The organism is Pseudomonas sp. B1-22 (assembly GCF_050474425.1).
GTDB lineage: Bacteria > Pseudomonadota > Gammaproteobacteria > Pseudomonadales > Pseudomonadaceae > Pseudomonas.
In genome coordinates this window covers 284,881-399,899 of record NZ_JBCHVH010000007.1, presented here as the reverse complement: position 1 = coordinate 399,899, position 115,019 = coordinate 284,881, and the positions used below count along the sequence as shown (strand labels likewise).

Here is a 115,019-nt window from a genome sequence, read left to right as displayed (position 1 = left end):
GGCAGTGTCGGATACTTCGGCAGGGCCGATGTGAGTATCTGAACTTGCGCATTTTTCTGTTGCCCACCTGCGCCCATAGTCGGTCCAAGGGCGCTCCCCGCCGCCCCACCTCCTCAACAGAACAAGAAATGGAGAAGCACGACCATGGCAAAGCACGGTTACGAGTCCGGCCGCCTGAACCTGCCCTTCGTCGGGCACTGCACCTTCGCCAAGTCGCCCATCTGCACCGACTGGAACGCCATCGATGCCGACGTGGCCATCCTCGGCGCGCCGAACGACATGGGCACCCAGTGGCGCTCCGGCGCGCGCTTCGGACCGCGCGGTATCCGCGAGGCATCCACGCTGTTCTCCTTCGGCCACGCCGGCGCCTATGACCACGAGGACGACGCCACCTACCTGACCGAAGACCAGGTGCGCATGGTGGACGTGGGTGATGCCGACATCGTGCACACCGACATGGAAACCAGTAACGCCAACATCGAATCCGCCGTGCGCCAGATCCTCGCGTCCGGCGCCATGCCGGTAGTGCTGGGCGGCGACCATTCGATCCACGCGCCGGTGATCAAGGCCTTCGAAGGACGCGGGCCGATCCATATCGTGCACTTCGATGCGCACCTGGACTTCGTCGACGAGCGCCACGGCGTGCGCTACGGCCACGGCAACCCGCTGCGCCGCGCTTCGGAAATGGACCACATCGTCGGCATGACCCAGATGGGCATCCGCAACGTGTCCTCGTCCAACCGCGCCGACTACGACGCCGCCCGCGAGTCCGGCTCGCAGATCCTCTCGGTGCGCGACGTGCGCCGCCTGGGCTGCGACGCAGTGGTCGACATGATCCCGCAGGACCGCAACTACTACATCACCATCGACATCGACGGCTTCGACCCGTCCATCGCCCCCGGCACCGGCACCCCCAGCCACGGCGGCTTCCAGTACTACGAGGTGCTGGAAATCATCCAGGCGCTGGCCAAGCGCAGCCACGGCCGCATCGTCGGCATGGACCTGGTGGAAGTCGCGCCGGCCTATGACCCCGCCGGCGTCACCTCGATCCTCGCCGCGCAGCTGTTGATGAACAGCATCGGCTTCATCTTCCACGCCCGCGCTCGCGCCCGCTGAGCCCGGCAACCGTCATGCAAGCGGCGGGCGCCGACGCCCGCCCCATTACGAGGACATGAGAGTGGACACCAAGGTCAAAGACTACCTGCAGCGCTTCGGCATTTCCGAAGCCACCCAGCGCTTCCTGTCGAAGGCGCAGAAGATGTTCATCGGCGGTGAGTGGCTGGATGCCAGCGACGGCGCCACGGCGGAGGTCATTGAGCCTTCCACCGAGGCCGCGCTGACCCGTATCCCCATGGGCACGGCGGCCGACCTGGACCGCGCCGTGCAGGCCGCCCGCGTGCAGTTCGACGGCGGCGCCTGGAGCCAGCTCAAGCCGCTAGAGCGCGAGCGCCTGCTGCATCGCCTGGCCGACCTGATCGAGGCCAACGGCGACGAGCTGGCCGAGATCGAATCGGTCGACATGGGCAAGTCCGTCGCCCAGGCGCGGGCCGTGGACATCCAGGGCACCATCGACACCTTCCGCTACTTCGCCGGCTGGGCGAGCAAGATCCACGGCCGCACCGTCGAGCCGTCGCTGCCCGGCAACTATGTGGCCTACACCCGCAAGGAGCCGGTGGGCGTGGTCGGCGTCATCGTGCCGTGGAACTTCCCGCTGCAGACCATGGCCTGGAAACTCGGCGCCGCGCTGGCAGTGGGCTGCACCGTGGTGGTCAAGCCGGCCGAGCTGACCTCGCTGTCGGCGCTGCGCTTCGCCGAGCTGGTGCAGGAAGCCGGGATTCCCGACGGCGTGGTGAACATCGTCAGCGGTCGCGGCAGCGTGGTCGGCGCGGCGATGGCCGAGCATCCGGGCATCGACAAGCTGAGCTTCACCGGCTCCACCCCGGTCGGCTGCAACGTCGGCAAGATGGCCATGGACCAGATGAAGCGCCTGACCCTGGAACTGGGCGGCAAGTCGCCGGTGATCGTCTTCGCCGATGCCGATATCAAGGCGGCCGCCCAGGCGGTGGCCAACGGCGTGTTCTTCAACTCCGGGCAGGTCTGCGACGCCGGCACCCGTGCCTACGTGCACCGCAGCATCTACGCCGAGTTCCTCCGCGAGCTGGCCGAGTACACCGCCAGCCTGAAGATGGCGCCGGGCCTGGACGCCGACTGCTTCATCAGCCCGCTGGTGTCGAAGCAGCAGCAGGAGCGCGTGCTGGCCTACATCCAGACCGGCAAGGAGGAGGGCGCCGAGCTGGTATACGGCGGCCAGCCGGTGGAAGGCCCCGGCTTCTTCGTGCAGCCGGCGATCTTCGCCAACTGCCGCAACGACATGCGCATCGTCCAAGAGGAAATCTTCGGCCCGGTGCTGGTCACGGCGCCCTTCGACGACGAGGAAGAAGCCCTGGCGCTGGCCAACGACTCCTGCTTCGGCCTCGCGGCGGCGCTTTATTCCAACGACCTCGGCCGGGTGCATGGGCTGATCCCGCGCCTGCGTGCCGGCACCGTCTACGTGAATGCCCACAGCACCCTCGATCCCTCGATGCCGTTCGGCGGCTACAAGCAGTCCGGCTACGGCAAGGACATGGGAGCGGAGCAGCTGGAGTACCTGCTGGAAACCAAGGCGGTGTGGATCACATTGCCCTGATCGGGCCGCCTGGCCAATCGCCATACCGTTGATGCATGAGGCGCTGTACCTGGAGCCCGCGTCGTAACAGACTCGAATTCAGGTGCGGTGCCTGCTGGTGAGACTCCATACAAGAACAATCCGGAGAGAACCATGAAAGCAGATTCGCAGACCGCCCCCCTTTCCGAAGGAGCGCGCGGCTTGGAAATAGAAGGGCACTCCATCGATTTCATCGAGGAGCACGAGCGCACCGACAAACTGTCGACCCAGGGCCCGTTCTGGTTCGTCGGCAACTTCACTTTCTTCACCATGACCATCGGCTTCGTCGGCCCCAGCGTTGGCCTCAATGCCCTGTGGACCATGATCGCCGGCACCCTCGGCATCATGTTCGGCACCCTGTTCATGGCCTTCCACGGCTCCCAGGGCCCGCACCTGGGGCTGCCGCAGATGATCCAGTCCCGCGCGCAGTTCGGTTATCGCGGGGTCATCCTGGTGCTGTTCGCCACGCTGTTCGTCTTCGCCGGCTTCAACATCGTCAACCTGGTGCTGATGATGCAGGGGCTGCATACGCTGTTCCAATGGGGCCCGATGCAGGTGGCCCTGGCGGTCACGGTGCCGGCGACCCTGCTGGCGATCCTCGGTCACGACTGGATGCACCGCACCTTCAAGTGGTCGCTGTTCCTCTCGCTGCCACTCTACGGCTTGCTCTCGCTCGCGGTGCTGATGGGCTGGGTGCACTCCGCGCCCGCTGCCGCCGTCAGTACCGAGACTGTCGCCCTGGGCTTCACCTGGGTCGGCTTCGTCGCCCAGTTCGCTGCCGGCGCCAGCTACAACATCGCCTATGCGCCCTACGTCTCGGACTACTCGCGCTACCTGCCGAAGAACACCTCCAGCGGCAAGCTGATCCTCGCCGTGTTCCTCGGGGCCTCGCTATCCGGCGCCTGGATGATCGCCGTCGGCGGCTGGCTGGCCGAGCACCTGCACACTACCGACGTGCTGGTGGCGCTCAACGCCGTGGGCGCGGGCTTCGCGCCGCAGCTGGGCACTTTGATGGTGACGCTGACCATCCTGGCGTTCCTGCCGGTGATCGCGATGAACATCTACAGCGCCAAGCTCACCACCCTCACCGGTGTCGACTCGTTCAGGAAGATCAAGCCGACGCCCCGCGTGCGCATCTGGGCGATCCTCTTCGTGGTGCTGCTGCAACTGGGCATGGCTATCACCATCAACGCCTCGGGCTCGGGCCTGTCGGTGCTCAACATGTACCTGGTGGTGATGCTGTACTTCCTGGTGCCCTGGACCGCCGTCAACCTCACCGACTACTTCTTCGTGCGCAAGGGCCGCTATGCCATCCCGCACTTCTTCATGCCGCAGGACAACATCTACGGCCACTGGGGCAGCCGCGGACTGATCGCCTACCTGATCGGCTTCGTGGTGATGATCCCGTTCTTCACCATCTACAACGGCGCGGACGAAATCTTCGTCGGCCCCCTGGCGCGGATGATCGGCGGCGTCGACATGGCCTGGCTGGTCGGGCTGATCGTCTCCGGCATCGCCTACTACCTGCTGTGCCTGTCGCTGGACCTCGATAAGGAGGAACAGTTGATTCGCCAGATCGAAAGCGCCACGCCGCATTTCTCCACCGGCAAGGCCTGGTAACCGAACGGCGCGGCCCCGCGCCCAGCGAGATCCGAAATGACCAACAAATACGACTACATCATCATTGGTGCGGGTTCGGCCGGCTGCGTCCTGGCCAATCGCCTGAGCGAAGACCCGCGTACCTCGGTCCTGGTCCTGGAATTCGGCGGCAGCGACCGCAGCGTGATCATCCAGATGCCCAGCGCCTTCTCCATCCCGATGAACACCAAAAAATACAACTGGCGCTACGAAACCGCCGCCGAGAAGCACCTCGACAACCGCCGCCTGCATTGCCCGCGCGGCAAGGTGCTGGGCGGCTCCTCGTCGATCAACGGGCTGGTCTACATCCGAGGCCACGCCTACGACTTCGATGAGTGGGAGTCCCTGGGTGCCAAGGGCTGGGGCTATCGCAACTGCCTGCCGTACTTCAAGCGCGCCGAGGGCTACAAGTTCGGCGGCGACGATTACCGTGGCGCCGATGGGCCGCTCTCCACCAACAACGGCAACAACATGCAGAACCCGCTGTACGGCGCCTGGGTCGAGGCGGGCGCCGAGGCCGGCTACATCAAGACCGACGACTGCAACGGCTACATGCAGGAAGGCTTCGGCGCCATGCACATGACGGTGAAGAACGGCGTGCGCTGGTCCACCGCCAACGCCTACCTGCGTCCGGCCATGGAGCGGCCGAACCTCACCGTGGTGACCCACGCCATGAGCCGCCGCATCCTCCTCGAAGGCAAGCGCGCCATCGGCGTGGAATACGACCAGGGCGGCAAGACCCACACCGTCTACTGCAATCGCGAAGTGCTGGTCAGCTCCGGCCCGATCGGCTCGCCGCACCTGCTGCAGCGTTCCGGCATCGGCCCGGCGGCGGTGCTGCGCAAGGCCGGCATCGAGGTGCTGCACGACCTCCCTGGCGTCGGCGAGAGCCTGCAGGACCACTCGGAAATCTACATCCAGTACGCCTGCAAGGAGCCGGTCACCCTCAACGGCAAGATGAGCCTGTTGGGCAAGGCGCTGATCGGCCTGCGCTGGCTGCTGTTCAAGGACGGCCTGGGCGCCAGCAACCACTTCGAGGCCGGCGGCTTCATCCGTTCCTCCAAGGGCCTGCGCTGGCCGGACATCCAGTTCCATTTCCTGCCCGCCGCCATGCGCTACGACGGCGACAAGCCGTTCAAGGGCCACGGCTTCATGATCCTCACCGGGCCGAACAAACCCAAGAGCCGTGGCTACGTGCGCGCCGTCTCGGCCGACCCGTACCAGCACCCGGAAATCCGCTTCAACTACCTGGAGAGCGAGGAGGACCGCGAGGGCTTCCGCCGCTGCGTGCGCCTGACTCGCGAGATCATCGGTCAGCCGGCCATGGACCGCTTCCGCGGCGAGGAACTGGCGCCCGGCCCGCAGGTGCAGACCGACGAGGAGATCGACGCCTTCGTCCGCGCCAACATGGAAAGCACCATGCACCCCTGCGGCTCCTGCCGCATGGGCGAGGACGAACTGGCGGTGGTCGATTCCGAACTGCGCGTGCGCGGCCTCCAGGGCCTGCGGGTGATCGATTCCTCGGTGTTCCCCACCGAGCCGAACGGCAACCTCAACGCGCCGACCATCATGCTCGCCGAACGCGCCTCCGACCTGGTGCGCGGCCGCGAGATGCTGGCACCGGCGAACGTGCCGGTGGGTGTGGTGGAGGACTGGGAGGAGCAGCAGCGGAGCAGGGCGCCGGTGCGCCAGGTCAGGGCCTGATCGTTGACGGAGGGCGACGCCGGCCGGTGGGGCTGGCGTCGTGTTTGAGGGGCTCAGCCATTGAGGGCCGTGGGGCGACTGCGGGTATGTGCGAATGGCTGTTTTCGACTCATAGCTGCCCCTCTGTAAAGGGCAGCTACTGGCCGGCTTCTGCCGGTCGCGACGGGCAGATTTCAGCCTGAAGGAGTCCAGGTTGTGAGGCTAGACTTACTGATTGCAGTTGAGATTGGCATCCGCCTCGTGTGACTCAGCGTAGGCGTTGAGGGAAAACCCTCATTGTCTGGGGGTGTTGCGTCTCCTTAGCATTGCTCCAGGTAATCGACCCGATCGATGGAGAAAAGCCATGGCTACCGTACAGACCGACGACAAGCGTCCGACCCCTGACCCGGCCGAGGACAATGCCTTCTTCCCTTCGCCGTACTCGCTCAGCCAGTTCACGTCACCCAAATCCGACCTCAGTGGTGCCGACTATCCGAACCCCTATCGCGGCGGGCGTTGGAAGGTCCTGATGATCGGGGCCGATGAGCGCTATTTGCTGACGGACAACGGCACCATGTTTTCGACAGGAAACCACCCCGTAGAGACATTGCTGCCCATGTACCACGTGGATAAGGCCGGGTTTGCCTTCGACATCGCGACCCTGTCCGGAAACCCGGTCAAATTCGAGTTCTGGGCCATGCCCTCCGAAGACGCCGAGGTGAAAGGGCAGTACGCCAAGTATCGCGATCAGTTCAAGACCCCGCTCAAGCTGGCTGATGTGATCGAGCAGAAGCTGGGAGAAGACTCCGACTATATCGGCGTGTTCATTCCGGGCGGGCACGGGGCCTTGATCGGTCTGCCCGAGAGCGAAGACGTGAAGAAGGTCCTTCAGTGGGCTGCGGACAACGACAAGTTCGTGATCTCCCTTTGTCATGGCCCCGCAGCTCTGCTCGCAGCAGGCATCGGTGAAAGCCGGGACACCTGCATCTACAACGGCTACAAGATCTGCGTGTTCCCCGATTATCTTGACGCGAAGACCCCTGACATCGGTTACATGCCCGGCCATCTGACCTGGAAGTTCGGCGAAGAACTGAAGGCGTTGGGGCTGGAGATCATCAACAAGGACATCTCCGGTGCAACCCACCAGGACCGGAAGCTGCTCACCGGTGACAGCCCGCTTGCGGGCAACGCGCTGGGCAAGCTGGCGGCCGCCGCGTTGCTGAAAGAGGTTGCAGCGGGGTGACTCAGAACGTGGCCGAGGCGGCATTTCGAACCGTCCTTGCGATCGAGAGTGCGCAAACGCTTTCGGTGATCCAGGAAGCGATCCGCGCCTTTGCCATGCCCTTTGGTTACGACCGCTTCGTCCTGTTTTCCGCCACATCTGCACGGGACGAAGTGGTCGAACGAATCTACTGGGTGGAGGGTAACTGGTTCGATGACCAGGCTACGGTCGACGCACAGACCTATGTCCGACGCTGTCCGGTGACCCGCCATATCCTTGAGGCCCGTGAGCCCTTTTACTGGAGCAAGGTGAAAGGCAATGGCGGCGAGCTTTACCGGGTGGTATGCACGCCAACGGGCCCCGGCGTTCATGGGGTGCAAATACCCGTATTCGGTCCACTGGGGCTTGAAGGCGCCATGAGTCTTGGCGGGGAGCAGGTGGAATCGACTCCCCGGGTTCGCCTGGCCTTGAGCATTGTGGCCAGGGCCGCATTCTTCTCCGCCCGCCGCTTGCTCGAAGCGCCGGTAGGCGAGGTGTACAGGAAGCTTTCCGAGCGTGAGCGCGAAGTTCTGGCGTGGACTGCTGCAGGAAAACGTCAGGCGGATATCGCCGCAACACTCGGTCTGTCGGAGCGTACGGTGGAAAACCATTTGCGTTCGGCGCGCCGCCGTCTTGGCGTTGCAACGACTGCCCAGGCCATCACCTTTGCCATGCGCAACGGTGATCTTGAGGGCTAGGGGCCACAGGATGAGCACGTGTGTGCTGATAACCGGAGCAGCCTGCCTTATGGCCATGGCTGCTTTTGGCCGGAAACTGCCCTTGCCCGGCGTTCACTTCCGACCCAGGGCGGATGTGCTGGAGTGGCGGAGCGTCAAGCCGATCGACTATGGCGCAATTGCCGCGGGGTCGCGTTCAACAGGCGGCGCAACAGGCGCCGGAGAGCCGTTGGGTCCTGATAGCCGACCTGCGCTGCAACCGCTTCGACGGAATATTGGCCGGATTCGAGAAGCGCTCGCGCCTTGTTCAGCTGCACCCGTTGGATGAGTTGCCGAGTGGAGTGCCCCGTCGCCTTGTGGACGTGGCGCGACAAGGTCCGCTCGGACATGCCGACACTCGCGGCGAGTGCCTTGACTCCCGCAAGCTCCGGCAGCGATTCCTCGATCTGCGCGGTCAGGCGCGAGATCAGGGCATTACCTTGCACCAGCACGGCGGGGATGACGAAAGGCGACTGCAGTTGCCGACGGTCGAGCAGAAGAGCCTTGCTCACCGTGTCGGCGATTTCAGGGGAAAGGCGCCGGCGTAGCAGGTGCAGCATGAGGTCGGTTTGAGCGAAGGCGGCACCCGCCGTGGTCAATGGGGGATCGGCCAGCACCATGAAGTCCGGGTCTACGCGGCAGCCCGGTGCGAGTGTCTGCAGGTGCGGTGCCAGCCACCAGGAGGTTGTCACCCTCCGGCCTGCCAGCAGCCCGGCTGCATGCAGAAGAAAGACGGCAGAGCACGACGCGGCAACTTCCTTGCCGTTAGCAATGTGATTGCTCAGTGCAGAGAGGAGGGGAGTTGTCCACGGTTCCGCGAGGCGCCGCTCCAACTGGCCCAGGTCACTGATGCCGATCCCCGGTATGACCCAGCAGGAGTTGTCCTCGGCGCCTTGCTCCATCGGTTCCACATCCAGCAGCAAGCCATGACCCAGCGTCACCGGTCCCGGTTGCGGACCGCAAACCCGCCAGCGCGGTGTGGCCAGGCCGCGTCGCTCACCGACGTTTGCCGCGGTGGCGAGGATGTCCAGGGTGGAGGCCACGCTCGAGGCGAATGCCCCTGGTACGACCAGAATGGTGAAATCATGCATTGTCGGATTATGCCCGAAAGAGGACGGATCAGACACTTTTGCAAGAGGCGAACGCCAGGCCCAATAGCGGCCCAATTCATCGTCAAGGTTTCAGCCATGCCCAACATCCTGATCAAGGTCCCCACCGGAGCTTTCAGCGAGCCGCAACGTGAGCGCCTGTTGAAACGCGTCAGCGGGGCAGCCATCGCACATGAGCGCATAGGCAACGATCCACGGCAGCGCAATCTGTGCTGGGTGCTCATCGAGGAGGTTCGGGCTGCCGATTGGCTATGTGGCGGCGCTAATGTGCACGCTCAGGCCATCCCCTGCATCGTCATGGTCAAGGTGCCTGCCGGCGTTCTCGATGAGCAGATGCGCAAGGACTACGTGCTGGGCCTGCACCAGGCCATCGAGCAATGCGTAGAGCCGGATGATGGGCGGGTGTTGATGACGTCGATACAGCTGACGGACATCGCCGATGGCACATGGGGGGCGAACGGAAGTCTCTGGCGACTGGCCGATTTCACTCGTGCTGCCGGTTACGGGCATCTTCTCCCTGGCGCCTAGAGAACATGTCAGGCCGGAGGTGGGAGACAAGGAACGGTTTCAATACTTCCTTGCGCAGAAGTCCACCTCTGGCCGATTACCGTCGTTGGTGAAAGGCAGCTTGCAACCCGAGGCGGCCGTTCAGATATCGGCTGATCCGTTGCACCACGTCCATCGTCGATCTGCCGAGCACCGCATTGCCTACCGGGCCGATAAGAGTCGGCGGCGCCGGTACTCTCCTATCTGCGCATGCATCTCTCCACGGCGGCCAGGGTCGCGGTTTCAATTTGACGGCTGTCTGGCCAATGGCTCGGCCTCCTATGCTGAGAGTATCTCCGTACTTTTGGCGAACCGGCCGAAATGCAGCGCCAGGGTTGGCAGCACCAGCAGATTGAGGGCCGTCGAGGTAACCAGGCCGCCAAGGATCACCAGTGCCATGGGACCTTCGATCTCGTTGCCGGCGGCGCCGCTGGACAGGGCCAGGGGCAGCAGGCCGAGCGCGGTGACCACGGCGGTCATGAGAATCGGCACCAGCCGCTCGGCGGCGCCGCGGCGCGCGGCTTCCGGACCCCAGTTCATTCCTTCTTCATCGACCAGGTGCTGGTAGTGCGACACCAGCATGATGGAGTTGCGCAGGGTGATGCCGAACAGGGTGACGAAGCCCACCAGTGAGCCCAGCGACAGGTCGCCGCCACTGACCAGCACCGAGAGCACGCCGCCCACCAGCGCGAAGGGCAGGTTGGCCAGCACCAGCAGGAGCGCCCGGTTGTTCTTCAGGGCCATGAACAGCAGAAGCACGACGCCCAGCGTGGCGAGCACGCTGTACACCAGCAGGTCGTTCTCCGACTGGCTGCGGGCCTGGTCTTCGCCGGCAAACAGCACGTAGACCCCCGCGGGAAGCCTGACCTGGCTGGCGATGCGCTGCCGTGCTTCGGCAACGAAGTCGCTGACCGCGCGCCCGCGCACGGCGGAGGATACGGTCTGCACCCGCTGGCCGTCGCTGTGCTGGATCTGGTAGCGGCTGCTGGTCTGGCTGATCTGCGCCAGTTGTCCGAGCGGCACCGTGATACCGGCCGGACTGCGCAGCGGCAGTTCGGCGATGCGGGTCAGGTCCTGTCGAGCCGCGGGCGCCAGTGACACATTGACCTTGTAGGCCTGGGCGCCTTCGTAGAGCTGGGCGACATCGATGCCTTCGTAGGCCGCCTGGATGGCGTCCAGCACATCCAGCGGGGCGAAGCCGTAGCGGGTCAGCTGCTCCGGAATCAGGCGCAGGGTCAGTTGCGGGGCATATTGCGCGGCCTCCACGCGGACACCGATGGAGCCCGGAATCGAGCCGACCAGCATGGCGATCTCGTTGGCCTTGTGCTCGATCAGATCCAGGTCGGCTCCGAAGACGTTGATGACCACCGGCGCGGTGACCCCGGAAATGCTCTCGTCGATGCGTTCGGCGAGGAAGGTGTTCACCGAGGTGATCAGGCCGGGGAAGCTTGCCAGCACGTGCTGGATGCCCAGCAGCGCCTCGCGCTGTTCCTCCGCAGAGGTGCGCTTGAGGTCCACCTCGAACTCGCTGATGTTCACCCCGGTGGGATCGACCACTTCACTGGCCCGCCCGGCGCGTTGCGCGACCAGGCCCACACCGGGCACCGCGGCGAGCGCCTTGCTCACCTGGGCACCCACGCGCATCGATTCCTGCAGCGAAGAGCCCGGCGCGAGGGCCATGTGCACCAGGTAATGGCCCTCGTTGAGCTGCGGGATGAAGTCACCGCTCATGAACGGTAGACAGGCAATGGCGCCGCCGCAGAGCAGGAAAACGCCACAGAGTATGCCGCGCTGATGGGCTTCGGCCCTGGCCAGCACTGCCAGATAGCGGGTTTTCAGGCGGCTCAGCAGAGCCGGCTCGTTACTGCGCAGCGGGCGCCGGGTCAGCAGCAGGAAAGCCAGGGCCGGCGTGACGGTCAAGGCCACCAGCAAGGAGGCAAGGATGGCCAGGATGTAGGCGATGCCGAGCGGCGCGAAGAGCTTGCCGGCGATACCACTCAGGCTCAGGACCGGGAGGAAGGCCACGGCCACGATCAGGGTTGCATAGACCACTGCGCTGCGCACTTCCAGCGAGGCGGCGAGCACCACGCTGGCGGCCGATCGTGGGTTACCCAGGGCATGGTTCTCGCGCAAGCGGCGGAAGATGTTCTCGACGTCGACCACGGCGTCGTCCACCACTTCGCCCAGGGCGATCGCCAGGCCGCCGAGGGTCATGGTGTTGAGGCTCACGCCGAAGTGCTGGAGGAGGATCACCGCGGTGAGCATCGACAGTGGGATGGCGGTGGCGGAAATGATCGCCGTGCGCGCATCGAGCAGGAACAGGAAGAGCACCGCGATCACCAGTACGCCGCCGAGCAGCAGGGCATTGCGCAGGTGTCCCATGGCGCTTTCGATAAAGCTGGCCGGGCGGAACACGTCGGCGTGCAGCTCGACCTTTTCGCGCTCCAGCTGCGGCTTCAACGCTGCCAGGGCCTGTTCGACACCGGTCGAGACGCTCTTCATGTCGATGCCATACTGGCTCTCGACCATCAGCGAGACGCCGGGCTCGCCATTCACTGCGGCTGCGCCTACCGCCGGCTCCGCGCCGATCTCGACAGTGGCGATATCGCCCAGGCGCAGCGGCTGGCCGCTCTGGTAGCGCAGTACCACCTGCGCCAGTTGTTCCGGGCGCAGTGTCTGACCTTCGGTGCTCAGCACGATGCGCTGGTTGGCGCTTTCGATATAGCCACCACCGCGCACGCCGGTCGCGCGCTGGGCCGCGCCGAGTACGTCCTGCAGCGACAGGCCATAGCGCACCAGGCGTTCGGGCTGCACGTGAATCTGCAGCTGCCGCGCATCGCCACCGAAGACGATCACGTCGGCCACACCGGGCACGCGCAGCAGCTGAGGCCGTACGGTCCATTCGGCCAGCGTGTGCAGGTCCATCAGCGAGCGCTGCTTCGAGGTCAGCGCCGCCACCAGGGTGACGCTGGTGGAGGAAGTCAGCGGCAGCAGCGTCGGAGCTGCCGCTTCGCGGGGCAGGCTGCTGGCCAGTGCGGCCAGTCGCTCGGCGGTAAGTTGCCGGGCCTGGTAGATGTCGGTGCCGTCCTTGAAGGTGAGGGTCACCATGGATAGTCCTTGCAGCGACTTCGAGCGCAGGGTCGCGACACCCAGGGTACCGGCCATGGCATTTTCGATGGGCTGGCTGACCAGCACTTCGACCTGCTCCGAGGTCAGGCCGGGCGCTTCGGTCTGAATCACCGTCTGCGGCGGGGCGAATTCGGGGAACACGTCCTGGCGCGTCTGCGTCAGGCTATAGAGGCCGTAACCCACCAGCAGGCAGGCGAGGGCGATCACCACACCGCGCAGGCGGATGGCGAAGCGAATCACGGAATTGAGCATGGCTTGATCGCTACCGGGGTCAGTCGTCGCACTCGGGGTCTTTGCAGGCGGATGCGGCGATCTGCGGGCGCTGCTCCTCCGAGAGCAGCAGCTGCGCACCGCGCACCACGACCTGCTCGCCGGCCTTGAAGCCGCTGCCGACGAAGTAGCCGTCAGACACCGGGCGCGGGTCGCTCAAGGGGCGCCGCAGGAAGTGGCCAGGCTCGGTCTGCACGTAGGCCCAGGGAATGGCGCCGAACCAGACCACCGCGTCCGGCGGAATCAGCACACCGCTGGTTGCCTGCTGCGTCACGGGCAAGTGGGCCAGCAGGCGGGAGCCGAATGGCAGGGCCGTGGAACTGCGATAGAGATAGACCTGCCCGGCCAGGTTGGGGTCGCTCTGTGGGGCGGCAGAAAGAAGATCAGCCTGGACCCGTTGCCCGGAATCGTCCTCGACGCTGATCTTCCGTGGCGGTGTTCCCTTGCCCAGTGCCGGAAGGGCGATGCGCAGTAAGCTCTCCTGGTGATCCAGCAAACGGTCCAGTTCGGCGGAGGGCTGCAGCGACAGCAGATTCGCCAGGGGCCCGCCGAACTGCTGTCGCACGCTGCTCTGCAGCGCCCGCACCGTGCTCCGTGCGGTTTCCAATTTGGCCTGGTCGGCGCTGGCGGTGGCCGTGGCGGCCTGCAGATTCTTCTCCGACACATTCCCGGCGTCCCGCGCCAGCGCCTGGCTGCGTTTGAGTTCCTGGTTCGACGCGTTGGCAGCGGCCTGCGCCGCCGCGAGTTCGGTCTGGGCGATGCGGTAGCGGCTACTCAGGTCGGTTAGCGCCTGGATGTCCGGAACGCTGCCATAGGCGAGTTGTTCCGACTGGTACTCGATCGACGCGAGTGCGGCGGTCTGGATACCGGTGCGAGCGAGGGTGGCCGGGTCCAGCGTGACCAGCGTGAGGCCTGCTTCGTTGGTCACCCAGGTGGGCGCTGCCGGCGCCGGTGCGGCCGGCGGAACGGGTTGCAGGTAAAGCCAGGCCGCCAGTGCGGCGGATGTGGCTGCGGCGGCGGTGACCAGCCACGGCAGCAGGGCGGGGCGGCGTGTCATGGCCGGCGATCTCCCGAATCGGTGAAAAGAGGACGGTGGTTGTCCTGCAGGGGCCGTTGCAGGGCGTTTTCCAATTGCAACAAGGCCTGTTGCATTTGCACCCGGGCATCGAGGCGCGAGAGTGCGTCAAGGCTGGCGGCGAGGTCGGCTTGGCGTAGCGCCAGCCGATCCATCTCGCCGCTGGCGAACGCGCGTTGATCGGCTTCGCGGGCGGCAGACTGGTTGGCAGCCAGACGGTCGAGCAGGCTCAGCCGATGCCGCGCGGCGTCGTAGTTGCGCAGGGCGGCCGCACCGGCGTTGATCGCCTGTTCCTGCAGCGCCTCAACCTTGATGGCAGCCTCCTTGCGTTGCGCCTCTGCCTGGGCAATGGCGCCCTGGTTGTGATTGAACAGCGGCAGATTCACCACGCCCGGCGTGAGGCTGTACTTGTCCTGGCCCTGGTCGAAGGAGTAGCCCAGGCCGAGCGAGAGATTCGGGTATTGCCGGGCGATTTCCAGTTGCAGGGCGGACTGGCTCGCTTCGTAGTCGTCCAGTGCCGCGCGCAGATCGGTGCGATTGAGAATGGCCGCGCGCCGTACGCTATCGGCAGGAATTGCTGGGGCTGCGCGCTCGAACTGGCTGAAGTCCGGACTGATCGCTTCCAGGGCGGGCAACGGGATGCCGATGGCGGCGGCGGCCCGACTGCGTGCGTCCAGGCCGGACTGATGGGCTGCGGCCAGGTCGTTCTCAGTTCGCATCAGTGCCATGCGCTGCTGATTCGCCTCGGTGGGCGCCATCTCCCCCAGGCGAGCACGCTGCTCGGTCATTGCCAGCAGCTCCTGCTGCAACGTCACTTGACGTTGTAGGAGATCTTCGCGCTGGTGACTCGCGAAGAGGTCGAGCAGGGCCGTGCGCAACTGGCTGCGGACCTGCCAGGCGGCCTGCCCGATCGCCAGCTGCGCGGCGCTGGACAGCTGCTGGGCCTGGGCTACCCGATAGCCGCGCTTCCCAGCGGTTTCGATGGGAATATCCAGGGCCAGGCCGTAGGTCCAGGGTTTGCTCGTCGCAGCGGTATATTGCGTCGGCAACGACAATGTTGGATTGGGTCGTTCCCCGGCGCTTTCGATGGCGGCCTGGCTGGCCGAATAGCGGGCGCGGGCTGCGTCCAGCTCGGTGCTGTAATAGAAGGCAGCGAGAGTCAGGGTGTCGGGTGTCCAGCCGGTATCCGAGCGGTCCGAGTGGGTGGCGATGTATTGCCTCAGGTGCGGATCATTCAGGTTCCGCGCCTCGTAGGCAGCGAGCATCCGATCCGGGGCCAGGGGCTCCGCGTGGTAGGTGGCACAGCTGGCGAGCAGGGCCAGGACCGGGAGTAAGATGATCTTCTGCATGCGCGTGACAGATTGATGCCGTTCGGCGGGCAGGCAGACGGTAGACAACGCCGGCTTAAAACCATCTTAAAAATCGTCGTGCGAGGATGTGGGTATTGCATGTTGACGGGCACGGAGCCCGTTGCGATGCGGAGGCCTGGGAGAATGCTATGCGCTTGCTACTGGCGGAAGACGACTCGATGATCGGCGCGGGCCTGCAGCAGGGCCTGCGCAAGGAGGGCTACAGCGTGGACTGGGTCCAGGATGGCAAGTCGGCCCTGCTTGCTCTGGAAACCACCGACTATGCCGTACTGCTGCTCGACCTCGGGCTACCTCGGGAGGACGGCATGCACGTCTTGCGGCGCCTGCGCCAGAATGGCGAAGTGTTGCCGGTGATCATCATCACCGCACGTGACCAACTGGCCGACCGCGTAGCCGGCCTGGACGGCGGCGCCGACGACTATCTGGTGAAGCCCTTCGCCATGGAGGAACTGCTCGCACGCATACGCGCCATCAGCCGGCGTCAGGCAGGACAGGTGCAGAGCGAATTGAACGCCGGACCGTTGCGCCTTGACCCGATCAGCCACCAGCTGTGGCTGCGCGGCGAGCCGGTGAGCGTTTCGGCCAAGGAGTTCTCGGTGTTGCACGAACTGATGCGTGGGCCGGAGCGCATCCTGTCGCGCGAACAACTTGAAGATCGTCTCTATGGCTGGGGAGAGGAGATAGGCAGCAACGCGGTGCAGGTGCATATCTTCAATCTGCGCAAGAAGCTCGGCGCGGAAGTCATCCGCTCTGTGCGGGGCGTTGGCTACCACATCGGGGAGGAGCAATGAACTCGCTGCGTCGCCGTCTGTTGCTGTGGCTGCTGCCCGCTACCTTTGCGGCCGGCGCGCTGGCCAGTGTCGGCACCTACTGGGGGGCTTTCCTGGAACTGGGTGATCTGCTCAATGACCAGATGCGCTACATCGCCCGGCATGTGAGCCTTTCTGGAGAGCAGGTGTCCTTCGACAGGCGGGGCCAGCACCTCAGCGACTCGGAGGAGGAAAAGCAGGACGAGGTGCTGTTGCAGGTCTGGGACAACCAGGGGCAACTGCACTATAGCTCGGACCCCGCACTGCAGCTGCCGGCGCCCACTGCAACCGGCATCAGCGACGTCTCCCACCAGGCGCAGACCTGGCACACTTTCGTTACCCCACGGGGCGATCGCCTGATCCGTGTAGCCCAAGCTCAGAATGAGCGTTGGGAGGCCCTGGCGGGTCTGGCGGTCCACCTGCTGTGGCCTGTACTGTCGCTGCTGCCGTTGTTGGCGTTATTCCTCTGGTTCGGCATAGGTTACGGCTTGAAACCGCTGCATCGGATCGTCGCCGAACTGGCGCAGCGTAACGCCAACAGCATGGTGCCCATCAAGGATACGGATCTGCCCAGCGAGATCAGCCCCTTGGTGACCGAACTCAATTCCCTGCTCCAGCGGCTGGACCAGTCATTCACCCTGCAGCGGCATTTCATCGCCGATGCTGCTCACGAACTGCGCACGCCGATCATGGCGCTGAGTCTCCAGGCCGACCTCGCGCAGCGAGCCGAGGATCAGGAGGAGCGGCAGCAGGCATTGCTCCAGTTGCAGCGAGGCGTATCCCGCCTGTCGCGTCTCGCCCAGCAGTTGCTGACCCTCGCTCGCCTGGAGCCGGAAACGCAGTGCGCACCGTTGCAGCCAGTACCCCTACTCGCGTTGTGCAAACAGGTGATCAGCGATCGCATCCGCCAATCCGATCTGAACGGCAACGACCTGGGGCTGGCGCAGGCTGAGGACGTGTCGGTCATGGGTGATGCCAGTGCCCTGAGCATCCTGCTCAACAACCTAGTCGACAATGCCATACGGCATGCGCCGGGCAGTACCATCAATCTGTCGATCCGGCGTGAAGGCCAGAACGTCATACTAGAGGTCAGCGACGATGGCCCAGGTATTCCCGAGGCTGAACGTGGGCGTGTGCTGGAACGCTTTTATCGGGGCCTGGGCGAAAAGCTGCCCGAGGGCAGCGGGCTTGGGCTTTCCATCGTCGCCAAGATTGCCGAGCAGCATCGAGCGGGATTGATCCTGGACTCTGGGGCTGGAGGGCGAGGTTTGAGTGTGCGTTTGAATTTTCGCGTTTTTGAAATGGACGATCGAGACGGCGGATAGCGGAGGCAGGAGCGTGCATGGCACTGTCCGCAGCTTTTGGCCGGAAGCGGGCGTTCAAAAGCTGGAACGATTGATCTGCCCCCTATTACCCTCAGTGAATCGTCGGAAAACGCTCTTTCACCAACGCCTCAGCCTGACGCGCCATCTGGTCGAGCAAACGGTCGCGTTTGCTCTCGGCCTCGCTCATGGCCTTCCTGCCGTTCTGCTTCAGCAGGTAGGCGTGGATCTGCTGCACTTCCTTGGAGCGGAATATCGGGGCCAGGTCCTGCACCGCCACCATGCCGTCCGAGCGGTGGTCGCGGGTGTTCAGCAGCACGTGCGGCCCCTGCGCTGCCAGTACCTGGAACCCCATTGATTCGAAGACTGGCGCCTTGCTCGCCGCGCAGGCCAGTTCGACATGGGGGCGCTGCTCGATCATCCGCTGCAGCAGGGCGCGGGCGATGCCGTGCCGACGGTGGCTGGCGCTGACGGCCAGATAGGCCAGGGTGCAGGCCTCGGCATCGTCCCGGCTCGGCAGGTAGAGGGCGAAACCCAGCACCTGGGAGGGATCTTCATCATCCAGGGCCAGGATCAGTCGCGCGGGGCTCTCTGCGGAGCCGTCCATGGCTTGCAGGTACAGGTGCACCTCGTAGCCAATCACGTACTGATACAGCTGATAGAGCGGATTGCTGGGCGTCAGCGGCACCGGGCTGATGTCGCTGAAGTAGTCCACCACCATCTGCAGAATCTGACTCTTCAGGGATTCGGGTGGCGGTGTGTCCAGGTTTACGAGGGTGAACATCTGACGCGGGCTCCGGGCGTGTCCGATCCGGGGGGATCGGTGCGGGCGCCATTGTAGCGCCCGCGAGCGTCGAGCGTTCCCGTCGTGCTCACCGGGCCTGGAGGAGCTGCGCGTTGCTGTTGATGACGCCTTGCACGATCTCGACTCCGCCGTTGATGGCGAACTGAACGCCCATGCAGACGAGCAGGAAGCCCATCAGCCGGGAGATGGCATCGATGCCGGACTGTCCGGTCATCTTCATGATCCAGTCCGAGGCGCGCAGGCAGAGCCAGAGCGTCAGCGCCGCCGACAGGAAGATGAGCGGCGGCGCGGTCAGCAGGACCCACTGCGGAAAGCTGGTGCTGTGCTTGATCGTGGCGGAGGAGCTGATGATCATCGCGATGGTGCCCGGTCCCGCGGTGCTGGGCATGGCGAGGGGGATGAAGGCGAAGCTGGCGCGTTCGGCATTGCCGTCCTGCGCGGCGGCGGCGGGCAGGGGCTGGGGAAACAGCATCCTGCCGCCGATGATGCAGAGGATGCCGCCGCCGGCGATCCGCAGGCCGGGGATGGAGATGTTGAAGACGTCCATGATCAGTTCGCCGATGTAGTAGGTGAACGTCATGATGAGGAACACGTAGAAGGCTGTCAGGAGCGCCTGCTTGTTCTTTTCCTCCCGGCTGAAGCCCTGGGAAAGGGCCAGGAACAACGCTACCGTCGTCGGCGGGTTGATCAAGGGCAGTATGGCCAGCAGGCCGAGAACGATAGCGTCGAACAAACTGCTCATATCCGGGGCGTCCTTGTAGTGTTCCGGATCGTCTCCGCCGCCTCTGAGTCGCGGAGTTTCACTCTTGCCGCTGCATGACCCGCTACCGGCTGAGCATGATACTCAGGTCGCTGTTCATTTCCCTGATGGCCTGCTTGAAATCGTCGGCGGTGATCGCCTGCTTGTCGTTTTCCAGGGTTTTGCCGAATACCTTGCGCACCACGTAGGCCAGCGGCTGCCCGGTCGAGGCATCGCTGATGCTGGCTTCGATATAGAGCTCGGTATTCTGGTCCCGATGCCCGGTGACCGCCGACGTGGCGCCGACGACGGCCGCGATCGGAACCACTTCGTACCATTTCATGCCTTCGTTGGAGGCACTGACGCCGGTGATGGCGGCCTTGATGAACATGGCGCGCTGGCCGGCGGGGACCGACTGCCGGTTGGGAACGACCCGGTATTGCAGGGCAATGGTTTCCCGCGCGGTGGAACTGGCGTATCTCTGCAGGTCCTGCAGGGTTTGCTGGTTCACCCGCTCCGTCGGTTTGGGCGCCGGGTACAGCTCAAGCCTGTCGAAGACGACCGTGCTGTAGGAGCGCGGCTGGAAGCCGGGGGCGATCCAGCGCATCACCGGGTGGCCATTGGGCGATGTCGCTTCCTTGAGCCCGGAGTAGTCGGGCAGGAAGCCGGAGTACTGGTCCTGCTCCGTGACCTGCGAAACACAGGCGCTGAGCAACAGGCTGCTGAAGAGGGCGCAGAGAAGCGTTCTGGCGATTCGGCTCATGATGGGATTTCCTCGGCTACGGTCGGGCGCATTGGGAACTGAAACTCTGGTTTCTGCTGGCGATCTTCATGCCGGCGGCCAATACCTCAGCGGGAGCATCGACCCGGTTCCAGGTGGTCGACGCAGGTAGCCGTATTGGTTTTTGTGAGCAGAATCGCGAAGAAGTTTAGGCGCGATTTTGTCCCTGGCCACCGAGGAGCGTGCCCGCGCCATCGAATCGGATCCGTTCGATCCAGGGGCGGTCGGCCGTTGCGGCGTCAGGCAGATCCGGCATTCATCAATGCGTTGATCCCGCCGACTGGAGAGATTCTGTTCGCCATGGCCAGGCGCGAGTTGGCACCAGCGTCTTTACTTGCGTGGAGACGTCGATTTTTCGCGGTGACGCCGATAGCCGGGTACCTCCTGTACGACGGCTTCTTCAACCCTGACTCAGTGAGCAAACGGTGGATGGCGCGACCCGTCCACCGCCGTGGAGAGGGCGCAATGGACAGACCGCGAGTTGGCACCTGGCAAAGAGTTCTCGATCCCGTGGATCGCGTGACCGAAGTGATCTTCGGGCTGCTGATGGCCATGACGTTCATCGGCTCGCTGAGCGTTGCGACGGCGGGGCGCGAAGAGGCGCGCACCATGCTGATTGCGGCCCTGGGCTGCAACCTCGCCTGGGGCCTGGCCGATGCCGTCATCTACCTGCTGCGGACCTGGACCGAGCGCACGCGTAGCCGGACCCTCCTGTCCCGCCTGGGCGGCGGTGCCGACCCGCGCGAAGGCCAGGGCCTGATCGCCGATGCCTTGCCGCCGCGCATCGCCGAGGCGGCGGGGACGGACGCGCTGGAGATGCTGCGCATGCGCCTGCTGGCCAACGCCGCGCCGATTCGCGCACGGCTGGACCTGGAGGATATCAAGGGGGCGCTGGGCACCTTCCTGCTGGTGGTGCTGGCGACCTTTCCGCTGGTCATCCCGTTCCTGCTGACCGACCACACCGGAACGGCCATACGCCTCTCCAACCTGGTGGCCCTGGGGATGCTGTTCATCTCCGGCTGGATTCTGGCCCATTACTCCGGCGGCACGCCCTGGGTGGGCGGCGGGGCGCTGGCGGTCGTGGGTACGGCCCTGCTGTTCGCCATCATCGCCCTGGGTGGCTGATGCGTTGCGTGGCAGGCGGGCTGCCTGCTTGCGAGTCGCGCTGAATAGCAGCGCGGGCGGCGGTCTTCCCGCTCAGCGCCTGGTCCCGGTGCCGATTCGGCCAATGCGAGCCTGCCCGGCGGCGTGTTGAAATACCGGAACAAGTTCACTGGATTGCCTGCATAACGATGGCCGGACCGACCAGGATGAGTCGATTCCTCATAAATCACTGCGTGATGTTCGATACCGACAATTTCACGCTTCAGCGTTGGCCCGACGACGCGCAAGAGCCGCAGCGTCTGGGCGTATTTGCCAGCCGGTGCCTGCTCCAGCTGCTCCTGTCCCAGGCAGTGGTGGTGGGCAAGCGTGATCTGATGGAGGGGGCCTGGGGCAAGTTCGGTCTGGAGGTGACGGAGAACAGCCTTGCCCAGGTTGTCCGTCAGTTGCGCGTGGCCTTCGAGGCGATCCTGCCCGGGCAGGAATGCATCATCACCGTGCCGCGGATCGGCTACCGGTTGAGCGAGCGTTTGAGTTGGCAGGCGTACGAGCCGTGCGACGCTGCGCCCACTGCGCCCACTGCGCCCACTGCGCCCACTGCGCTGGTCGAGGAAGAACTGGCGGCACCGCTTGCGTCCCTTCCACCAGCCGAGCAGGAGGGGCGCCGGCATACGCATTGGCCGATCGGGCGATGGATTCTCGCAACGCTGGTACTCGGCATCCTTGCTTATCTGGCGGGAGCCCTTTTGCCGACCCCTGGATTGAAAATGGCACCCTTGTCGTTCGCCGCGCCATTGAAGCAGGAGGACGTGCTGATCTATCTGCCCACCGGCAATTCAGAGCCGACGGTGCAGGAGCTGCGACGGTGGCGCGAGCAGGCCCTGCACGTGGCACGACTGGCGCAATGGCACGCCACGCCGTTGCACCTGTACCTGCTGGCGCCGCAGAAGACACAGGGCTTCCTGTGCACCGCGCCGTTGCTGGATGAACGCGGCAAATGCCTGGGAATGCTTCCCTATGAAATCACCTACTAGCACCTTGGCGCCGGTCCTGGCGGGCATGCTCGCATTGCTGGGAATGGTGGCGGCCTATGTGTTCGGCGCCATGCAACAGCGCGAGGATGTCTGGTGCTCCAGCCAGTTCGTCCAGCCGCTGGACGCCGGTGGGCAGCCGCGCTGGCTGCTGGCACAACTCATGCTGGAGCTGGGCTCCGATGGACAGGGCGCTTTGCGTATCCGCGGGCGGGTGCTCGATGACGAGGGAAAGGTTCAGGCATACATGCACCGCTACGCGGCGTTGCGCTATAGCCGTGACGGGGCCCGCCTGCGGCTGTCCGTCGAGCGCGCCGGACGAAGCCGCACGGACAGCCTTGCCGATAGCCAGATTCCCATGATCAGCCTGAGCCTGTTCCAGCCCGGCGCCGAGATAGGCTTGCGCCTGGAGCGGTTGGGCAGTTCGGCCTACTTGATCGACAACGGTCTGGGGAGCAAGTACTACTGCAAGGTCACGCCTGCGCAGCTTGCAGACGCCGGGGAGCCGGAATAGCTGACGTGCCCTGGGTGATCGCCGGCAGAGTCGACCGTAGGCGCGTGAGCTCGGCATCGTCGACGACGAGAATGGCCGTTTCGGCTGTCATCACGAGGAATCCTCCTGAGTCCGCAGGGCAGGGGAGCTCGGTACGCTGACGAGGTGTCAGGCCTCCACCGCTGTGGCCAGCGAGTGATAGTCCCGCTTTGCCTGCAGGCTTTCTTCGGTGTCCGCGAAGCGCCGGGCGATGTCCCTGAAGAGGTCTTCCACGGCGAGGAAGGCCACGACGACATCCGGATCGAAATGCGTGCCGCTGCCTTCGCGTATGACGTCCACCGCCTTGGCATGGGGCATCTCGGGCTTGTAGACGCGGCGGCTGATGATCGCGTCGTAGACATCGGCCACGGCCATCAGCCGGGCGCCAAGGGGGATGGCCTCGCCGGCCAGGCCCTGGGGGTAGCCGGTGCCGTCCCAGCGTTCGTGATGGCAGAGGACGATCTGCTTGGCCGTCTCCAGGAACGGAATCGATTGGCCGAGCAACGCCTCGGCGTTGGCGAGTGCGCGATAGCCCAGCTCGGGGTGGCGCTTCATGACGTCGTACTCGGCAGGCTCCAGGCGTCCTGGCTTGAGCAGTATCCGGTCGGGAATGCCGACTTTGCCGATGTCGTGCAAGGGTGCCGACTTGAACAGGCGCTCGATGGCCGCGGGGCTGAGTTGCGCGGCGAAGCGAGGATGATCCCGCAGGTGCTCGGCCAGGGTTCTTACATAATGCTGTGTGCGCAGCAGATGGTTGCCGGTTTCGTTGTCGCGGGTTTCCGCCAGGGAGGCCAGCGCCAGGATGGTCACGTCGTGGGTCGCTTCCAGTTCCCGGGTGCGGGCGCGCACTTCGCGGTCGAGGCGGTCGTTCTGTTCGTGCAACTGGTCCTTGGCCTGCTTCAGACGCAACTGGGTCGCCAGGCGGGCCAGCAGGATCGGCGGGACAATCGGCTTGTGCAGATAGTCATTGGCGCCGAATGCCAGTCCGGAGCGCTCGTCGTCGACTTCATGCTGCGCCGTGAGGAACAGGACCGGCACATCCCGGCTGCGTGGATTGCTTCTGATGCGGCTGCAGACTTCATAGCCGTCCATCCCCGGCATCATGACATCGAGCAGGACCAGATCAGGGGTGTGCTGCTCGATGAGACTCAAGGCTTTTTCGCCGCAGGTGGTCACGCGGACATGGTAGTCATCCAGCAACAGCGAGCTGATCAGGCTCAGGTTGTCCGGCATATCGTCCACCACCAGCACGCTGGGTTTTCTTGTATTGAGCATCGGCTGCTGTCCTCTGAATGCGTGGCTCCCGTGCATTAGGCACGGGACCGCCTCAGGCTGCTCTGAGATGTCCTGATTACCGCTGAATCACCCTGAAAAGTTCTGAAGACCGTCTAGGTCGAGGGGTGTGGCGGAGTCATGAAGGCCTTCAGGTTTTCCCTGGCCTGCTCGAAGTCGAAGCACGACAGGGCCGTATCCAGCAGCCGGCCGCGAACCCTGCAGGCGGCGTTGAACAGGGCACGGTGTTCCTGGAACAGGCTGATGACGGTGGCGTCATGGTCACCCAGCAGGTCGTCGAGGCGTCCGGCGATGATCGGCAGTTCGCTCAGGTCGAGTTCGGTCGAGGTGGGCGGGGCCGGTTCGTCCGGCAGGCAGCGAGCCAGGCTTGCCAGCAATGTTCCCAGCGTCCGGGCCAGTCGATCGAGGTGGGCGGACGCCTGAGCCGGATCGGCCTCTGTCGCAATGGACTGCTCCAGCGCCGCGGCGAGCTCCGTTACCGCCTCGGCGCCTATGTTGGCGGAGGCGCCCTTGCAGGAGTGCGCCAGCAGTCGTGCCTGCCGCTGGTCGCCGTCATCGAGCGCTTGCTGCAGCCCGTCCAGCAGTGCGGGCTGGGTAGCCACGTACTTGCGCAACAAGGTCTCGTACAGCGCCTGCTTGCCCAGCATGCGGTACAGGGCGGCGCCGGTGTTCAATCCGGCCTGTCCCAGGGCTTCGAGATCGAGCTGGACGGCGGTCTCGACGGGGGCCGCGCCTGCCGGCGTGCTCAGGTATTCGGCCAGCCAGCGGCGCAGCACATCGAACAGGACACTGGGTTCCAGGGGTTTGCTGATGAAGTCGTTCATGCCGGCGGCAAGGCATTTTTCCCGATCCGACTTCAGGGCATTGGCCGTCATCGCGATGACCGGCAGGTTCTTCCATGTGTCCCGCCGACGCAGTTGCAGGCAGCAACCCACACCGTCGAGCACGGGCATCTGCATGTCCATGAGCACGAGGTGATACGGCTGCTCTTCCAGGCGCTTCAGGGCGATCTGGCCGTTATCGGCGATGTCGACATGGCAACCGGTGGCACTGAGCAGTTCACTGGCAACCTGCTGGTTCAGCTCGTTGTCTTCCACCAGGAGGATATGCGCGCCGATGAACTGGGGGATCGCCAGCGCCTGCCGGGATTCTTCCTCCTCAGGGCAGGAAGTGGCCTCCGTCAGGTTCGCGGTAAAGCTGAAACAGCTGCCCACGTCCGGGGTGCTGCTGATCCCGACCCCGCCGCCCATCAGTTCGCTCAGCTGCCGGGCAATGGCCAGGCCGAGACCGGTACCGCCGTAACGGCGGGTAGTGGTTGCATCCGCCTGCCGGAAGCTCTGGAAGGCCCGCGAGCACTGTTCGGGGCTCATGCCGATGCCGGTGTCGCTGACGCGGAAGCGCACGAGCAGGCGCTCCTCGGGCTGCGGTGAACCATCGACGCGCACCTCGACATGCCCCTGCTCGGTGAACTTGACGGCGTTGCTCAGGTAGTTGAGCAGAATCTGGCGCAGCCGCAGGGGGTCTCCGGACAGCCGCTCCGGCAGGCTTTCATCAATCTCGACGAACAGATCCAGGCCCTTTCGCTCGATATCCGGACGCACCTGGTCAGTCACCTCCAGGAGTAGCCGGTGCAACGAGAAGTCCTGGATGTCCAGTTCCATCTTGCCGGCTTCGATCTTGGAAAAGTCGAGAATATCGTTGATCACGCCAAGAAGATGCCGGTTGGCGCCCTGGACCTTGCTCAGGTAGTCGCGTTGCTGCACGTCGAGGGTGGTCTGTGAAAGCAGGTGGGTCATGCCGATGATGGCATTCATGGGCGTGCGGATTTCGTGGCTCATGTTCGCCAGGAAATCGGCCTTGAGCTGGGCGGCTTCTTCGGCCAGTTGGCGGGCTTCTGCCATTTCCAGCCTGGCGGCGTGCTGGAGACTGGCATCCTCGACAATCCAGATCGAGCCTTCGCGCAGATCCCGGGACTTCACCGCCCTGGCGCTGATGGCCGCGAAGAAATGCGAGCCGTCGGGCCGGTAGACCGGCAACTCCCGATGGAATATTTCGCCATGGGCCAGTTGCCAGCGGATTTCCTGCTCCAGCGCCGCCAGGTTGTCGGGATGCGCCCAGCTGGTCGGGCTGGTGCCAATCAATGCATCCGCCTGCTGATCGAAGAGCTCGTGCAGCCGCGGGTTTGCCTGGATGATCAGTCCGTCGCGAACGAAAGCGATACCATGCGGGGCTGAATTGAACATGGCCTGACGGTGCTCGTGCGCCCTGGTCAGGCTGAGCTCCTGGGCCCGGCTCTGGGTCATGTCACGAACCACCACGCACAGCGAGCGGCCACGGCCATCCAGCGATGGCAGGTCGGACAGGCGAATCTCGATGGGGAATTCCGATCCATCCCGGCGCAGGGCGATGCTGTCCTGGCGGAGGTTCTGCCTGGTTCGCAGATACACCTCCAGCATCATCGCCAGCGTCTTCCACTGGTCACGCGGGACCAGTGTCTTGAAGTGCCGGCCCTGCAATTCATCCTGCCGGTAGCCGAAGATGTGCTCGCCCTCGGCATTGGCCAGGGTGACGCACCCGGACTCATCGAAGACCATCAGGGCATCGGGTGCGGCCTGGATGATGCCGCGATACCAGTTTTCGGTTGCGGTCAGGGTCAGTTGCCGGTCTTCCAGGTTGGTCAGAAGCTGCTTCTGGTATTCGCGCTGCTGCTGGATCGCGAGCAGCTGCCCCAGCGCCGGTGCCAGGCGCTGCATCAGCATCTGCTGTTCGGGGCCACACGGGGTGGAGAACGTCAGCTCCAGCACCGCGAGCTCCTGATTGGCGTGGCTCAGGGGCAGCAGCACGCGGTCAGGGTGGGCGTTGTCGTCCGTTGCCGGTGTCGGCAGCAGCCGCACATCGCTGCACAGCAGCATGGCGCTCAATTGCCGGCCCAGTTCGGCGGCAAAGTCGTCCCGGGTGACCCGTTCCTGGAGGGCGACGCCCAGCTCGCTCAGGCAACGGTCGCCCCAGGCGCGCTGCTCAGCCTGCCGATTGACCGCCCGGTAGTCGTCCATGGCCTTTGCCAGGTTGCGTATTTCGCTGAGCGCACAGGGGGAGGCGATCCTTTGCAGAGGCAGGCCCAGCTGCAGGTTCCGGGTCTGTCGGGTGAGACTGAGCAGTGGCCGGACCAGGCGGTAGCGCAGCAGGAATATCCCGGTGATGAGGGCAATGAGCCACAGCACCTGCATGCCCAGCGAAAGCAGATGGGCCAGGCGGGCATATTCGCGGGTGACCAGCACTTGCTGGTCCAGGCGACTGTTGGCGCTTTTTCTGAGCTGGCCGATCAGGTCGCTGATACGCGCTTCGCTGGCGATGTAAGGGGTGTCGTCCAGCATTTCCATGGGCTTGGCCTGGGTACGAGTCCGCATGGCCTCCACTTCCACCAGCCCCTGGGCTGCGTTGATCCGCTTGATGTCCTCCAGGAGGGCCCGCTCCTTGTCGAGCAGATTCATCGATAGCAGGCGTTCCACGGCCTTCTCGAACGTCTGGCGCTGATCGCTCTCGCCGGTGTGCGCCCGAAGGAACATGGCATCACCCGTGGCCATGAACTGCCGGGCAAGCTGGGTAAGTCGCTGATTGCCTTCGAACAGGGTCGCAGTCAGGTCCGCGACGGCGTCGCGCTCCTGTTCGGTCTGAATGGCATGGCGATAATTCCTGTCGGCGAGCCAGGTGGTGAAGAGGCTGCCGCTACACATCAGGACAATGCCAACAGTCAGCAGCCGGCTCAGACGGTCGAGACTCATGCATGACGCTCCGCAAGGAAAAAACTGCTCCGCCCCGCACGGGATCGGGCTGGACGCAGTAACGCATGCGGCAGATGCCTCAGTTATGAAAAGCCATGAATTTGCGGTGATTTACCCTGAATGGCGATGAAACCGGCGTGCAGCCGGCTGATTGCGAGAAGCCCGCGTCGCGCAGGACCCGGCGTTCGACAGGAGGCGGTCCTCAGACAAAGAGCAGGCGTCCGCATCCAGGCCAGGCTCGGAGCGCGGCATGGCTAGCCCTGCATGCTGTCCGGTTAATCCCCCCTTGTTGGCCGCCAATGCCCTCAGCGCCCGGTGGCGCCTGACTTAACGTTGCTCCCTGCCCACGACAACAAGAACCCGTGCCACCACCCGGCACGGCAGAAGAGGGGAGCACCATGTCGATACCCGGAACACCGCTACTGCCGGCAGCCTTGCTGGCGCTGGCCGGACTGCTCGGCGGCTGCGGCGATGACACCCGCCCAACCGCAGCGCCCCGATCCGCCACCCTGGCGCCTGCCGACAAGGCCCTGGCGAAGATCTACGACAACAGCTGCAAGACCTGCCATGCCAACCCGGCGTCCGGCGCTCCGCAGGCCGGCGACGTCGACGCGTGGCGACCCAGGGTTGCCCAGGGCGCGGACAGCCTGCTGGATCACAGCATCAACGGCTACAAGGGCATGCCGCCGATGGGGATGTGCATGCAGTGCTCGGAAGAAGAGTTCCTGGCGCTGGTTTCCTTCATGTCCGGCCAGCCCATCCAATAATCACAAGGTGCCCTGATGGCAAACCACCTCACTCGCCGCCAGCTGCTGCAGCGGGCCGGCGTCGCCGGCGCGTTCGCGGCGCTTTTCACCACACCGGGGATGGCGCAACTGGCCCGTACCCCACGCCTGATCCCCTGGCGCAACTGGTCCGGCGGGCAGAGTTGCCTGCCCCTGGCGCGGCTGGCGCCGCAGAGCCTGGACGAACTGGTGCAGGTCATTCGTCAGGCCGAAGGCAAGGTTCGCCCGGTGGGCTCGGCGCACTCCTTCAGCCCGCTGGTGCCCACCGACGGCACGCTGGTCTCGCTCAGCTACTTCAACGGCCTGCTCGGCCATGACCCGAAGACGCTGGAGGCGGAGTTCGCCGCCGGCACGCCGATGTCGCTGATGGGCCCTGCGCTGAAAGGGATTGGCCAGGCATTGCCGAACATGGCCGACATCGATTACCAGACGCTCGCCGGGGCGATTTCCACCTCCACCCATGGCACCGGCGTCGGCTTCGGCTCCTATTCCTCCCACGTCACCGGCCTGCAGCTGGTGACGGCCGCCGGCGAAGTGCTGGACTGCGACGCCCAGCGGCACCCGGAAGTGTTCAACGCCGCGCGGGTTTCCCTCGGCGCCTTTGGCGTGGCCACCCGTGTGCGCCTGCAGAACCGCGAGGCCTATCGCCTGCGCGAGCGGCAATGGATCGCCAAGACCGAGGAGCTGCTGGAGGAGGTGGAGAAGAACACCCGCGAGAACCAGCACTGGGAAATGCTGGTGATCACCCATTCCGACTATGCCTTGTCCGTGGCGCTCAACGAGACCAGCGACCCGCTCACCCCGCCGGTGGACCCGGCCGAGGAGGGCGGCAACGAGTTCGTCAGCATCATCGAGGGCCTGGACAAGTACGGCAGCGACTTCCCCGCCGCGCGCCGGGCGCTGCTCAACAGCCTGCGCCACATCGCCAGCTTCGACGACCGGGTGGGCGACTCCTACGAGATCTACGCCAATGTGCGCAACGTGCGCTTCAACGAGATGGAGTACTCGATACCGGCCGAGCACGGCCCGGCCTGCCTGCGCGAAATCCTCAAGCTGATCCGTGACAAGGACCTGCGCACCTGGTTCCCCATCGAGTACCGCTATGTGAAGGCCGACGACATTCCCCTGAGCATGTTCGAAGGCCGCGACAGCTGCTCCATCTCCGTGCACCAGCACTACAGCATGGACCACCACAACTTCTTCGCCGCCATCGAACCGATCTTCTGGAAATACGCCGGTCGGCCACACTGGGGCAAGCTGCATACGCTCAACGCGCGGACCCTGCAGCCGCTCTATCCGCGCTGGAAGGAGTTCACCGAGGTGCGCCGCGAGATGGACCCGCAAGGCAAGTTCCTCAACGCCCACCTGTCCTCGATCCTGGGCGTGGCCTGACACGCAAGGAGACTGCATGAATCGACGCAACTTCATGGTTGGCGCGGCCGGGGCAGGGGTTCTGCTCGCCAGCGCCGGCGCCTGGCTGCGCCCGGCCGACAAGGGTGCCCCGTACAGCGACTACTTCGTCCGGCTGAACCGCGAGCTCAGGGAGCACGGGCCGATGCGCCCGGTGATGCTGATCGACCTGGACCGCCTGGATCACAACATCGACGTGGTGACGCAGTCGGTGCAGCGCACCGGCAAGCACCTGCGCCTGGTGGAGAAGTCCCTGCCATCCCCGCAACTGCTCGACTACATCGCCCGACGCGCCGGCACCCGCCGGCTGATGTCGTTCCACCAGCCCTTCCTCAACCACGACGCCGAGCGCTTCCCCGATGCCGACCTGCTGCTGGGCAAGCCATTGCCGGTGCGCTCGGCGCAGGCGTTCTACGAGAACCATCGCGGTGCCTTCGACCCGTCGGCCCAGTTGCAATGGCTGCTCGATACTCCCGAGCGCCTGCAGCAGTACCTGGTGCTGGCCCAGGGGTTGAAGACCCGGTTGCGGGTCAACATCGAGCTGGACGTCGGGCTGCACCGGGGCGGTGTCGCCGACCACGCGACCCTGGGGCGGATGCTCACCCTGATCGGCGCCAACCCGCAGCACCTGGAGTTCGCCGGCTTCATGGGCTACGACCCCTTCGTCGGAATGGGCGTGCCCGGCATCCTCGGCTCGCCGGAGGTGCTGTTCGCCAGGGTCATGACGCTTTACGACGGCTTCGTCGACTACGCCCGCACGCAACATGCCGCGCTCTGGCGCCCGGACCTGACGCTGAATACCGCCGGCAGCCCGAGCTACCGGATGCACGAGCATGAGCGGACCAGCAGCGAGGTATCGGTAGGCTCCGCGCTGCTCAAGCCGACCCACTACGACCTGCCATCGCTGATGGAGCACCAGCCGGCGGCCTTCATCGCCACGCCGGTGCTGAAGAGCACCGGTGCGGTGCGGATTCCGGCGCTGGACGACAAGTCGGCGCTGCTCTCCTGGTGGGACCCGAACCAGTGCAAGACCTTCTTCATCTATGGCGGCAACTGGCTGGCCGAGCCCGAATCGCCGGCCGGGCTGCAATTCAACGGCCTGTACGGGCGCAGCTCGAACCAGGAGATGATCAACGGCTCCGCTGCCGTGGGCCTGAGGGTGGACGACCAGGTGTTCCTGCGCCCGACCCAGTCCGAGTCGATCCTGCTGCAGTTCGGTGATCTGCTGGCGGTGCGCGAGGGCCGCATCGTCGAGCACTGGCCGGTCTACAGCTGAGCGCCGGATCGCGGCAACAAAAAACCTCAGGTCGATGACCTGAGGTTTTTTTCTGCCCGTGCAGTCCTCAGAGAGTGAACGGCAGGGTCAGCTTGGCCCAGAGCATCTCGCCCTCGGGGCGGTTTTCCACCGCGAACTCCTTGGCCCAGCGCAGCTCGGCCGTGGCGTACTTGAGGAAGGTCAGGTGCGCGGCGGGGCCGATGGCGAATACCTGGCCGCGCACGCCGTCGCCCACATCCTCGCCCATGAAGGTCACGGTCTTGCCGTACTGCTTGTCGTCGGTGGTCTGCTTGATGAAGTAGCCGTTCACCCCGAGGTGCAGGTTGTCGGTCACCCGGTAGCTGGCCGAGTAGTCGAAGTGGAACAGCTGGCCGGAGCGGTAATCGGTGTCGTGGTTTTCCTCGTTGAAGCTGTAGGTGGCCTTGACCGACAGCTCGGTGCGCTCGGTGGGCAGCCAGGTGGCGGAGAGCAGCGGCTTGTAGGTGTAGAAGTTGTTGCCGGTGTTGGCCAGGTGCGTGGGGTCGTAGTCGCCGGTGGGCACTGTGATCTCCAGCGCGGCGCCCAGGGTCAGGTTCTTGCCCATGTCCCAGAGGATGATCGGCGCGACCGTGGTGTCGCCCTGGCTGTTGCGTTCGCCCTCCATGCCGAACATCTCGACCTGCTGGCGCATGTACGGCTGTGCGACATAGCCGCCCAGGCGACCGCCGAACACTCGCAGCGGGCTGAGGTAATCCAGGCGCGGGATGATCGCATCGGAGGTGATCTTCACTCCCGGCACCTTGCCGCCGAGGGAGCTGATGTCCAGCTTCGTGGCCTCGTAGTGGTTGTAGTAGAGGTTGAAGGCGAACATGTTGTCCGGCAGGTTGTCGACGTCCAGCGGCAGGACGAAGAAGCCGTCGGTGCCGGGGCCGATGTTGTCGACGCCGTTTTCGGTGGCCAGGGCCGGTAGCGAGAAGGATGCGGCGATGCAGAGGGCGGCCGCCAGAGGCTGCCGGGGGAGACGGATAGTGTTCATGCGTGAGCTCGTTATTCTTGTTGGCGGACGGCACCGGGGCGTGGCCCGGCCCGCGCCATAGAAATAAGCGCTCGGGGCAGGATGAAGCAGGGCATTGCCGGACAATCAGGGGGCTTTGGCGGACAAGGCCTGCAATATTCTGTTACGTCCGCCCTTGGCGCTGCCGTGAACGCGCTATGATGGCTCCGCCGCGCGCCGCCCCAGAACAAGAACTCCAGGCGTCCGGTTCGAGAGCCGCCTTCATGCCAACCACACCCATCGACGCCCAATTCGACCTGGCCCTGGTTTCACCCTTCCTGCTGCAGACCCTTGCCGAGGTCGTCAGCGACAAGGGCGTGAGCAGCGAGCGCCTGTGCCTGGGGCTCGGTTTCACCGTCGAGGAATTGCAGGATCCGGCCCAGCGCATCTCCTACCGCCAGGCTGTGACCATGATCCAGCGCGCCCTGGCGGCGTTGCCCGAGCGCGGCCTTGGCTTGTGGGTCGGCCACCGTAATGTGCTCGGCACCCTCGGCCTGCTCGGCCACGTGCTGTCGCTGTGCAAGACCCTGCGCGACGCCTTCGAGATCGGCCGGCGCTTCCAGCACACCACCGGCAGCATGGCGGTCTGCAGCCTGCTGGAAGGCGCCGGGGAAAGTTTCGTCGAAGTCGATTGCCATCTGCCTTACGCCGATGTCCAGGTGTTCGCAGTGGAGGAGTTCTTCGCCAGCCTGCTGGTCTACAACCGCACGCTGATCGGCAGCGAATTCCAGCCACTGCGCTTCGAGTTCACCCATGCCGCGCCCAGCTACCTGGACGAATACCTGCGCGTGCTGGGGCCCAACCTGCACTTCGGCTGTCTGCACAATCGCATGGTGATCGCCAGTCACTGGCTCGACCTGCAACTGCCCAGCCACCAGCCCGTGGCCCTGCGCCAGGCACTCAGCCTGCTGGAAGCGGAGTGCGCGCAGGTGCAGCAGAAGATGGGGCTGCTGGAGACGGTGGAGCGCGCCATCGCCCGCGACCTGTCCCAGGGCTGCCATATCGACAAGGTCGCCAGCGATCTCAACATGAGCAGCCGCACCCTGCGCCGTCGCCTGAGCGAACACGACATGACCTTCGACGCCTTGCAGGAGCAGGTGCGCCGGGCGCGCGCCATGAGCCTGCTGGGCAATCCGGACATGCCCATCGAGCGCATCGCCGAGGCACTGGGCTACAGCGACGTGCGTGGCTTCCGCCGGGCCTTCAAGCGCTGGACGGGGCTCAGTCCCTCGGCCTTCCGAGGCGAGGTGCCGGCGTCGGCCGACTGACCCGGATTCGTGCTGGGACCGGGAAACGCAAGCCTTGATGCGCGGGGCGGGCGAGGAAGGGCAAGCCGGGCCGGGAGCGACTGGGCAATGTTCCTGTCAGCTCGAGCGGGTCTTGCGATCCTGTCCGGAAGCCATCGACAACAGCAGGTGCACGCTTGCACTGCAGCCCTGGCCGGCCAGGTGACTGATCTGCAGTTCGCCGCCGATGCTGTTGATCAGGTGCCGGGCGATGTTCAGGCTGAGGCTGTTGCGCGCCGAATTGCGGGCCGGGTAGTCCATGGTCAGCTCGGCGAGCGAATAGGCGCGCAGCTCTTTCTTGCGGGCATCCGCCACGCCTTCCAGGGTAATGCGCACGCCCAGCTGCTCCTGTTTCGGGCTGGTGGCGATCCGCAGCTGCACGGCACCCGTGTCCGTCAGGTCGATGACATGCAGGCCGAGATGGCGGAGGGCTTCGCGCAGGGACTTGGCATCGACGAGCAGTGTCTGACGGGAACGGTTGTCGACCTTCAGATGCAAGGCGAGCTGCTTCTGCTCCGCCTGGCTATGGAGGACGTCCAGTACTTCGGCGGCCAGTTCGTCCAGGCGTGCCGGCTGTAACGGAACGTCTTCCTGGGCGATCAGCGCGCGCTTGAGCGAGGCACCGTGCACCCGCAATTCGTCGAGGATCGCCCGGGCCTGCTCCAGGGACGTGGGGTCCGGGTGCTCCAGGGTGTCGGAGAGGGCCTGGATGCGCTCATTCAGGTGGGTTGTCGCGCTGGTGAACAGGTCCGTCAGCTGCTGGTGCGCCAGTTCGCCGGCCTCGGCCCGGCTCCGCAGTTCGTTGACCTGGTCGTAGCGCTCGGTGATGTCGGTGCTGCAGCAGATCATGCCCTGCAGATTGCCGTCGCCATCGCGGTAGGGTGTACCCCAGTGGTGCAGGACACGGCGTTCGCCATGGACGATGAGTTCGATGTCCTTGCTGAAGGACTTCTCCTCGGCGATGGCGCGCTGCAGGAAGCGCAGCATGTTCCGCGCATCCGCCGGCTGGTACCAGTCCACCTCGGTGGTGCGGGTGCCCAGCACGTCGTCGAGTTGCGACTGGTAGAGCTCCAGATGGGCCGGGTTGGCGTACACCAGGCGGGCCTCGGTATCGCGGACGTAAAAGGCCGCCGGCAGGCTCTCGACCATGGAGCGCCACATGGGGGCCTCGCCGTCGCTGGCGTCGCGGGCATGCAGCGGGTCGGCCGGCGCTGCGAGGCGGTTGCGCCGGGCGAAGTCGATCAGGTCGAGCATGCTGGAGAGGTTGAGCTTGCTGCGCATGCGGGAGCGATAGGTACTGACGGACTTCTCGCTGATGGTGAGTTCGCGGGCGATTTCCTGGTTGCTGTAGCCGCTGGCGAGCAGGCTGAGCACGCTCAACTCGCGATTGGACAGCGAGGCCACGCGCTCCGCATCGTTCTCTTGCAGGCTGCTGCGGTGCACGCTGCCGAGCAGCTCGGCGGGGAAGTAGCTTTGCCCACGCAGAAGCACCGCCAGGGCTTGCTTGAGCCGGTCGATGTCCTGGTGCTTGCTGACGAAGCCCGAGGCGCCCACCTGCAGGAAGCGGCCGACGTAGTGCTCGGAGTCCTGGGTGCTGTAGCCCAGGATCGGCAGCGTCAGGCCTCGGGCGCGCAGACGCGAGATGACGTCCAGGCCAGTGAGCTGCGACAGGTCGATATCGATGATCAGCAGGTCCGGGGCGAGGCGGGTGGTCTGGGTCAGGGCCTCGAGGCCGTTGCCGGCCTCGCCGACCACCGTGTGCCGCTCTGCCTGCAACAGCATGCGCACGGCATAGCGGGTCATCGGATGTTCGTCTGCGATCAGTATTCGCGCCATGTCATCGCCCCTGGGATTGGCTTTCACTCTAGGGCATGACCATACCCTCGTGTAATCATTTTCCTACAAATCGTGACTGGTTTTCGCATCCTCACTTTGAGCGGGCACGCCAAGAATGGCCTCAACCGCTTCCCCTCAAGGTGACTCGCCATGGAACCCCTCACCCGCAGTCCCAACTTTCCCTGCACGCCGTTGGCCTTCGCTATCGCCATGCTCATCGCCGCGCCGGCGCTGGCCGTGGATTTCAACGCTCCGCAGGTATTCACCGCCGCCAGCGCCCAACCCCGTGTGCTGGCACAGTCGAGTGTCGACATCCCCGGCAACGGCCCGGCCATCAGCGCGCAGGGTACGGACTTCTCCCTGCGGGACGTGCTGGTGCGCAACGCCGGCAGCGGCGGCGGGCTGGAAGCCGTGGGCGGCGCCGCGCTGGACGCCACCTCGGCCGATGTGCAGACCCTGGGTGGCAATAGCCCGGCGATCCGCGTCGATGGCGCCAGCCTGCAACTGAGCGATTCGAGCCTGGTGACGCGCGGCATCCTCAGCCAGGGTATTCAGCTGGGCGCGCAGTCCGGCCTGCAGGTGCAGCGCTCGACCATCGAAACCTTCGAAACGGGCAGCGCCGGGATCTTCGAACAGGGCAACGGGCTGCCCGGCAGCGTGACGGATACGCAGATTCATACGCACAAGGCAGAGAGCGCCGGTGTGTGGTTGGATGCCAGCGGTCCGCTGTCGCTGATCGACACAGGCATCTTCACCGAAGGTGATGCCAGCGAAGGGATATCTGCCAACGCTGCGAGCCAGGCCCTGCTCAGCGCCGGCAGCAGCGTGCACACGCTGGGCACCAATGCCGCCGCGCTGTCGGCGCGGAACGGCTCGGCCATTGGCATGGCTGACGGATCACTGTTCACCGAAGGTGCCCGCTCTGCCGCCGCCACTGTCAGCGGCGGCAGCGACATCCGCCTGGAGCGCACCCAGGTGCTGAGCGCCGGCGCCCAGTCGCCAGCGCTGCAAATCCAGGGCGACAGCCGCATCAGTGTGCTGGAAGGCGCGGTGGCGAATGTCGATGGCAGTACCGCAAGGTTCATGGCCGGGCAGGGCGTCGGTCAGTTGGCATTGACCGACACCCGGCTGACCGGCCCGCAGGCGCTGGTCGAGGCCGTCAGTGGCAGCCAGGGACAGGCGACCGTGCAGGGCTCCCGCCTGTCGTCGTCTGCCGGGCGGCTTTCTCCCTTCGGCCGGACAGCTCGATGAACTCCTCCCTGAGCAGCAGCACGGTCGATGCCCCGGTACTCGCCAGCGTTGACGGCAACGGCCTGTTCGAGCTGACGGCGGATGGCAGCGCGCTGGGCGGCAACACCTTGCTGCAGGACCCGGCCCGCGGCCGGCTGGATATGGACCTGCGCTCCAGCACCTGGCTGTTCGACGGCAACTCTTCAGTCAGCAACCTGAAACTGCGGGACTCCACTGTCTTCTTCGGCGGCACGGGCTACCAGGTGCTGACGGTCAATGGCGACCTTACCGGCAATGGTCGCTTCCGCATGAAAACCGATCTCTCCACCTCCCAGGGCGACTTCCTGGCGGTGCAGGGACAGGTCCAGGGCAGCCACGAGATCCAGGTGGCCGATAGTGGCCGGGACGCTCACGGCGCACCGCTGAAGCTGGTCGGCACCGCCGGCGGCGCGGGGCAGTTCAGCCTGCTGGGCGGCCATGTGGATGCCGGTGCATTTCGCTACGGCCTGCAGCAGCAGGGCAACGACTGGTACCTGGTGGAAGCCGGCCGCGTGGCGCCGATGACGGCGCTCAACCCGTCGATGCAGCCGTACAAGGTGCCGCAACCCAACGGCTCCAGCATCCCGATGACGCCGCTCAATCCAACGAAGCTGCCGTACAAGGTGCCGCAACCCAACGGCTCCAGCATCCCGATGACGCCGCTCAATCCAACGAAGCTGCCGTACAAGGTGCCGCAACCCAACGGCTCCAGCATCCCGATGACATCGCTCAATCCATCGAAGCTTCCGTACAAGGTGCCGCAGCCCAATGGCTCCAGCATCCCGATGACGCCGCTCAATCCGTCGAAGTTGCCGTACAAGGTGCCGCAGCCCAACGGTTCCAGCATCCCGATGACGCCGCTCAATCCGTCGAAGCTCCCGTACAAGGTGCCCATGCCCAAAGGCAACACGCTCCCGATGACCCCGCTGAACCCTGCGACGCGCCCGCAACCCGTGCAGCAGCCCAAGGTCAGCACAGTGCAGATGACGGCGCTGACGCCGGCGCAGCGGCCCGCGATCGTCCCCGGCACTCCCGCGGTGGCCATGAGCACGCTGGTCCCGGCATCCCGCCCGCACAACCAGGCGCAGCGTCTGTCCAAGGGCGCCAATGCCGCGCTGGGCATGCAGACGGCAGCCGCCAACCTCTGGCAGAACGAACTGGGCACCCTGACTCGCCGGCTCGGCGAACTGCACCAGGGGCACGACCAGGGCGGCCTCTGGACACGCGCCATGGGCGCCAAGCTGAACGTGGACAGCGGCGAGAGCCGCGCCTTCGATCAGCGCCTGAGCGGCGGCGAGATCGGCGCCGACCGCGCCCTGGAGCGGGGCGATGGAGCGCTCTATGTCGGCGGCATGCTCGGTCTCGGCCATTCCGACCAGGACTTCGGCGAGCACAGTTCCGGCGACCTCGACAGCCGCAGCGTCGGCTTCTACGCCACCTACGTGCGGGACGACGGCTGGTATCTGGACTCGGTGCTGAAGTACGACCATCTGCGCGGCGAGGTGAAGGCGCGTACCAATGTCGGCGGCCAGGTGCGTGGCCACTATGACGCCGATGCCTACGGCGCCAGCCTCGAACTGGGGCGCACCATCGCCCTGGGCCAGGGCTGGTTCGTCGAACCCCAGGTGCAACTGGCCGGCGCGCATCTGCAAGGGCCGCAATACACCAGCAGCGACCAGCTGGAAGTGGATGGCGACGCCGTGGATTCCGTGCAGGCCCGCGCCGGCGGCCGCGCCGGGCGCAACTGGCAGCTCGAATCCGGCATGCAGGCGGAGGGCTACCTCAGCGCCTCGTGGATCGACGAGCTGGCCGGCGACAGCGAGGTGAAGGTCAATGGCCACGCGCTGGACAACCAGCTGCCCGGCTCGCGTGCGGAACTGGGCGCCGGAGGCTCGCTGCTGGTCAGCGCCCACCAGAAGCTGACGGTCGAAGCCCACTACGCCAACGGCCACGAGATCGAGCAACCGCTCGCACTGACCCTCGGCTACCGCTACCTCTGGTAGTGGATCATCCCGCTCGGGCGCACGCCGTGCGCCTCTGGAGACCCATCATGAGTCGCGCTCGCATCGTCAGGACCGGCGTCATCGCCAGCCTGCTGGGTGTCGCTCTGGTACAGGCCGGTACCAGCTACCTGGCCTGGCACCTGGTCATGCAACACACCGCCGAACGCCTGGAGACACTGGCCAGGCTCGCTTCCCAACGGGCGGACGACACCTTCGCCCAGGCCGCCGCCGCGCTCCGCGAGCTGAACCGCTCGCCGTTGCCGCCGTGCTCGGTGGACGGTATCGAGCAGATGCGTCTGGTGGCCATCGATACGCTGGCGGTGAAGGCGGTGGGTTACGTCGAAGAAGAGGTTTTCGTCTGCAGCTCCTGGGGCATGCTCGACCGCCGCGTGGAGCGTTGGCCGGCAGACTTCCGCACTCGCGAGGGCATGGGCGTATCGGTCAACGTGGAACCCTTCGTGGCGCCGGCCAGGCCCATGCTGGCCTTGCAGGACGCCGCGTTCAACCTGCTGATCGATCCCGAGCACTTCCTCGAGACCTCCCTTGCACCCGGCGTCAGCCTGGCGCTGGGTACGCCAGCGGGGCACTGGCTGGGAACCCCCGCCGCCGGCTTCGCCCAGGTACTCACGCGCATCCACAGCGAGCCGCATTCCGGGTTGCGGGACGGCTATATCTACACCCGGATCGCCCATGGCAACTGGCAGACCGTCGCCGCCGTCACCCGCCAGGAACTGCTGCGCAACCTGTGGCGCGAGCTGCTGATGCTCGTGCCGTTGGGATTGCTGCTGTCCGGCGTCTGGTGCTGGGCCGTTGCGCGACGGGTACGCGCGCACCTGTCGCCACTGGCCGTGCTGTCCCGGGCGGTGGCGAACGCCGAATTCACCGCGTTCTATCAGCCTATCCTCGACCTGCGCGACGGCCGCTGCATGGGTGCGGAAGCGCTGGTGCGTTGGCGCCGCGCTGACGGTTCGGTGGCCATGCCCGACACTTTCCTGCCGCTGGCGGAATCCAGCGGCCTGGTCGAGCGGATGACGGCGCAGGTCATCACCACGGTCTGCCGTGAACTGGGCGCCAGCCTGGCGACCGGTCGCCTGCAGCATGTGTCGATCAACCTGTCGGCCCGGGATGTGGCGACGGGCAATTATCAGCCGCTCCTGGCCGAGTCACTGCGGCGCGAAGGTATCGCTGCCGAATCGATCTGGCTGGAGGTGACCGAAAGCTGCCTGTTGAGCATCGAGGAGGCGCACCGGACACTGCTGCAAAGTCGCGAGGCGGGCCACCCGATCGCCCTGGACGACTTCGGCACGGGCTATTCCAGCCTGCAGTACCTGCGGAGGCTGCCGCTGGACCTGCTCAAGATCGACCGCTCCTTTGTCCAGTCCCTGTCCGTGGGCACACCCTGCCCGGTGACCGACCACACCATCTCCATGGCGTGCCAGCTGAACCTGCTGCTGGTGGCCGAAGGCATCGAGACCGACGAGCAACTGCAGTACCTGCGCCAGCGCGGCGTGCAGTTCGGCCAGGGCTGGCTGTTCGGCAAGGCGATGCCGCTGGACGAGTTCCTGGCGTTCGTCGCCAGCCACCACTGGCAGGCCGCCTCATGATCCGGCCCGCCGCCTTGATTTCACCTCACTCACTCATCACAGGATGATCACCATGAAAACGTCCCTGCTACTGGCCTGCCTGCTCGCCGCCACCCCCGCACTCGCGCTGGCCGCCGACACCACGACGACGGTTCCGGTGCATTTCGCCAAAGGCGCGAGCAGCTCGGTCAGCAAAGGCAGCTTCAAGGGTTATGACACTGTCCTCTATACGCTGTCGGCCAAGGCCGGCCAGAAGATGACGGTAGGTGTCAGCGGCAGCAGCAACGCCAACTTCAACCTGTTCGCGCCGGGCGACAAACCGGGGGAATCGACCGCCCTGGGCGGCGGCTCCGTCGGCCAGGACTGGAGCGGCGCATTGCCGGCATCCGGTACCTACAGCGTGCAGGTCTACCAGACGCGCGCCACCGCCCGGCGCGGCGAGAAGGTGAACTACAGCATCCACTTCAAGATCGAGTGACGCCGTCGATTCACAACGGAGCGTTTCCGTACGCGCCGAGCCTTATTGCCCCATCCCAATAAATGATTGATGAAGGAAGTTCCATGCGAGCCCTCTATGCAGTTGCCATCACCGCCGCCGTCATCGTGATGGCGGGTTGTTCCACCGCTGCGCAACGTATGGCTGATTGCCAGGCGCAGGGAATCAGCCGAGATGCGTGTTATACGGCCGAGCAGAACCGGCAGGCGGCGGTCAATGCCGCAGCGGAAAAACAAGCGATGGAGAATGCGCATGATCTGAAGCTGGACACCAAGTGAGCTGGAGGCTTCGACCAGCGATCGGCGACGGTTGATTTGATCGTGCTTGCGCGAGGTATCCGAGATCGGCCGGTAGCGGACCATGGTGCGTCTGATCCAGACGGACCATGGTCACCGGTGGCTATGTGCGCCCATAGGATTGGTCCGGCAGTGCTCAAGGTAGATGCCGCGACCGATGACGATATTGAAGTGCGGGCCCCGCCTGGTGAGGGCGGGAAGGTGCACCCTCGTCGCGATCAGCCGGCAACCGACACTTCACTTCGCCTCGCTTTGCGGACCGCCAGTACAAGGTGGGCGAAAAGGCCAACGATCAATCCCCAGAAGGCTGCCGAGAGGCCGAGGAACGACATGCCCGATGCGGTCACCAGGAAGGTGATCAGAGCGGCCTCGCGGTCCTGGGGGCTGCCCATCGCGCCGCTCAACGCTCCCCCGATCGCGCCCAGAAGGGCCAGGCCAGCGAGAGCTGCGATCAGTTCATGGGGGAAGGCGCTGAAGAGGGACACCAGCGTCGCGCCGAAAAGTCCCAGAAGCAGATAGGCGACGCCTCCCGCTACGCCGGCTACGTAGCGGCGGGAAGGATCTTCATGGGCTTCCCGGCCGGTGCAGATCGCCGCCGTGATTGCCGAGAGCGTCAGCCCGTGGCAACCGAACGGCGCCAACAGGAGCGTGCCCAGGGCGCTGCTGGCGAGCAGCGGCCGAGCAGGCGTCTGGTAGCCGTCATTGCGCAACACCGCGATGCCGGGAACGAATTGTCCGGTAAGGGCGACCACCACGAGCGGCAAGGCAATATTCAATATCGCGTGGAGGCTGAACGCCGGGCTTATCCACTGCGGTGTCGCCAGGCCTGTGACCAGGGAGGATGCGTGCAGATCCCCCGCTGCGATTGCGGTCATGCAACCCACTACAAGAACCAGGGCAACGGCGTATCTCGGCGCGAGGCGCCTGCCCAGGAGGTAGGCAATGAGCATCGCCAGCACCAGCACGGGTTTGGCCTGAAGTGACACGAACAGCTGGGTCCCGAAGCTGAACAGAATGCCGGCGAGCATGGCCGCGGATATCGCTGGCGGGAGCTTGCCGACGATGCGATCGAATGCACCGGAAACGCCGACCAGGAAGATGATCAGGCCGGAAACCAGATAGGCGCCGATGGCCTCGTTCAGGGTGACGTGGGGCAGCAGCGTGACGAGCAAGGCCGAACCCGGCGCCGACCAGGCAATGATGATCGGTACCTTGTAGCGCAGGCTCAGCACGATCCCGAGGACGCCGCTGCCGATGGAAATGGCCCAGATCCAGGAAGACACCATGCTGTCGGGAAGCCCAGCGCCCTGAGCGGCCTGGAAGACGATCACCAGTGGACCGGCGTAGGAGATCAAGGTCGCTATCAGTCCCGCCACCACGGCGGAGACGGACAGGTGGCGGATGAGGTCTTTCATGGCACTCCACAGGCTGGGTTTGCATAAACGCCATAAGCGTTTTCGATTCGGCTGTTTTCAGCCTTCCGAGGCGGACCTTCGTACGGATACTCCGGCGGCGCATTTCAGGCCAAACCCGGCGATTACTGCCAGGCCGGACGTCAGGAAGATCGCCTCATGATCGGTTCGTTGCAAGAGCACCGCGATTAGCGCGGGGGCGATGGTCGCCGCGCCGGACTGAACCACGCTCACCAACTGGGTGAGATTACCGCGAGGGTCGTTGGTGCTGATCGAGGACATGTAATAGGTCAGGGCCAGGACCCAGCCAAAGTTCATCAGGAACAGTGCGGCGCAAAGCTGTCTGCCCGTACTGGTATAGCCGTCCAGCATGATGATGGACGCCAGGACCAGCAACGAGCCCAGGCCGATCATCGGCCCACGGCTGACCCGTCCGCCCAGCAGGCTCGGCAGGGCGGCACCGGGCAGTCCACCCAGCACGCCAAGGCCGAAGGCCCAGCCAATGTCGATGGCGCCGATGCCGCGTTCGCGGCCCAGCTGATCGATGAATCCCCAGATGCAGTAGATCGCCAGTTGCAGGCAGAGCATGCCGAGCAGGGCGAAGCGGCCAATGCGTGCCGAACCGACGCCCGAGCCTGCGTTCCTGGCCGGTCCTTCGCTGCGCAGTTGGGCCGGAATGGCCAGGCAGACCAGGGCGATCAGCACGAACCAGATGCCGATGGAGGCGAGCGCCAGGCTGTCGCCGACAGCCACGGCGAGCACCGGCAGGTTGGCGGCGAACGCTGCAAACACCAGGGTTTGCAGGAGCAGGGTGAGGCCGTAGGAGCGATCCTGGCCGGGCAGGCGACCCAGCGCATTGATGGCGCCGGCATAGAGCAGGCCGGCGCCGACGCCGCAGGCGCAACGGCAGGCCAGCAAGGAGGCGAAGCCATCCAGCGTAGCGCTGGTGATGTTGAAGGCTGCGGTGGCAAGCGCCGCGCAGAGGTAGAGGCCGCGCCCGCCGATACGACGCTCTACCGCAGGCAGCAGCAAGGTTCCGAGCAGTATGCCGGCCATGTCGCTGGAGAGGAGCCAGCCCTGTTGGCTGAGGTCCAGGGAGAGGCGTTCGCTGAACAGGCCGATGAGAATCGGCTGGACCCCGATGACGATGAGCGCGGTGGCGGCGATGTAGATCAGAGCGGCACGCAGGCCCCGGGTGTTGTTGTTATGCATGGTCGATTCTCACCGGAGGAGGTGGGCGCGGCTGTCTCTCGCCGCGCCCGTGCGGGGTCAGGCTTTGCCAGTGGTGCCGGCGTCGTGGGTGATCCGGCCGTTCATCAGGGTCAGGGCCACCTCGGTCTTGCCGATCTGGTAGCGCTCCAGCTCGAACAGGTCCTGTTCCATGACGATGATGTCGGCGCGTTTGCCGACGCTGATGGAGCCGAGTTCCTTCTCCAGGCCCAGCTGGTAGGCGCCGTTGAGGGTATAGGCGGCGATCAGTTGGGGGATGCTCAGGCGCTCGTTGCCGTCGGGCATCACCGGTGCGTTCGGTTCGCCGGCCAACTGGCGGGTGTGGCCCGACTCGATGTGTTCCACCGGGCGGTGCTGGCAGCGGCACTGGCAGGCCAGGCCGTCCATGCCGATGGAGACGGTCACGCCCTGGTCGATGAAGGTCCGGAACTTGTACATCGAGGCCCAGCGCTCGTAGCCGTAGGACTTCTGGATGGCTTCGGCGTAGGCGTCGACGACACCCCATTGCAGCTGGGTGTTGGCCATGACGCCGATGCGACGGAAGCGCGGGATGTCGTCCGGGTGGGTGAGGAAGGCGTGGGTGATGACGTGGCGGCGGTCGCGCGGCGGGTTGGCGGCGTAGGTGCGCTCGAATACGTCCAGGGCCATGCGCACCGCGCCGTCGCCCACGGCGTGGACCATCACGTCGATGCCATTGGCGTCCGCCTTGCGCACGTGGCGTTCGAACACTTCCTCGGGCATCACGGTCGAGCCGCAGCTGTGCGGCTTGTCGCAATAGGGCTCCAGCAGGAAGGCGGTGTGGTTCATCTCGGTGCCGTCGAGCATCAGCTTCAGCGCCTGTGCCTTGACCAGCGGCGAGTCATATCGGGCGCGCAGGTCCTGCAGGGTTGCCACGGGATCGCTCTCGGTGCCCATGTCGATGAAGCTGCCGACCACGCGCAGCTTCAGGCGCTCCTCGCGCTCCAGTTGCTGCAGCGTTTCGTAGAGCAGGGTCTGGTCGCCGCTCGGGTCGAGGAAGCCGGCGTCGAATACGGTGGTGATGCCGGCGGCGACCAGCTTCTCCTGCCACAGGGCGATGGAGCGCAGGTACAGGTCGATGCCCACGGGCAGGTAACCGGCGTCGCTCAGACGCTGCATCAACAGCGAGTAGGCGGCGCCGTCGACGATCACCCCGGTGGGTTCACCGGTGACGGCGTCCTTCTCGAACCAGCTGGCGCCTTCTTCCACCGGCGGGGTGTCGCGGTCGATGCCGGCAATTTCCAGGGCACAGCTGTTGACCCACATGGTGTGGTAGTCGGTGGAGAGCAGGCACACCGGCTTGTCGGCGCAGATCGCGTCGAGGGTCTCGCGACGCAGCAGTTCGACGGGCATCAGGGCCTGGATCCAGCCCATGCCGGTGATGGCCTTTTCCTCGGGGTGGGTGTCGACGTAGCGCTTGAGCATCGCCAAGACTTCGTTCGGGTCTTCGTGGTTGACGAAGGCCTGGTGGGCGAAGGCGGTGGTGCAGAAATGCCAGTGGGACTCGACGAAGCCCGGCAGCACCAGTTTGCCACCGGCGTCGATCAGGCGGGTGGCCGGCCCGCGGTGGGCCATGACGCTCAGTTCGTCACCGACGTCGAGGATGCGCTCGCCGCGCACGGCCACCGTGCTGGCCCAGGGCAGGTGCGGGTCGACGGTGTAGATGCGGGCGTTGTGGATGATCAGGTCGGCATAAGTGGCTTCGGCGGTCATGGCGTTCTCGCTTGCAGGGTGGATCGAAAGGGATGCGGCGGCGTCATACGCCGGTGCGGATGGCGTTCCAGGTGCGCGTGCGGACGCGCTCGGTGCGCATCGGCAGGGGCTTGATCGGGTAGAGCAGCGGCTGGCGCTCGACCGGCACGTACATGTTCGGGTTCTCGCGGATAGGCGCGTCGACCAGGGGCGTGGCGTCCTTGTTGGGATTGGGATAGCCCACGGCGTTGCTGGCCTTGGCGATCACGTCCGGGCGCAGGATGAAGTCGATGAAGGCGTGGGCCTCCTCGGTGTGCGCGCCCCGGGGGATGACCATCACGTCCGACCACATCGGCACGCCCTCGCGGGGGATCATCATGTTCAGGTGCACGCCCTTGCCGGCCTGGGCTGCCAGTTTCTCGGCCAGGGCGAAGCCGCCGGACCAGCCCACCGACACGCAGGTATCGCCGTTGGCCAGGTCCATCGAGAAGCGCGAGGAGTTGAAGTAGGCGATGTGCGGGCGAACCTTGAGCATCAGCGCCTGGGCTTTCTTGTAGTCGTCCGGGTTGCTGGAGTTCGGGTCCAGGCCCAGGTAGCGCATGGCGATCGGCAGGATCTCGTCCGGGGCATCGATGAAGCCCACGCCGCAGGCGGCCAGGCGGCTGATGTTGTGCTCGTCGAAGATCAGGTCCCAGCTGTCCAGGCGGGCGTCGGCGCCGAGCACCTGGCGCACCTTGTCGACGTTGTAGCCGATCAGCGTGGTGCCCCACATGTAGGGCACCGCGTACTGGTTGCCCGGATCGCCGGCGGTGGCGATCTTGCCCATGAAGTCGCTGTCCAGGTGGCTCAGGTTGGGCAACCGTGCCTTGTCCAGCGGCTGGATGGCGCCGGCCTCGATCAGCTTGTGCAGGTTGGAGGTGCTGGGGAAGACCACGTCGTAGCCGGAGTTCCCGGTGAGCAACTTGGTCTGCAGCATGTCGATGGAATCGAAGGTGTCGTAGATGGGGCGGATGCCGGTTTCCTTCTGGAACTGCTGCAGCACTTCCGGCGGCAGGTATTCGATCCAGTTGTAGATGCGCACGGTGCGCTCCTCGGCCTGGACCAGACAGCAGCACAGCGACAACAGGGTAGCGAGCAGGGCTTTCATGGGGCTTCTCCGTAGGAGGGCTCAGTAGCGGTAGGTGACGTACATCTCGAGGGTGCGGAAATCATCGTTGCCGAACAGCTCGCGCGCTGCGCCCAGGGGCTGGGCCCAGTTGCAGGAGAGCGAGGTATAGATGGCCGGCGTCGGTGTCCAGTCGAGGAACACCACGTTCTCGTTGGCAAAGCGCCGGTCGCTGACCGGGATGCCGTTGAAGACCTTCTCGTCGAGGCTGAAGCGGTAGTGGATACCACCCAGGCTGAGGGTCGGCGCGACGTGGGTGCGCAGTGTCCACTGGTCGACGCGCTCGTTGCTGTTGTAGAGCATGTAGTTGCCGACGATGTCGCCCAGCAGCCAGGTGCTCCAGTCGATGAAGCCCTTGCTCAGCGGGTCCCAGTTCTTCTGGGTGTTGTCGCTGGGGTCGTCGTCGCCGGAGAAGCGTGCGTGCCGGTAGCTCAGCAGTGGCTGCAGGGGCAGGGCGGGGAGGGCGTAGTCGGCCTGGGCGTACCAGGCGCTGGCGTCGTAGTCGATGCCCGAACCGTTGCCGCGTTCGATGGCGTATTCGCCATGCAGGGTCAGGTCGTCGATCCCGGGCACCTTGCCCTGCAGCGCGCGCAGGTTGTAGACCTGCATGCCGTCGCGCGGCTGGAGCTGGTTGGCTTGCCGATCCAGCGAGTTCACCCGCATGGCCATGGCACCCAGGGACACCGCGCCGCCGGCTGCGTAGTCGAGGTTCACCCCGTCCATGCGGAAGTCGCCCAGGTGGTCGTCGGTGCGCAGGCTGAAAGCCTGGGCGCTGACTTCGTCATGGCCGAAGGCGAGGATCGCCGAGTCGCGGAACGCCGTACGTGGGCCCAGCCAGTAGGCGCCGTCGTCGTGCATGTCGAGATCGCCGTCCATGACAATGAATCCGGTGCCGACCATGAAGTTCTGCCGTCCGCCGCTGAGCTTCCATTCGCCGTGCTGCACACCGGCCCAGGCCTCTTCCACGCCGGTCCGCCCGTCGTTGCCACGGGTGTAGCCGCCGGCGTCGCCGTCGCCCCAGGTGCCGGGGGCCAGCACCGAGCCGCCGGCCAGCAGGCGGGTGTCCGGATCCAGCGCGTAGCCCAGGGTCAACCCGGGCTTGACGTAGGCCTCCTGCCAGTCGGCCTTCTCCCCGGTATTACGACCGTCGCGCAGGTCGATGCGGCCGAGACCGAAGTTGACGTTGCGGGCGGCGATGTTGGCGGCGCCGGCGCCGAGGGTGAATTCCCCGCTGAGGTCGCCGGCGTCGAAAGCGTAGCCGGCCCAGGTGGGCGTGCTGGCCATGGCGCCGAGCGCCAATAGCGTCCAGGTGTGCCTGGATCTGGTCATTCTGCTGCTCCGTTGTCGTTGTACTTGTTTGTGGGCAGTGCGGTGGTACCTGGCGACGGGCAAGACGAGGCCCTGACCCGAGCGCCTGGGGTCTTCGAAGGCTTGTTTTCTGGAGGTATGGGGCACGTACCCGATCCGGATGGCGGAGAGGACGTGGCGGTGTATTTTTTAATCGGTAAAAAACTTTAGTCAATAAGATTTTTATCCGATGCAAGTTCGGCTATGCTGCCGGCTCATCAACCAGTATCCGTACGAGGAGCGTCCGTGAGCGGATTGCGTGAGCAGCAGAAGGCCCGGCGCCGCGAGACCATCAGCCGCACAGCCCTCGGGTTGTTCGAGAGCCAGGGCTACCAGGCCACCACCATGGAACAGATCGCCCGACAGGCGGCGGTTTCGGTGCCCACGGTGTTCGCTTACTTCGGCAGCAAGCAGGAAATTCTTCTGGAAAAGCTGCGCGAGGCCGATCACCGCGCCATCGCCGAGGCACGCCAGCGTGCGCCGGAGTTCGCCGATCCGCTGGACACCATCTGCTATTTCGAGCGACGCCTGACCGAGTACGCTTTCGAGGTGCTTCCGCCTGCGCTGTGGCGGGAGATCCTGCCGCCGCTGCTGCCCTTGCTGGGCGGGGATCAACGCAAGTTGCCGGAGGCGTACAAGCGCAACAACGACGCCCTGGTCAGCGAGATGGCCTTGCTATTGGGCGACCTGCGCGACGCCGGCAAGCTGCGCGCCGATCTGGAAGTGGAGTACGCCGCGTTCCTGCTCAACGACTACGGCCATCTGCAGCTGTTGCGCCTGTGCAGCGACGATCAGCTTGACCTGGAAGCCCACCGTGCCGAGGTGCGGCGATCCACGGCGCTGATCCTCCGAGGCATGGCTGGCGGCTCCTGAGCTGCGCCGTTCGTTACGAGGGTTGAGGGGGCGGAGTCCGTAGACCTGCTGGCGGGATTCATGAGCCGCCCGAAGGGCGCTGCTCACCGACCTGCTACCCGTTCCGAGGCAGGCCGGTTCTCGGGCTTTCGTTGTGGCTGAGGTCATGATTCGTCACTCCACATGAGTGACGGACCAAGGCGCATCGCTCGCGGCTTCAGGGCCGCTTCCGGCCACTTTCCGCCTGCGGCAGGCAGGAAGCGGCCGGTTGATTTTCTGCCAGGCCTGATCAGGTGCCGGTCGTGACCTTGGTCCAGACGCGGGTACGCACTCGCTCGAGCCGCAGGGGCAGGGTTTCCAGCGGGTACAGCGTGCCCATGACTTCCTGGGATGGATAAAGCGCCGGGTTCTCGCGCAGTTGGGCATCGATCAGCGCGGTGGCGTCCTTGTTGCCGTTGGGATAGCCCACATGGTTGGAGTTCCTGGCGGTGATCTCCGGACGCAGGATGTAGTCGATGAAGGCATAGCCCTGCTGCGGATGCGGCGCGTCCTTGAGCAGCACCATGTTTTCCATCCAGACCGGCGCGCCTTCGCGGGGAATGTTGTAGTTGATCCTGACGCCGTTGTGGGCCCGCTCGGCGGTCTGCTGGGCGCTGTAGACCGAGCCGCCCCAGCCGACGACGGCGCAGATGTCTCCGTTGGCCAGGTCGGCGGTGAACTTCGAGGAGTCGAAGTAGCGGATGTAGGGGCGGATGCTGCGCAGCAGGGCTTCGGCCTTCTCGTAGTCGGCGGGGTTCTTGCTGTTCGGCGGCAGGCCCAGGTAATGCAGGGCGATCGGGATGATCTCCACCGGCGCGTCGAGCATGGCGACGCCGCACTGGCTGAGCTTGCTGATGTTTTCCGGCTTGAAGATCAGGTCCCAGGAGTTCACCGGCGCGTCCGGCCCCAGCAACTGGGTAACCTTTTCCACGTTGTAGCCGATGCCGGTGGTGCCCCACATGTAGGGGACCGCATAGCGATTGTCCGGGTCGTTCACCTGGAGTTTCCTGAGTACGTCGGGGGCCAGGCGCGGCCAGTTGCTCAGCTGCGAGCGGTCCAGCTCCTGCAGCACGCCGGCCTTGACGAAGTTGGGGATCAGGTCGTCCGGGATGATGACCACGTCATAGCCGCTATGCCCCGCCATCAGCTTGCTTTCCATGACTTCGGCATCGTCGAAGACGTCCTGGACCAGCGTGGTCCCGGTGGCGGCCTTGAACTCCTTGGCCGTCTCCGGCGCGAGGAAGTCAGACCAGTTGTACAGGTGCACGGTCGGCTGCTCGGCATGGGCGGTGCCCAACGCGAGCAGGGATGTCAGGCCAAGCGAGAAAAGACGCGGGAATTTCATCTGTGTGGCTCCTGGCTGGCCTGTTCCCTGGGGACGGCCAGCGGTCTGTTGTTATTGGCAGGCAGCGAAAGCGGATATGAATGTGCAGTGATCAGGGGATCAGCAACTCGCGGCGCCCGTCGGCGTGCTCGGTGCGTTGTCCGGGCAGGCGGAAGCGCTTTTCCGCCTGGTAGTCATAGAGCTCGCGGGCGGCCGGAATCTGCTCGAAATCCAGTTCGACGAAGTGCCGGCATTCGCGGTTGCCGGCCTCGAACTGGATATGGCCGAAGGGGTCGACCACCGCACTGCAACCGGCGAAGGTGATGTCGTCATCGCCTTCGCCCACGCGGTTCACCACGACGGCGAATACCTGGTTCTCCAGGGCGCGAGCGGTGATCGAGGTGCGGTGAACGTGGCCGAAGGGCTCCATGTTGCCGTCGGTGACCAGGATCAGTTCGGCACCCAGTTCCGCCAGGGCGCGGGCGCTCTCGGGGAACTCGCTGTCGTAGCAGATCAGCAGGCCGATGCGCACGCCGCGCCATTCGAGGGTGGCGTAGCGGTCGCCGGGCAGCACCAGGCCCGGCTCGGAGACCCACAGGTGGGTCTTGCGGTAACTCAGCAGCAGCCCTTCGGGGGCGACGAATACGGTGGTGTTGTAGAAGCGGCCGCCGTCGTTCTCGATCAACCCGACGACCACCGCCACGCCACGCTCGCGCGCTGCACGCTGCACGGCCTGGACGCTCGGACCATCCAGCGGCTCGGCGTTGGCGGCGATGTTCTGCGCGTTGAGAAACCCGGTGATCTGCGCCTCGGGGAATACGACGATATCGGTGTCCGGCGAGCAGCCGGCGATGGCTTGCAGGATGCGATGCAGGTTGTAGGGCGTGTCGCCGTCGCGGGCGGCCTGTTGCACGAGTTCAAGCTTCATTGTCGGGACCTTGTCGATGAACCGGAGACGTATTCGGAAAGCCGGGTGACTTTTCGCCGGGGCTGATGCAAGTATGCGAACCCTGACCGAATTTCCTATTCCGCCGTTTGGTTAACCCCTGGGGTATCCGCATGACTCTGACCCTCCTGGACCTGGCCTGGCACCGCGCCTTCGGGCAACTGGCCGAGCGCCTCGACCAGCCCGATTTCTGGCGCGCGCTGGCCGAGGTGCTGGGCGACCATCTGGCGCTGGGCAGCTGGGTGGCCCTGATGTTCAGCGACGAGCGTCCGCGTATCTTCGCCGAGAGCCGCTACGAGGGCGGCGGGCCTGATCCGCTGTTCAACGATTACGTGCAGGGCCTGTACCTGCTCGATCCCTTCTACCTCGCCAACCGCGAACGCCCGGCGAGCGGCCTGTTTCGCCTGGGCGAGGTGGCCCCGGAGTGCTTCCGCGAAACCGAGTACTACCGGCTGTACTTCACCCACAACGTGGTGGAGGACGAAGTGCAGTACAACGTCTGCCTCGATGGCGGGCGCAGCCTGTGTCTTTCGCTCGGCAGCCGTTCGCGCTTCGAACCGCAGCAGATTGCGCTGCTGGAGATGATCCGCCCCTGGGTCTGCGCGCTGATGCGCCAGCGCCTGTTCTTCGAGGGTGGCACCAGCGAGCCGGCGGTCCGGCCCGGCGCGGGTTGGCAGGGCAACCTGGAGCAGATGATGGAGCGCCTGGGAACACCGCTGACCGGCCGGGAGCTGGATGTCATCCGCCTGGTGCTCAGCGGCTGCTCCAACAAGGAGGTGGCCGCGAAGCTCGATATTTCCGCCGAGACGGTGAAGGTGCATCGACGGCATGTCTACGCCAAGCTCAAGGTCAAGTCGCAGTCCGAGCTCTTCAAGATCTTTCAGAACGCGCAGGCAGTCTCCGCCTGAGAACAACCCTTGCTCCGCGTCGACAACTGTCCTGCGCAACAGTCGCCGCTGACCGTTTCCGGCCGGTTTTTGCCGGTCGAGACGGGTAGAGGTCGGCCGGAAGGGGCCTCGCCCGGGCAAATGCCGGGCAGGCGGCGGAGCGCGCTCAGCCGTGCCGTGCCCGGCTCGCCTGTACCACCCGGTGTGCCGGCACGCGCAGTTGCGTCAGCAGGTATTCGGCGAATTCCGGCGAGAAGGGCTGCAGGGCAATGGCGCGCTCCATGCAGCCCAGCCAGGCGGCGCTGCGGGCTTCGTCGATCGGCCATTGTGCATGGAAGGACGGGATGGAGATGGAACCGTATTTTTCGCTGAACAGCCGCGGGCCGCCCAGCCAGCCGCTGAGGAAGCACGCCAGTTTGTCGCGAGACTGTTCCAGGCTTTCCGGGTGCATGCGGCGCAGGTCGGCCGCCTCCGGCAGTTCGTCCATCAGCCGGTAGAAGTCGTCGACCAGGCGGCGCAGGCCGTCGATGCCGCCTGCGGCCTGGTAGGAGGCATCGCCTGTGCCGAAGGGGAGGGTGCTGCTCACGGTCGGGGCTCGCTGAGGTTCGGAAACCCCATCATACCCGGCGCGCCAGCGGCGGATCAGTTGGCATTTCGTCGCGTTCCCCGGGAGACGGACGCGGCACCCAAGGTGCGAGCAAGAACCCGCACCCGGAGAGGCATTCGTCATCCACGGGCAACCTGCCGAGGGGGCGCAGCACAGCCCCCGGCAGGGCGCGACCGAGTTCAGTCCGCGGTCTGTTCCACTGCGGTATCGGCAGTATCGGCGGCAGCAGCGGGGGCCGGGACGGGCGTCTTTGACTTCGCGCGATTTCGTCGGTCCTGGCTGCGTTGCCGCGCAGCCTGCTGCTTCGCATGCAGCGCCTGGGAGGCCGTTACGATGCCCGCTGCCTGACCGTTCAGGTCCAGGCGCGGCGCATTTTCCACCATGCTTGCCCAGTAGCGGGCTCCCCGGCACCAGGTAGAGATGCCCAGCTTCAGCTGTTCGCTGGTGATGCCGAGCAGCTCCAGGTGTTGCTCGGCATCCTTGAGAATGCCTTCCTTGAGCGGAACCTTGGGGGCCGGATTGACCGGGAAGGCCAATGGAAAGTGCTTCTGCAATCGCCAGATCGCTTCCACCGCCGGATCCTGCTCACGAGGCTTCGCCTGTGGCGATGACTTCCGCTTGGGATGTTTCGCGCTATCGGCCTTTGCCTGCTCTTTTTCAGCCCGCAGGCGGTCACGTAGTCCAGCTAGTTGTTCAAAACCCATCGTTCAATTCACAGCTTCGAGGTTGAGTACGTGGCGCAAGGGTATTCGATACGGCCCTCGGGATCATCTGAAACCGGATAAATCGCCTCGGGTGTCGTGGAAATTCTATGCGCTCCTGACCGTTAGCCGTCACTGGCGGGAGCCTACTTTGGGTCGGTATCCTCCTCGATAACGACAACAAACCCCGACATGCTGCCGAAACTGCCCGTGACTCTCGGAATCATCTTCAGCTCGGTAGCCGTGCCGGTGCTGGAGATCTCCGACTCGGCCCGGTAGCCGCATGGCAGCTCGATGGCGCTCAACGACGGCACGGAAAAATGATCCTGGGCGTCACCGGGACTGTTCGCCTATATGCTCGCCATCCCCATGGCTGCCGTTGCCGTGATGACGGACAGTCGTAGCCGACCGGCAGGGGAGAAGGCCCGCCATGGGCGTAACCTGAGCAAGCCCGGCTAGGTGCACCCACCGCGGATTGGGTGATTCTGTCGTCGACCGCATAACCAGGAGCCTCCACCCGGTGTCCGATATTCCGACTGCCTATTCCAAACGATTCGACGCCGTGCTTGCCTACATCGATAGCCACCTGGAGGGTGACCTTTCGGTGAAGACCTTGAGCGAGGTGGCGCATTTCTCGGCGTTTCACTTCCATCGGCAATTCACCGCCTACGTGGGCGTGCCGGTTGCGCGTTATGTGCAGCTGATGCGCCTGCGGCGGGCGGCGCATCGCCTGGCGTCCGGCGCGGAATACTCGGTGCTGGACGCCTCGCTCGACGCCGGCTTCGACAGCCCCGAGGCATTCAGCCGGGCCTTTCGACGAGACTTCGGTACGGCGCCCAGCGCATTCCGGCAACAGCCGAACTGGCAGACCTGGCATGCGGTTTTCGCCATTCCCCATTTTTCCAGGAGCATCACCATGCAGGCACGCATCGTCGATTTCGCCGAAGTCAGGGTCGCCGCCCTCGAGCACTGCGGCCCTCCCGCACAGCTCGACGCGAGCGTGCGCCGGTTCGTCCAGTGGCGCATGGGCAGTGGGCAGTCGCCGGTAGGCGTGAGCCGCACCTTCGGCATTCCCTACGGCAACCCCGACACGACACCCGCGGAAGAATTTCGCTTCGATATCTGTGGCGAGATTGGCGAAGCCGTGGCGCCGAACGATTACGGCGTCCGCGAGCGGGTCATTCCCGGCGGTCGCTGTGTGGTCGTTCGCCACGTCGGTTCGCCTGATCACATCGGCGAAAGCATCTATCCGATCTATCGCGACTGGCTCCCTGGCAGCAACGAAGAGCTCCGCGACCACCCGCTGTTCTTCCACTACCTGAGCATCTTCCCGGAGACGCCCCTGGAAGAGTGGCAGACGGATATCTATATCCCGCTGCAATAGCAGGTGCTCTCGCAGCGTGCCGTCGTCCGGATTGTTCGTGACGGCGGCAATTTCGTGCTGCCCAGTCGCATCGACGGCCAGGTACATCGACTTCCGTGCGTTCATCGTTCCGTCCTGCCGCCCGTGGCCGATGGCAAGCCATCACCGACCCAAAGCTGCCTTCGCCCCGGGGCGGGCGCCAGGTACGCACCGCCTACTCAGCCGCGTTGGCGGAAGATATAGTGCCTGCCCATCCTCCATGCCCACCGAACCGCGCGACTCGGCACGGCGTTGCGAACGCTCCGAATGTGCGACTGGAACACGCCCGACCATGCATCCGAAGAACCTCGATGGCGCCACCGATGAATCGCTGCTGCTCGTGGAGCTGAAGCGTCTGTTGAAGGATCGCAATATCCGCTATTGCGATATCGCCGAGCAGTTGAACCTGAGCGAGACAACCATCAAGCGCAAGTTGACCGGGCATGGTCTGAGCGTATCGATGCTCGAGTCGGTCTGTTCCATGGCGGGCGTGCGCCTGACCGATCTTGCCGAACTGGCGGCGCGGCGAAGCGACAGCAAGATTCACTCGCTGAGCATCGCGCAGGAGCAGGGGCTGGCCGATGCGCCATTCACGGCGTTCATCTTCCTGCTGTTGCGCTATGACTGGACGCCCCTGCAGATACAGCAGGAGTTCGAGCTGAACGACGCGGACATCTTCCTTCACCTCAGGCGTCTGGAAAAGCTCCGGTTGCTCGACCTGTTTCCCGGCAACCGTGTACGACTGCTGACCGTGCGGCACCCGGAGTGGATACCAGGCGGCCCGCTGCGGCGGGCCGTGGACGACACGATGCGCCGGCATTTCGAGGCGATGGACTTCCACGACCCGCAGTCGGTCTGGCAGCTCGAAACCGTCAAGTTGTCGCGCGGCTCGATAGACCAGTTGCGTCAGATGATGGCCTCGCTTTCGCAGCGTATGCGCGAGCTCGCCACCGACGATCGTTCCCTGCCTGACGGGCAGACGGAGTGGTACAGCATGTTATGCATGGCTCGCCTCACCGATCCGCGAATCTTCTGGACCGAGTGACGCTGGCTGGCGTGCCGCCATGGGCGCGCGTACCGCAATGCGACACTATTAAGTATCACCCGGTGATGCTTTCTTAATAGTCCCGCATTGGGTAATCCATGTGGGTTCGCCTGCTGATACTTTTCCTCAACGACACCCTGTCGATCTACCGAGGAAAGGAGAGGCAATGATGAGAAAGAGCGGATTCCCGCAGGGCGCCACTTTGGTCTTTGGCGGCAGCGGTGGCATCGGACAATGCGTTGCCCTCGAGTTCGCACGTGCTGGCGTGCCGGTCGCAGTCGCCTACCGGAGCAAGGCCGAGGTAGCGCAACGCGTCGCCGGCCAGATCCGGGAAGAGGGCGTCGATGCGAGCATCCACCAGGTCGACGTCACCGATGTCGCCCAGATCCAGGCGACGCTGGACGCGGCCATCGAAATCCACGGTCGCGTGCACACCATCGTCTGGGCGGCCGGGCCTTTCGTGAACCAGCTCCATATCAGCGAAATGGGCCCCGATGACTGGAAGCGCGCCATCGATGTCGAGGTCATGGGCTTCTTCAATGCCGCCAAGGCCGCGCTGCCGCACCTGCGCGCCGCGGGGGGCGGTTCGTTCGTCACGCTGGGCTCCGCCGGCCACCTGCGCTGGCCGGATCGTGATGGCCTGTCGGTCGCGCCGAAGGCTGCCAATGAGTCGCTGATAAAGGGCCTCGCCCGCGAGGAAGGCCGCTACAACATCCGTGCGAACTCCGTCCTGGTCGGCGTCATTGAGGCGGGCATGTTCCCGCAGCTCCTGGAACAGGGCCAGTTCGACCAGCGGTGGATCGACGAAACGCTGCACATGCTGGCGCTCAAGCGCTGGGGCAAGCCCGAGGAAGTCGGTCGTGCCGCCGTGTTCCTGGCCTCGGACAACGCCGCCTATATCACCGGGCAACAGCTGAACGTGTCCGGCGGGTACGGCATCTAGGGCCTCTTCTGGCCCCAATCGAGAGTCGCTGTTCACCGATACCTCCGCGTCTGCATTCTCGGCGCGGCCGTCCTTTCCCGCCCTGGAGTACGGCATGACCGATTTGAATCCCCACCACGCGTTGTACGAACTCGCGTGCCGCTATGCACAAGCTGTCGACCGACGCGACTGGGCTCGGCTCAGCACTCTCTTCACCGCCGACGCATCCCTTGCCGGCCCCGGTTTCCGCTTCGACGACCGCAACGCGATCGTCGCCGGCATGGGCGCGATCGAGCGCTACGAAACGACGCAGCATCACGTGCACAACCAACTCGTCACGCTCGACGGCCGTGTGGCCGACGTCGAGACCTACGGCGTTGCGTGCCACGTCTATGTGCGCGATGGCGTGAAGCGCAAGCTCGACTGGGGGCTGCGCTATCACGACCGCTGCCTGTTCGACGGCGACACGTGGCGCTTCGCGGCGCGCACGCTGCACGTCGACTGGACCCAGGACCTGCCGCTGGAGGGCTGAACGATGCCAACGTCTCGTCCCCTTGACGGCCAGGTCGCGCTGGTTACCGGCGGTGTCGGCGGTATTGGCGCGGCCTGTGCGCAGGCGCTGCTCGCGGACGGTGCGGCCGTCGTGCTGATGGGCCGCCGCCACGACGCGGTAAAGGCCGGCCGCGTGCCTGGCGCTGCATGAGCGCATGCCTTCTCTCCATACCACGGGAAATCGATCATCCATGAAACGAGTCGCAAACAAGGTCGCGCTGGTCACCGGCGCAGCGAGCGGCGTCGGCCGCGCGGATGCGCTGCTGCTTGCCGCCGAAGGTGCCCGCGTCGTGCTGTCCGATATCAACGAAGCGGCGGGGCAGGCGCTCGCACGTGAGATCGGCGACGCCGCAATGTTCGTGCGTCACGACATCGCCGAAGAAGACGGCTGGCGGCAAGCGATCGCCGCGACGCTCGAGCGCTTCGGCCGCCTCGACGTGCTGGTCAACAACGCGGCGATCTGCCCGGTCGGCTCGATCGAGGAGACAGACCTCGGGACCTGGCAGCGGGTGATGCGCACCAACGCGGACGGCTATTTCCTCGGCTGCAAATACGCGATCGGCGCGATGAAAGGCAACGACACGCCGGGCTCGATCGTGATGATGTCGTCGGTCGCCGCGCTCGGCGGGCTGCCGATGATGTGCGCGTATGCCGGCTCGAAGGGCGCGGTAACGGCGCTCACCCGAAGCGTCGCCGTGCACTGCAAGCGCAGCGGCTATCGGATCCGCTGCAACTCGATCCACCCGGACGGGATCTGGACGCCGATGACGCAGGCGCTGATGCCCGGTCTCGACCCGGCCGCACTGGGCATTGGCAGCGATCCGATGGCGCGCATGTGCGACCCACAGGATGTCGCGAATCTCGTGCTGTTCCTCGCGTCCGACGAATCGCGCTTCGTGAACGGCGCGGAACTGCGGATCGACAACGCGCAACTGGTGTCGTCGCTGTGATGCGGCGCAATGCTTTTCCATTCGATGGAGTGCCTCGATGATTTCATTTACCGGTAAGGCAGTACTGGTCACTGGCGGCGGCGCGGGTATCGGCCGGGCGTGCGCCGAAGCCTTCGGTGCGGCGGGCGCGCGCGTCGCCGTGGCCGAGATCGATGCGGCCCGCGCGCAGGACGTGCGGCACGCGCTCGAGGCGGCGGGGGTCGACGCGCTCGTCGACATCGTGGACGTCACGCGCCGCGACGAGGTCGACGCGTTCGCGCGGACGGTCGACGCGCGTTTCGGGGAGCTCGACGTGCTCGTCAACAACGTTGGTGATTTCCTACAGATCGCGAAGCCGTTCGACGATTACACCGACGACGACATCGCGCGGCTGTTCGACGTGAACCTGCGCCAGGTGTTCATCGTCACGCAGGCGATGCTGCCGCTGCTGCGCAAGCGCGGCGCGGGCAGCAGCATCGTCGGCGTATCGTCGATCGAAGGTTTCCGCGCGATTCCGAACTGCGCCGTGTATGCGTCGTTCAAGGCTGCGCTGACCGGTTTCACCAAAAGCCTCGCGCTCGAACTCGGGCCGGTCGGCATCCGCGTGAACCAGATAGCCCCCGAAACCACCGAGACGCCGCAGGTACCTGTCAGCCTGATGGTCGCGGCGGAGCACCAGGATCACATCCCGCGTTGGATTCCCCTCGGACGTTTCGGCGACGCCGGCGACATCGCGGGCGCCGCGCTGTACCTCGCGAGCCCGCTCGCCGCGTGGGTCACCGGCACCACGCTGCACGTCGATGGCGGCGCGCTAGCGGCGGCCGGCTGGTACCGCGACCCGAAGGGCTTCTGGACCAACATCCCCGTCGTCACGGGCAACGGCTTCAACTTCTGAGCGCCAGCCGCACGTCGCTGCGGCTTCATCCGTCCATTTCTCGCGGCGTGCCTGCGCCGCTACCGGAGATACCATGAAGATCCTGATCGTCGGCGGTACCGGTCTCATTGGCGGCCATGCCGCGCTGCACCTGCAAGCACAGGGCAACCAGATTACGCTCGCCGCGCGCAAGCTGCCCGCGGCCGACAGTGCGCTCGCGCAGTTCGACGTGCTGCTGCGCGACTACGTGGCCGGCAACTTCACCCGTGATGACCTCGCGCCGTTCGACGCGGTCGTGTTCGCGGCCGGCAACGACATCCGCCACTTGCCGCCTGGCACCGACGAGGCCGCCCACTGGGAGCGGGCGAACGTCGACGCGGTGCCGCGCTTCTTCGCGCTGGCGCGGGAAGCGGGCGTGAAGCGCGCCGTACTGGTCGGCAGCTTCTATCCGCAGGTCGCACCGGAGCTGATCGAGTCGGTGCCGTACGTGCGCTCGCGCCACCTGGCCGACGAACGCGTGCGTGCGCTGGCGACGCCGTCGTTCGCGGTGTGCAGCGTCAATGCACCGTTCGTGGTCGGGTCGGTGCCGGGGCTGCGCAGCGAGATGTTCGCCGCGTACACCGGCTATGCAGAAGGCAAGCTTGTGGGGCTGCCCGTGTTCGGGCCCGCCGGCGGCAGCAACTTCATCTCGACGCAATCGCTGTCGGAAGCGATTGGGGGTGCGCTGCTTCGCGGTGAGTCCGGCAAGGCGTATCTCGTCGGCGACGAGAACCTCAGCTTCGCCGATTACTTCGCCGCGTTCTTCCGCGCGGCCGGCCATCCGCAGGATGTGCCGTCGTTGGACCAGGAACATCCGCTGTTGCCAGACATGGCGATCTACACGGGGCGCGGCAACGTCGTGTCCTACGAGCCCAATGCCTCGGAACTTGCGCTGCTGGGCTACCGGCGCGGCGACGTGCAGCGCGCGGTCGACGAAGTCGTCGCGCATTGCCGCGCGCAGTAGAGCAAACGGCGCTGTCCCGCCACCGGCAAGCAGAGCCGGCGGCGGGACGTTGGGGCCAGTTCGGCCCGCTGGATGCACTCAATGCGCCCCTCTGCTGCTGGGGTATCGTCAGGTAGCGAAGGTCCGCTCCTGGCCGTTAGTTGCCTCTTGAACCAGCCGTCCCCAATCGAGCCGAAACAGAAAGCCAGCGCTGTTGCTTTCAATGGCAGTTCTGGTTCCGGTATTCCCCGGGGGTCATGCCCGTCCAGGCCTTGAACGCGCGCAGGAATGAATTGGCATCCTGAAAGCCAATCAGGAAGGAGATTTCTCCTGGAGAAATGGTCGAGCGGGAGAGGTAGTGTCGGGCCAGGTTCGCTCGCGTGTCGTCAAGCACCTCCTGATAGCTCAGGGCCTCGTCTGCCAGGTGGCGTTGCAGTGAGCGCTTGCTCATCGCCAGACGGTCGGACACGTCCTGGATGCTGCTCCGGCCGCTGGGCAACATGTCCAGCAGCGCACTGCGCACCCGCTCGCGAGTGCTGGCTCCGGTCTCCAGCATCGAAAGCCTCGTCTGCAGTTCCGGCTCGAAGAACTGCCACATGGAGACGTTCTCGGTGAGGAACGGGAGGGCGGCATCTTCTGCCGAGAAGCGAATCCGGTTGCGAGCGCCTCGCTGCAGACGGCACCCGAGGAACTCTTCGCAAGGCTGAGCCTGATCCGGTAGCGCCACCAGCTCCGCCTCTGTTGGAACGATGTCCCGCCGCGTGGCGAGACGTGCCAGGTGAGTGAGGAATACCAGCTCCATGGCGCAGAGGCTGCGCGGCAACGGGCGGTCGTAACCGTAGCATTCGATGAAGACCTCCGTATGCGTGTCGAGGACGAAGACCTCCAGTGCCAGGGGGCCGCAAAGTCGCTTGTACTCGGCAAGGCGAGTGAGGGCGACATTGAGGTTCGGGCTGCACAGGCAGGCGAAAAGAGACGGATCGAAGGCCTCGACCGAAATGGCGCCGCCAAGACGCAGAGGCAGCTGCGATTCGCCGACCAACTGTTCGAGGCCAATAAAAAGCCGGAAATATTCGGGCGGGGATAACGTCGCGTCCTTGCGGCTGAACAGGTCGGCTGGTAGCTCGGCCAGGGTCAGCAGATCTCCGGCGGCTATTCCCAGATCGGCGATGATCAGCTTCCATCCGGGATGCACGGCAAAATACCTGGCTTGCTTCATGGTCGAGAGGTTCCCTCGGAGTCGGGTTGCTGGCGGGCACTGGGAGGCCACGGCGGCAGCTCAGCGGGCCGGCTGGGCGTCCGGCACCCGAGCCTGGCTCAGGATGTCTTCTCCATCGCCTGGCGCGACACCTTGAGCACCGTTCTGCGAGGCAACAGAGGAACGATCCAGTCGAGCATGACCCGCAACTTGCATTCGTTGAAGGCTACCAGCTCACCTCGTTCCATCGCCTGGTATCCGCACTGCGCCACGGACTCTGCCGTCCTGGCATTCTTCCAGACATCGACGCCCTGCAGGTCGCCCGCCGCGACGAACCCAGTCGCTACCGCACCCGGACACAACACCGTGGCCGTCACGCCGTACTCCCTTACCTCCTCGGCAATGGCCTGGGTGAAAGAGGTGACGTAGGCCTTGGTTGCGTAATACACCGCCTGCAGCGGGCCAGGCATGAACGAAGCGGTCGACGAGACATTCAGGATGCGCCCGCGCCTCCGGCCAACCATGCCTTTCAGGTAATGGTGGGTCAGCGAGGTAAGGGCCGCCATGTTCACCTGCATCATGGCCTGGTCAGCGCCGAGATCGCGTTCGACGAACTTTCCGTGCCCGCCGAAGCCTGCGTTGTTGATCAGGACATCGATGGCCAATCCCAGGGACTCAGTGGCTCTGAAGATGCGATCCGCTGCGCCCGGATCGGCCAGATCTTCCGCGATGACGTAAGTCTTCACGCCGTGCTGCGCCTGGAGTTCCCGCTTTATGGCCTCCAGCTTGTCGCGCGAACGCGCCACCAGCACAACATCGCCACCCTTGCTTGCATGGATGCGCGCCAGTTCCAGTCCGATACCGCTCGAGGCTCCGGTAATCAATGCAGTCCGGGATTCCATGACATCTCCTGTTTTACGATCAAACCAATGGGTAGGGAGATGCTAAGGGTCGCTTGGCAAGGAGGCACTGACGCATCACGCCAAGTCTAATTCCGATCATGCCAATCTGCCGGAGCTCCTCGAGAGGACTGTTGCTGCGGCACTCTGGGCAATCGGCTGCACGGAAAGGGCGCTTTGCACAGGGGCTGCTACCGACCCATAGCTGCCCTTTGCAGAGGGCAAATTGCGGCCAGGTGCAGGCATATCGGTCTGTCCCGTTTCTGAGTCAATGATTCCGGTCAGGCTTATTGTGTCAGTGGGCTTGAGCGTAGTTGTTGGTCTGCAAATGATTACCAGCGATCATGGTCGGTTTTTTTCACATGCCTACTCAGCTATGAGGCTTTACTGGTGGCTGGGGAGCCTGCTGATACATTAGGTGGCGCTATGGATGCATTTGAGCTGCTGGTGTCGCCCGTTGAGCGGCATCCAGTTGCCGGACCGATTAGATGTTCCGATCTCGACCCGAGGCGCTCGTACCCGAATGTCTCGGTCTGCCACTGAAGGAGTTGTCAGAATGGGTTTTACCGGCCGCAGTGAGTCTGAGGTTTTCGCCGATCTTGTCGCACTCACGGCGCAGCCGGGATACGCCTATGCCATCGCACTCATCTGTCATCGCGATAACCTAGTTGCTTACCGGGAGGAATACACCACCGACGACCTGAGCGATCTCTACGATCCCAAGCGGCTTATCCGGACGGAAATCAACACCCTACTGGGGCTGATGATGCGTCATCCACTTGACCTCTCCCTGCCTGAGCCCAATCAAATTCAAACCTTTGTCGCGCGCAGCGATGAGCTGATGGCCGAATTGCACGATGCCATGAGTGGCTCAATCTTCGCTTCCTTAATAGGCAACGCAACAGACATGGCGAATCATCAAGCCTGGGACGGCGTAATGATGCGGGAGCCCATTTTTTACGGCTCTGAGTCCGCGTACAGTTTCCAGTACCGCGATTTCTTCGTAGACAAGCACAGCTGCGATGATGACTGGCTACGACAGAACAAAGGCTTCACGAGCCGGCAGGCACAGCAGGTTGCCCGGGCAATGTGTTCGAGCATGGACTCGCGTGCTTCCAAACTGTACCAGGCTGGTAAGGGCACCAAAGTTGCAGCCGATGCACTGCTGGCTCACTTCGAATTCACGGCAGAGGAAGTCAGTCAGAAGACCGGGTTGGACATAGACATCGTTCAGGCTGTGTTTGATGCCCTGACATTCACGGGTTGCAACGCTGAGTTCCATGAGCTTGGTGACTACAACAGCGTGGCCGCCACGCCGCTGCTGCCTACCGGTCGCGGGTCAGTGCTGCTCTTCATGCATTATGCAATCTACGAAGCGCTCTACGAGTCTCCGTTTTTCTGGATGAACGTTGACCCCCTTTATCGGCAACAGGCGTCCGACAACCGTGGCGCGTTCGTCGAACAGTTCGCTCACAAACGGTTGGCTGCGGTATTCGGCGCCGGCAACGTCTTCACCAACGTCAATCTCATTGAGAAAAATATCGTTGGGGAGGCCGACGTTCTGGTGATCTTCGGCGATCGAATGATCATTGTTCAGGCCAAGGCAAAAAAGCTCACCTTGGCCGCACGCAAAGGGAACGACGGCCAGCTCAAGAAGGATTTCGCAGCAGCAATCCAAAAAGCGTCTGATCAGGCCTGGGAATGCGCGAACGCTATTCTTTCCGGCAAGTGCCGTATGGTCGATGACAAGGGGATGGAGATTACCCCTCCTCAGGCAATCAAGGAGATCTACCCATTCTGTGTCGTCTCTGATCACTACCCCGCACTAGCGTTTCAAGCTAGTCAGTACCTTGAATACCAAACAACCGATGTCGTTCAGCCCCCCTTGGTCATGGATGTCTTCCTGCTGGACGTCCTGACCGAGATGCTTGATACACCCCTGCACCTGCTCAGCTATGTGCGCCTTCGGAGCAAGGCGGCCAAGAAGCTGATGCTAAGTCACGAATTGACAGCGCTCGCTTACCATCTGCATCAAAATCTGTGGCTAGAGCCAGAGCTCAGTATGATCTCGCTAGATGACTCCATCGCGGGTGACCTGGATGTTGCCATGACGGTGAGGCGAGAAGCATTCCCAGGCAAGCGAACGCCGCCAGGAATCCTAACGCATATGCAAGGAACGCTATACGAGCGGCTGATTATGCAGATTGAGCGCCGCGCTGAGGCCGGCATTCTAGAGCTTGGCTTTGGACTGTTGTCCATGGATGGTCAGTCGTGCCGGAACATACATAATGGCCTCGCCGGCATCGCGGCTCTGGCAGTAAAGGATGGCAAGCGTCACGACTTCACGTTTGTCATTGGCGATGGAAAGACCGGCATTACTTTCCATTGCAATCCGAATCCCGACTCGTCGGCGATCAATGACCTTCAGCTGCACTGTGAAAAACGTAAGTATGCCCAGCGGGCGAGCATGTGGTTTGGAGTGTCCCTAAGCCCGGAGGGTGATATCCAGTTCGGCATGACATACGACAAACCGTGGACTCAATCCGACGCGATGGATGAGCTGACCAAGGGTATGAAAAATCCCCTGCGCGTGGGAGTAGTGATGAAAACGCTAGAGAGGGGGTTGCGAGTCAAAAAGCCGGGGCGCAACGATTCGTGCCAATGCGGTAGCGGGAAAAAGTACAAGAAATGCTGCCTGCCATGAATCTACGTGGCAGAGGCTTGCTGACCAGCAATCTCTGCACAAAAGCGTCAACTAATCGCGGCGCCTAAAGCGCCTTGATTCCCCTATTTGACGACGGATCTGACACAGTTGATTTCTGTTGAGTGACTTCAGTAGATCGTAGTGATCTGCGAATAGCCGGTAGCTGCTGTTCACAGATCGCCCTTAACCGAAGACTAAGCTCTCCTTCATGGCTCTATTTATTCCACCTACCGCTTAAGTGACATCATGCTCAAATCGGGCTCACACCAAATCAAGGAGTGAGGGCGTAGATGATCGATCTCCTTAACATGCTGCGCTACAAGAGCGAGAGCACTGATATTGACTTCAAATCTGCCCAGTATCGCTTCAATAGCGGCACTGATGCCGATAAATCAGAGCTGCTCAAGGACATTCTTGCAATTGCCAATTCCTGGCGCGATGGCACTGGCTACATCCTTTTGGGGTTCAAAGATCAGCGCCCCCACCCTGCGGAAGTCGTCGGTATCCAAGACAGTATCGACGACTCTCGGATACAGCAGTTTGTGAACAGCAAGGTGAAGCCGAAGCTGACGTTCCGCTATGAGGAGCACCTGTACGAGGAGAAAACCATCGGCGTCATCATCATCCCAAAGCAGAAACGTCCATTTTACCTCTCAAGCCCTTACGGCAAGCTCAAGAGTAATGTGGTGTACGTCCGTCGAGGTAGCAGCACTGACGAAGCAGAGCCGGTCGAGGCCATCGCGATGGCGAATGAGGACAGCGGTCGTGGCGATTTGAGAGTCGAGCTATCCCTACTGACTCCTGGGAATGAAGAACTCCCCAATAGCTTTGCTCATACCTACTTGCAGTTCACCGAGAAGTTTCCGGACTTCGAGAGACCACGCAAGCCCCGTGGCCCGTTTGATCCGCCCGAGTTTGTAGGTCTCGATAGAGACAACAATGATTTCTGGCGGGAGCACGCCGAGTACACACGCGTGAAGGAAGCGCGCATTGCAATGCGTTTCGTGCTGACCAATCGATCCGGCGTACAGCTCTCCAACACCAAGCTTGAGGTAACCGTCGAAGCTCTTGGCTCCCAAGCGGTTCACATGATCGCTGGATGCGATTTACCCGAAGAGCCGAAGCCTACGTGGAACATATCCAATCTCGTATCCGTGCAGGAGGTATTGGCCAAAAACGATATGAGCCTTAAGGTAGATGAAAGCGGCCCAATCCCGGTATGCCACATTCGCCTTGGGTCTCTCTTACCAGGAGAGCAGGGCAGATCGGAGTTGCTTGCGATTCTCCCGCAAGCTCCTGGCAGATTGCGTCTCCACCTGCGCATCCTAGGCAGTGAGCTGGCTAAACCGATTGAAGAAGAGCACTTGATAGAGACAGTCGGCGAGGTTCTCTCGATGGACTTCGAAGGCTACAAGAGATTCTTCCTCGCGGAGAGAGCTAGGAGCAGATAAGACCGATGCGAATGGCCTTACCCCCATCGGCAAGGTCAACCAGTCCGACCACTACCTCTATAGTCGTGGGGTACTGGCACAAAGAGCCGACGTGTCTTACAACTGGAGCTTATACATGAGTCGCCATGTTCCAAGGAGGAGCTTGTTTTGGTTGAGGCTGCGATTGTTGAGCGCGTTCTCTGCGTAGTGGATAGATGCCTGAGAAGCCAGTTTCCTGACGACTATTACAAACGCTGTATGTACGCGTCGTTCGGTGTGCACAGGTTGCTGCAGGCCTTGGGTTATAGCCCTGTAGTCGTTGGGGGTAATTTTGGGGCCTTTGTTGTATCGCGAGATCAACGCACGGCTTCTATCCAGGGGTACGCATCCGGCTCTGGCGAGCATTCCCACTATTGGGTCGAGCTAGATGGCACCATCATTGACCTAGGAAGCTACTACTTGCCAATCGAGTCCAGCTTTCAGGCCTGCGAGGTGCCTGCGGTGTTTTGGAATGCGAGCTATCCGTTACCTAAAGGGCTGATCTATAGCCCAGCTGACCGCTACCCATCGTCGGATATCTCGCATCTGGCACCGCATATCATTGAAAAGATGGAGCCCTTCCTTGCTGCATGCCATGCCCGAATGGCGAAACCGCTGGCAAAGCCAAGAATTGGAAAGTGGCTCGTGACTACACCCTCATCCATCCAAAAAGCGGCCAGAAAAGGTGATCCATGGGCCCTAGCGGTAATTCGATATGAGTCCATGTCGGTGGAACACCTAGCCATCGGATGAGCGGACTATCCCGATGAGTTCGACTTCGACATCTTGACTCTAGGTGTCTGCTTCTGGCCGATTGTTGCCTGGTTGAGCGATAGCGAGCGCCTGCGATAGCGTTGCGCTATGCATTCCTGTCCCTGCATAAGCCTGCCTATCGCTCAACGTCACCGTCAGATTCAGGCCCGTCGCTGACGGGCCTTTTCGCTCCCTGGATCAGCAGCCCTGCGGCATCTCGCCCCGCGCCAGGCGGGCGTTGATGTCGGCGATCACCGCCGGCAGTTCGGCGATGGTGTCGATCAGGTAATGCGGGCGTGAGCCCTCGAACATCTGGCCGATGCGCTGGCGCTCCTGTTCCAGTTGGTGCGCCGGCAGCGCCTTGTACTGCTCATAGGTCAGGCCCAGGGCATTGCCCGAGCAGGTCAGCGCCACGGTCCACATGCCGGCGCTGCGGCCTTCGAGGATGCCCGGCCAGGTGTCGTCGACCTTCACGCAGGCCGCCACGTCGCTGATGCCGAGGGCGATCACGTTGGCCAGCGCCTGGGCCGGATGCGGACGGCCGTTCGGTACTTCGTCGGTGGCCACCACATGGTCGGCGACGTAGCCGTTGGTCTTCGCCAGGGCGACGACCTTTTCCATCACCACCGCCGGGTAGCCTGAGCAGGAACCGATCTTCAGCCCCTGCCGGCGCAGCGCGGCGATGGCGTCCAGCGCACCGGGGATCAGCGCCGAGTGCTCGGCGATCTTCTCGATCTGCAGCGGCATGAAGCGTTCGTAGATGGCGGTGACGTCGTCGTCGGTGGGCAGGTGGCCGAAGGCGGCGCGGTAGCGTTCGCCGATGGCGGGGATGTCGCACAGGGTGCGGATGTGGTCCCACTTGCCCATGCCCATCGGACCGCGCGCTTCTTCCAGGCTGACCTGGACGCCGAACTCGGCGAAGGCCTCGACGAAGATCTGGGTCGGCGCGAAGGAGCCGAAGTCGACGACGGTGCCAGCCCAGTCGAGGATGGCGGCTTGCAGTTGCTTGGGTTGCTGGTAATGCATGGTGGTGCTCCTGTGAGGGGATTATTGGTGAAATCGAAGGTGAGCGCGGCCCGCCCGGCGTCGTGGCAGGCTCGCGGTTTCAGGGGTTGTTTCGGGTGAGAATCAGGCCGTGGAGTCGAACAGCTCGGCGATGATCGGCCGCTTGCGGCGGATGCCCAGGCAGCACAGGTAGTAGCTGATGTGGAACGGGTCCTCGGCGAAGGCGATGGAGCGCGTGCCCGGCCGGTCGGCGTATTCCACCGCCGAGACGAAGCCCACGCCGATGCCGTGCACCACCGCATGGACGATGGCCTCGCGGCTGTTCAGCTGCATCGCGCAGTCCAGCTCCACGCCGTGCCGCCGGCAGCCTTCCTCCACCAGCTGGCGGGTGCGCGAGGCCGGTTCGCGCAGTACCACGCGCTCCCTGGCGATCTCCTGCACGCTGACCGATTCCTGCTGCGCCCAGGGGTGGTCGTCGCGTACCACCGCAAGGATCGGGCAGGTGCGGTAGAGCTGCGTGCTCAGGCGCTGGTCGAACTCCGAGAGGGCGAGGATCGCCACGTCGATGTCGAAGTTGTACAGCCGCTCCAGGGTACCGGCCTCGCTGGTGAACGAAGTCTCCAGCTCGATGTGCGGGTAACGCTGCATCAGCGAGTAGGTCAGGCTCATGGCAATCGGCGGCGACACCGCGCCCAGGCGCAGCATGCCCTGCTTGCGCTGCTGGAAGCTCTGCAGCAGTTGCAAGGCTTCGTCCTCCTGGCCGAACAGGCCCTGGGTGATCGCGTAGAGCTGCTGCCCGGCCGGGCTCAGCTCGATGAAGCGCCCGCGGCGGTGGAACAGCTCCACCGAGAAACGCTTCTCCAGGCCGCTGACCTGCTCGCTGATGGTCGGCTGGCCGACGTTCAGCAGCGCCGCCGCCTGGGTGAAGCTGCCGGTGCGGGCCACGGCATGAAAGGAACGCAACCACTTGTGGTACTGGTACATGAGGCTTCTCTATCAGGAGGGCTTGCCGCATGGCCGTGCCCTCAGCGCCGGACGAACAGGGCGACCACCGCGCTGCATACGCACGCCGTGGTGACCACGATGAAGATCAGTGAAGTATTGCCGGTCGTGTCCAACATGCGACCGATCAGGGGTTCGGCCAGGCCCGCGAAGAGGTAGGAGGAGAAGTTCATGATGCCGGTGGCGGTGCCGGCGCGGCGTGCACCGACCAGGTCCGGGCAGAGCGCCCAGAAGCTCGACGCCGGGCCGTAGACGAAGAAGCCGCAGAGGAACAGCGCGAGCAGGCCGACGCCGCTGTGTGCCGGCAGGCTCCACATCCACAGGCTGGTGAGGGCGCCCAGCACCATGTAGAGCATGATCGCGCGGTAGCGCTTGCTGCCGAACAGGCGGTCGGATACCCAGCCGTTGCTCAGCGCACCCACGGCCATGCCGACCGGCAGGGCGATGGTGATCCACTTCGGGTCGATGAAGCTCTGACCCTTCTGCCAGTCGGCGCCAAGGAAGTGCACCGGCACCCAGACGATCAGCCCGTAGCGCGCGGCGTTCTGGAAGCCCAGCGACAGCGCCGCCACCAGCAGGCGCGGGTTCTTCAGCACGGCGAGGTAGCGCTGCGTAGAGGTCTCTTCCTGGCCGTGGGCAGCTTCGCTGGCGCGGTCCTCGGCGTTGGCCACGCCGGTATCGGCCAGCGGTTCGAAGCCCATGTCCTGCGGGCGTTCGCGGGCCACCAGGTAGAACACGATGCCGCCGGCGAGCATCAGCAGCACCGGCAGGCGGAAGATCCAGCGCCACTCCAGGTGCAGCACGTCGATCACCACCACCGAGGTGACGTAGGACAGCACCGACGCGCAGCCGGCGGCGAACACGTAGAAGCCATAGACCTTGCCGCGCTCGGCGGCGCCCCACCAGTTCGACAGCAGGCGGCTGCCCGGCGCCCAGCCCAGGGCCTGGAAGTAGCCGTTGATGCCCCAGGGCAGGATCAGGCTGCCGAAGCCGCCGGCGAAGCTGGTGACCCAGTTGGCCGCGCAGGACAGCGCCGCGCCCAGGCTCATGATGCGCCGGCCGCCGAACTTGTCGGCGAGGTTGCCGTTGATGGCCTGGCCGATGGCGTACATCCACAGCATGGCGCTGGAAGCCCAGCCGAGGGTCTCCTTGCTCAGGCCGAATTCGGCCTGGATGCCGGGGATGGCGAAGCCGAAGGTCTGGCGGCCGGTGTAGAAGAACAGGTAGCAGAACATCGCGGCCAGCAGCATGCGCCACTGGGCAACGCGGAAGGGGGTGACGGCGGAGATGGGGCCAGACAGGGTTTGTGCACGGTTCATGGCTGTTTTCCTTCTTGTTCGCTCGCGCCGACTGAAAGCTCGGCGTGTCGGCACTCTTGTTTGGTGCGATAGGTCCTCGGAGCAACAGGAAAAGGCGGCCGCCTGGGCCGCCCGGTGAGGGACGGCGTCAGGCGGCTTGCGAGCCGATGAAGTTGCGTCCGCGGGCACCCTGCATGGCGAAGTCGATCATCGCTTCGGCTTCGGCGGCAGTCACGCCGTAGTCGCCGAACTCGGTCTTGACCCCGAGGCGATGGAGGAACTCACGCAGGCGCTGCTGCGCTGTAACCAGTTCGCTGCCGAATACCCGCTGCAGGGTGCGGTCGCGGTCGGCGTCGCGGCCCCAGGCCAGGCCCAGCACCAGCGGCAAGGTGAAGGAGCAGGCGATGCCGTGGGGCACGCCGTGGCGCAGGGTCATCTCGTAGGAGATGGAGTGGGCCAGCGCGGTCTTGGTGTTGGAGAAGGCCATGCCGGCCTTCAGCGCGGCCAGGGCCATGCGCGAACGCAGCTCGCGGTTGCCGAGGTCATGCTGCAGGCGCGGCAGGCAGTCGAGGATGTCCTCGATGGCGGAGACGGCGAAGGTGTCGGAGATCGGGTTGGCGTTGTGGTTCCAGATCGACTCCAGCGCGTGGGACAGCGCGTCCAGCCCGGTGGACACGGTCACCCCGGCGGGCACGCTGAGCATCAGGTCCGGGTCGATCAGCGCGACCCTGGGCCAGGTGCAGTCCAGGTGCAGGGAGTACTTCTTCTGCTGTCGGGCATCCCAGATGGTCGCCCAGGGCGTCACTTCGCTGCCGGTGCCGGCGGTGGTCGGCGCGGCGATCAGCGTCTTGCTGCGCGCCGGGACGAAGGGCTTGCCGGCGGCCAGCAGGTCGAGCAGTTCGTCGAAGTGCCCGGAAGCGGTGCCGACGATCAGCGCCTTGGCGGTGTCGATGGCGCTGCCGCCTCCGAGGGCGAAGACGGTGCTGCAGTCGGCCGCTTCACGCCAGAAGCGCTCGTGCACATCGCGCAGCCAGGCCACGTCGGGGTTGGGCTGCACGTCGTCGATGACGTAGGCGAGGCGCTCGCCGAGCAGGCCGCGGACGCGGTCGACCAGCCCCAGTTGCGTGGCTTCGGGGAAGGTCACCAGGGCGACCGTGCCTTCGCACAGGTCGGCGATGCGGTCCAGGCTGCCGCCGCCGAAAACGGTGGCGACGGGATTGTGGAATCGGGCAGGCATGGGCAGTTCCTTGTTGTTGTTTGAACCTGGGGGCCATGCTCGGGGGCTCGTCGGTTTCGTTCCAATCGATTGATCGCAGGTGGGCATCGGCCAGACCGATAACGGCGGGTGCGGGCATCCCGCGCAAACTCCAGGCGTGAGCCTGCCCGGCGCGCGTACGTAAGGCACACGCGGCAGGAGGCTGCGGCGGAAGGGGGGACGAAAGTCGGGGCGGGTCAGTGCCGCCCGTTACCCAGGATGGCGTGCCGCAGGCGGTTGAAGAGCAGGTTGGTGAGCACCACCATGAGAGTGATGACGACGATGCAGGTGGCGGTTTCCTGTTACTTGAAAGGCCCGCATGCGTCCGCCCTCATCGCTGAGCGGTTGTCGTCGCCCCGGCATGCCCGGGCAATGCGCTGGAAATGACAGCGGCCAACAGAACGAAGACTGTCGATATCCAGAGACACGCCGCCAGGCCATACGCCTGGAATACCCACCCGGAAAGCAGCGTGCCGATCAGGCGTCCCAGGGCGTTGGACATGTAGTAGAAGCCCACGTCCAGCGACACGCCGTCCTCCTTGGCATACGAGACGATCAGGTAGCTGTGCAGGGAGGAGTTCACCGCGAAGAGCGCGCCGAACAGCATCAGGCCGCCCAGCAACACCGCCTCGGTGGAAAGGCTGGTATTCAGGCCAATGGCAATCGCCGCTGGCAAGACGGCAAGCAGCGTCGCCCAGATAAACGCCGCGCGGCCGTCCGGGACATGCCCGCGCTTCTTGCCGGTCAAGGCCGGGGCGAAGGACTGGACGATGCCGTAGCCGATTACCCAGGCGGCGAGGAAGCCGCCCACCTGCCAGACGTCCCAGCCGAAGGATGCGCTCAGGTAGACGGGCAGGGCGACCACGAACCAGACGTCACGCGCACCAAACAGAAACAGACGGGCCGCGGAGAGGACGTTGATCGCCCGGCTCTTGGAAAGCAGGTCGCGGAACCTGGGTTTGGCTTTGGCCTTGCCCAGGTCCTTTTTCAGCGACAGCATGCTGCCGATCCAGATGAAGCCCAGCACCAGGGCCATTGCCAGCACGGCCCCCCTGAAACCGAGCAGGGCCAGGAGTGCGCCGCCCAGGAAGAAGCCGACGCCCTTGAGGGCGTTCTTCGAGCCCGTGAGGATCGCCACCCACCGGTAGAGCTTGCCTTGCTGCGTGTGCGGCACCAGGAGCTTGATCGAACTCTTGGCGCTCATCTTGTTGAGATCCTTGGCGATGCCCGACAGGGCCTGTGCGGCCATCACCCAGGGAATGCTCAGCATGGCCGATGGAACCGTGAGCATGAGCAAGGCCACCACCTGCGTGGCGAGACCGATGTTCATGGTGCGGTTCAGGCCGATGCGCGCGCCGAGATAGCCGCCCACCAGGTTGGTGACTACACCGAAGAGCTCGTAGAACACGAACAGGGCGGCGATCTGCAGGGGCGAATAGCCCAGCGCGTGGAAGTGCAGCACCACCAGCATGCGCAAGGCGCCATCGGTGAGGGTGAATGCCCAGTAGTTTCCCGTCACCAGCAGGTACTGCCGGAATTCCGGGGCGAGGGACGACAGCGCCTTCATGATCCCGTCCTGCTCTCTCAACCGGCCAGGCCGACCAGCTTCGCCAGTTCCACGGTGCGGTTGGCGTAGCCCCATTCGTTGTCGTACCAGGCGTAGATCTTCACCTGGGTGCCATTGACGACCAGGGTCGACAGCGCGTCGATGATCGACGAGCGCGGGTCGGTGCGGTAATCGATGGAGACCAGGGGGCGCTCCTCATAACCGAGGATGTCCTTCAGTTCGTTTTCGGCGGCGCTCTTGAGCAGGCGGTTCACCTCATCCGCGCTGGTTTCGCGTTCGACCTCGAATACGCAATCGGTCAGCGAGGCGTTGGCCAGCGGAACGCGGACCGCGTGACCGTTGAGGCGCCCCCGCAGCTCGGGGAATATTTCCGCGATGGCGGTGGCCGAACCGGTGGTGGTGGGGATCAGGCTCATGCCGGAGGCGCGGGCGCGGCGCAGGTCCTTGTGTGGTTGATCGAGGATGCTCTGGGTATTGGTCAGGTCGTGGATGGTGGTGATCGAGCCGTGGCGGATGCCGAGGTTCTCGTGGATCACCTTCACCACCGGAGCCAGGCAGTTGGTGGTGCAGGAGGCCGCCGTGACGATGCGGTGCCGGGCCGGATCGAACAGGTGCTGATTGACGCCCATGACGACGTTCAGGGCTCCGTCCTCCTTCACCGGAGCGCTCACCACGACGCGCTTCACGCCCTGATCGAGGTAGGCCTGGAGCACGGCAACCGACTTCATCCTGCCGCTGGCCTCGATGACCAGATCGCAGCCGGACCAGTCGGTGTCGGCGATGGCTTTGTTGGCGGTGACCTCGATGCGCCTGCCGCCGATGATCATCGAGTCGCCGTCGGCGCTGGCTTCGTGATGCCAGCGGCCGTGCACCGAGTCGAAGTTGATCAGGTGGGCGTGGGTTTCGGGATCGCCGGCCGGGTCGTTGATCCGGACGAACTCGAATTCCGGCCAGTCCCAGGCGGCGCGCAGTGCCAGACGACCGATACGGCCGAAACCGTTGATGCCGATTTTGATGCTCATGTTGGTGCGCTCGGATGTTCGTTGAAGGAAGAGGAGAGGCCCTGGCGATTGCTCAGCAGCAGGCGGCGGCCCGCTCCGGGCGATCACCCATGGTGTCCAGGCGTTTGCTGTCGGGCTCAAGCCACTGCCGGTTGGCCTCCAGCGCAGTACTCAGGAGGTGGCGCACCCAATCGGGAAGTCCAGGGTGCAAGCGGTAGTACACCCATTGCCCCTGGCGTCGATCCGCCAGCAAGCCACTGGTGCGCAGTTGGGCAAGGTGGCGGGAGATCTTCGGCTGGCTCTCATCCAGGGCGCAGGTCAGTTCGCACACGCACAATTCGTCTTCGCGGGTGATCAGGAGCATCAGGCGCACACGGGTGTCGTCGGCCAGGCATTTGAATACGGTGGTAGGGCTCAGTGGGTCAGCCATGGCGGCCTCCGCATGGGCATTCATTCTGTTGCGCCACCTGAGTCGTCGAGGGCGACAGGGCGCATGATCGAAGCGATGCCATATGATCACATATGGAAAATCGAATATGCGAATTTTCAGATATGAGGCAAGTGCGGGAAGACGGAGTAACGAAAAACGAGCGGGGCGCCGGCGCGGGTGCCTGAGGAGGACCGGGGGTATGGACCCACGGATGTGCCAAGGCGCCGCTTGGGCCGCTCCCGGCCTTTTGCAGACGGCCTGTTCGACCCTTCGTCGCCTTCCCGTTTCGCCGGGATGTCGTGGCCGCCGTGAACGCCAAAGCAGGGCTTCACTAGGGGGAGAGGTCGCTTCACGACCTCTGTTGACTTGAGGCCCGGCGGCACGGCGAGGAGATCACGATGAGCGACCAACAGGCGGCACCCGAGACCCGTGGCGTAACGGTGGAGTTACTGGCTTCGATCGACCTGGGTCCGGAGATCGAGGGCATGGCCGGGCGCCAGCTGCGGATGCGCAAGGTGACCATCGAGCCGGGTGGGGTGTTCGGGCCGGTGCACAACCATATCGACAGGCCCGGCACGGTCTTCATCCTGCAGGGCACCATCACCGACCATCGCAATGGCGTCGCCACGGACTACGGGCCGGGCGTGGGGTGGCCGGAGGACCGGAACACCACGCACTGGCTGGAGAACCGGGGCACGGTTGCGGCGGTGGAAATTTCGGTCGATATCGTTCGGCTGGGGTGAATCCGGCGCATCGAGTCGGAACGAAGAAGCGCCGCGCCGGCCTGGAACTCGGGCTCCAGGCCGGCGCAGCGCAGGTGGGGCTAGGCCTTCGCGGTCTCTTCCAGCAGCGCGGCCTGTACCAGCAGGTGCAGGTCGCCGTCCGGATGTCGCTCCAGCCAGGCCTTCAGGTCGCGGAGCATCGCGGGCGTCCAGAAACTCTTCAGGTGCTGGTGCACACCGCGCACGGCTTGCTCGCGGTCCGGCTCGCTGGCGAAATACTGGCCGATCTGGTTGGCCATCTTGATCAGGTTCTCGACGTTCATCGGCGGGCCTCGGCTTTCTCGGTCTGGCGACGCTCCTTCAGCAGGCGCCGTTGTTCGTCACTGAACGACTGGAAGCGTTTCTGCCATTCGGACGGCTCGTAGACGCGCGTGACTTCCACCGCCGTGACCTTGTATTCCGGGCAGTTGGTGGCCCAGTCGGAGTTGTCGGTGGTGATTACGTTGGCGCCCGATTCCGGGAAGTGGAAGGTCGTGTAGACCACCCCCGGCGCCACCCGCTCGCTGACCTTGGCGCGCAATACCGTCTGCCCGGCGCGGCTGCCCACGCCGACCCAGTCGCCATCCTGGATGCCACGGCTTTCGGCGTCGCTGGGGTGGATCTCCAGGCGGTCCTGCTCATGCCAGGCAACGTTGTCGGTGCGCCGGGTCTGGGCGCCGACGTTGTACTGGCTGAGGATGCGCCCGGTGGTCAGCAGCAGCGGATAGCGGGCGTTGACCTTCTCGTCGGTGGGCACGTAGCCGGTGAGCATGAAGCGCCCCTTGCCACGCACGAACTCGTCGATGTGCATGGTCGGGGTGCCATCCGGCGCCGCGTCGTTGCACGGCCATTGCAGGCTGCCGTGGCGGTCGAGTTCTTCGTAGCTGACGCGGGTGAAGGTCGGCGTCAGGCGGGCGATCTCGTCCATGATCTGCGACGGGTGGGTGTAGTTCATCGGGTAGCCCAGGGCGTTGGCCAGGGCCACGGTGCCTTCCCAGTCGGCCTTGCCGCCCAGCGGCTCCATCACCTTGCGCACGCGGGAAATGCGGCGTTCGGCGTTGGTGAAGGTGCCGTCTTTCTCAAGGAAGGAGCAGCCCGGCAGGAACACATGGGCGAACTTGGCCGTCTCGTTGAGGAAGATGTCCTGCACCACCACGCACTCCATGGCCGACAGGGCGGCGGTGACGTGCTGGGTATTGGGGTCGCTCTGGGCGATATCCTCGCCCTGGCAGTAGAGCGCCTTAAAGCTGCCGCCCAGTGCCGCTTCGAACATGTTGGGGATGCGCAGGCCCGGATCGGGCTGCAGGGTCACGCCCCAGGCCTGTTCGAACTGCGCGCGCACGGCCTCGTTGGAAACGTGGCGGTAGCCCGGCAGCTCATGGGGGAAGGAGCCCATGTCGCAGGAGCCCTGGACGTTATTCTGCCCGCGCAGCGGGTTCACGCCCACGCCTTCGCGGCCGACGTTGCCGGTGGCCATGGCGAGGTTGGCGATGCCCATCACCGCGGTGCTGCCCTGGCTGTGCTCGGTGACGCCCAGGCCGTAGTAGATGGCCGCGTTGCCGCCGGTGGCATAGAGGCGGGCGGCGGCGCGGATTTCCTCGGCGGGTACGCCGCAGACCGGGCCGAGCACCTCGGGGGCATGTTCCGGCAGGCTGACGAAATCGCGCCAGCGGGCGAAGTCGGCGGCCTCGCAGCGCGCATCGACGAAGTCCTGCTTGACCAGGCCTTCGGTGACGATGACGTGGGCCAGCGCGTTGAGCATGGCCACGTTGGTGCCGGGGCGCAGTTGCAGGTGCAGCTCGGCGCGGGCGTGGGGCGAGTCCACCAGGTCGATGCGGCGCGGGTCGATGACGATCAGTTGCGCGCCTTCGCGCAGGCGGCGCTTGAGCTGGGAGCCGAACACCGGGTGGGCGTCGGTGGGGTTGGCGCCGATCACCAGGACGACGTCGGCCTGCATCACCGAGTCGAAGCTCTGGGTGCCGGCGGATTCACCGAGGGTCTGCTTCAGGCCATAGCCAGTCGGCGAGTGGCAGACGCGGGCGCAGGTGTCGACGTTGTTGTTGCCGAATGCCGCGCGCACCAGTTTCTGCACCAGGTAGGACTCTTCGTTGGTGCAGCGGCTGGAGGTGATGCCGCCGATGGAGTCGCGCCCGTACTTCTGCTGGATGCGGCGGAACTCGCTGGCGGCGTAGGTGACCGCCTCGTCCCAGCTGACTTCCTGCCACGGATCGTTGATGTGCTTGCGGATCATCGGCTTGGTGATTCGGTCCGGGTGGGTCGCATAACCCCAGGCGAAGCGGCCCTTGACGCAGGAGTGGCCGTGGTTGGCCTGGCCGTTCTTGTCCGGGACCATGCGCACCAGCTGGTTGCCCTTCATCTCGGCGCGGAAGGAGCAGCCCACGCCGCAATAAGCGCAGGTGGTGATGACGCTGCGCTCCGGCTGGCCGATCTCGACCACGCTCTTTTCCATCAGCGTGGCGGTGGGGCAGGCCTGCACGCAGGCGCCGCAGGAGACGCACTCGGAGTCGAGGAAGTTGTCGCCGCCGGCCGCCGCCACGCGGGACTCGAAGCCGCGCCCCTCGATGGTCAGGGCGAAGGTGCCCTGGGTTTCCTCGCAGGCGCGCACGCAGCGGTTGCAGACGATGCACTTGCTCGGGTCGTAGTCGAAGTAGGGGTTGGAGACGTCCTTCGCATCGCTCAGGTGGTTGGCGCCGTCATAGCCGTAGCGTACCTCGCGCAGGCCCACCTGGCCGGCTACCGTCTGCAGTTCGCAGTTGCCGTTGGCCGAGCAGGTCAGGCAATCCAGCGGGTGGTCGGAGATGTACAGCTCCATGACGTTGCGGCGCAGGCTCGCCAGCTTCGGCGTCTGGGTGCGCACCACCATGCCTTCGGTCACCGGCGTGGTGCAGGAGGCCGGGTAGCCGCGCATGCCGTCGATTTCCACCAGGCACATGCGGCAGGAGCCGAAGGCTTCCAGGCTGTCGGTGGCGCAGAGCTTGGGAATGGTGGTGCCCAGCAGCGCCGCGGCGCGCATCACCGAGGTGCCAGCGGGCACGCTGATCTCGCGGCCGTCGATGTTCAGGCTGACCTGCACGTCGCTTTCGCGGGCGGGGGTGCCGAGGTCGATTTCGCCAGAGTTGGCGGGGTCGAAGATGGTGATCATTGGTCGGCCTCCGAGGTTTCCAGACCGAAGTCGGCGGGGAAGTGCTTGAGCGCGCTGGTCACCGGGAAGGCGGTCATGCCGCCCAGTGCGCAGAGCGAGCCGTAGGTCAGGGTGTCGCAGAGGTCCTTGAGCAGGATCACCTGTTCGTCCCGCGCCTGGGCGTCGGTCGCCGCCAGCAGGCGGTCGACCACTTCCACGCCACGGGTGGAGCCGATGCGGCAGGGCGTGCACTTGCCGCAGGATTCCTCGGCGCAGAACTGCAAGGCGAAGCGCGCCATGCGGGCCATGTCGAGGCTGTCGTCAGCCACTACCACGCCGCCGTGGCCGAGCATCGCGCTCATGGCGGCGAAGGCCTCGTAGTCCAGCGGGGTGTCGAACTGCGACGGCGGCACCCAGGCGCCCAGCGGGCCGCCCACCTGCGCGGCCTTCAGCGGCCGGCCGGTGGCGGTGCCGCCGCCGTAGCCTTCCACCAGCTCGCGCAGGGTCAGGCCGAAGGCGCGCTCCACCAACCCGCCGTGGCGGATGTTGCCGGCCAGCTGGAAGGGCATGGTGCCCAGCGAGCGGCCCATGCCGAAGTCGCGGTAGAACTGCGCGCCCTTGGCCAGGATCACCGGCACGGAGGCCAGGGTGAGCACGTTGTGCACCAGCGTCGGCTGGCCGAACAGGCCTTGCAGCGCCGGCAGCGGCGGCTTGGCGCGGACCACGCCGCGCTTGCCTTCCAGGGAGTCCAGCAGGGCGGTCTCCTCGCCGCAGATGTAGGCGCCGGCGCCCATCCGCACTTCCAGCTCGAAGGTGCGGCCGCTGCCGCACAGGTCTTCACCCAGGAAGCCGGCGTCGCGGGCGATCTGGATGGCCTGGTTGAGGGCGGTGATGGAATCCGGGTACTCGGAGCGCACATAGATGTAGCCCATGGTCGCGCCGACGGCGAGGCCGGCGATGGCCATGCCTTCGATCAGCAGGAAGGGGTCGCCTTCCATCAGCATGCGGTCGGCGAAGGTGCCGGAGTCGCCTTCGTCGGCGTTGCACACCACGTATTTCTGCGCCGCCTTGGCGTCACGCACGGTGCGCCACTTGATGCCGGCGGGGAAGGCCGCGCCCCCACGGCCGCGCAGGCCGGAGTCGAGCACTGCAGCAACCACCTCGGCGCCGTCCATGCCGATGGCGCGGCTCAGGCCCTCGAAACCGCCGTGGGCGCGGTAGTCGTCCAGCGACAGCGGCCGGGTGATGCCGGCGCGTGCGAACAGCAGGCGCTGCTGGGTCTTCAGGTAGGGAATCTCTTCCACCGGCCCGAGGGCCAGCGGATGGCGGATGGGGTCACTGGTCAGGGCATCGAGCAGGGCAGGGACCTGGTCCGCCGTCAGCGGGCCGAAGCCCAGGCGGCCGTCGGCGCTTTCCAGCTCGACCAGCGGTTCCAGCCAATACAGGCCACGGGAGCTGGTGCGCTGCACTTCAAGCGGCACCTGGCGGCGTTCGGCCTCGGCGGCCAGCGCGGCGGCGACCTCGTCGGCACCCACCGAGCGGGCGACCGAATCGCAGGAAACGAAGAGCTTCAGCATGCGCCGTCCTCCAGGCAGCCGTTCACCAGCTCGCGCAGGCGTTCGGGGGTGAGGCGCGCATGTACGCGGCCGTCCAGCTCCAGGGCCGGCGAGCAGGCGCAGGCGCCCAGGCAGTACACCGGGCGCAGGGCGATCTGGCCATCGGCACTGGTGCCGTGGTCATCCAGCGCAAGCTGTTCGCGCAGCTGCGCGGCCAGGCCCTCGGCGCCCATGCTCTGGCACGACTCGGCTCGGCACAGGCGCAGGGTGTGGCGGGCGGGCGCGGAGGTGCGGAAGTCGTGGTAGAAGCTGATTACCCCGCGTACCTCGGCAACGCTGAGGTTGAGGGCGTGGGCGATTTCGGGAACGGCGACATCGGGGATGTACCCGATGCCGTCCTGAATGGTGTGGAGGATCGGCAACAAGGCGCCGGGAGTCGCCTTCTGGCGTTCCAGCACGTCGTGAATCAGGGGCAGGTGGAGCGAGTCATCAGACATTCAGCGAACCTCGACATCGCGAACGCGCCTGCCGTCCCCCGGCAGCGGTTCGGAACTCTTCGGCTGCGGCGTGCCGGCCACGTCACGGGAGCGTGGCTCTTCGGAGCGCCATTCTTGTTATCCGGCCAGGCATCTGGGCGCACCTGGTCCTTAACAGTATGGAAGCTTGCCATCCCGGCTGCCGGCGGATTGCACCTGAACGACACGTCGCATCCTGAAACCGACAGCGGGCCGTGCAGGCAGGCGCAAGCGGCGTGCTGACCGCCCGTCAGGAGGGCATTTGGAAGCGTCCTGCCCGCCGCCGGAGCCGGTGCGGTGCTCCCCGCGCTCCAGGCTTCGGCGGCTGGCGAGGCCGGTCAGGCGTCGCGGTAGGTGCCCTTCTGCTTGGCGGCGTGGCTGGCCAAGGCATCCATCAGCGTTGGTGACAGGCAGTCGTAGGGCTCCAGGTGAAGCTCACGCAGGCGCTGGCGGATGGCGTCCATCTGCGAGGGCGGGGTGCCGCTCTCGATCACCGAGGAGACGAAGGCGGCGAAGCCCGGCGCCGACCAGCCTTCCTGCGGGGAAAGCTCGGTATGCACGAAGTCGAGGCCGTAGAACGCATGGCCCTTGTTCTCGATGCGGCCGAACAGGTGCACGCCGCATTCACGGCAGGCATGCCGCTGGATCACGGCACTTTCGTCGACGATCTGCAGTTTTTCGGGGTGGGCCGTCACGCTGACCTTGTCCCGCGGCACCACGGCGATCACCGCAAAGGTCGCCCCTGCGGGCTTCCAGCATTTGGTGCAGCCGCAGGCGTGGTTGTGCAGCGTCTGGGCGCCGACCGTGACTTCCACCTTGTCGGTCGCGCACCGGCACTGCAGCGTGCCGCCGCTGAAGCCGGGTTTCTCCGGGCGGATGCCGCTGTCCACGGAAGGGTGAATATGAATCGCGCTCATGGATGTGATCCTCCTGGCGTTCGCTACGGCAGGGCGGGCGCGGCGCGAGTTGCTGCCGCGTTGTCCTGGCCGTCGGGATGACTGACGGCGCGGATGAACGGGTCGTTGCGAATCAATTCGAAGGCGCTGCTGATGCCTTCGAATTCCACGGTGGGGTCGAGGTCGATCCGGCACTCATTGCGTCCCCCACCATGTCGGGAAGCCGGGTGCGCCGCCGAAGACCCTTGCAACTGCGACGGGTGCTCGCAGGAAGGGGCGGGAGCGATCTTCGTCTCGGCGCCACTGTCGCCGATAACGATCGATTGCCCTCAATCACGATAGGCGAGTTTCAGGAGCGGGGCCTTGTGCGGAGGGGCCCGGAAATTGCGGGGCCAGGGAGATGCATGCAGGAGGGGAACACCGGCGCCGAGGAGGGCGCCGGTGCCGTCGATCACTGCGGCTCGACGCTGACAGCGACGGCGGAGGTGATGCGCAGCACGACCTGGCGGCCGATGTATTCGCGCTTCATTTCCACGTCCGGGCGAACCTTGACGGTGTGCAGGCCGCCGTCGGCGAGCTGCAGGGTGGCGGTGCGCTGGGTGGTATCGAGGGACTTGACCAGGGCGGTGATCTCGATGGTGTCGGCCGAGACCATGGCCGGCTTCTCGCCCAGGCGAGCGGTGGCGACCATGCCGGCGGCACCGTCCACGGCGGGTTCGCCGGGTTTGCGCAGGTAGACGACGCGCTCCATGACGACAACCGCCTTGACCCGGTCGCCGACCTTGAGCTGGTTGAAGTTGCGCATTTCCGGCGGTGCCTGGATGGTGCGGCTGTTGCCCTGGTCGTCCTTGAGGGTGAAGGTGCGCTTGGCCGGGTCAATGGCCGAGACGGTGGCCTGCAGCTCTTCAGTCTCGGTGATCGCGCCGCCCGGCACGCCCTTGTCGACCGACTCGGAACGGTCGTACTGGGTGTTCAGCGGCTGGTCGGCCTGGCTCTGGCAGCCGACCAGCAGGGCGGCGGCCAATGGCAGGAAAACAAAACGGGATGCACTCACGGCGGGTCCTTGCTTCATGGTGTTTGAGGTTCGGTTTCGCGGATTTCGTAGATGGCGTTGTCCGGGCGCATGGGCGTCACGCGGATCAGATAGCTGGGGCCGGGCTGGCCGAGCATCATTTCATTCAGGTTGAAGCGCACGTCGAGCTTGAGGTACTTGATCTCGCCCGGCGCGATGGAAAAGGTCTGCTTGATGTCGCGCGGTTCCCAGCTCGCCTTGCGCGTCAGCCCGGTCACGCGGAGGCTGTGATTGCCGGGCGCAAGCTCGACACGGCGATAGGAGTTGAACTCCAGCGTACCGACGCTCTGCTCGTCGATCAGGATGTCCGGATAGGAGAAGCGCAGGGGTTGCCGGCCAGGATTGTCGGCCTTGGGGCGATACAGGTAGAGGGTTGCCTGGTGCGGACTGCTGGGGGGAATGGGTTCGAAATAACCGGGGCCGCTGCAGCCCGTGAGCAGGAGAAGGAACGCGAGGAAAATGGGGAGCCGGCGCATGACGGTCCTTCGTGGCGGCCTGGATCGGCGCAGCGTAACAGAGCCCCCGCGCGCCGTTCAATGCGCGGTTGTACGAATCCTGCGCCTTCCGCTGGCGGTGTGTGGTTGATCAGGGATGGCGCCAAACGGTGGCCGCCTGTCGCCTCGGCTGCGCTTTGGCGGGCTGTCAGACCGGCGCGAGTGCTCGAAATAGAGCGATTGCCGCCTCATCGGTTGCGTCCGGCGGGCGGCGCGAGCATGGCGACTGCGCGACCTAGTCCGTTTGGACGAGGTGATACGCCGTACCTTTTTCATAGTCTCGAACCACCCCTGTTCTCCCTCAAGGGCGGTGAAGGCAATGAAAACAAAAAAAATCTGCCTGGCTGTGGTTCTCTGTGCGCTTTCCGCAGCCTATGTCCTGCTACTGGTCCAGCCCAAGCCAGCTGCCGTGGCCAGTGCTGTGTACTGCAACGCCAGCTACCCCAGCTGCTACGTACCGGTGCCCTCCATCAGCCGCCTGTTGCCCTGATCTCCTGTTTCAGCCGCCTGCATCGCCGTGGCTCGTTGCCGATGGCGTGGGGCGTGCTGCATGCAGGGCAGGGCGCGGCCGCGCCTGACTGAGCGGGTATCGACGCTGGCCGGGCACGGCAAATCATTGGCCGGCTGCTGACGCCACGCCGCGTATCGGGCAACCCCCGCCGCAGGCGATGTTCGCTCATCGCCCCGATTCCTGTTTCCCTCCCGACCGGCCACGCGCAGCGTGACGCCGGCGTTCTGGCTCGCACCTATTGAGCTTTCCAGCTGGCACGGCTTCTTCACGCCAGAAACCGCCGTTGACGGCACCTTGCTTCGGCCATATGGTTATTTGAGTTAACTAATAACCCATGTAACGAGGCCGATGATGCCCAATCGCATCGAGATCGAAGTCAGCTGGGGCGATTGCGACCCGGCTGGGATCGTCTTCTATCCCAACTATTTCGCTTACTTCAACCGTGCCACCGACGCCCTGTTCGCCAGCATCGACCTGCCCCTGAGGAAGGCCATGGAGCGCTATGGCATCGTTGGCTGGCCCATGGTCGATACCCGTGCGCGCTTTCTGAAACCCAGCAGTTTCGGCGACATCCTGCGCATCGAAACCCACGTGGCCGAACTGCGCCGCAGCAGCTTCACCCTGTGCCACTGGGCCTTCCATGCCGATGGTGCGCTGGCCGTGGAAGGGCACGACATCCGCGTCTGGACCGGCTCCGACGGCGAGCGGCTGGCGTCCCGTGAGATTCCGACCGAGGTGCGTGCGCTGCTCGTCGGGCACCAGCTCCAGACCGTGGATTTCGCAAATATAGTTAATTGACATAACTAATTTGGCAGGATAGCTTTTCCCTCATCGAGCAAAACAAGAGCAAAGGTGAGACATGAACAAGTACGAAGGCCGCTGGCAGACCGTAACCGTCGACGTGGAAGGCGGCATCGCCTGGGTCACCCTGAACCGCCCGGAAAAGCGCAACGCCATGAGCCCGACGCTCAACCGCGAAATGCGCGACGTGCTGGAAACCGTCGAGCAGGACGCCGACGCGCGCGTGCTGGTGCTGACCGGTGCCGGCTCCGCCTGGACAGCGGGCATGGACCTGAAGGAATACTTCCGCGAAGTGGACGCCGGCCCGGAAATCCTCCAGGAGCGCATCCGCCGCGACGCCTCCGAATGGCAGTGGAAGTTGCTGCGCCTGTACTCCAAGCCGACCATCGCCATGGTCAACGGCTGGTGCTTCGGCGGCGGCTTCAGCCCGCTGGTGGCGTGTGACCTGGCCATCGCCGCGGACGAGGCGGTATTCGGCCTGTCCGAAATCAACTGGGGCATCCCGCCGGGCAACCTGGTGAGCAAGGCCATGGCCGACACCGTGGGCCACCGCGAGTCGCTGTACTACATCATGACCGGCAAGACCTTCGATGGCCGCAAGGCCGCCGAGATGGGCCTGGTCAACCGCAGCGTGCCGCTGGCGCAATTGCGCGAGGCCGTGCTGGAACTGGCCGCCGACCTGCTGGACAAGAACCCGGTGGTGCTGCGCGCGGCGAAGAACGGCTTCAAGCGCTGCCGCGAACTGACCTGGGAGCAGAACGAGGACTACCTCTACGCCAAGCTCGACCAGGCCCAGCTGCGCGACCCGGAGCACGGCCGCGAGCAGGGGCTCAAGCAGTTCCTCGACGACAAGAGCATCAAGCCGGGTCTCCAGGCCTACCGCCGCTGACGGGCAGCCGCCGCGGGGCGCAGACCCCGCGGCCAGAACAATGACAAGAGGAATCGCTGCATGAACGAAGTCTCGCTGTTGATCGGCGGACGGGCCTTGCCTGCCAGCAACGGACGCACCTTCACCCGGCTCGACCCGCTGACGGGTACGCCGGCCAGTGTCGCGGCCGCCGCCACCCTCGACGATGCCGATGCCGCCGTGGCTGCCGCCGCCGCGGCATTTCCTGCCTGGTCGGCGCTGGGCCCCGGCGAGCGCCGCCTGCGCCTGCTGGAAGCGGCGCGGCTGATGGAGGCGCGCAGCGCCGAGTTCATCGCCGCCGGCGCTCGTGAAACCGGCGCCATGGCCAACTGGTACGGTTTCAATGTGCACCTGGCCGCCGGCATCCTGCGCGAGGCCGCTGGCATGACCACCCAGGTGCTGGGCGAGGTGATCCCCTCCGACGTGCCCGGCTCGCTGTCCATGGCCATGCGCCAGGCGGTCGGCGTGGTGCTCGGCATCGCGCCCTGGAACGCCCCGGTCATCCTTGCCACCCGCGCCCTGGCCATGGCTTTGGCGTGTGGCAATACCGTGGTGCTCAAGGCGTCCGAGCACTGCCCGGCGGTACACCGGCTGATCGGCCAGGTGCTGCACGACGCAGGCCTGGGCGATGGCGTGGTCAACGTGCTGAGCAACGCCCCGGAAGACGCCGCCGCGCTGGTCGAGCGGCTGATTGCCAACCCGGCGGTCAAGCGCGTCAACTTCACCGGCTCGACTCGCGTCGGCCGCATCATCGGCGAGCTCAGCGCCCGTCACCTGAAGCCCGCGCTGCTGGAGCTGGGCGGCAAGGCGCCGCTGCTGGTGCTGGACGACGCCGACCTGGACGCCGCCGTCGAGGCCGCCGCCTTCGGTGGCTACTTCAACCAGGGGCAGATCTGCATGTCCACCGAGCGGGTGATCGTCGATGCGCGGGTGGCCGATACCTTCGTCGAACGCCTGGCGAAGAAGACCGCCACCCTGCGCGCCGGCCATCCCGCCGCGACGGACTCGGTGCTCGGCAGCCTGGTGGACGAAGCCTCCGCCCGGCGCATTCGCGCGCTGATCGACGATGCGGTGGAGAAGGGCGCGCGCCTGCTCTGCGGCGGCGAATGCGAGGGCGCGGTGATGCAGCCGGCGTTGCTCGATGGCGTGACGGCGGAGATGCGCCTGTACGCCGAGGAGTCCTTCGGCCCGGTGCTTTCGGTGATCCGCGTGGACGGTGACGAAGAGGCCCTGCGGGTGGCCAACGACAGCGAATACGGCTTGTCGGCGGCGATCTTCAGTCGCGACCAGGCCCGCGCGCTGAACCTGGCGCGGCGCGTCGAGTCGGGCATCTGCCACATCAATGGGCCCACCGTGCACGACGAGGCGCAGATTCCTTTCGGTGGCGTCAAGGCCAGCGGTTACGGTAGCTTCGGCAGCCGCGCCGCGCTCGATCACTTCACCCAGCTGCGCTGGGTCACCCTGCAGACCACGCCGCGTCACTATCCCATCTGAGTACCGATCCGAGCGCTCGGCAGGACGCCGTGCAGAACAAGAACAAGATTTACGCCGCCGCGCCGAAGGGCCCGGCGGCGTGTCTCGATGGAGCACACTCCATGAACCTCGACTCCAATACCTGGCCGCGCTACCGGCCGGTCGCCATCGGCCATCCCGAAGTGGACGTGCGCCGCGAAGCCGACGGCACCCTCTACATGCAGGCCCGCGAAGCCCTGGAGCAAGCGCCCGAACGCCTGCTGGAACGCCTGCAGCTGTGGGCGGCCGAACGGCCGCAGCAGACCTTCGTCGCCGCCCGCGACGAATCCGGCGACTGGCGCCGCATCAGCTACGCGCAGATGCTCGACAGTACCCGGCGTATCGCCCAGAGCCTGCTGGCCTACGGGCTCGGCCCCGAACGCCCGTTGCTGATCCTCTCGGGCAACGACCTGGAGCACCTGCAACTGGCCTTCGGCGCGCTGTACGCCGGCATTCCCTATTGCCCGGTGTCGCCGGCCTATTCGCTGGTCTCCCAGGACCTGGCGAAGCTGCGCCATATCGTCTCGCTGCTGCAACCGGGGCTGATCTTCGCCGCCGAGGCCACGCCGTTCCGCCGTGCCATCGAAACCGTGATCGATGCCGAGGTGTCGCTGCTGTTCACCCGTGGCGAAGTAGCTGGACGTCAGTGCCGCGCCTTCGCCGAGCTGTTGCAGGCAGAGGACTGCAGCGAGGCGGACGCCGCCTTCGCCGCCACCGACGGCGACACCATCGCCAAGTTCCTCTTCACCTCCGGCTCGACCAAGCTGCCCAAGGCCGTACCCACCACCCAGCGCATGCTCTGCTCCAACCAGCAGATGCTGCTGCAGACCTTCCCCGAGTTTGCCCAGTCGCCGCCGGTGCTGGTGGACTGGTTGCCGTGGAACCACACCTTCGGCGGCAGCCACAACCTCGGCATCGTGCTGTACAACGGCGGCAGCTTCTATATCGACGGCGGCCGCCCGACGCCCCAGGGTTTTGCCGAAACGCTGCGCAACCTCAAGGACATCTCGCCCACCGCCTACCTCACCGTACCGCGCGGCTGGGAGGAACTGGCCGGGGCGCTGGAGACTGACGCGCAACTGCGGGAGAGCTTCTTCTCGCGCATCCGCCTGTTCTTCTTCGCCGCCGCCGGGCTGTCCCAGGATATCTGGGATCGTCTCGATCGCCTGGCCGAAGCCCATTGCGGCGAACGCATCCGCATGATGGCGGGCCTGGGCATGACCGAGGCGGCGCCGTCCTGCACTTTCACCACCGGCCCGCTGTCCGAGGCCGGCTACGTGGGGCTTCCGGCGCCGGGTTGCGAGGTCAAGCTGGTGCCCTGGGAAGGCAAGCTGGAAGCGCGCTACCGCGGGCCGAACCTGATGCGCGGCTACTGGCGCAACCCCGAGCAGAACGCCGAGGTCTTCGACGAGGAGGGCTTCTACTGTTCCGGCGACGCCCTGCGCCTGGCCGACGAGGCCAACCCGCAGCTGGGCCTGATGTTCGATGGCCGTCTGGCCGAGGACTTCAAGCTGTCCTCCGGCGTGTTCGTCAACGTCGGCCCGCTGCGTACCCGAGCGGTGCTCGCCGGTGCGCGCTACGTGCAGGATGTGGTGGTACTGGCGCCCAACCGTCCGAGCCTGGGGCTGCTGGTGTTCCCGCGCATGGCCGAGTGCCGTGCGCTGGCCGGCCTGGGCAAGGACGCCAGCGAAGCCCAGGTGCTGGGCAGCGCGCCGGTGCGTGCCTGGTTCGGCGAGTGGCTGGGGCAACTCAACCAGCAGGCGACCGGCAATGCGAACTTCTTCGGCTGGGCCGCGCTGCTCGATGAGGCGCCGTCCATCGATCGCGGCGAGATCACCGACAAGGGGTCGCTGAACCAGCGCGCCATCCTGGCTTCGCGTGCCGAACTGATCGAGGGTCTGTACCGGGGTGACGACGCACGGTTGATCCCCGCGCCCTGAGCCTGAGCGAACGAAACGGGCCGCCTTGTGAGAGCAAGGCGGCCCGTTTTTTTTGCGTGAAGTTCGGCGGGAAGAAAAGCGGCGCCGGGGGGCGCCGCCTGATGGGGTCTCAGTTGAAAGCGGTGGGCTGCGGGTTTTCCAGCAGCACGGCCATGCCCTGGCCGCCGCCGATGCAGGCGGAGGCGATGCCGTAGCGGCGGCCGCTGGCGGCCATCTGCCGGGCCACGGTGTGGGCCAGGCGCAGGCCGGTGGCGGCCAGCGGGTGACCCAGGGCGATGGCGCCGCCATGGATGTTCAGGCGTTCGTCGTCCAGCTCCAGTTCGCGCTGCACGGCGAGTACCTGGGCGGCCTGGGCTTCGTTGATCTCGAAGTGGCCGATCTGATCCAGACTCAGCCCGCAGCCATCGAGCAGGCGGCGGATCGCCGGGGCCGGGCCGATGCCCATGTACGCCGGATCGACGCCGACTGCGGATGCCGCTCGCACATGGGCCAGCACCGGTCGGCCCTTGGCTTCATTACCGGACATCAGCAACGCGGCGGCGGCGCCATCGACCACGGCGCAGCTGTTGCCGGCGGTCTGCACGCCGTCGGGGTAGAGCGCGTTCAGGCGCGCCAGGGCTTCGGCGGAGGTTTCGCGGATATGGCTGTCCTGGGCGGCGCGCGCCTGGCGGCTGGCGAGCTTCAGTCGGCGCGGGTCGAGGCCGGGTTGCTCGAAGGTCTGTTCGAGCACTTCCTGGATTTCCCCGGCGAACCAGCCCTCGGCCTGGGCCCGCAGGGCACGCTCGAAGCTGCGCAGGGCGTAGGCGTCGACTTCTTCGCGGCGCAGGCCATAGCGGCGGGCGAGGTTCTCGGCGGTCTGCATCATGCTCAGGCCCACGGCGGGGTCGAGCAGCGCTTCCCAGAGGAAGTCCTTGAATTCCACCGGCTGGCCCAGGGCGAAACCGTTGCGGTGGCTGTAGCTGGCGATGGGATTGCGCGACATGGATTCGGCGGCCACGCAAAGCACGCTGCGGGCCTGGCCGCGCTGGAGTTGCTCGGCGCCCTGGCGCAGCAGCTCCAGGCCGGTGCCGCAGATGCGCTGCACGCCCAGGGCCGGAACCTGTTGCGGGACGCCGCAATACAGGCCGATGTGGCGCGGCAGCATGTAGGCATCGAAGCTGGCCTGGGCCATGTTGCCGGCCAGTACGCTGTCGATGCCGGCCGGGTCCACGTTGCTGCGCGCAAGCACGGCGCGGCCGGCGCAGATGCCCAGGTCGGTGGGCGAGACGGGGGCGAGGGCGCCGCGGTAGTCGATCCAGGGGGTGCGCACGGCCTCGACGAGCAGGGCGTCGTCGAAGGCGCTGAAGAGTCCGGGTTGGTTCATTGGCTGGATTCCTGATTGTTACGTGAGTGGATCGGTGGCGCAGCGCCAGGCCGCGCCGGGGAAAGGGGGCAGGTCAGTCGTTCTGGTTGGCCGGACGGTGCCGCAGCAGGAGGATGATCCCGGCGGCGGCTACCACGATGCCGGGCGCGGCAACGGTCATCAGGCCCGAGGCGCCGGCGCCGGAAGCCAGCATCTGCCCGGCGAGCAGCGGCCCGCCAATGGAGCCCAGGCGGCCCACGGCGACCGCCGAGCCGACCCCGGTGGCGCGGATGCCCGCCGGGTAGAACTGCGGCGCCAGGGCATAGAGCACCAGCTGCGCGGCGAGCACGAAGAAGCCGGCGGCGAAGCCCACCAGCAGCATGCTGGTGAAACCGTCGAGGGAGCCCAGGCCCGCCAGGGCGAGCAGGATGCCGGTGTAGATCAGCGCCACCAGCAGCGTCGGCCGCCAGCGGTCGAGCAGCACGCCGGCCAGCACCGAGCCCAGCGCCATGCCCAGGTTCAGCAGCAGTTGCACGCTGCCGGCCTGGATGCGGCTGAAGCCCTGGCCCATGAGCAGCGACGGCAGCCAGTTGAGCAGCATGTACACCACCATCAGGGTGAAGAAGCAGCTCAGCCACAGCAGCAGGGTCGGCAGCGCCTGGCCGGAGCGGAACAGCCCCTGGTACACGCCGATGCGCTGGCCGTCGCCGGCCGGGCGCTGATAGGCCCGGGACTCCGGCAGGCGCAGGTAGAGCAGCGGCGCCACCAGCAGCGGCGCCCAGCCGCCGATGTGGAACACCAGTTGCCAGTGTTCGGCGCCGGCCGACATGCCGGCCAGGGAGGCCAACGCGCCGCCCAGCGGCACCCCGCAGTACATCAGGCTGACCGCGGTGGCGCGGCGGGCGCTGCCAGCGGACTCGGAGGTCAGGGCGATCAGGTTGGGCAGCGCGGCGCCCAGTCCCAGGCCGGTCATGAAGCGCGCCGCCAGCAGGCTGTCGAGGTTCCAGCTCTGGGTAGTGGCGAGGGAGAACAGACCGAACAGCGCCACCGCCGCAGTCAGCACGCGCTTGCGGCCGATGCGGTCCGCCAGCAGGCCGCCGAGGAAGGCGCCGGGCAGCAGGCCGACGATGCTGGCGCTGAACACCCAGCCGAGCTGGACCTTGTCCAGGCCGAAATGTGCGGCGATCCCCGGCCCGGCGATGCCCGAGGACTGGATGTCGACGCCCTCCAGCAGGGCGACGATGAAGCACAGCAGGATGGTGAGGCGAGTGGAAGCGGTTCGCTGCGCCGCCGGGGCGGGAGTGATGTCGTTCATGCCGATAGCGCTCTTGTAGTTGTTGTTGATCGCAAACTAGTTAATTCAATTAACTAGTTTGCGATGCTAGGAGGCTTGGACGCATTCGTCAACGGCACGGCCGTCCACCGCCGGAGGGCGGTGGACGAGGCGCGATCGGAAAATGGGAGGGCGAGCGAGGAGGGGATTACGCGGGGGAGTGGATCTTCTGCAGCAGGCCGAGCAGTTGTTCGCGTTCGGCGTCGGAGAGGCCGGCGGTGGCGGCGAGGTCGCTCTGCAGGGCGACGTCCTTGAGCTGCTTGAGCAGGGTTTCGCCGGCCTTGCTGAGGAAGATGCCGTAGGAGCGCTTGTCCGGCTTGCAGCGCACGCGCACCGCGAGGGCACGGGTCTCCAGCTTGTTCAGCAGCGGCACCAGTTGCGGCGGCTCGACGCTCAGGGCGCGGGCGAGGTCAGCCTGCATCAGGCCGGGATTGCTCTCGATGATTGCCAGGGCGGTGAACTGCGCCGGGCGCAGGTCGAACTTGGCCAGTTCGTTCACCAGGTGCTGGAACACCGACAGCTGGGCCCTGCGCAGGGCGTAGCCGACGTAGTTGTCCAGGGGCGAACTCAGGTCCGGGCTGGCGGCCTCCTGGACCTCGTCATCGGGAGCAGCGCTTTTCTTGGTCATACGGTTACTCGTGTTAACGATTTTGGGCGATCTTCGCACTTTTTCTACGGCGCTGGCCAGATGGGGCGGATTTTCTACGCGCAGCGATGCGATGGAGCTCAGGATCGGGGTGGCTCGTCCTTGAACACCTGGCGCATCAGCTCAAGGTAGCGTCGGGCACCCAGGCCGAGCGGACGGGACTTGATCCAGATGACGTCGACCCAGAGCCGCAGGCGGCTGGCCATGTTGTCGAAGCGCACTTCCGTGACCGCGCCCGAGGCCAGCAGGGGCTGCACCAGGGGTTGTGGCAGGTAGGCCCAGCCAAGGCCGGACTGGATGAACTCGAGGGTGGCCAGGTAGCTGTCGGTCAGCCAGATGCGCCGCGACAGCACCATGCGCGGGTCGGACCCAGTGGGCTTGCCCGAGGCGACGATGATCTGCCGCTGCTCCGCGAGCTGCTCCTCGCGCAGCGGCACGTCGTCGTGCCGGGCGACGGGGTGTTGCGGCGAGGCCACCGCGACCAGCAACTGGCTGCCTGCTTCGAGGAAGGATTCGCGCTCGTCGATGCCGGGGCGCTCGAACACCAGGGCCAGTTGCACGGCGCCCTCGTGGAGCATGCGTACCGCTTCGGCCTGGGTGGCCGAGCGGACCTCGATCTCAAGGCCGGGGAATTCCTCGGCAAGAATCGCCAGCGGCTCGCCCCAGCGACCGGTTTGCAGTTCCGGCGCTATCGCGAGGCTCAACCGTTGTTCGAGTCCCTTGTGCAGCTGCAACGCCTGGGCATCCAGCAGGTTCAGCTGGCAGATCACCTGCCGCGCCTGGGGCTCCAGCGCGAGTGCGGCGGTGGTGGGCAGGGCCTTGCGCGTGCTGCGGTCGAACAGCGTGAGGTCCAGCTCCGCCTCCAGTTGCGCCACCGCCATGCTGACGGCGGACGGCACGCGGCCGAGCTTGCGTGCGGCGGCGGAGAAGGAGCCGCTGTCGAGTACGGCGAGGAAGATCGCGAGCGAGTCGCTGGAGAAGGCCATGGTTTTCAATAATCCTGATGACGGTCTTCGCCGGGGCCGGTGTTCAGGGGCTGATTCCGCTGAAATTTTCGAATGGGCCTGGCTGGTTGTCAGAATAACTGATGGTAATCGTCTTTTTCGATCTCCAGTACGGGCTTACCTTGGCTCGCAACAGCATCTGCGGAACGAAAGGAGACAGAAATGCCCAATGCACAATGGCAGGGCCAGGTCGCGTTGATCAGCGGCGCCGGCAGCGAACAGGGGATTGGCATGGCGATCGCGCGGCGGTTCGGCCGAAACGGCGTGAAGCTCATCGTCACCGCCAGCAGTCCGCGTCTGTTCGAGCGGGTGGAAGAACTGCGCGCCGAGGGTTTCGAGGTCGAAGGACGCACGGCGGACCTCACCGACGAGGCCCAGGTAAACGCCCTGGTGGAATGGGCCGAAGCGCTCTGGGGGCGCATCGACATCCTGGTCAATAACGCCGGCATGGCCATGCAGGGCAGCCCGGAGCCCTTCGCCGATGTGGTCGACACCGACCTGGCGGCATGGAACCTGTCGCTGTCGCGCAACCTGACCACGGCCTTCCTGCTCACCCGTGGTGTGCTGCGCGGCATGAAGGCGCGCGGCTACGGGCGGGTGGTGCAGATCAGCTCCACCACCGGGACCCGTGGCAGCAACCCCGGCGAGGCCGCCTACAGTGCGGCCAAGGCCGGAATGGTCGGCATGAACATGGGGCTGGCCCTGGAAGTTGCCCGCCATGGCATCACCGTGAACAGCGTGGCGCCGGGGTGGATCGCCACCGGGTCCTCCACCGAAGAGGAAGCCATCGCCGCGGGCTACACGCCGGTCGGCCGGGCGGGGCGACCGGAGGAGGTGGCCGCCGCGGTGGCCTTCCTGGCGTCGCCGGAGTCGAGCTATGTGACCGGTGAGGTGCTGGTGGTCGACGGGGGCAACTGCCTGGTCGAGAACAAGGCGCCGTGAGGCCACGAAGGAAGACAGCCATGAACAAGCCAGTGGTTCTGATAACCGGTGCGTGCGGCGGAGTGGGGCAGGCGCTAGTCCAACGCTTCGCCGCCTCCGGGTGGCAGGTATTCGCCACCGACCTGGGCGACGAGGCGTTGCGGCGCCTGGCGGAAGCTGAAGGCCTGGCGGGCAGCAGTGCGGGCGACATCCGCCAGCCCAGCGATTGCCGGCGCATAGTGGCCGATGCGATGCAGGCGACCGGGCGCATCGATGCGCTGGTCAACGCCGCCGGCGTCTGGCGCGAGGGGCCGGTCGAGGCGTGCAGCGAAGAGGACTTCGACATCGTGCTCGACGTCAACCTCAAGGGCACCTTCTTCATGTGTTCGGCGGCGATTCCTCACCTCAAGGAAACCGAGGGAGCGATCGTCAACATCTCCAGCGATGCCGGGCGCCAGGGCAACCGAAACGCCGCCGCGTACTGCGCGAGCAAGGGCGGGGTGACCTTGCTGAGCAAGACCCTGGCACTGGACCTCGCGCCTTTCGGCGTGCGCTGCAACACGGTCTCGCCGGGCGACATCGAGACGCCCATGCTGCGCTTCCAGGCCGAGCGCTACGGTGGCGGCGACCCTGAGGGTTACTACCGCGAGCTGCTCGCCAAATACCCCCAGGGCGAGCGGGCCGCGTTCATCCAGCCGGCGGAAGTGGCCGAGCTGGTGCACTTCCTCTGCCAGCCTTCCGCGCGCTCGATCACCGGTGCGGACCTGGCGATCGATCGCGGCGTCTCGGCGGGCAACTGAGCGCCATCGTAATAACCAGAACCCAAGGAAGGTCTCGTCCATGAGCAACCTGCACCCTGAAAAGGAATCGCCCGTGCATCGCCCCACCGCCTGGCACGTCACCCACTGGAGCCTCGACAGCTATTGCCGGGGCGCCTACAGCACGCTGCTGCCCGGAGGTACGCCCGCACATCGCGCGACCCTGGGCGAGTGTCTGGGGGGCCGTCTGGTCATCGCGGGCGAGGCCTGCAACCCCAGGGCGCCGGCCATGGTGCACGGTGCCTGGGACGACGGTATTCGCGCCGCGAAGCTGGCCGTTCGTGCCTGCGCCCGGCGGGTCATCGTGATCGGCGCGGGTTGCGCGGGCCTGGGCGCCGCGCGCCATCTGCGGGCACAAGGTATCGACTGCGTCGTGCTCGAAGCCCGGGAGCGCATTGGAGGCCGCACGCATAGCCTGCAACTGGGGGCGGTGACGGTGGATGTCGGCGCCGCCTGGCTGCAGCAGTTCGACGACAACGCCCTGGCCCGCGAGGCAGAGCGCCTCGGGGTGCGCCTGGTGGCGACCGACTTCGGCCAGCCGCTGGCCGCTGCCAGCGACGGCCCGGTCGATGGCATCGATGCCGCCTGGGAGGCGCTGCGCCGGGGCATCGATCGGCGCCTGCCGCTGGCCGAGGGCGTGGCACGCTACCTGGCTACTCTTGCGCCGGCTGAGGCGCGGGCGACGCGTTACGCCATCGATGGCAACCTGATCATCGAGGCTTGCCGGCCACTGGAGGAGCTGTCGGTGGACTCGCTGGACGAGGAGGGCGTCGGCGCCAACGACCATTTCCTGCCCGGCGGCTACCGCCAGCTCATCGACCACCTGGCAGCCGGGCTCGACATCCGGTTGGGGCAACCGGTCGCGCGGATCGACTGGCAGGAAGGTGGAGTCCGGGTGAACGACGAGCGCGGTGATTTCTGCATCTGCAGCGTGCCGCTGGGTGTGCTCAAGACCCTGGCGTTCGTCCCGGCGTTGCCGCAGCCCCAGCAGGACGCCCTGGCCCACCTGGGCATGGGCACATTGGAGAAGGTGGTGCTGCAGTTTGAGGAACGCTGGTGGCCGCGGTCACCCACGGGCTACTTGCGCTGGTACGACACGCCGCCAAGCTGGGTCGAATGGCTGGACCTGACCGATGCGGTGGGCAAGCCCACGGTGGCCGGACTGATCGCGGCGGATGCGGTCGAGCGGCAATTCAGCGGCCGCAGCGACGAGGACATCGCCCTGGCCGCACGCGATGCCCTGCAGGCCTGGGCGCGTGCGGTGGAGGCGATGCGCTGAACGCTGGCGGGGGCTTCTCGCGCCGGGTGTGATAGAGGCCCGGCGCTATCTGTCGTGCATTCCCGGGGTGGGCCGCTGTCGTTCATGCAAATGCACGAATGGGGCCGCGCCCTATAGCGTCATCACCATCTCGTGCCACGCCATGCCGCCGTGGTCCGAAGCCGACGGGCGCACGTACTCGTAGCCGTAATGGCGATAGAGATCGACGTGGCGATCCTTGCACATCAGGTGAATGGTCCGTTTGTGCATGCCCCTCATGCGTTCGATGAAGGTGCGCATCATCAGTGAGGCATAGCCCTTGCCCTGGTGGGCGGGGTCGATGACCACCGACATGATCACTGCGTTGGGCGCGTCAGGGTCATGGCCGACCAGCTCTTTGAACGCCTCGTCGGACATCACTACGTCATGGGCGCAGCCGCTGTTGATGAAGCCGATCACTTCGCCGTCCAGTTCCATGATCAGGAAGCCTTGCGGGTATTGGGCGATGCGCGTGGCGATCTTCGCCTCGGTCGCCGCTTCATCGCCTTCATAGGCGGAGATCTCGATCTGGTAGCAACGCGCGGTATCGGCCGGGACGGCCATGCGGAAGGTGGGGACGGTCATGATGAGTCGATTTCCTGCCCATGCAAGGGCGCAGGTGAGTGCGGGTGGCTATGGTAAATGTTCATCAAGCCGCGTGAAGTGCATTGGGTTCAGTACAGGATGAAATGCATGCACGCGAGCGCGATTGCCGATGGCTCAGGTCGCTGCCGATTGACAGGGATGCTCGAAGCGCCGGGAAGCTGCACGCGCCTGCCTTCGGCAGTCTGCACGGGGTGTCGGTCGGCTGGCCCATTCCTGAGCTGGCAAAGTGCCGGTAATCTAGCGGTCCGGGCGAGCGAAAGGACGACGTTGCGTGATCAAACTGAAGGGATATTGCTGGAGCGAACGCCATGCCATCGGGTTCGTTCGTCTGCTGTCAGCATCGCTGGTTGCCTTCGGCTCCCATGCCGTCGCAGAGGATCTCGAACCCCGGACCTATTCCAATACACCGGTCGGGATGAACTTCCTGATCCTGGGGTACAGCGACATGGATGGCAGCGTGACTGCCAATCCCTCTACCCAGTTGCAGGACGCCAAGCTCAACATCAAGACGTCCGTCTTCGCCTTTTCCCGATCCCTGGACGTGTGGGGCCGCTCCGGAAAGTTCGATATCGTGGTGCCGGAGGCTCACCTGAAGGGTTCTGCGCGAGTCGCTGGCGAGCCCCGCGAGCGCGATGTCAGCGGCCTGATCGACCCGAGACTGCGCTTCTCGGTCAATCTCTACGGTGCTCCGGCACTTTCAATGGCCGAATTTCCCAGCTACCAGCAGGACGTCATCATCGGCGCCAGCTTCGCGGTCACGCCGCCGCTCGGCCAATACGATTCGAGCAGGCTGATCAATCTCGGCAACAATCGCTGGTCGTTCAAGCCGGAACTGGGCATTTCCAAGCGCCTGGGTGCCGTGACCCTGGAGTTGTCCGGCGCGGCCACCTTTTTCACCGACAATGACGAGTTCTACGGCCACCGGGTGCTTTCCCAGAATCCGATCTATCAGATGCAGAGCCATCTGATCTATGCCTTTGCCAATGGCATATGGGCGGCACTGGATGCGACCTACTTCGAGGGCGGAAGTACGTCGATCAATGGTGTCGGCAACCATGACTTCCAGGAAAACACGCGCTATGGCGCCACCCTCGCGCTGCCATTGAGCCGACAACATTCGCTGAAGCTGTATGCGAGCAATGGCGCCTATAGCCGCACCGGCAGCGAATACGACGTTGTCGGGATCGCCTGGCAGTATCGCTTCGGCGGCGGGATCTGAGCCCTTGGCAAGCGGTGCATGACAATTGCTTCGGCTGATGTTCAGGTCGTCCGCCGGACGGTCGGAAATCGGGATTTCCTCTGCCTGTCCGCTCAATCGCACGTGTGGTTTCCGGCGGGGAGCGGGGCGATCAGGTCGTCAGGGTTGTGCGGCGGCGTGCGCCGGATTAGGGATCATCTAATCTCGGCTATAACCGAGCGGTGGATGTCCGTACCGCTCTTTGGCTGGCAAAAGGAACGTGACCATGGGCAATACGCAGGAAATTTATAAACCCGCGACCGTTCTGGTGGTCGACGATACGCCAGAAAACCTGATGCTCATGGCTGAGCTGTTGAAGGATGCCTATCGGGTCAAGGTTGCCAACAGCGGCGAGAAGGCGCTTCGCCTGTTGCAGGGCGACTCGCTGCCGGACCTGATCCTGCTCGACATCATGATGCCGGATCTTTCCGGCCATCAGGTGGCGGAAAAGCTCAAGAGCAACCCGCGTACCGCCGACATTCCCATCATCTTTCTCACCGCCATGGCGGCCATGGAGGACGAGGTCCGCGGGCTGCAGATGGGCGCGGTGGACTACATCACCAAGCCGATCAATCCGCCTATCGTGCTGGCGCGGGTGGAAACCCAGCTGAAGATCAAGGCCGCTGCCGACTTCCTGCGTGACCAGAAGGAGTACCTGGAGCAGGAGGTGCAGCGTCGTACCGCCGAGGTCATGGCCATCCAGGACGTGACCATCCAGGCCATGACCTCGCTGGCCGAAACCCGCGACAACGAGACCGGAAACCATATCCGTCGAACCCAGCACTACGTGAAGCTGCTGGCCGAAATCCTGCGTGAGCATCCGCGCTTCCGGCATTTCCTCAATGACGAGACCATTCGCCTGCTGTTCAAGTCGGCGCCGATGCACGACATCGGCAAGATCGGCATTCCCGATTACATCCTGCTCAAGCCGGGTCGCCTGACGCCGGAAGAGTTCGAGATCATGAAAACCCACACCACCCTGGGGCGCGACGCCATCCAGCATGCCGAGGACCAGCTGGGCGTTTCCGTGGGGTTCCTGCGTCTGGCCAAGGAAATCGCCTACAGTCACCAGGAAAAGTGGGACGGCAGCGGTTATCCCGAGGGGCTGGCGGCTGACGATATCCCTATCAGCGCCCGCCTGATGGCGGTGGCGGATGTCTATGACGCGCTGATCAGCCGGCGCGTGTACAAGGCCGGCATGACTCACGAGCAGGCGCTGGAGATCATCCGCCAGGGACGTGGCGCGCACTTCGATCCGGATATCTGCGACGCGTTCCTGGGCAACCATGAGCAATTCCAGGCGATTGCCGCACGTTACGCCGATAGCGACCAGGACATGGCCAGGCAAGTCGCTGCCCTGGCGTTCATCGCGCAGGAACCGTGAGCCTCGGCGTGGCCCGTCCAGTTTCGGCAATAGGGAGTTGCCATGAACAAGATCTCCGCTCTACTTGAGCGTCTGTCGCTGCGCAGCAAACTGATTCTGGGGCTGGTCGCGCTGCTCGTGCTGATCCTGCTGCTGGGTGTGCAAAGCCTCCGTACCCAGGCGTTGTTGAAGCGCGACATGGAGAAGCTGTATCAGGAAGACCTGGTCGGCGCGGCCCATCTTCAGGAGGCGCGTGCCCTGTTGCCACGCCTGGTCCTGGAGCAGCAGCTTGCCGTGGGTACCAGCAGCGCAGAAGTCCGCGTCAATGCCCTGGAGCAGATGAATAATGCCCAGCGGCGCTTGCAGGAGTCCCTGGCCCTGGCGAAACCGGTCCTGCGCCTTCCGCAGAGCCATGTGCTGATGGCCGAGCTGGAAGTACTGGTGGATCGCATTCGGCGCGGCGGCGAGGAAGCGCTGGACCTGGCAGGCAGGGGGTATCAGGGCCAGGCCTTGGCGCAGCTCAGCAGCAATGATTTCCAGAGCCTGAATCAACGGGCCGACGAAGTGCTCAACCGCATGGCCCAGGTCAAGGAGAACTTCATCCATGACACGGCCAAGCAGATCGCCGATTACGCCCAGGCCAGCACCACGCTGACCTATATCCTGCTGCTGGGCGGGCTGGCGCTGGCGCTGCTGTTCTCCGGGTTGATGAGCCGTTCGATCCGGCAGCCGCTCAACCGCGTGCGTGTCGCAGTCGACCAGTTGGCGACGGGGCAGCTCGACCAGCCTATCCCGCATACCGACCTGCAGAACGAGACCGGCGACATGGCGCGCGCCATTGCCACCTTGCAGACCAAGGCCCAGCAACTGGAGCGTCAACGCTGGATCCAGGCGCAGACGGCGCAATTGCAGGCTGACCTGCCCCAGGCGACTGCACCGGATGAACTGGCCCAGAGCTTCCTCCGGCATATGGCCGGCATGCTCGGCATCTGCCAGGGAGTGGTCTACGGTCTGCGCCAGGGCAGCGATCATCTGGAGCTCATGAGCAGCTACGCCATCGATCCGGAGTATCCGCCCAAGCCGGTGGTGGCGCTGGGCTCCGGCCTGGTTGGGCAGTGCGGGCTCGACGGTGTGCCGCGCCAGTTCGATGGCGTGCCGCCGGAGTTCGGCCGGCTGCAGTCCGAGTTGGGCGAACTGCCTGCCAGTTATCGGCTGCTGCAGCCGATTCAGCGCGGCAACCGGTTGCACGGCGTGCTCGAATTGGCCGGGGTCCGGCCCCTGGGCGAGCGCGAAATGGCCCTGCTGCATGAAACGCTGCCCAGACTGGCCGGCGCCATGGCGCTGCTGGAGCGCAATCTGGCGGTGCAGGAACTGCTGGAGGAGACACGCCGGCAGGCCGACGAAATGGGCGCCCAGGCGCTGCAGCTGGAGCGCCAGGCGCAAGAGCTGGAGGCTCAGCAGGGTGCCCTGCGCTCCACCGAGGCCTGGTACCGGGGCATCATCGAAGCGTCGCCGGACGGCATGCTGGTGATCGACGCGGGCGGTCGCATCCTGATGACCAACCCGCAGCTGGACAGCCTGTTCGGCTATGCGCCCGGCGAGCTGATCGGCGAGTCCATCGAGTGCCTCGTGCCGCCCGCCGTGCGAGGGCGCCATGTGGCACTGCGCAACGGTTTCATCGGCCATGGCGGGACCCGGCAGATGGGCGGCTCCCTGGAGAACCTGCAGGGTATGCGCAAGGACGGCAGCTTCTTCTCCGTGGAAATCGGCCTTTCGCACCTGCCGGCCCTGGAAGGGCGCGGTACCTGCGTGTGCGCCTCGGTGCGTGATGTCAGCGACCGCCGGGCGATGGAGAGCAAGCTGCGTACCGCCAGCGATCGCCTGAGCCTGGCCCAGGAGGCCGGCGACATCGGCCTGTTCGACGTCGACTTCGTGAATGACACGGATTACTGGACGCCCCAGCTGGAGAAGATGTTCGGGCTCGAACCCGGCGGTTTCGGTGGAACGATGGCGGCGTGGAAGGCGTTGCTGCATCCCGATGATGCCGAAGCGGTCGATCGGGCCTATGCGGAGGCGGCCGCCAGCGGGGCCGATCGCTATGAGTGCGACTTCCGTATCGTCCGGCAGAACGACGGTGAAGTGCGCACCTTCAGGTCGCTGAGTCGCTTCACCCGGGCGCCTGACGGTACCCCGTTGCGCGCGACCGGGGTGAACATCGACGTGACGGAGCTGGTCAAGGCCCGCGCGATGGCCGAGGAGGCGACCCGCGCCAAGAGTGATTTCCTGGCCAACATGAGCCACGAAATCCGCACACCGATGAATGCCATCATCGGCATGAGCCACCTGGCCCTGCGTACGGAACTGGATGCACGGCAGCGCAACTACATCGAGAAGGTGCATCGCTCGGCGGAAAACCTGCTGGGCATCATCAATGACATCCTCGACTTCTCCAAGATCGAAGCCGGCAAGATGGAGATCGAGGTCATTCCCTTCTACCTGGAGGACGTACTGGAGAGCTTCGCCGGCATGGTCGGCCTGAAAGTGGAGGACAAGGGCCTGGAGCTGCTCTACAACATCCAGCCCAACCTGCCGACCGCGCTGCTGGGCGACCCGCTGCGCTTGGGGCAGATACTGATCAACCTGGGCAACAACGCCGCAAAGTTCACCGAGCGCGGCGAGATCGTGGTGGGCATGGAGCGCACCGGAGGCGACGACAAGCAGGTGGAGCTGCATTTCTGGGTGAAGGACACCGGCATCGGCATGACCCGGGAACAGTGCAAGCGGATGTTCCAGTCCTTCAGCCAGGCCGACAGCTCCACCACCCGCAAGTACGGCGGGACCGGGTTGGGCCTGGCTATTTCCAAGCACCTGGTGGAGCGGATGGGTGGGCGCATCTGGGTGGAAAGCGAACCCGGCCAGGGCTCGACCTTCCACTTCAGCCTGAGCCTGGCGCTGCAGGGCGAGGCGCAGCCTCGGCGCATGTTCACCGCCGATGAACTGCTCGGCACGCGGGTACTGGTGGTGGACGACAATGCCAGCGCCCGCGAAATCCTCTCCACCATGGCCAGCGGGTATGGCGTGGAGGTGGACGTGGCGGACAGCGGCGGCCTCGCCTTGCGGATGCTGGTGGAGGCCGAACAGCGGGAGATGCCCTACGACCTGGTGCTGATGGATTGGCGCATGCCTGGCATGGACGGCGTGGAGACGGTACGGCGAATGCGCGAGGTAAACCTGACGCACACGCCATCGGTCATCATGGTGACGGCCTTTGGCCGGGAGGATGTGCGCGAACAGGCTGAGCGTCAGAATGTGCACCTGCCCGTGGTGCTGACCAAGCCGGTGACGCCCTCGACCTTGCTGGAGGCTCTGGGCACCGTGCTCGGCAAGGTGCCGCACGCCGGAACCCGCGCCAGTGAACGCTTCGGGCAGAGTACCAACGATGTGGCCAGCCTGAAGGGCGCGCGCCTGCTGCTGGTGGAAGACAACGAACTCAACCGGGAACTGGCCTGCGAGCTGCTGCAGAGCGTGGGTATCGAACTCTGCCAGGCCTTCGACGGGCAACAGGCTCTCGACCTGCTGGAGCGGGACGCCGAGTTCGATGGCGTATTGATGGACTGCCAGATGCCGGTCATGGATGGCTATACCGCAACGCGCCATATCCGCCAGCAACCCCGATTCGCCGAAATGCCGGTGATCGCGATGACTGCCAATGCCATGGCTGGCGATCGCGAGCAGGCGCTGGCATGCGGCATGAACGACCATATTTCCAAGCCGCTGAACGTGACCGACATGTTCGCCACGCTGGCCAGGTGGATCAAGCCGGGAGCCGGCCGCAAGCCAGCGGCGCCGCTGGCGAATGCTCTGCCGGCCGCACCGGCGACGGGGTTGCCCGAGAGCCTGGCGGGCATCGACATGGAGGCGGGGCTTGCGACCTGCATGGGCAACCGCGACCTTTACCTGCGCTTGCTGCGTAAGTTTCATGCCAGTCAGTCGCGCTTTGCGGAAGAGTTCCAGGCGGCCCGTGCCAGCGACGATCCCACGGCGGCGGCGCGGCAGGCCCATAGCTTGCGCGGTACCGCCGGCAATATTGGTGCGAAGAAGGTGGCGCAGGCCGCCGGCACCTTGGAGCAGGCGTGTCTCTCCGGCGAGGCCGCTGAGCGGATCCAGGCCTGTCTCACCGAGGTCGAGCAGTGCCTGGGACCTGTGCTGGATGCACTGGCCGGACTACTCCCTCCGAGCCCCACCGCCGAGCTGACGACCGTCACGCTGCGTTCGCATCCGCAGTTCGGCGCCCGTCTCGCCGAGTTGAAGCGGTTGCTGGACGAATGCGACATGGTCGCCGTGGACAGCCTGAAAGCACTGCAGGCCATGGTGCCCGGTTCCGCGGAAGCGGCGCTGCTGAACCAGGTGGCGCAGCAGGTCGAGCTGTTCGAGTTCGACAAGGCCCTGGAGTTGCTGCAGGGGTTGCAGGACGGATAGGTACAAGCCGCTCAGTGCAGAAGTGCAGTGCACTCGATCATCCGTTGCATTCGTTCTGAACACCGATTGCAGCGAATTTGACCGGAATGGTTTGGAAGAATGATCGGCAGAGAGCGGCCAGAAGCGGACCTTTGAGGCTTGTGTAGTATCCACTGTCAATCTGATTTACGAGAGCAACCTGCTGTCCGGCCGCTTTGCTGTGCTGAATCTATCCCATGCGGGAATGGGTGGCAGGCTCTGACCGCCACCCATGTTTATGCATTAACGTTCCGACATTTGATTACTTGGCCATCGCTGCTGCTCTTGCGGCCTCGATTTTGGCTTTTACTGACTCAAGGTTGAAACTCGCACCTTTTTGCATCGGTGGGAATTCGATTGCCGTTTCAGCCAGTTTGGCGACCTCCTGCTGCACAAACACGAAGCGCCAGAACTGGAATCTGAACCAGTCGAAATACTGCAGGGAACCATTGGCCGCCTGGTTCTGCGGCCAGCCGGCGCGCTCGAACGGATCCAGACGCAGGTTGGTCAGTACGGGCACGTCAACGCTTGTCTTGGCACCGAGCCAGCCATCAGGTTGATCGATGAAGCGGTACTTGTAATCGTCGATACGTACCGCGCCCAGACTGCTTTCGCCGAAATAGAAGATTTCATGACGATTGGACGGACCTTTACCGGTGATCATCGGAGTCTGGTCGTAACCGTCCAGGTGCACTTTGTACGTCGTGTCGCCCAGTTTCTTGCCCTGGAGCAGTTCGCTCTTGATATTCGGGTTGCCTGCCGCGGCAATGAAAGTGGGGAACCAGTCCATGCCCGACATGATGCCATTGGCAATCTGGCCCGCCGGTACCTTGCCCGGCCAGCGGATGATCGCCGGCACGCGGAAGCCACCCTCCATGACAGTCCCCTTACCCATGGCAAACGGCGTCTGGCCGCCATCGGGCCAGGTGAAGTTTTCCGCGCCGTTATCCGTGGTGAAGACCACGATCGTATTCTGGTCCAGACCATCTTTCTTCAACTTGGCCATGACGTCGCCGACAATGTCATCGAGCTGCGCCATGCCGGCTTCCTGTTCGGACCAGCCATTTTCTGCATTACGCATAGCCTGGTACTTGTCGGAGAGGTGGGTGACGATGTGCATGCGGGTCGGATTGAGCCAGACGAAGAAGGGTTTGTTGTCTTGTTTGGCCTTGTCGATGAAGCTGAAGGCCTTGTCGCGGATTTCGTCGTCGACAGTTTTCATGCGTTCAGGATAGAGGGTGCCCGCGTCTTCGATTTTCTGTTTGCCCACTTTACCCCAGCGCGGCATCACGGTTGCGTCGTCAGTGTTGGTTGCCCAACTATGGACCATATTGCGCGGGCCCACCTTCGACAGCAGCTCTTGCGGGTAGTTGGGGTGGGCCGGATCTTCCATGGCGTCGAGGTGATAGAGGTAGCCGAAGAATTCGTCGAAGCCATGCACGGTAGGCAGGAACTCGTTCAGGTCGCCTAAATGGTTCTTGCCGAACTGGCCGGTGGAATAACCCATGGACTTCAGTACGGTGGCAATTGTCACCGCCTGGGCGGGAATACCGATAGGTGAGCCAGCCTGTCCCACTGTGGTCATACCGGTACGTATCGGCAGTTCGCCGGTAATAAAGTTGGCACGGCCAGCCGTGCAACTGGCTTCGGCATAGTAGTCGGTGAAGCGCATGCCTTCGGAGGCGAGGGTGTCTAGATTTGGCGTTCTGCCGGCCATCATGCCCTGGTTGTAGACGCCGATATTCGACCAGCCAATATCGTCGCCCATGATCACCACGATGTTGGGCGCTTTATCGTCCGCCTGGGACAATCCAGGCAGTGCAATCGCCGACAGTAGCGCTGTGACTGCGAACAGCGCAGAGAACGTTCTGTTGTTCATTTCGAACTCCTTTGCATTTCGAGAGTATTTCGAGAAATTCCCTCCAACTACCCTCCCGAAATACGAAAGTTCTCCCCGGAAATAGCGTAGGTATAAATGCCGATCATCCAGTGACATTTTTGAAATCGATATGAAAACAGTTATTCCGATTCAATCTTCCATTCAACAGGGCCTATCAACAGCTGCTTTCAGCCGATCAAGGGCTTGTGTCAATAATCACTGAAAGTGAATGAACCGTTGGTCAATCACCGTGGCCTTAGGTCAAGGCGCGGCAATGAGCTGCGATTGACAGCTTCTCTACAACTCGCTGCTCAGCTCGGATGCAAGCCGAGTCAGAATGAATACGACTGTATGGACCGATGAGTGCACTTGCGCAGCTCAGGACCGTCAGGGGCAATCGCAGGGTAGGGGACGGGAGCAAACGCGCTCCTGCAGGGGCGTGAAAAAGGGAGGCCGATGGCCTCCCTTTTCTGTTTGCATGGCCACCGGCTGAATCCACACCTCAAAACAGCCGTCGGTGCGCGCAAGCAGTTGTCATCCGGCTGCGCTGCCGAACGCGATGATGCGGGCCTGCAATCGGTTGGCCGATCTTCGATCAGTAGCGATAGGTCAATTGCACTGCCAGGCCGTTCGCGCTGCTGTTGAACTTCGCGCTGTAGTCTGGCTGAAGGCCGGAGTCATTGGTCTGGTTGACCGATGCTTCGGAGTCCCACAGGTACCCGTACGCGGCGTCGATCGTCATGTCGCTGTTCGGTGAATAGGCCGCGCCGAGGGTGACGGACTTGCGATTGGCGACGGGGATGCGCACGCTCCGGTCGGCGTTGCGGAGCGGAGCGGGATCGTAGGCAAAGCCCGCGCGCAGCAGCCATTGGGGATCCAACTGGTAAGACGCGCCAACCGCCGTCGACCAGGTGTCGTGCCAGTTCAACTCTTCCCCTACCTGCCCAAGACCAGCCGCCTGGCCGAGTGGAGAGACATTGCTGTTGACGGCCTCGAATTTCTTGAAGCGACTCCAGCGTGTCCAGGTGGTGCCCAGGTAGCCGGTCCAGCGATCGTCGAAGTGATGGGTGATGGAAGTGTCCAGCGACTCCGGTGTATCGAGGTCGACCTTGGCGTCGTATTTCCCGTTCAAGGCCAGGAAGTCAGGGGCGTCTGAAATTTTTGTATGTCCCTTCAGCTCGTAGCTGACCTTGGAGTGATAGGTGACACCCCAGCTCGTCGCCTCGTTGAAGTCGACCAGGAAACCGATGTTGTAGCCAATGGCAGTATCGTCGCCTTTGATGGTGACCAGGGTCTCCTTGCCGTTATTCAAATTGCCGGTGGCCAGATTGTTTTGAAGTTTCGCGTCGAAGCGGTTGAGGGTCGGGCCGCCACCGATAGAGAAGTGTTCGTTTATTCGATACGCAATCGTTGGTTGCAGGGTGATGATACGGGTCATGCTGTACGAGCCGAAGTAGCGGCCCTGGAAAGTGTTTTCGTAATCGTTGACGAGACCGAAGGGAACATAGAGTCCCAATCCCACCGCCAGGCGCTCATCGATGGGGGTCGACATGTAGGCGAAGGGAATGACGGCGGTGGGTACCGAGTCGCCCTTGTTCGTCCCTGACGCCGTGCTTTCGACGTCGCTGATATCGTCGCTGACTGCGAGTACCGCGACGCCACCGCTCACTTCGCTGCGCCGTAACTGGGTCAGCCCGGCGGGGTTTCCATAGATCGTGCTGGCGTCCAGGGCGGAAGACGATCTTCCCGCGTAGGCGGTGCCCGCGCTGCTCGCGCTCTGCTCATTGAGCGTAAGGCCGTTGGCGAACGCCGTCGTCGAACTGCCGATCAATCCAGCGGTGGCGGCCGCCAGGACCCACGCCGAATAGTGTCGATGAGCGGGTTCCGCGCATTTCACGCAATGCTTCTGATACATCCTTCACCTCTTATTGTTTTTGTCGGGGCGCAGACGGAAACAGCAGGCAAAGCGCTGCCCGCCTGCGCATATGCCAGGATCGCCAGGGGTGGTTTTTCATTAACCGGCCTGCAAGGGCGCCGGTTGCCGCTGCGCTTTCGATCTACCGAAGCGGGACGGCTTCAGTCATGCCATTGGATCTGCAGGCTGTATCGCCCCAGGACGGGGGCCAGTGACGGTTGGACTGCTCCTGCATAAATGTTCAGGAGCAGTCCGCGCTTGTTGTCCTGTATCGCTTCCACTCGAATGTCCGGAAGTCCCAGATCGGCAATTTCCCGTTTGACGACGGCGATGGCCTCGCGCTGTTGCAGGCCGGGTTTGAATATCTTGCCCACCGCAGTCAGTGGCAGTTCGTTCAGGACTTCGACTCGCCTGGGGATCGCGGCGCGTTCGCTGATGTGTTCGCTGGCGAATGCCAGGAGCGCTTCGCCGCTGCAGGAAACCCCCGGCTTCAACTGGACATAGGCCACCGGAACTTCGCCGGAATAGGCGTCCGGGCTACCGATTGCCGCAGCCAAAGCGACGGCAGGGTGGGCTTGCAGCGCTTCCTCGATCTGTTTCGGGTCGATGTTGTGGCCGCCGCGGATGATCAGTTCCTTCTTGCGGCCGGTCAGCCAGAAGTAGCCCTCGGCGTCCTGGCGGCCGAGGTCGCCGGTGTTCAGCCAGCGTTCGCCGTCGATGTCGATCCAGATGCCCTGGTTGTGGCTTTGGTCCAGATAGCCGTCGAACAGATTCGGGCCGCGAATGGCGATGATGCCGACCTCGTCGGTGTGGGCGTCGCGTTCGTATTCGCCCGCAGGGTCGAGGATCACCGCACGCATGTCCTGGTAGGCGAGGCGTATGCCGATGGAGCCGACACGCCGCTCGCCATGGGGCGGATTGACCGAGGAGACGCAGGCCCCTTCGGTCAGGCCGTATCCTTCGAGGATGCGCACGCCGGTCCGGCTTTCGAATTCGCGGAACAGCTCGACCGGCATCGGCGCCGCGCCGCAGAGCGCATAGCGCAGGCTCGACAGGTCGCGCGTGGAAGGGTCGCACCTGAGCAGCGCCGAATAGACGGTTGGCACGCCGGAGAAGAAATTGATACCGAAGTGTTCGACCATGTCCCAGAAGTGGGGAATGACCTCGGGGTCGCGATAGCCCTGGGCCGTGCCGAGGATCACGTGATCGCCCTGGGACCAGGGCATCAGCCCGGTGACCAGTTGCCCGTTGACATGGAAGAGGGGAAGGCCGCAGAAGATCACCTGGCTGCCGCTGCGCGGTTGCAGGTGGGCGGCCATCGCCCAGGCGTTGAAGACTTCCGAGCCGTGCGTGCGTGTGGCGATCTTGGGCAGGCCGGTGGTGCCGCCGGTACAGAAGTAGGAGGAGCGCTCCTGCGAGTGAATCTGCCGGCCACTGGTGAGATGGGTTGCGGGTTGGGCGTCCATCAGGGCGCGCAGATCGTGGATGGGGACGCCGCTGTGCTGCGCCCGCTCCCGTTCTGCCAGGGCCCGGAGCACGGCGCGTTGCTGTTCGTTGGCATAGGCCTCCGCGCTCACCCAGACGACATGCCGGACCGCCGGCAAGTCGCCGAGCTGGGGGGCCAGTTTTGCCCAGGAGTCGCTGCCCGGCGTGGGAGCCAGCGTCACTACGACGGAGGCATTGGCCGACTGCAGCAGGCTGGCGATCTGCCTGGCTTCGAGCAGGGGGTTGATCGCCATGACGATGCCCGCCGCCTCGCCGCCCCAGATGGTGAAATGGGTCTCGGGCAGGTTGGGCAGGAGGAAGGCGACGACCTCTGTCGGCGTTATTCCCAGTGCATGGAAGGCGTTCGCCGCGCGGGTGATGTCCGCGAACAGCTGCGCGTAGGTCCAGTCGAAGGTGCGCCCGAAGTTCGAAGCCTGGGGAATGAAGCTCAGCGCCGGAGCATCGGGACAGCGCTCGGCGCTGCGGCGCAGGGTTTCATAGGTGCTCGCGGCCAGCAGGTGTTCCGCCAGCGGGGCGCTTTCGAGCGCCGTGATGTCGGCCAGTGTCTGCACGCTCATCAGGCTTCCCCCACGACGCGGTTGCGTTGCTCTCCCAGGTCGATCACGCCATCGGTGCTGCGAATGCGCGCTTCGACGAGGTCGCCGACCTTGAGGTATTGCGGACGGCTTTCCTGCGCCTTGAGGAACAGTTTCCACTTGGTGGCTTCGGGCATCAGGGCGGCGATGCGCTGCTTGGCGGGGGAGGGGATGGACAGGGCACAGCCGGCCGGCGTGCCGGTGGCGATCAGGTCGCCCGTATCCAGGTCCTGGACCGTCGAGAGTTCGGTCAGGGTTTCGGCGGGGCCATAGACCAGGTTGGCGGTGGAGTCCTCCTGGCGCACCTGGCCATTGACCGTCAGGCGCAATTGCAGGGCCTTGAGGTAGTGGATGTCCTTTTCGCCCAGCAGGCAGAGGTAGGGGCCGACCGGGCCGAAGGTGCGGAAGCTCTTGCCCTTGTAGAACTGCATCTGCGGAATCTGGATGTCGCGGGCCGAGTAGTCGTTGACGATGACGACGCCGGCGATGAACTCGTGGAGGTTCTTGTCGGTGACGGAAACGGCGCCGCTGATCGCGCGTTTCATGATCAGGCCCAGCTCGATCTCATAGTCGAGGAAGCGCACGTTGCGAGGCTTGATCAGATCGCTGTCGGCGGCCACCAGGCAGCTGGTCGCCTTGGTGAAGATCATGTTGTATTTCTTCGCGTCGGGGTCCATGCCGGACTCGATCATGTGCTGGCGGTAGTTGGCGCCCTGGCAGACGAACTGCTGGTTGCGGGTCACCGGCGACAGCACCTTGACCTCGCTCTCGGCCAGTTCGCCGCCTCTCAGCCGGGCCAGCTCCTCGACGCTGTTCTGGCGGATGAAATCGCCGGTCGTGGCGAAGGCGCCGGGGATCGGGGTGATGCGCCCCTGGCGGATCACGCCCCACTGGACGGTGTTCTGGTGTTCGAAACGGACGACATGTACGGCTGGCATTGAAGGCACTCCTGGAGCATCGTTTCGCCCCTGCTCGCGCGGGCGGGGGCTTGGTTGTGGGCATGCGGCGAATGCGCTCGGGCCGCCGGCGAGCATCCAGCCCGCCATCGCGGCAGCGCATCGCAGGGCGGTTCGCCGACTGACATTCATCGGGGCAAGGACGCGGCGCTATCCGAACAGGCGCATCAGTGCGGTCAGCTTGCGCAGCGTCAGGTCCGGGCTGCGTCGCAGGTTGCGCAACAGCGCGCGCAGATTGCTCAGGCTGAGCCTGGGCCGGGTGAAGCTCTTGGGCATGCGCTGCCCCCACTGCGCCATGGCTTCGGCGCTGACGTAATGAACGCCGGTGGGGGCCGAGGCCGTGAACAGGTCGCCGTCGCAGTAGTGCTCGTGCTTGTCGCCCCAGGGGTCCTGCCAGTAGTCGAAGATCTGGCTGCCGAGGATGTGCCGGCCGATGCCCCAGGCATGCTTCCAGTCGCGTTCGCGCAGGACGCGCTGCCCCATGCCCACGGCGTCGGCATCGACCAGTTCGTAGGCGCTGTGGCTGTACGTCGCCACGAAGCCCTGGGCGATTGCCAGGGTATGGTGATCCGCCGGCGTTTCGCCCCGGTCCAGGCGCATGAAGGCCACGATGGGCGACCCGTCCGCGAGTACCTGTACGTCGCTGGGAATGAAACCGAGATGCTGCGTGTACCAGCCGCAGGTGGCCTGGTAGTCGGCGACTTCGAGGACGACGTGTCCGAGCCTCAGCACCTCCGGTGGGGTAATCGGAGGGCGCTGGGCGCTGTTGATGCGCGGTTGCTGCAGGGCGAAATTGAGCGCCAGCGCCTGCCGGTGGGAGAGGGGATCGCTGGGCGATTGCCCGTGGATGACCTCGACGATGAATCCGGAGGGATCGGTCAGCCTGACCTGCCGTCCACCGCCCGGATGGGAAATCTCTTCGATCGCCGACGCCCCCGGAATCCGGGCCAGCCGCTCCAGGTCCTCCCGACTGTCCACTTCCAGTCCGAAACCCAGGAAGCGCGCCTGCTCGGCACGGTGGACGCGGTAACAATAGGGCGTCGGATCGGCGGCGCGCAGGTACAGCGCATCCGCATCCCGATGGCTGATCGTCAGGCCGAAGTCAGTCAGGAAGCGCGCCGCCTCGTCCAGGTCGGGGCGCTCGAAGATCAGGTGGGCGAGCCGCTGGGCCTTCACCGTGGGGGCGGAATGCCGGGCCGGTTCAGGTGTTGCCAGGCGAGGTAATGCAGGAGTGCTGGTCATTGTTCTTGTTCTCCGAACTTTTTTCGGGCAACAGTCGGCCGCGCTCCGTCCGGGCGGGGCGACAACCACATCGATTGGGCGGATCTAGCCGAGTGCGGGGAGTGCCGGCAGCTCCGTCGTCGCGAGGCTTCTGGCTTCCTCGAAGGGTACGCCCAGCGCCCGCAGCAGGAATTCCGACGTGTCGGTGCCCGCTTCGCGCCAGGTCTTGTGTCCTTCCAGCACCAGGAACATCGCCCCCAGCACCGCGCTGGAAATCAGCGTGATGACCGAGAGCAGCTGGTCCTGCTGGAAGCGGTAGCGCTGGCTGGCGAAGCCTTCCAGCAGGTCCTTGGTCGCCTGGCTGACGAACATCTCGCGCAGGGACGAGTCGCTCATGGCGAAACGATGGATGAAGGAGCCCCACTGGGGCTCGTCATGGGCGCGCCGGATGAAGAAGCGGACGCCATTGGCAAGCCGTTGGGCGGGGTCGGCGAGTTCCTCGAAACTCTTCCTGACCCGTTCATGCATCTCGGCGCTGAGATGGGCGGCAACCGATTCGAAGAGCTGCTCCATGCTGGGCACGTTGTTGTAGACGGTGCCGCGGGCGACGTTGGCCTCGACCGCCAGGTCGCTGATGCTCACATCGGCCGCGCCGCGTTCGGCGAAGAGTCGCAGGGCGGCCTGATGGATGCGTCGCTGTGCAGGGCTCAGGGATTTCACGGGCACTCTCCAGAATTGTCTCTGGATAGAATTGAACACGCATGTTCAATTCCGGTCAATGAGAATTTTCGAATGTCTGCCGTGATGCGCGGAATTTCCAGCTATATGCTTGGCCTTTTGGGTGGCTGGACGCTGACGTTTTGCGGGTTTGTTTGAACGTAAGTGTTCAATTATGGCTCGCAGCGCGGGCTGCATATTCCTCAGGCTTGGCCTGCGCTGGACGACGTCTCAGGAACGGAAGCCAAACCCGACGGAACAGGATTGCGCCGCAGCACGGCCAGCGACGTGGCTGGCCGTCAGGCGCCCACAGAAGCGTCGGGCAACGGCAGGCTGGCGATCTTCCTGGCCCTGGCCGGCGTGGCGCCCAGGGCCTTGAGGATCATTTCCGCGACCTGCATGTCATGGCCGGCGACGGCGCGCCCCTCGACGACCGAGCGCATCGCCCCGGTGGTGCAGGAAACCACCAGGTCCAGGGCGACGCTCTCGTCGTGGTAGGAGAGTGCGCCTTCACGCCGGCCTTCCTGCAAGTCTTCGAGCACGTGGGCGGCCAGGCGCGAGCGAATCGCCTGGTCGAAATGGAAGATGCGCAGCAGTGCGCTGGCCCATTGATGATCCTCGGCGGCCCGGCGTATGAACATGCGCACGCCGATGGAAAGCCGCTGGGCACCGCTGTGCACATCAGCGCTCAACGCAGAAATGGCATCGGAAAATTCGTCGGCCATCGCGATGCCCACGGCTTCGAGCACTTCTTCGCGGGTGCGGAAGTAGTTGTAGATGGTGCCGTTGGAGACTTCCGCCTCGGTGGCCACTTCGAGCAGGGCAATTTCCCCCACCTCCTTGCGCGCAACCAGGCGCAACGCCGCATCGATCAGGCCGCGGCGAGTGCGTTCGCGCTTCTTGTGGCCGCGCGTGAGTGGCTGTGGCGAGTCCGTTTCGGACTCAGGGGTGAGGGTGGACATCGTCAGGCTCGCAATCGGGGAGGCTCCACGATGGTAGCGGAAACGCCACGACCGTTGGAGTCGTCCCCTGCCAGTAGCACGCGGCACGCCTCCAGCAGTTGGCCCGCGTCCGCGGCCGGGGCGTAATGCATGATGTGGCGATCGGGGCGGACCGCGACCAGCGTGCCCTTGGCTGCCAGTGACAGGAGATGGTGGTTCAGGTCTTCCACTGTCGTTGCGTTGCCCGCCGGGTGCTGGCCACAGGGCACCACCTGGAGGAAACCGCCGCCGATGCCCTTCCAGGCGGTGACCTGGGCAGGGGACAGGTGCGCGGTCGGGTCGACGCCCAGTCCTACCAGGGTGAGGCTGTCGCCCAGCGCGACGTCGCTCAGTTGTATCCCGCCCAGAGCGTTGCGAACCCAAGCCTGGGGGAACAGGCCCCCGCTCACCAGCCGGCCGCTTCGGCGATGGGGCTTGAACAGGCCCTGCCGGAAGCGGTTCTTCGGCTTGATCTCCAGGTCCTCGAAGTACTTGCGCGTGGCGGGCGTCAATGCCAGCAGGCGCATCAGGCCGTGGGTCAGCACGGCGGCGAGCCTGCTCCTGGGCATCACGAGGCGCCCCATGAGCTTGGCCATGTCGATCATCGCCTTGGCGTGCGGGCGGCGTTCCTGGTCGTAGGTATCCAGTACCGAGGCGCTGGCCTGGCCGCGCAGCACCCAGGCGAGCTTCCAGGCAAGGTTGGACACATCGCGGAGACCGGCCACCAGGCCCTGGCCGACGAAGGGCGGGGTGATATGGGCGGCATCGCCGACGAGGAAGACGCGCCCCTTGCTGAAGCGGTTGCAGCAGCGGGCGTGGAACCGGTACACGGCCTTGCGTTCGATCTTCAGTTCTCGCGGGTCGATCCAGGGGGCGATGAGTCGCGCGATGTTTTCCGGGTCTTCCATTTCTTCCCGGGTTTCTCCCGGCTGCAGCATGAACTCCCAGCGCTCCCGGCCGCCGGGCGCGGGCATGTGCGGGATCGGGCGGTTGGGGTCGCAGATGAACTCGACGTGGTCGATGGCCTTTGCATGTCGATCACCGGCGTCGACGATCAGCCAGTCCTCGGCATAGGTCTGGCCTTCGAAGTCCTGGCCGATCAGGCTCCTGACCCTGGAGCTGGCGCCGTCGGCGCCGACCAGGTAACGGGCACGAATGAGGTGCACCTGGCCCTGCTCATCGCGCACGGAAGCGACCACGCCGTCCGCTTCCTCGTCCATGCCTTCCAGCTCATAGCCGCCCAGGCCGCTGACCGATTCCAGCTGGGCGGCCTTGTCCCGCATCGCATGCTCGAGGTCGGGTTGGTAGAAGGTCACCAGCTTCGGGTGGCCATCGATACAGCCCGCGGTGTTGGCTCGGCCGAACTGCCCGAGCAGGGGCGAGTGCATCCGCACTTCTGAAATCACCTTCTTCTCGAAGGCATCTTCCGCCAGCCCGGCGAGCTGCAGGATGCGCAGCGCCTCGTTGTCCAGGGCGATCGCGCGAGGCATCAGCAGGACCTCATGGGCCTTGTCCAGGACCAGCGTCCGCACACCATGGCGTCCCAGCAGCGCGGCGAGGGTCGCGCCGGCGGGACCATTGCCGATGATCAGTACATCTGTCGCTTCCGGAAGCAGTTCAGGG

95 protein-coding genes (1 of these 95 running past the window's edge) are annotated in these 115,019 nt (G+C 64.9%); 45 read left to right on the top strand and 50 right to left on the bottom strand.

Annotated elements, in window-relative coordinates; genetic code table 11:
- Positions 1-144: 144 nt before the first annotated feature.
- From speB to ACQ5BL_RS26620, 6 genes are all read left to right on the top strand, one after another.
- Complete coding sequence (speB, locus tag ACQ5BL_RS26645; RefSeq protein WP_207886102.1) at positions 145-1,116, top strand: agmatinase; 972 nt, start codon at positions 145-147, stop codon at positions 1,114-1,116.
- 61 nt (positions 1,117-1,177) lie between these two features.
- Entirely contained in the window at positions 1,178-2,686 is a 1,509-nt protein-coding gene (locus ACQ5BL_RS26640; RefSeq protein ID WP_243807680.1) for an aldehyde dehydrogenase family protein, read from the top strand.
- Between the two features lie 132 nt (positions 2,687-2,818).
- Positions 2,819-4,324: a purine-cytosine permease family protein gene (locus tag ACQ5BL_RS26635; protein ID WP_243807678.1), complete on the top strand. Its 1,506-nt coding sequence runs from the start codon at positions 2,819-2,821 to the stop codon at positions 4,322-4,324.
- A 36-nt stretch (positions 4,325-4,360) separates the two neighbouring features.
- Entirely contained in the window at positions 4,361-6,046 is a 1,686-nt protein-coding gene (gene betA / locus ACQ5BL_RS26630) for a choline dehydrogenase (protein WP_243807677.1), read from the top strand.
- Between the two features lie 343 nt (positions 6,047-6,389).
- Positions 6,390-7,268, top strand: a complete 879-nt coding sequence (hchA, locus tag ACQ5BL_RS26625) for a glyoxalase III HchA (protein WP_430293346.1) — start codon at positions 6,390-6,392, stop codon at positions 7,266-7,268.
- Entirely contained in the window at positions 7,265-7,984 is a 720-nt protein-coding gene (locus ACQ5BL_RS26620) for a PA1136 family autoinducer-binding transcriptional regulator (RefSeq protein WP_430293345.1), read from the top strand. Before hchA ends, ACQ5BL_RS26620 begins: the two co-directional genes overlap by 4 nt.
- 134 nt (positions 7,985-8,118) lie before the next feature.
- Here the strand turns inward: ACQ5BL_RS26620 and ACQ5BL_RS26615 are convergent, their stop codons facing one another.
- Complete coding sequence (locus ACQ5BL_RS26615) at positions 8,119-9,093, bottom strand: GlxA family transcriptional regulator (RefSeq protein WP_243807674.1); 975 nt, start codon at positions 9,091-9,093, stop codon at positions 8,119-8,121.
- Positions 9,094-9,189: 96 nt separating this feature from the next.
- Between ACQ5BL_RS26615 and ACQ5BL_RS26610 the strand changes: the two genes are divergently transcribed.
- Positions 9,190-9,639: a tautomerase family protein gene (locus tag ACQ5BL_RS26610; protein ID WP_243807673.1), complete on the top strand. Its 450-nt coding sequence runs from the start codon at positions 9,190-9,192 to the stop codon at positions 9,637-9,639.
- Positions 9,640-9,936: 297 nt separating this feature from the next.
- On the opposite strand, the gene ACQ5BL_RS26605 is transcribed toward ACQ5BL_RS26610, so the two are convergent.
- From ACQ5BL_RS26605 to ACQ5BL_RS26595, 3 genes are read right to left on the bottom strand one after another with little or no spacing between them, the layout of a single operon-like run.
- A complete protein-coding gene (locus ACQ5BL_RS26605; RefSeq protein ID WP_243807672.1) occupies positions 9,937-13,038 on the bottom strand; it encodes an efflux RND transporter permease subunit in 3,102 nt (1,033 codons plus the stop codon).
- Between the two features lie 19 nt (positions 13,039-13,057).
- The gene (locus ACQ5BL_RS26600; protein WP_243807671.1) at positions 13,058-14,113 is read right to left on the bottom strand and encodes a hypothetical protein; all 1,056 of its coding nucleotides are present in this window, start codon (positions 14,111-14,113) and stop codon (positions 13,058-13,060) included.
- The gene (locus ACQ5BL_RS26595; protein WP_243807669.1) at positions 14,110-15,480 is read right to left on the bottom strand and encodes a TolC family protein; all 1,371 of its coding nucleotides are present in this window, start codon (positions 15,478-15,480) and stop codon (positions 14,110-14,112) included. Before ACQ5BL_RS26595 ends, ACQ5BL_RS26600 begins: the two co-directional genes overlap by 4 nt.
- Before the next feature lie 149 nt (positions 15,481-15,629).
- Between ACQ5BL_RS26595 and ACQ5BL_RS26590 the strand changes: the two genes are divergently transcribed.
- Complete coding sequence (locus tag ACQ5BL_RS26590; RefSeq protein ID WP_243807667.1) at positions 15,630-16,292, top strand: response regulator; 663 nt, start codon at positions 15,630-15,632, stop codon at positions 16,290-16,292.
- Positions 16,289-17,635, top strand: coding sequence for an ATP-binding protein (locus tag ACQ5BL_RS26585; protein ID WP_243807664.1), 1,347 nt, complete (start codon positions 16,289-16,291; stop codon positions 17,633-17,635). The genes ACQ5BL_RS26590 and ACQ5BL_RS26585 overlap by 4 nt, the downstream gene beginning before the upstream one ends.
- Before the next feature lie 91 nt (positions 17,636-17,726).
- Here the strand turns inward: ACQ5BL_RS26585 and ACQ5BL_RS26580 are convergent, their stop codons facing one another.
- From ACQ5BL_RS26580 to ACQ5BL_RS26570, 3 genes are all read right to left on the bottom strand, one after another.
- Positions 17,727-18,416, bottom strand: coding sequence for a GNAT family N-acetyltransferase (locus ACQ5BL_RS26580; protein WP_243807661.1), 690 nt, complete (start codon positions 18,414-18,416; stop codon positions 17,727-17,729).
- An 88-nt stretch (positions 18,417-18,504) separates the two neighbouring features.
- On the bottom strand, positions 18,505-19,179 hold the full coding sequence (locus tag ACQ5BL_RS26575) for a MarC family NAAT transporter (RefSeq protein ID WP_207886122.1): 675 nt from the start codon (positions 19,177-19,179) through the stop codon (positions 18,505-18,507).
- A gap of 82 nt (positions 19,180-19,261) precedes the next feature.
- Positions 19,262-19,939: a DUF3313 domain-containing protein gene (locus tag ACQ5BL_RS26570; protein WP_243807659.1), complete on the bottom strand. Its 678-nt coding sequence runs from the start codon at positions 19,937-19,939 to the stop codon at positions 19,262-19,264.
- Between the two features lie 483 nt (positions 19,940-20,422).
- Between ACQ5BL_RS26570 and ACQ5BL_RS26565 the strand changes: the two genes are divergently transcribed.
- The 3 genes from ACQ5BL_RS26565 (at position 20,423) to ACQ5BL_RS26555 (ending at position 22,603) form a co-directional block, all read left to right on the top strand.
- On the top strand, positions 20,423-21,082 hold the full coding sequence (locus ACQ5BL_RS26565) for a hypothetical protein (protein ID WP_207886124.1): 660 nt from the start codon (positions 20,423-20,425) through the stop codon (positions 21,080-21,082).
- Positions 21,083-21,267: 185 nt separating this feature from the next.
- Positions 21,268-22,092, top strand: coding sequence for a winged helix-turn-helix domain-containing protein (locus ACQ5BL_RS26560; RefSeq protein ID WP_243807658.1), 825 nt, complete (start codon positions 21,268-21,270; stop codon positions 22,090-22,092).
- Positions 22,076-22,603: a hypothetical protein gene (locus tag ACQ5BL_RS26555; protein ID WP_207886126.1), complete on the top strand. Its 528-nt coding sequence runs from the start codon at positions 22,076-22,078 to the stop codon at positions 22,601-22,603. The genes ACQ5BL_RS26560 and ACQ5BL_RS26555 overlap by 17 nt, the downstream gene beginning before the upstream one ends.
- A 147-nt stretch (positions 22,604-22,750) precedes the next feature.
- On the opposite strand, the gene ACQ5BL_RS26550 is transcribed toward ACQ5BL_RS26555, so the two are convergent.
- Positions 22,751-23,896: a response regulator gene (locus tag ACQ5BL_RS26550; RefSeq protein WP_243807656.1), complete on the bottom strand. Its 1,146-nt coding sequence runs from the start codon at positions 23,894-23,896 to the stop codon at positions 22,751-22,753.
- A 113-nt stretch (positions 23,897-24,009) separates the two neighbouring features.
- Positions 24,010-27,696, bottom strand: coding sequence for a PAS domain S-box protein (locus tag ACQ5BL_RS26545; protein WP_243807655.1), 3,687 nt, complete (start codon positions 27,694-27,696; stop codon positions 24,010-24,012).
- Positions 27,697-28,094: 398 nt separating this feature from the next.
- On the opposite strand from ACQ5BL_RS26545, the gene ACQ5BL_RS26540 reads away from it, so the two are divergent.
- From ACQ5BL_RS26540 to ACQ5BL_RS26530, 3 genes are all read left to right on the top strand, one after another.
- Complete coding sequence (locus tag ACQ5BL_RS26540) at positions 28,095-28,463, top strand: c-type cytochrome (RefSeq protein ID WP_243807654.1); 369 nt, start codon at positions 28,095-28,097, stop codon at positions 28,461-28,463.
- 99 nt (positions 28,464-28,562) lie between these two features.
- Positions 28,563-29,873 (top strand): D-arabinono-1,4-lactone oxidase, encoded by a 1,311-nt coding sequence (locus ACQ5BL_RS26535; RefSeq protein ID WP_243807831.1) that lies wholly within the window; start codon positions 28,563-28,565, stop codon positions 29,871-29,873.
- A gap of 85 nt (positions 29,874-29,958) precedes the next feature.
- Complete coding sequence (locus tag ACQ5BL_RS26530) at positions 29,959-31,167, top strand: DSD1 family PLP-dependent enzyme (RefSeq protein WP_243807830.1); 1,209 nt, start codon at positions 29,959-29,961, stop codon at positions 31,165-31,167.
- 67 nt (positions 31,168-31,234) lie between these two features.
- Here ACQ5BL_RS26530 and ACQ5BL_RS26525 read toward each other — a convergent pair whose 3' ends face one another.
- Complete coding sequence (locus tag ACQ5BL_RS26525) at positions 31,235-32,182, bottom strand: SphA family protein (RefSeq protein ID WP_243807653.1); 948 nt, start codon at positions 32,180-32,182, stop codon at positions 31,235-31,237.
- Positions 32,183-32,424: 242 nt separating this feature from the next.
- Here ACQ5BL_RS26525 and ACQ5BL_RS26520 point away from each other — a divergent pair, with 242 nt between their 5' ends.
- Positions 32,425-33,468 (top strand): AraC family transcriptional regulator, encoded by a 1,044-nt coding sequence (locus ACQ5BL_RS26520; RefSeq protein WP_243807651.1) that lies wholly within the window; start codon positions 32,425-32,427, stop codon positions 33,466-33,468.
- 96 nt (positions 33,469-33,564) lie between these two features.
- Here ACQ5BL_RS26520 and ACQ5BL_RS26515 read toward each other — a convergent pair whose 3' ends face one another.
- The gene (locus tag ACQ5BL_RS26515) at positions 33,565-35,322 is read right to left on the bottom strand and encodes a response regulator (RefSeq protein ID WP_243807650.1); all 1,758 of its coding nucleotides are present in this window, start codon (positions 35,320-35,322) and stop codon (positions 33,565-33,567) included.
- A 150-nt stretch (positions 35,323-35,472) separates the two neighbouring features.
- Between ACQ5BL_RS26515 and ACQ5BL_RS26510 the strand changes: the two genes are divergently transcribed.
- From ACQ5BL_RS26510 to ACQ5BL_RS26490, 5 genes are all read left to right on the top strand, one after another.
- A complete protein-coding gene (locus ACQ5BL_RS26510) occupies positions 35,473-36,573 on the top strand; it encodes a hypothetical protein (protein ID WP_243807649.1) in 1,101 nt (366 codons plus the stop codon).
- Positions 36,570-38,594, top strand: coding sequence for an autotransporter outer membrane beta-barrel domain-containing protein (locus ACQ5BL_RS26505; protein WP_430293343.1), 2,025 nt, complete (start codon positions 36,570-36,572; stop codon positions 38,592-38,594). The genes ACQ5BL_RS26510 and ACQ5BL_RS26505 overlap by 4 nt, the downstream gene beginning before the upstream one ends.
- Positions 38,595-38,641: 47 nt before the next feature.
- Positions 38,642-40,198 (top strand): EAL domain-containing protein, encoded by a 1,557-nt coding sequence (locus ACQ5BL_RS26500; RefSeq protein WP_243807647.1) that lies wholly within the window; start codon positions 38,642-38,644, stop codon positions 40,196-40,198.
- 52 nt (positions 40,199-40,250) lie between these two features.
- Positions 40,251-40,655 (top strand): hypothetical protein, encoded by a 405-nt coding sequence (locus ACQ5BL_RS26495; protein WP_243807646.1) that lies wholly within the window; start codon positions 40,251-40,253, stop codon positions 40,653-40,655.
- Positions 40,656-40,738: 83 nt separating this feature from the next.
- Positions 40,739-40,951 (top strand): hypothetical protein, encoded by a 213-nt coding sequence (locus ACQ5BL_RS26490; protein ID WP_243807645.1) that lies wholly within the window; start codon positions 40,739-40,741, stop codon positions 40,949-40,951.
- 236 nt (positions 40,952-41,187) lie between these two features.
- Here ACQ5BL_RS26490 and ACQ5BL_RS26485 read toward each other — a convergent pair whose 3' ends face one another.
- From ACQ5BL_RS26485 to ACQ5BL_RS26465, 5 genes are read right to left on the bottom strand one after another with little or no spacing between them, the layout of a single operon-like run.
- On the bottom strand, positions 41,188-42,384 hold the full coding sequence (locus tag ACQ5BL_RS26485) for a benzoate/H(+) symporter BenE family transporter (RefSeq protein WP_243807644.1): 1,197 nt from the start codon (positions 42,382-42,384) through the stop codon (positions 41,188-41,190).
- Between the two features lie 57 nt (positions 42,385-42,441).
- The gene (locus ACQ5BL_RS26480; protein ID WP_243807642.1) at positions 42,442-43,593 is read right to left on the bottom strand and encodes an MFS transporter; all 1,152 of its coding nucleotides are present in this window, start codon (positions 43,591-43,593) and stop codon (positions 42,442-42,444) included.
- Between the two features lie 57 nt (positions 43,594-43,650).
- Entirely contained in the window at positions 43,651-45,342 is a 1,692-nt protein-coding gene (locus tag ACQ5BL_RS26475) for an amidohydrolase (protein ID WP_243807641.1), read from the bottom strand.
- Between the two features lie 43 nt (positions 45,343-45,385).
- Entirely contained in the window at positions 45,386-46,468 is a 1,083-nt protein-coding gene (locus ACQ5BL_RS26470; RefSeq protein ID WP_207886132.1) for a polyamine ABC transporter substrate-binding protein, read from the bottom strand.
- A 21-nt stretch (positions 46,469-46,489) separates the two neighbouring features.
- Positions 46,490-47,815: a hypothetical protein gene (locus ACQ5BL_RS26465; RefSeq protein ID WP_243807640.1), complete on the bottom strand. Its 1,326-nt coding sequence runs from the start codon at positions 47,813-47,815 to the stop codon at positions 46,490-46,492.
- Between the two features lie 264 nt (positions 47,816-48,079).
- On the opposite strand from ACQ5BL_RS26465, the gene ACQ5BL_RS26460 reads away from it, so the two are divergent.
- Positions 48,080-48,706 (top strand): TetR/AcrR family transcriptional regulator, encoded by a 627-nt coding sequence (locus tag ACQ5BL_RS26460; protein WP_243807639.1) that lies wholly within the window; start codon positions 48,080-48,082, stop codon positions 48,704-48,706.
- 268 nt (positions 48,707-48,974) lie between these two features.
- On the opposite strand, the gene ACQ5BL_RS26455 is transcribed toward ACQ5BL_RS26460, so the two are convergent.
- Both ACQ5BL_RS26455 and ACQ5BL_RS26450 read right to left on the bottom strand, forming a co-directional pair.
- Entirely contained in the window at positions 48,975-50,069 is a 1,095-nt protein-coding gene (locus tag ACQ5BL_RS26455; RefSeq protein WP_243807638.1) for a polyamine ABC transporter substrate-binding protein, read from the bottom strand.
- A gap of 91 nt (positions 50,070-50,160) precedes the next feature.
- A complete protein-coding gene (locus tag ACQ5BL_RS26450) occupies positions 50,161-50,976 on the bottom strand; it encodes a carbon-nitrogen hydrolase family protein (RefSeq protein ID WP_243807637.1) in 816 nt (271 codons plus the stop codon).
- Positions 50,977-51,107: 131 nt separating this feature from the next.
- Between ACQ5BL_RS26450 and ACQ5BL_RS26445 the strand changes: the two genes are divergently transcribed.
- Positions 51,108-51,902 (top strand): helix-turn-helix domain-containing protein, encoded by a 795-nt coding sequence (locus ACQ5BL_RS26445; RefSeq protein ID WP_243807636.1) that lies wholly within the window; start codon positions 51,108-51,110, stop codon positions 51,900-51,902.
- A 145-nt stretch (positions 51,903-52,047) separates the two neighbouring features.
- Here ACQ5BL_RS26445 and ACQ5BL_RS26440 read toward each other — a convergent pair whose 3' ends face one another.
- Together ACQ5BL_RS26440 and ACQ5BL_RS26435 are read right to left on the bottom strand one after the other, a co-directional pair.
- Positions 52,048-52,467, bottom strand: a complete 420-nt coding sequence (locus ACQ5BL_RS26440) for a group II truncated hemoglobin (protein ID WP_430293342.1) — start codon at positions 52,465-52,467, stop codon at positions 52,048-52,050.
- 200 nt (positions 52,468-52,667) lie between these two features.
- Entirely contained in the window at positions 52,668-53,192 is a 525-nt protein-coding gene (locus ACQ5BL_RS26435; protein ID WP_207886139.1) for a ProQ/FinO family protein, read from the bottom strand.
- Between the two features lie 517 nt (positions 53,193-53,709).
- Between ACQ5BL_RS26435 and ACQ5BL_RS26430 the strand changes: the two genes are divergently transcribed.
- The 8 genes from ACQ5BL_RS26430 (at position 53,710) to ACQ5BL_RS26395 (ending at position 59,916) form a co-directional block, all read left to right on the top strand.
- A complete protein-coding gene (locus tag ACQ5BL_RS26430; RefSeq protein WP_243807632.1) occupies positions 53,710-54,573 on the top strand; it encodes an AraC family transcriptional regulator in 864 nt (287 codons plus the stop codon).
- 310 nt (positions 54,574-54,883) lie between these two features.
- On the top strand, positions 54,884-55,636 hold the full coding sequence (locus tag ACQ5BL_RS26425; RefSeq protein ID WP_243807630.1) for a helix-turn-helix domain-containing protein: 753 nt from the start codon (positions 54,884-54,886) through the stop codon (positions 55,634-55,636).
- A 169-nt stretch (positions 55,637-55,805) separates the two neighbouring features.
- A complete protein-coding gene (locus tag ACQ5BL_RS26420; protein WP_243807628.1) occupies positions 55,806-56,579 on the top strand; it encodes an SDR family NAD(P)-dependent oxidoreductase in 774 nt (257 codons plus the stop codon).
- A 94-nt stretch (positions 56,580-56,673) separates the two neighbouring features.
- A complete protein-coding gene (locus ACQ5BL_RS26415; protein ID WP_243807626.1) occupies positions 56,674-57,090 on the top strand; it encodes a nuclear transport factor 2 family protein in 417 nt (138 codons plus the stop codon).
- A 3-nt stretch (positions 57,091-57,093) separates the two neighbouring features.
- Positions 57,094-57,261, top strand: coding sequence for an SDR family NAD(P)-dependent oxidoreductase (locus tag ACQ5BL_RS26410; RefSeq protein ID WP_279577317.1), 168 nt, complete (start codon positions 57,094-57,096; stop codon positions 57,259-57,261).
- A 40-nt stretch (positions 57,262-57,301) separates the two neighbouring features.
- Complete coding sequence (locus tag ACQ5BL_RS26405) at positions 57,302-58,060, top strand: SDR family oxidoreductase (RefSeq protein WP_243807624.1); 759 nt, start codon at positions 57,302-57,304, stop codon at positions 58,058-58,060.
- A gap of 37 nt (positions 58,061-58,097) precedes the next feature.
- Positions 58,098-58,934 carry an SDR family NAD(P)-dependent oxidoreductase gene (locus tag ACQ5BL_RS26400; protein WP_243807622.1) on the top strand — a complete coding sequence of 279 codons (837 nt, stop codon included), beginning with the start codon at positions 58,098-58,100 and terminating at the stop codon, positions 58,932-58,934.
- A gap of 73 nt (positions 58,935-59,007) precedes the next feature.
- On the top strand, positions 59,008-59,916 hold the full coding sequence (locus ACQ5BL_RS26395) for an NAD-dependent epimerase/dehydratase family protein (RefSeq protein ID WP_243807620.1): 909 nt from the start codon (positions 59,008-59,010) through the stop codon (positions 59,914-59,916).
- Between the two features lie 199 nt (positions 59,917-60,115).
- On the opposite strand, the gene ACQ5BL_RS26390 is transcribed toward ACQ5BL_RS26395, so the two are convergent.
- Positions 60,116-61,114 carry an AraC family transcriptional regulator gene (locus ACQ5BL_RS26390; RefSeq protein ID WP_243807618.1) on the bottom strand — a complete coding sequence of 333 codons (999 nt, stop codon included), beginning with the start codon at positions 61,112-61,114 and terminating at the stop codon, positions 60,116-60,118.
- 98 nt (positions 61,115-61,212) lie between these two features.
- Entirely contained in the window at positions 61,213-61,995 is a 783-nt protein-coding gene (locus ACQ5BL_RS26385) for an SDR family NAD(P)-dependent oxidoreductase (protein WP_243807616.1), read from the bottom strand.
- Positions 61,996-62,548: 553 nt separating this feature from the next.
- Here ACQ5BL_RS26385 and ACQ5BL_RS26380 point away from each other — a divergent pair.
- On the top strand, positions 62,549-64,696 hold the full coding sequence (locus ACQ5BL_RS26380; RefSeq protein WP_243807614.1) for a nuclease-related domain-containing protein: 2,148 nt from the start codon (positions 62,549-62,551) through the stop codon (positions 64,694-64,696).
- Between the two features lie 290 nt (positions 64,697-64,986).
- Complete coding sequence (locus tag ACQ5BL_RS26375) at positions 64,987-66,147, top strand: AlbA family DNA-binding domain-containing protein (RefSeq protein WP_243807612.1); 1,161 nt, start codon at positions 64,987-64,989, stop codon at positions 66,145-66,147.
- Between the two features lie 969 nt (positions 66,148-67,116).
- Here ACQ5BL_RS26375 and phnX read toward each other — a convergent pair.
- The 7 genes from phnX to ACQ5BL_RS26340 form a co-directional block, all read right to left on the bottom strand.
- Positions 67,117-67,944, bottom strand: a complete 828-nt coding sequence (gene phnX / locus ACQ5BL_RS26370; RefSeq protein ID WP_207886155.1) for a phosphonoacetaldehyde hydrolase — start codon at positions 67,942-67,944, stop codon at positions 67,117-67,119.
- A 102-nt stretch (positions 67,945-68,046) separates the two neighbouring features.
- Complete coding sequence (locus ACQ5BL_RS26365) at positions 68,047-68,907, bottom strand: LysR substrate-binding domain-containing protein (protein ID WP_243807610.1); 861 nt, start codon at positions 68,905-68,907, stop codon at positions 68,047-68,049.
- Between the two features lie 41 nt (positions 68,908-68,948).
- Positions 68,949-70,244, bottom strand: a complete 1,296-nt coding sequence (locus ACQ5BL_RS26360) for an MFS transporter (RefSeq protein ID WP_243807608.1) — start codon at positions 70,242-70,244, stop codon at positions 68,949-68,951.
- 127 nt (positions 70,245-70,371) lie between these two features.
- Complete coding sequence (gene psrA, locus ACQ5BL_RS26355) at positions 70,372-71,460, bottom strand: iron-containing alcohol dehydrogenase PsrA (protein WP_243807606.1); 1,089 nt, start codon at positions 71,458-71,460, stop codon at positions 70,372-70,374.
- Between the two features lie 349 nt (positions 71,461-71,809).
- Positions 71,810-73,045, bottom strand: coding sequence for an organoarsenical effux MFS transporter ArsJ (gene arsJ, locus ACQ5BL_RS26350; protein WP_243807605.1), 1,236 nt, complete (start codon positions 73,043-73,045; stop codon positions 71,810-71,812).
- Positions 73,046-73,062: 17 nt separating this feature from the next.
- Positions 73,063-74,067: an ArsJ-associated glyceraldehyde-3-phosphate dehydrogenase gene (locus tag ACQ5BL_RS26345; protein ID WP_243807604.1), complete on the bottom strand. Its 1,005-nt coding sequence runs from the start codon at positions 74,065-74,067 to the stop codon at positions 73,063-73,065.
- Between the two features lie 52 nt (positions 74,068-74,119).
- Positions 74,120-74,476 (bottom strand): metalloregulator ArsR/SmtB family transcription factor, encoded by a 357-nt coding sequence (locus tag ACQ5BL_RS26340; protein ID WP_243807603.1) that lies wholly within the window; start codon positions 74,474-74,476, stop codon positions 74,120-74,122.
- Positions 74,477-74,874: 398 nt separating this feature from the next.
- On the opposite strand from ACQ5BL_RS26340, the gene ACQ5BL_RS26335 reads away from it, so the two are divergent.
- A complete protein-coding gene (locus ACQ5BL_RS26335; RefSeq protein WP_207886162.1) occupies positions 74,875-75,219 on the top strand; it encodes a cupin domain-containing protein in 345 nt (114 codons plus the stop codon).
- A gap of 80 nt (positions 75,220-75,299) precedes the next feature.
- Here the strand turns inward: ACQ5BL_RS26335 and ACQ5BL_RS26330 are convergent, their stop codons facing one another.
- From ACQ5BL_RS26330 to ACQ5BL_RS26295, 8 genes are all read right to left on the bottom strand, one after another.
- Positions 75,300-75,521, bottom strand: a complete 222-nt coding sequence (locus tag ACQ5BL_RS26330) for a formate dehydrogenase subunit delta (protein ID WP_243807602.1) — start codon at positions 75,519-75,521, stop codon at positions 75,300-75,302.
- Positions 75,518-78,400 (bottom strand): formate dehydrogenase subunit alpha, encoded by a 2,883-nt coding sequence (gene fdhF / locus ACQ5BL_RS26325; protein ID WP_430293340.1) that lies wholly within the window; start codon positions 78,398-78,400, stop codon positions 75,518-75,520. The genes ACQ5BL_RS26330 and fdhF overlap by 4 nt, the downstream gene beginning before the upstream one ends.
- Positions 78,397-79,956, bottom strand: a complete 1,560-nt coding sequence (locus tag ACQ5BL_RS26320; RefSeq protein WP_243807600.1) for a formate dehydrogenase beta subunit — start codon at positions 79,954-79,956, stop codon at positions 78,397-78,399. The genes fdhF and ACQ5BL_RS26320 overlap by 4 nt, the downstream gene beginning before the upstream one ends.
- Complete coding sequence (locus ACQ5BL_RS26315; RefSeq protein ID WP_152223241.1) at positions 79,950-80,432, bottom strand: formate dehydrogenase subunit gamma; 483 nt, start codon at positions 80,430-80,432, stop codon at positions 79,950-79,952. The genes ACQ5BL_RS26320 and ACQ5BL_RS26315 overlap by 7 nt, the downstream gene beginning before the upstream one ends.
- 356 nt (positions 80,433-80,788) lie before the next feature.
- Positions 80,789-81,367: an S-(hydroxymethyl)glutathione synthase gene (gene gfa / locus ACQ5BL_RS26310; protein WP_243807599.1), complete on the bottom strand. Its 579-nt coding sequence runs from the start codon at positions 81,365-81,367 to the stop codon at positions 80,789-80,791.
- A 23-nt stretch (positions 81,368-81,390) separates the two neighbouring features.
- The gene (locus ACQ5BL_RS26305; protein WP_279577316.1) at positions 81,391-81,516 is read right to left on the bottom strand and encodes a hypothetical protein; all 126 of its coding nucleotides are present in this window, start codon (positions 81,514-81,516) and stop codon (positions 81,391-81,393) included.
- 281 nt (positions 81,517-81,797) lie between these two features.
- Positions 81,798-82,400 carry a hypothetical protein gene (locus ACQ5BL_RS26300; protein ID WP_207886168.1) on the bottom strand — a complete coding sequence of 201 codons (603 nt, stop codon included), beginning with the start codon at positions 82,398-82,400 and terminating at the stop codon, positions 81,798-81,800.
- 14 nt (positions 82,401-82,414) lie between these two features.
- Entirely contained in the window at positions 82,415-82,894 is a 480-nt protein-coding gene (locus ACQ5BL_RS26295; RefSeq protein ID WP_207886169.1) for a DUF2846 domain-containing protein, read from the bottom strand.
- Between the two features lie 337 nt (positions 82,895-83,231).
- Here ACQ5BL_RS26295 and ACQ5BL_RS26290 point away from each other — a divergent pair, with 337 nt between their 5' ends.
- The 5 genes from ACQ5BL_RS26290 (at position 83,232) to ACQ5BL_RS26270 (ending at position 88,583) form a co-directional block, all read left to right on the top strand.
- The gene (locus ACQ5BL_RS26290; RefSeq protein WP_207886170.1) at positions 83,232-83,402 is read left to right on the top strand and encodes a hypothetical protein; all 171 of its coding nucleotides are present in this window, start codon (positions 83,232-83,234) and stop codon (positions 83,400-83,402) included.
- A 372-nt stretch (positions 83,403-83,774) separates the two neighbouring features.
- Positions 83,775-84,221, top strand: a complete 447-nt coding sequence (locus ACQ5BL_RS26285) for an acyl-CoA thioesterase (RefSeq protein ID WP_430293339.1) — start codon at positions 83,775-83,777, stop codon at positions 84,219-84,221.
- Between the two features lie 61 nt (positions 84,222-84,282).
- Complete coding sequence (locus tag ACQ5BL_RS26280; protein ID WP_207886172.1) at positions 84,283-85,113, top strand: p-hydroxycinnamoyl CoA hydratase/lyase; 831 nt, start codon at positions 84,283-84,285, stop codon at positions 85,111-85,113.
- A gap of 60 nt (positions 85,114-85,173) precedes the next feature.
- Positions 85,174-86,625 carry an aldehyde dehydrogenase gene (locus ACQ5BL_RS26275; RefSeq protein ID WP_243807597.1) on the top strand — a complete coding sequence of 484 codons (1,452 nt, stop codon included), beginning with the start codon at positions 85,174-85,176 and terminating at the stop codon, positions 86,623-86,625.
- Positions 86,626-86,726: 101 nt separating this feature from the next.
- Positions 86,727-88,583: a feruloyl-CoA synthase gene (locus tag ACQ5BL_RS26270; RefSeq protein WP_243807596.1), complete on the top strand. Its 1,857-nt coding sequence runs from the start codon at positions 86,727-86,729 to the stop codon at positions 88,581-88,583.
- 109 nt (positions 88,584-88,692) lie between these two features.
- On the opposite strand, the gene ACQ5BL_RS26265 is transcribed toward ACQ5BL_RS26270, so the two are convergent.
- From ACQ5BL_RS26265 to ACQ5BL_RS26250, 4 genes are all read right to left on the bottom strand, one after another.
- The gene (locus ACQ5BL_RS26265; protein ID WP_243807595.1) at positions 88,693-89,946 is read right to left on the bottom strand and encodes a thiolase family protein; all 1,254 of its coding nucleotides are present in this window, start codon (positions 89,944-89,946) and stop codon (positions 88,693-88,695) included.
- A 73-nt stretch (positions 89,947-90,019) separates the two neighbouring features.
- Entirely contained in the window at positions 90,020-91,240 is a 1,221-nt protein-coding gene (gene mhpT, locus ACQ5BL_RS26260) for a 3-(3-hydroxy-phenyl)propionate transporter MhpT (protein WP_243807594.1), read from the bottom strand.
- Between the two features lie 166 nt (positions 91,241-91,406).
- A complete protein-coding gene (locus ACQ5BL_RS26255) occupies positions 91,407-91,886 on the bottom strand; it encodes a MarR family winged helix-turn-helix transcriptional regulator (RefSeq protein WP_243807593.1) in 480 nt (159 codons plus the stop codon).
- 98 nt (positions 91,887-91,984) lie between these two features.
- Positions 91,985-92,890, bottom strand: a complete 906-nt coding sequence (locus ACQ5BL_RS26250; protein WP_243807592.1) for a LysR family transcriptional regulator — start codon at positions 92,888-92,890, stop codon at positions 91,985-91,987.
- Positions 92,891-93,070: 180 nt separating this feature from the next.
- On the opposite strand from ACQ5BL_RS26250, the gene ACQ5BL_RS26245 reads away from it, so the two are divergent.
- From ACQ5BL_RS26245 to ACQ5BL_RS26235, 3 genes are read left to right on the top strand one after another with little or no spacing between them, the layout of a single operon-like run.
- Positions 93,071-93,850, top strand: coding sequence for an SDR family NAD(P)-dependent oxidoreductase (locus tag ACQ5BL_RS26245; RefSeq protein ID WP_430293338.1), 780 nt, complete (start codon positions 93,071-93,073; stop codon positions 93,848-93,850).
- A gap of 20 nt (positions 93,851-93,870) precedes the next feature.
- Positions 93,871-94,629 carry an SDR family NAD(P)-dependent oxidoreductase gene (locus tag ACQ5BL_RS26240; protein ID WP_243807590.1) on the top strand — a complete coding sequence of 253 codons (759 nt, stop codon included), beginning with the start codon at positions 93,871-93,873 and terminating at the stop codon, positions 94,627-94,629.
- A 40-nt stretch (positions 94,630-94,669) separates the two neighbouring features.
- The gene (locus ACQ5BL_RS26235; RefSeq protein ID WP_243807589.1) at positions 94,670-95,926 is read left to right on the top strand and encodes a flavin monoamine oxidase family protein; all 1,257 of its coding nucleotides are present in this window, start codon (positions 94,670-94,672) and stop codon (positions 95,924-95,926) included.
- A 111-nt stretch (positions 95,927-96,037) separates the two neighbouring features.
- Here ACQ5BL_RS26235 and ACQ5BL_RS26230 read toward each other — a convergent pair whose 3' ends face one another.
- Positions 96,038-96,529, bottom strand: coding sequence for a GNAT family N-acetyltransferase (locus tag ACQ5BL_RS26230; RefSeq protein WP_207886182.1), 492 nt, complete (start codon positions 96,527-96,529; stop codon positions 96,038-96,040).
- A 292-nt stretch (positions 96,530-96,821) separates the two neighbouring features.
- Here ACQ5BL_RS26230 and ACQ5BL_RS26225 point away from each other — a divergent pair, with 292 nt between their 5' ends.
- The 3 genes from ACQ5BL_RS26225 (at position 96,822) to ACQ5BL_RS26215 (ending at position 103,629) form a co-directional block, all read left to right on the top strand.
- The gene (locus ACQ5BL_RS26225) at positions 96,822-97,769 is read left to right on the top strand and encodes a transporter (protein WP_243807588.1); all 948 of its coding nucleotides are present in this window, start codon (positions 96,822-96,824) and stop codon (positions 97,767-97,769) included.
- A gap of 244 nt (positions 97,770-98,013) precedes the next feature.
- Complete coding sequence (locus tag ACQ5BL_RS26220) at positions 98,014-99,171, top strand: response regulator (protein WP_243807587.1); 1,158 nt, start codon at positions 98,014-98,016, stop codon at positions 99,169-99,171.
- A gap of 42 nt (positions 99,172-99,213) precedes the next feature.
- Positions 99,214-103,629 carry a response regulator gene (locus tag ACQ5BL_RS26215; protein ID WP_243807585.1) on the top strand — a complete coding sequence of 1,472 codons (4,416 nt, stop codon included), beginning with the start codon at positions 99,214-99,216 and terminating at the stop codon, positions 103,627-103,629.
- A 280-nt stretch (positions 103,630-103,909) separates the two neighbouring features.
- On the opposite strand, the gene ACQ5BL_RS26210 is transcribed toward ACQ5BL_RS26215, so the two are convergent.
- The 8 genes from ACQ5BL_RS26210 to ACQ5BL_RS26175 form a co-directional block, all read right to left on the bottom strand.
- Positions 103,910-105,526 (bottom strand): arylsulfatase, encoded by a 1,617-nt coding sequence (locus ACQ5BL_RS26210; protein WP_243807584.1) that lies wholly within the window; start codon positions 105,524-105,526, stop codon positions 103,910-103,912.
- A 595-nt stretch (positions 105,527-106,121) separates the two neighbouring features.
- Positions 106,122-107,441 (bottom strand): OmpP1/FadL family transporter, encoded by a 1,320-nt coding sequence (locus ACQ5BL_RS26205; protein WP_243807583.1) that lies wholly within the window; start codon positions 107,439-107,441, stop codon positions 106,122-106,124.
- A gap of 161 nt (positions 107,442-107,602) precedes the next feature.
- Positions 107,603-109,504 (bottom strand): acyl-CoA synthetase, encoded by a 1,902-nt coding sequence (locus tag ACQ5BL_RS26200; RefSeq protein ID WP_243807582.1) that lies wholly within the window; start codon positions 109,502-109,504, stop codon positions 107,603-107,605.
- Positions 109,504-110,460, bottom strand: a complete 957-nt coding sequence (locus ACQ5BL_RS26195) for a fumarylacetoacetate hydrolase family protein (RefSeq protein WP_243807581.1) — start codon at positions 110,458-110,460, stop codon at positions 109,504-109,506. Before ACQ5BL_RS26195 ends, ACQ5BL_RS26200 begins: the two co-directional genes overlap by 1 nt.
- A gap of 168 nt (positions 110,461-110,628) precedes the next feature.
- Complete coding sequence (locus tag ACQ5BL_RS26190) at positions 110,629-111,720, bottom strand: VOC family protein (RefSeq protein ID WP_243807580.1); 1,092 nt, start codon at positions 111,718-111,720, stop codon at positions 110,629-110,631.
- Between the two features lie 84 nt (positions 111,721-111,804).
- A complete protein-coding gene (locus ACQ5BL_RS26185) occupies positions 111,805-112,419 on the bottom strand; it encodes a TetR/AcrR family transcriptional regulator (RefSeq protein WP_243807578.1) in 615 nt (204 codons plus the stop codon).
- 296 nt (positions 112,420-112,715) lie between these two features.
- Positions 112,716-113,378 (bottom strand): TetR/AcrR family transcriptional regulator, encoded by a 663-nt coding sequence (locus ACQ5BL_RS26180; RefSeq protein WP_243807576.1) that lies wholly within the window; start codon positions 113,376-113,378, stop codon positions 112,716-112,718.
- 2 nt (positions 113,379-113,380) lie between these two features.
- Positions 113,381-115,019 carry the 3' portion of a bifunctional 3-(3-hydroxy-phenyl)propionate/3-hydroxycinnamic acid hydroxylase gene (locus ACQ5BL_RS26175; RefSeq protein ID WP_243807574.1) on the bottom strand. It continues 17 nt past the right edge of the window, so the window shows 1,639 of its 1,656 coding nt (coding positions 18-1,656); its start codon lies beyond the right edge, outside the window; its stop codon occupies positions 113,381-113,383.

Coding starts and splice junctions, on each gene's coding strand:
- speB (WP_207886102.1), top strand. CDS start 145: ATGGCAAAGCACGGTTACGAGTCCGGCCGCCTGAACCTGCCCTTCGTC.
- ACQ5BL_RS26635 (WP_243807678.1), top strand. CDS start 2,819: ATGAAAGCAGATTCGCAGACCGCCCCCCTTTCCGAAGGAGCGCGCGGC.
- betA (WP_243807677.1), top strand. CDS start 4,361: ATGACCAACAAATACGACTACATCATCATTGGTGCGGGTTCGGCCGGC.
- hchA (WP_430293346.1), top strand. CDS start 6,390: ATGGCTACCGTACAGACCGACGACAAGCGTCCGACCCCTGACCCGGCC.
- ACQ5BL_RS26615 (WP_243807674.1), bottom strand. CDS start 9,093: ATGCATGATTTCACCATTCTGGTCGTACCAGGGGCATTCGCCTCGAGC.
- ACQ5BL_RS26610 (WP_243807673.1), top strand. CDS start 9,190: ATGCCCAACATCCTGATCAAGGTCCCCACCGGAGCTTTCAGCGAGCCG.
- ACQ5BL_RS26605 (WP_243807672.1), bottom strand. CDS start 13,038: ATGCTCAATTCCGTGATTCGCTTCGCCATCCGCCTGCGCGGTGTGGTG.
- ACQ5BL_RS26600 (WP_243807671.1), bottom strand. CDS start 14,113: ATGACACGCCGCCCCGCCCTGCTGCCGTGGCTGGTCACCGCCGCCGCA.
- ACQ5BL_RS26595 (WP_243807669.1), bottom strand. CDS start 15,480: ATGCAGAAGATCATCTTACTCCCGGTCCTGGCCCTGCTCGCCAGCTGT.
- ACQ5BL_RS26590 (WP_243807667.1), top strand. CDS start 15,630: ATGCGCTTGCTACTGGCGGAAGACGACTCGATGATCGGCGCGGGCCTG.
- ACQ5BL_RS26585 (WP_243807664.1), top strand. CDS start 16,289: ATGAACTCGCTGCGTCGCCGTCTGTTGCTGTGGCTGCTGCCCGCTACC.
- ACQ5BL_RS26580 (WP_243807661.1), bottom strand. CDS start 18,416: ATGTTCACCCTCGTAAACCTGGACACACCGCCACCCGAATCCCTGAAG.
- ACQ5BL_RS26575 (WP_207886122.1), bottom strand. CDS start 19,179: ATGAGCAGTTTGTTCGACGCTATCGTTCTCGGCCTGCTGGCCATACTG.
- ACQ5BL_RS26570 (WP_243807659.1), bottom strand. CDS start 19,939: ATGAGCCGAATCGCCAGAACGCTTCTCTGCGCCCTCTTCAGCAGCCTG.
- ACQ5BL_RS26565 (WP_207886124.1), top strand. CDS start 20,423: ATGGACAGACCGCGAGTTGGCACCTGGCAAAGAGTTCTCGATCCCGTG.
- ACQ5BL_RS26560 (WP_243807658.1), top strand. CDS start 21,268: ATGAGTCGATTCCTCATAAATCACTGCGTGATGTTCGATACCGACAAT.
- ACQ5BL_RS26555 (WP_207886126.1), top strand. CDS start 22,076: ATGAAATCACCTACTAGCACCTTGGCGCCGGTCCTGGCGGGCATGCTC.
- ACQ5BL_RS26550 (WP_243807656.1), bottom strand. CDS start 23,896: ATGCTCAATACAAGAAAACCCAGCGTGCTGGTGGTGGACGATATGCCG.
- ACQ5BL_RS26545 (WP_243807655.1), bottom strand. CDS start 27,696: ATGAGTCTCGACCGTCTGAGCCGGCTGCTGACTGTTGGCATTGTCCTG.
- ACQ5BL_RS26540 (WP_243807654.1), top strand. CDS start 28,095: ATGTCGATACCCGGAACACCGCTACTGCCGGCAGCCTTGCTGGCGCTG.
- ACQ5BL_RS26535 (WP_243807831.1), top strand. CDS start 28,563: ATGGCGCAACTGGCCCGTACCCCACGCCTGATCCCCTGGCGCAACTGG.
- ACQ5BL_RS26525 (WP_243807653.1), bottom strand. CDS start 32,182: ATGAACACTATCCGTCTCCCCCGGCAGCCTCTGGCGGCCGCCCTCTGC.
- ACQ5BL_RS26520 (WP_243807651.1), top strand. CDS start 32,425: ATGCCAACCACACCCATCGACGCCCAATTCGACCTGGCCCTGGTTTCA.
- ACQ5BL_RS26515 (WP_243807650.1), bottom strand. CDS start 35,322: ATGGCGCGAATACTGATCGCAGACGAACATCCGATGACCCGCTATGCC.
- ACQ5BL_RS26510 (WP_243807649.1), top strand. CDS start 35,473: ATGGAACCCCTCACCCGCAGTCCCAACTTTCCCTGCACGCCGTTGGCC.
- ACQ5BL_RS26505 (WP_430293343.1), top strand. CDS start 36,570: ATGAACTCCTCCCTGAGCAGCAGCACGGTCGATGCCCCGGTACTCGCC.
- ACQ5BL_RS26500 (WP_243807647.1), top strand. CDS start 38,642: ATGAGTCGCGCTCGCATCGTCAGGACCGGCGTCATCGCCAGCCTGCTG.
- ACQ5BL_RS26495 (WP_243807646.1), top strand. CDS start 40,251: ATGAAAACGTCCCTGCTACTGGCCTGCCTGCTCGCCGCCACCCCCGCA.
- ACQ5BL_RS26490 (WP_243807645.1), top strand. CDS start 40,739: ATGCGAGCCCTCTATGCAGTTGCCATCACCGCCGCCGTCATCGTGATG.
- ACQ5BL_RS26485 (WP_243807644.1), bottom strand. CDS start 42,384: ATGAAAGACCTCATCCGCCACCTGTCCGTCTCCGCCGTGGTGGCGGGA.
- ACQ5BL_RS26480 (WP_243807642.1), bottom strand. CDS start 43,593: ATGCATAACAACAACACCCGGGGCCTGCGTGCCGCTCTGATCTACATC.
- ACQ5BL_RS26475 (WP_243807641.1), bottom strand. CDS start 45,342: ATGACCGCCGAAGCCACTTATGCCGACCTGATCATCCACAACGCCCGC.
- ACQ5BL_RS26470 (WP_207886132.1), bottom strand. CDS start 46,468: ATGAAAGCCCTGCTCGCTACCCTGTTGTCGCTGTGCTGCTGTCTGGTC.
- ACQ5BL_RS26465 (WP_243807640.1), bottom strand. CDS start 47,815: ATGACCAGATCCAGGCACACCTGGACGCTATTGGCGCTCGGCGCCATG.
- ACQ5BL_RS26455 (WP_243807638.1), bottom strand. CDS start 50,069: ATGAAATTCCCGCGTCTTTTCTCGCTTGGCCTGACATCCCTGCTCGCG.
- ACQ5BL_RS26450 (WP_243807637.1), bottom strand. CDS start 50,976: ATGAAGCTTGAACTCGTGCAACAGGCCGCCCGCGACGGCGACACGCCC.
- ACQ5BL_RS26445 (WP_243807636.1), top strand. CDS start 51,108: ATGACTCTGACCCTCCTGGACCTGGCCTGGCACCGCGCCTTCGGGCAA.
- ACQ5BL_RS26435 (WP_207886139.1), bottom strand. CDS start 53,192: ATGGGTTTTGAACAACTAGCTGGACTACGTGACCGCCTGCGGGCTGAA.
- ACQ5BL_RS26425 (WP_243807630.1), top strand. CDS start 54,884: ATGCATCCGAAGAACCTCGATGGCGCCACCGATGAATCGCTGCTGCTC.
- ACQ5BL_RS26420 (WP_243807628.1), top strand. CDS start 55,806: ATGAGAAAGAGCGGATTCCCGCAGGGCGCCACTTTGGTCTTTGGCGGC.
- ACQ5BL_RS26415 (WP_243807626.1), top strand. CDS start 56,674: ATGACCGATTTGAATCCCCACCACGCGTTGTACGAACTCGCGTGCCGC.
- ACQ5BL_RS26410 (WP_279577317.1), top strand. CDS start 57,094: ATGCCAACGTCTCGTCCCCTTGACGGCCAGGTCGCGCTGGTTACCGGC.
- ACQ5BL_RS26405 (WP_243807624.1), top strand. CDS start 57,302: ATGAAACGAGTCGCAAACAAGGTCGCGCTGGTCACCGGCGCAGCGAGC.
- ACQ5BL_RS26400 (WP_243807622.1), top strand. CDS start 58,098: ATGATTTCATTTACCGGTAAGGCAGTACTGGTCACTGGCGGCGGCGCG.
- ACQ5BL_RS26395 (WP_243807620.1), top strand. CDS start 59,008: ATGAAGATCCTGATCGTCGGCGGTACCGGTCTCATTGGCGGCCATGCC.
- ACQ5BL_RS26390 (WP_243807618.1), bottom strand. CDS start 61,114: ATGAAGCAAGCCAGGTATTTTGCCGTGCATCCCGGATGGAAGCTGATC.
- ACQ5BL_RS26385 (WP_243807616.1), bottom strand. CDS start 61,995: ATGGAATCCCGGACTGCATTGATTACCGGAGCCTCGAGCGGTATCGGA.
- ACQ5BL_RS26380 (WP_243807614.1), top strand. CDS start 62,549: ATGGGTTTTACCGGCCGCAGTGAGTCTGAGGTTTTCGCCGATCTTGTC.
- ACQ5BL_RS26375 (WP_243807612.1), top strand. CDS start 64,987: ATGATCGATCTCCTTAACATGCTGCGCTACAAGAGCGAGAGCACTGAT.
- phnX (WP_207886155.1), bottom strand. CDS start 67,944: ATGCATTACCAGCAACCCAAGCAACTGCAAGCCGCCATCCTCGACTGG.
- ACQ5BL_RS26365 (WP_243807610.1), bottom strand. CDS start 68,907: ATGTACCAGTACCACAAGTGGTTGCGTTCCTTTCATGCCGTGGCCCGC.
- ACQ5BL_RS26360 (WP_243807608.1), bottom strand. CDS start 70,244: ATGAACCGTGCACAAACCCTGTCTGGCCCCATCTCCGCCGTCACCCCC.
- psrA (WP_243807606.1), bottom strand. CDS start 71,460: ATGCCTGCCCGATTCCACAATCCCGTCGCCACCGTTTTCGGCGGCGGC.
- arsJ (WP_243807605.1), bottom strand. CDS start 73,045: ATGAAGGCGCTGTCGTCCCTCGCCCCGGAATTCCGGCAGTACCTGCTG.
- ACQ5BL_RS26345 (WP_243807604.1), bottom strand. CDS start 74,067: ATGAGCATCAAAATCGGCATCAACGGTTTCGGCCGTATCGGTCGTCTG.
- ACQ5BL_RS26340 (WP_243807603.1), bottom strand. CDS start 74,476: ATGGCTGACCCACTGAGCCCTACCACCGTATTCAAATGCCTGGCCGAC.
- ACQ5BL_RS26335 (WP_207886162.1), top strand. CDS start 74,875: ATGAGCGACCAACAGGCGGCACCCGAGACCCGTGGCGTAACGGTGGAG.
- ACQ5BL_RS26330 (WP_243807602.1), bottom strand. CDS start 75,521: ATGAACGTCGAGAACCTGATCAAGATGGCCAACCAGATCGGCCAGTAT.
- fdhF (WP_430293340.1), bottom strand. CDS start 78,400: ATGATCACCATCTTCGACCCCGCCAACTCTGGCGAAATCGACCTCGGC.
- ACQ5BL_RS26320 (WP_243807600.1), bottom strand. CDS start 79,956: ATGCTGAAGCTCTTCGTTTCCTGCGATTCGGTCGCCCGCTCGGTGGGT.
- ACQ5BL_RS26315 (WP_152223241.1), bottom strand. CDS start 80,432: ATGTCTGATGACTCGCTCCACCTGCCCCTGATTCACGACGTGCTGGAA.
- gfa (WP_243807599.1), bottom strand. CDS start 81,367: ATGAGCGCGATTCATATTCACCCTTCCGTGGACAGCGGCATCCGCCCG.
- ACQ5BL_RS26295 (WP_207886169.1), bottom strand. CDS start 82,894: ATGCGCCGGCTCCCCATTTTCCTCGCGTTCCTTCTCCTGCTCACGGGC.
- ACQ5BL_RS26290 (WP_207886170.1), top strand. CDS start 83,232: ATGAAAACAAAAAAAATCTGCCTGGCTGTGGTTCTCTGTGCGCTTTCC.
- ACQ5BL_RS26285 (WP_430293339.1), top strand. CDS start 83,775: ATGCCCAATCGCATCGAGATCGAAGTCAGCTGGGGCGATTGCGACCCG.
- ACQ5BL_RS26280 (WP_207886172.1), top strand. CDS start 84,283: ATGAACAAGTACGAAGGCCGCTGGCAGACCGTAACCGTCGACGTGGAA.
- ACQ5BL_RS26275 (WP_243807597.1), top strand. CDS start 85,174: ATGAACGAAGTCTCGCTGTTGATCGGCGGACGGGCCTTGCCTGCCAGC.
- ACQ5BL_RS26270 (WP_243807596.1), top strand. CDS start 86,727: ATGAACCTCGACTCCAATACCTGGCCGCGCTACCGGCCGGTCGCCATC.
- ACQ5BL_RS26265 (WP_243807595.1), bottom strand. CDS start 89,946: ATGAACCAACCCGGACTCTTCAGCGCCTTCGACGACGCCCTGCTCGTC.
- mhpT (WP_243807594.1), bottom strand. CDS start 91,240: ATGAACGACATCACTCCCGCCCCGGCGGCGCAGCGAACCGCTTCCACT.
- ACQ5BL_RS26255 (WP_243807593.1), bottom strand. CDS start 91,886: ATGACCAAGAAAAGCGCTGCTCCCGATGACGAGGTCCAGGAGGCCGCC.
- ACQ5BL_RS26250 (WP_243807592.1), bottom strand. CDS start 92,890: ATGGCCTTCTCCAGCGACTCGCTCGCGATCTTCCTCGCCGTACTCGAC.
- ACQ5BL_RS26245 (WP_430293338.1), top strand. CDS start 93,071: ATGCCCAATGCACAATGGCAGGGCCAGGTCGCGTTGATCAGCGGCGCC.
- ACQ5BL_RS26240 (WP_243807590.1), top strand. CDS start 93,871: ATGAACAAGCCAGTGGTTCTGATAACCGGTGCGTGCGGCGGAGTGGGG.
- ACQ5BL_RS26235 (WP_243807589.1), top strand. CDS start 94,670: ATGAGCAACCTGCACCCTGAAAAGGAATCGCCCGTGCATCGCCCCACC.
- ACQ5BL_RS26230 (WP_207886182.1), bottom strand. CDS start 96,529: ATGACCGTCCCCACCTTCCGCATGGCCGTCCCGGCCGATACCGCGCGT.
- ACQ5BL_RS26220 (WP_243807587.1), top strand. CDS start 98,014: ATGGGCAATACGCAGGAAATTTATAAACCCGCGACCGTTCTGGTGGTC.
- ACQ5BL_RS26215 (WP_243807585.1), top strand. CDS start 99,214: ATGAACAAGATCTCCGCTCTACTTGAGCGTCTGTCGCTGCGCAGCAAA.
- ACQ5BL_RS26210 (WP_243807584.1), bottom strand. CDS start 105,526: ATGAACAACAGAACGTTCTCTGCGCTGTTCGCAGTCACAGCGCTACTG.
- ACQ5BL_RS26205 (WP_243807583.1), bottom strand. CDS start 107,441: ATGTATCAGAAGCATTGCGTGAAATGCGCGGAACCCGCTCATCGACAC.
- ACQ5BL_RS26200 (WP_243807582.1), bottom strand. CDS start 109,504: ATGAGCGTGCAGACACTGGCCGACATCACGGCGCTCGAAAGCGCCCCG.
- ACQ5BL_RS26195 (WP_243807581.1), bottom strand. CDS start 110,460: ATGCCAGCCGTACATGTCGTCCGTTTCGAACACCAGAACACCGTCCAG.
- ACQ5BL_RS26190 (WP_243807580.1), bottom strand. CDS start 111,720: ATGACCAGCACTCCTGCATTACCTCGCCTGGCAACACCTGAACCGGCC.
- ACQ5BL_RS26180 (WP_243807576.1), bottom strand. CDS start 113,378: ATGTCCACCCTCACCCCTGAGTCCGAAACGGACTCGCCACAGCCACTC.